The organism is Sorangium sp. So ce176 (assembly GCF_051519835.1).
Lineage (GTDB): Bacteria > Myxococcota_A > Polyangia > Polyangiales > Polyangiaceae > Sorangium > Sorangium cellulosum_G.
Map to the genome: position 1 here is coordinate 9,552,163 of NZ_CP150371.1, position 115,343 is coordinate 9,667,505.

A 115,343-nucleotide genomic window follows, 5' to 3' on the forward strand; every position below is an offset into this window, starting at 1 on the left:
TCGGCGGCGTGGACTCGAGCGAGGTGTGGAGCGCGTTCCGCGTCGGTCGCCGGGCGCGCGCCGAGGTGCGCCGGCTGGAGCACGGCGCGTCGCACGTCGCCGTCGATGCCGAGCACGACGGGTACCGCGCTCTCCCCGGCTCCCCCCGGCATCGCCGGAGGCTCGCTCTCCACGAGCGAGAGCTCGTGATCCAGGACGAGATCCTCGGCGGCGAGAGGACGAGCGCGTGCTCCCGGCTCCGGCTCGACGAGGCGGCCCTGGAGCGCCAGTCGCTCGCGATCGAGGGCGTCCAGCTCGCGCTCACGCGGAGCTCGGGCGTGTGGCACCCGTGCTTCCGGCAGCCGCGAGCGGCGGTGGTGTTCTCCGGATGCGGCGAGGTGCGCGACGGCTGGCGCGGCGACATCCGGATCCGCTGGTAGCCCGAGCCCGCTCTAGTCGCGCGCGTCCTGGCCGCGCACCGCCCGCAGGGCCTGGCCGAGCCGCGCTTCGCGGCTCGAGGTCCACTTCGCGTAGAGGACGAAGAGCGCGAGCGCGAGCAGCAGCGCGCCCCAGGACAGCGCCGCCGATCCGCTGCGGTGCGCGGCGCACGCCGCCCCGGCGACGAGCGCTGCCGCGACGCCGACGGTCCGCGCCACCTCGGCGTGCGTGAGGCCGGTCCGCACGAGGCGCTGGTACAGGTGGGAGCGGTGAGCTTCCCAGATCTTCTCGCCGCGCAGCAGGCGCCGGCCCATCGTGAACGTGCCGTCCGCGAGGAAGAACCACAGGCTCAGCGCGGCCGCGAACACCGCCGGGCCGCGCGCCGCAGGGTCGAGCTCGAACGGGAGCGCCGCGAGCATCAGCCCGAGCGCCGCGGACCCGACGTCGCCCATGAACACCTTGGCCGGGTGCCAGTTGTGCGCGAGGAAGCCGGCGCAGGCCCCCGCGACAGCGAGCCCCATCGCGAGCAGCGGGGTCGCGCCACCGCCGAGGAACGCGAGCGCGAGCGCGGCGATCACGCCCTGCATGCCGGCGAACCCGTCGATCCCGTCGAGGAAGTTGTAGATGTTGAGGACGCCCACGAGCCAGACCACCGCGATCGGGTAGGCGAAGATGCCCGTCTCGACGTCGAGGGGCGGCGGGAGCGGCAGGCGGCCGAGCCCTCCTGCGCGCAGCACCACGATGCCCGCGGCGACGACCTGGAGCCCGAGCCGGAGCCGGACCGACAGGCCTCCGGAGCGGTCGTCGAGGAACCCGACGAAGGCCATCAACGCCACGGCGATGAAGAGCTCGACCTTCGCGACCGGCAGCCCGAGCAGCGCCGCGGCCACCGCCGCCGCCGCGGCGCCCGCGAGGAGGCCGGCGCCGCCCCCGCGCGGCGTCGGGGCGGCGTGGGAGCTCCTCGCGTTCGGCACGTCCATGAGGCCGGTCTTGCGGAGGAACGGGACGAGCGCGCGGACGGCGGCCCAGCTCGCCGTGAGGGCGACGAGAAATACGGCGGCGAGCTTCATGCGACGAGCTCCGCGGCGCAGTCGACGACCCGCGACGGGCGCCACCCGATCGCCTCCCGCGCGCGGCGATCGTCGAACGTGAGCGTCGAGGTCATCTTCCCGAGCGTGCGGTGGTTCAGCGGGATCGGTCGGCCGAGGAGCTGCTGGAGGCGGTCGCCGACGGTCGCGCCCAGGTCGGCCAGCCACATCGGCAGCCGGAGGGGCACCGGCTGGCGCAGCGCTCCGGCGAGCACCGCCTCGAGCTCGGCGAACGTCGGGTGGTGGCCGTCGGTCAGGTTGTAGGTGCCGCCCGTCTCGGCCATCTTCGGCAGGATCTCGGCCACGTCGCGCGCCATCACCATGCTGCGCTGGGCCGCGCCGTCGCCCACGCCGAGGTAGCGCTTGCGCCGCAGCGCGCGCACCATCGCCCCGAGGTTGCCGGGGGCGCCGCCGCCGGCGACGAGCGGCAGGCGCGCGATCGCTGTGCGGACGCCGCGCTCTCGGCCCCACGCGAGCACGACGTCCTCGGCTTCCCGCTTGCTCACGCCGTACGGATCGCCCGCCCTGCGGGGCGTGTCCTCGTCCAGCGACCGCCCCTCGTCTGCGCCGTAGACAGCGACAGTGCTGACGAGGACGAAGGCCTCGGGCAGCTGTCGATCGCGGCCGAGCGCCTCGAGCAGCCGCTCCGTCCCCTTGACGTTGACGTCATGAAACCGTCGGCGGTCCGCGTCGGTCCTCGGGACGACGTGGGCGAGACCGGCGACGTGGTAGACGACCTGGTAGGGTTCGCCGCCGAGATCGAGCGCCGTCGATTCGAGATCTCCGCGGACGAACGCCGGCGCGGCGCCCTCGCCCGCTCCCGCCGCCCCCGCGGGCTTGCGCCCGAGCACGGTGACGCGATCGCCGCGGCGGAGCAGGGCCTCCACGACGCGGGCGCCGACGAAGCCGGTTCCTCCAGTGACCAAGCAGCTCGTAGTTGACATGATTCGACACTCCCGTCCTAAGAGGACGCTCCCTGTCGCGCGGCCGCCGGCGCCCCGGCCACCTCCGCGAGCACCTCGAGATACCGTCCCGCCAGCGCGTCGCGGTCGTACTCCCGCTCGACGAAGCTCCGGCCGGCGCGCCCCATCTCCTCGCGAAGCGCCGGGCTGCGCGCGAGGCTGCGGATCGCCTCGAGCATCGCGTCCACGTCCTCCGGCGGGGCGAAGAGCCCGCCGCCCGAGCGCTCGACGATCCGCCGCGCCTCCCCGTCCACCGAGATGACGAGGGGCCGCTCCATGGCCATGATCTCGAACATCTTCGACGGGATGACCGTGGTGAAGAGCTCGCTCTTGCGCAGCGGGACCAGGCAGACATCGCTGATGCGATAGAGCGACGGCATCCTGTCGCGCCGCTGCTGGCCGAGGAAGACGACGTTATCGAGCCCCTCATCCCGCGCGCGCGCCTCGAGCTTGCTCTTCTCCGCGCCCTCGCCGACGAAGAGGAACCGGAGCGCCGGCTCCGCGGCGCGAGCGCGCGCCGCGACGTCGAGCACCGCGTGCAGACCGTGAGCCATCCCCAGCGTCCCGACGTAGGAGCAGACGACATGCTCCGGCGCGAGCCCGAGCTCCTCGCGGAGCTCCGCGTCGGCGTCCGGCGCGTTGCCCTCCGCGGCGGGGCTGAAGCGCTCGAGATCGACGCCGTTCGTGACCACGCTGATCTTACCCTCAGGGACGCCCCGGTCGCGCAGGCGCTCTCGGAAGCTCTCGGTCACGACGACGATCCGGTCGGCCTCCCGGTACAGGAACTCCTCGAGGCTGCGCATCGCCGCGACCGCGCGGTGCCCCTCCGGGAGCGCGCCGACGGCGACGATCGACTCCGGCCAGAGATCGCGCACCTCGAAGACGAACGGCGCGCCGCGGAGACGCGCGATCAGAAAGCCGGCGAGCGCCACGAGGATGGGCGGGCTCGTGGCGACGACGACGTCGGGAGCCGGCGCGAACCATTGACCGAGCGAGACGGCCGAGAGGGCATAAGAGACATACGCGAGCGACCGGCGGACGATCTTCTTGTTCGGCGTCGCGTAGATCCAGGTACGGACCACGTTGACGGCGTCGAACACCTCGCGCGCGAGGACGCGGCCGCGGTACTCCTCTGGCAGCTCGCCCGTGGGATAGTTGGGCATTCCCGTGAGCACATGCACGGTGTGCCCTGCTTTGACCCAGGCCCTGGAGAGCTCGGACACCCGCGCCTGAGGCGCCCCCACTTCAGGAGGGAAGTACTGCGACACGTAGAGAATGTGCAATGGACAGCGCGCCTCCGAGGACAGCGAGCCAACGCCACAGAGAACGTCAGCGGCGTGAGAACAGGGCGAGTTCCTGACGTCGGCCCGGCGGCAACATACACCAAACCGCGCCGTGAGGTTGAGGATCTCCGGGTCGAGGCGGCGCCCGACCGCGGTCTCCCGCCCTTCGGCGGTGAGGCCATCACATCGGAGGCCAATCTGCTCCTCCAGCAAGGCTCGCCGGGTACGCAGCGGCCATCATGGGTCGCCCGGATACGCGGCCGCCATCCGCGGCGCGCTGCGCGAACAACGTGCGCGAGCATCGGCGCAAGCGAGCAGCAGCCGAGCGAGCACGATCGCCCAGATGGGGTATACGTCGAGACCGTATAATTACGCCCAAGACGTAAAAGCACTGTTCTGTCCTGTTGGGATGCCAATGAGCCGGAGGAGGTCCCGGCCGTGGCAGCGCCTCCCGGTCGCCGAGGACCCTTTCCAATGTCCCCGCCCGCCGTGCGCCTCACCGAGGTTGAGGTACAGCCGTCGACCCCCGTACGGTTCGGGTACCGCCCGATTACGCCCTCACCGTGGTTGAGGTACGTCCGTGGTTGCCACCGGCCCGGCGCCACCTCACCGGGGTCAGGGCCCCCGGCCCGGCGGGAGCCACCTCACAGCCACCTCACCGTGGTTGGGGCCCCCCGGCCCGGAGCCCTCTCACCGTGGTTGGGGCCCCCGGCCCTGCCGCCACCTCACCGTGGTTGGGGTTGGCTCGGACCGGGGTGCACTCCCGCGGTCGGCTCCGGGCCCGACCATCACCTCACCGTGGTTGGGTACACCGGGTACGCCCCATCTCCCCGCGGTCGAGGTGCGCCCCATGATCGGGGTGAGCCGCCGAGCGGCTCATATTTGTAATTGAACACACATTAACAGAACCGTGCCACTGGAAAACTCTCACGATGCTCTTTTAAGCTGAATGTCGTCGCGCAGCCCCGCACCCAACTGCGGGTCCGGTGAGTGCGCTCACGGTCCGGGAAACCGGCCCGAGGCGCGCTGGTGGGAAGCCGGAGGCAACGCCCCAGCAATGGACCGTCGAGCAGGAAGCAAAAGGATGACACCGGGGCGACATCAAGCGAAACCAGCTCACCTTCATGGGAAAACCTGCCCGCACCGCACGCTGCTCGTCTTGCACGAACGGGCAGGTTCGAGAAGAATGGCGTCGCGCTTGACGCGCCTTCTACGGTTCGTCTGACAGGCGAACCCAGCCTTTCGAATTATGATAAAGAGCACACTGAACGTCACGCTGGTCCGACGCAGCATCATCGTACTGGCGCACCTCGTGCTTTGGTCGCTCGCGTTCGGCGGCGCCTTGCTCCTTCGCTTCGACGGGGACCCGGCTGGGATCCACCAGCCATTCCGGAGCAACTGGCCCTATGCTCTCGGAACGCTCCTCGTGTGCCGCGCGATCACGTTCTATGCCTTCGGGCTGTTCCATGGCCTGTGGCGGTACACCGGGCTGCCCGACCTCTGGAAGCTGCTGCGCACAACCGCCCTCGGCACGGCGGCGCTCGTCGTGGTGGCAGAGTTCGTGCTACGCCGCGCGCAACTGCCTCGATCCGTGTACGTGGGAGAGCTGCTGCTGTCCGTCGTGCTCGCCGGCGGCCTCCGGTCCGCGATTCGCGGGGTGCGCGAGCTCAAGCGAGCCAGGCGCAGCACGAACGCGACGCAGGTACTCATCGTGGGCGCGGGCGACGCGGGCGAGAGCCTGCTCCGCAGCCTGCAGCGGATGCCCGACCGCAAGTGGAACGTCTGCGGCTTCGTGGACGATGACCCGATGAAGTGGCAGGCGCGCATCCGAGACGTTCGCGTGCTCGGCCCCGCGGACGAGGCCACGCTGCGCAAGGCCACCGCGGACCATGACGTGAAGCTCATCGTGCTGGCGCTCCCGAGCGCCCCGGGCTCGCGGATCAAGGAGATCGTCAACATCTGCCGCCAGCTGAACGTGCAGACGAAGACGATCCCGAGCGTCGCCGAGCACATCCAGGAGGGCGGGTTCTCGCAGATCCGCGAGGTCGCCATCGAGGATCTCCTCCGCCGGGACCCCGTGACGCTCGACGTGAAGCAGGTGCAGCAGCTCATCGAGGGGCGGACGATCCTGGTGACCGGCGCCGCCGGCAGCATCGGGAGCGAGCTCGTGCGGCAGGCGATGCGCTTTCGTCCGCGCAAGATCCTCCTGCTGGACCACAACGAGAACGGGCTTTTTTACCTGGAGCGCGAGCTGCGGCAGGCGTTCCCCAGTGCGTCGCTCGTCCCGCTCGTCTGCGACATCACCGATCGCGACCGGATCGGGTCGATCTTCCGTCGCCATCGGCCCATGGTCGTGCTCCACGCCGCGGCGCACAAGCATGTGCACATGATGGAGCTGAACAGCGCCGCGGCGCTCAAGAACAACGTGTTCGGGACCCGCACGGTCGCCGACGCTGCGCACGAGTTCGGCACCGACACGTTCGTGCTCATCTCGACCGACAAGGCGGTCAATCCGACCTCGGTGATGGGGTGCAGCAAGCGCGTGGCCGAGATGGTGATCCAGACGCGAGGGGCGACGAGCAGGACCCGTTACGTCGCGGTCCGCTTCGGCAACGTGCTCGGGAGCAACGGCAGCGTGGTCCCGCTCTTCCGGGAGCAGATCAGGAATGGCGGCCCCGTCACGGTCACTCACCCGGAGGTGCAGCGCTATTTCATGACGATCCCGGAGGCGACGCAGCTCGTCCTCCAGGCAGGCGCGCTCGGGTCGCGGAGCGAGATCTTCGTGCTCGACATGGGCAAGCCGGTGAAGATCATCGATCTCGCGAAGCTCATGATCGAGCTGTCGTGCCCCAATCCGGACGACATCAAGATCGAGTTCACGGGTCTCCGCCAGGGAGAGAAGCTCGCCGAGGAGCTGCTGCTCGACAGCGAGGCCTACGGCGCGACCCCGCACCCCAAGGTCCTCGTCGGCCGGATCCAGCCCGTCCCGAAGGAGCGGCTGGATCGGGCGCTCGAGCACCTCGCGAGCGCGGCCCGCGCGGGCAACGACGCCGAGCTTCGGCGCTTGCTGGAGGATCTGGTCCCCGAGGCGCACCTGTCCCATCCCGAGGAGAGGCCCTCCGCTGTCCCCTCGCTCGCTCAGCCGGCGTCGGCGCTCGCCTGACGTCGTCCCGCGCCCACGCTCGCCTGGCATCCGCCGGCGCCGCGAGGAGCGCAGGCGTCCCTCCCCCGCCGTCTCCTCCCCCGCCCGCCGAGAGGGCAGCCCCTTGTCGCAGGGGCTGCTCGCGAGGACCTCCGACAGAGAGACGACGATGCTCGCAGGGTCGCCGCGGCGGGTACGCCGGACAGGCGCCGAGGCGGCCGTCGAGCGCGACGCCGCGCGCCGTCGACCGGCGCCACGTCCTCTGGATGTCCCTGCTCTGTGGATCGAGAAGCGTCAGCCGACGCCGTCGGCCTCACGACTCACGCGCTGGGGTCGTCCAGCTCGTAGTACTTCAATGTTCGCCCGGAGGCGATCACCTTCAACGGATTGCCGACGACGACGGTGTTCGACGGCACGTCCTTGTTCACGACGCTGTTGGCCCCGATGATCACGTTGTCGCCGACGGAGATGTCGCCGAAGACGACGCTCCCGGTCCCGACATAGACGTCGTTCCCGATCCGCGGGACCCCCTGGCTGCCGAAATTCCTGCCTATCGTCACGTTCTGGCTGACGAGGCAGTTGTCGCCGATGACCGCCCTGGAGTGGATCACCACGCCGAGCCCCCAGTAGCCCAGCTTGAAATTCTTCCCGATCGTCGCCGACGAAGGGACGAACGCCGAGAACAAGAACCTGTTCAGCCAGGTGATCATCGTGGCGATGAGCACCATCCTGTTTCGATAGAAGAAATTTCCTATCCTGTACATCAGTACGGCCGGGTTCTTCATAGCTCCGACAACATCGACATGAATTTGCTCACGGCATTGTTGACGCTGTTCTGGCTGGTCCGCTCGAGCGAGCGACGCGAGAACTGCTCCAGCAACGCTGGCTCGCGGAGCACTGTGCGGACAGCGTCGGCGATTTGCGCCGGGCGGCCGACGTCCACCAGGATACCGTTGACGCCGGAGACGATCAGGTCGTTGACGGCGCCGACCCTGCTGGCCACGGCCGGGACGCCCAGCGCCATGACCTCCAGCAGCGCGTTCGGGAACCCTTCGCTGTGGGAGGCGAACACGCACAGGTCAAAGGAAGGGATCACATCCATCTTGTCCGTGGAGAGCCAGCCCGCATACTCGGTGTTCTTGAGGCCGCGCTCGCGGATGAACGCCTTGACGTTGTCCAGCTCGCTCCCGTCCCCGTAGATCCTGGCCTCGACCGGAGCGTTCTCGCTCTGCAAGAGGAGCATGGCTTCCAGAAAATCATAGATGCCCTTTCCCCTCTCAATACGGTTGTAATAGAGGACCTTCAGGGGCCTATCCATGCTCTGGGGATAGCTCTTCGCCGCACCTCTGGCGAAATACGAATCGGGAAGCCAGTTCTCTATGACGAGCAGCTCGACGCCGCTCTCCTCGGGCACAAAGCTCGAGAAGAAGCTCCGCCAGTGCTCGCTCTGGCATATCACCACATCGCAGGACCTGACGACGAGGCTCAGATACTCTCGATAGAGTTTGCTCCGGGCCACGTTATCGACAATGGGCCCCGAGCGAGGGAAGATGACGACCTTCTTCCCGAGCAGCTTGCCCAGGAGCCCGACCGAGCCCTTCTCCACGAAGCTCAACCCGGAGCTCGAGAACAGCAGGACGGCATCTACCCGCGAGAACAGGAGGTCCTTGATGCACCGGAGCACCCTCGGCACGATCTTGTGCATCCTGTGGAGCGCCGACCGGACCCGGATCGAGTCAATGGTGGAGTCGACGAGCAGGAAATCGAACTCATCTCCCAGGCCACTGTCGATCAGAGAGCGGCAGGCAAAGTACTGGCCGCCTATCCTTCCGTCGACCGGGGGCTTGAATGAGCCCACGAACAGAACTCGCTTCTTTTCGGCCATGTCGTTCACTTCCCCGCGCGGCGACCGTACCACTCTCGCGCCGCCCTGGGTAGCTATCCCTACCCGTGCGGTCCGGCGGCTGCGCTGCGGCGCGCTTGATGAGCTTGATGAGGCAGAGCGCTTGACGGCGCTCGCGTGATCGTCACTCCACCAAGGCCCGAACCCGGCGCGGCGCACCGTCCGTCATTCCCGTCCGGCGTGCATGACCGGTCCACGCGCGGGGCGGGCCGGGGTCAGGAGGACGGTCGGGCACCCGCGCTCAGGCTGAGCGAGCGCTCCCGATGAGAGCAGAGCTCGCCACGCCAGCCCACGAGGGCGCGCCGCGAGGGTCTCGTGACGATCAACTGTCGAGGTCGCTTCGGCCGCGCTCAGCCAGCGGACAGGCCGAAGCAGTCGCACAGGTTTCGACGCGGCGCAGCATAGCTTTCGTCCCGCCCTCGGCTCCCTCCGGTCCCCGGGCGGCGGCCGCGTCACGCGCCGGGCTCTTCGTTCGTCGCGCGGCCGGGAAGAGGCTTCTCCAGCATGTCGAGCCGCGCCCGATTCCGCCTCCTTCCGCTGTGTCACGCAGGCCCCCGTACAACCTGGTTGACAGGCTTGGCCCGGCGCCCTACAAGGTCCGCAACCCTAACGCACACGTAAGGGTCAGGGTTCCCCGATGACAGCCCGGCACCATCTTCCCGTCGCCCACGAGGCCTGCGAGCAAAGCATCGTCGGGCCCCTCGCGTCCAGCACGTCCCGAACGGACGCAAGCCTGGGGGCACCCGGCCCCCTGGGGGCACCCGACCTCGCCGAAGAGGAGGACCGCCTCCTTCAGGTGGGGGACATCGCCAAGGCGACCGGGAAGACGGTGCGGGCCATCCACCACTACGAGGAAGTCGGGCTGCTCAGGCCGCACGCCCGCTCCAAGGGGCGCTACAGGCTCTACGACAACGCGGCCCTCACGCGGGTCCGGTGGATCGGCAAGCTCCACGACCTCGGCCTGTCGCTGAGCCAGATCCAGCAGATCGTCTCGACCTGGGAGTCGTCCTCGTCAGCCCCCGGCGCGATGTCGCGGATCCGGGACGTCTACCAGCAGAAGCTCGAGGAGGTGAGAGAGCAGATCGCGCACCTCGAGACCCTCGAGCACGAGCTCATCGCGAGCCTGGCCTACCTGGACACCTGCGAGACGTGCGATCCGGCAGAGCTCGTCGCCGCCTGCACGCACTGTAACCTCCACGACAAGAGCCAGGCCGAGCCTGAGCTCGTCGCCGGGATCCGCGGCGGCAATGGGCATTGCCGCCAGGGCTCGAATCACCGCTGAACGAGAACACCATGGGTATCCAACTTCCGATCTACATGGACTATCACGCGACGACCCCGGTCGATCCGCGTGTCCTCGACGCCATGCTGCCGTACTTCAACAGCAAGTTCGGCAACGCCGCGAGCCGGAGCCACGTCTTCGGGTGGACGGCCGAGGAGGCGGTGACCCACGCGCGCGAGACGCTCGCCAGGTTCATCGGCGCCTCGAACCCCAAGGAGATCGTCTTCACCTCGGGCGCGACCGAGAGCGACAACATCGCGATCAAGGGGGTCGCCGAGTTCTACAAGGACAAGGGCAACCACATCATCACGAGCGTCATCGAGCACAAGGCGGTGCTCGACACCTGCAAGCGGCTCGAGAAGCAGGGCTACGAGGTCACCTACCTCAAGGTCGACAAGTACGGGATGGTCGATCCGGACGACGTCGCCAGCGCGATAACGGACAAGACGATCCTCGTCTCGATCATGCTCGCCAACAACGAGGTCGGCACGGTCCAGCCCATCGCCGAGATCGGCAAGATCACGAAAGCGAAGGGCATCCTCCTCCACAGCGACGCGGTGCAGGGGGTCGGCAAGATCCCGTTCAACGTCGAGCAGATGGGGGTCGACCTCGCGTCGGTGACCGCCCACAAGATCTACGGCCCGAAGGGCATCGGCTGCCTGTACGTGCGCCGGTCGAAGCCGCGCGTCCGCATCACCTCGCAGATGGACGGCGGGGGACACGAGTTCGGCATGCGATCGGGGACGCTCAACGTGCCCGGCATCGTCGGGTTCGCCAGGGCGGCCGAGATCCTCCTCCAGGAGGGCGAGGCCGAGTCGGCGCGCATCCTCTCGCTGCGCGAGCGGCTCCGGAATCGGCTCTGGAGCGAGCTCGACGCCATCCAGCTCAACGGCTCGCCCGATCGGCGGCTGCCGGGCAACCTCAACGTGTCGTTCAGCTTCGTCGAGGGCGAGGCCATGATGATGGCGATCAAGGACGTGGCGGTCTCCAGCGGCTCGGCGTGCACGAGCGCCAGCCTGGAGCCCTCGTACGTCCTCCACGCGATGGGGATCGGCGACGACCTCGCCCACTCGTCCATCCGCTTCGGGCTCGGGCGCTTCACCACCGAGGAGGAGGTCGACTACGTCGCCGACCTCGTGATCCGGAAGGTGAACAAGCTGCGCGACATGTCGCCGCTCTACGAGATGCACAAAGAGGGGATCGACCTCAACAGCGTGCAGTGGGCGGCCCACTGACGAGCGGCGCGTAAGCGCCCCTCCGTCAGGTCAAGGTTTCAAGAGAAGAAGGGAACGGTCGAGGAGAGAGCCATGGCATACAGCAACAAGGTCATCGAGCACTACGAGAACCCGCAGAACGTCGGGACGCTCGACAAGAACGACGACCACGTCGGCACCGGGCTCGTCGGCGCTCCGGCCTGCGGCGACGTCATGCGCTTGCAGATCAAGGTCGGCGAGGGCGGCGTCATCGAGGACGCGAAGTTCAAGACGTTCGGCTGCGGATCGGCCATCGCGTCGTCGTCGCTCGCCACGGAGTGGCTGAAGGGCAAGACGATCGATGAGGCAGAGACGATCAAGAACAGCATGATCGCCGAGGAGCTCCACCTGCCGCCGGTGAAGATCCACTGCTCTGTCCTCGCCGAGGACGCGATCAAGAGCGCGATCGCCGACTTCCGTGCCAAGCAGCAGGCGAAGAGGGCGATCTCCGGCACGACGGCGACCACCGGAAGCCCGGAGAGCGCCGCGAGCGCGGAGTAACAGCGCCGGTCCTCCGGGCGGAGGCGGCCCACGGCACCGGAGAGGAGCAACGCCATGCAGAGCAACGAGGAGACGACCACGACCATGGCGGAGGACAGCGGGAGCTACCCCGCGCCCGTCGCGACGGCGGACGCCGGGCACGCGCACGACGGCGGCGCGCCGAACGGGGCAGAGGCCAAGGCGAAGCGGACGCTCGCGGTGAGCGACGCGGCGGTCGAGGCCATCCGGGCCCAGCTCGCCAAGCGCGGCACGCCCGAGGGCGCCATCCGGGTCGGCATCCGCGGCGGCGGCTGCTCGGGGTTCTCCTACGTCATCGAGTTCGAGGACAGGCCGCCCCGGTCCGGCGATCTCGTCCTGGAGTTCGCGGAGCCGGGCAAGGCCACGGTGCGCGTCCTCTGCGACAAGAAGAGCATCATCTACCTGGGCGGCTCGGTGCTCGACTGGGAGAAGACGCTCATGTACCAGGGCTTCAAGTTCAAGAACCCGCAAGAGGCGACGCGCTGCGGCTGCGGGCACTCGTTCACGGTGGCCTGAGCCGGCCGCCGCGCGCGCCCGCCCCGAGGCGCCTCCTTTCGAGCACGTCATGACCGATCCCTTCGACACCCTGGGCCTCGAGCCTCGGTTCGACCTCGACCTGCGCGCGCTGGAGCAGCGCCACCGCGATCTCTCGCGCGCGCTCCACCCGGATCGCTACGCGGGCGCGCCCGCGGCCGAGCGGCGGCTCGCGCTGGGGCGCGCGATCGAGGCGAACGACGCGCTGCGCGTGCTCAGGGATCCGATCCGCCGGGCCGAGGCGCTGCTCCAGCGCGCGGGGCTCGCGCGGGGCGAGGAGGCCGGGCAGAAGGCCTCCCCCGCCCTGCTCATGGAGATGATGGAGTCGCGCGAGGAGCTCTCGGAGGCGGCGAAGCGGAGCGACAGCGCGCGGGTCGCGCGCCTCGGCGAGGCAATGCGGGCGCGCGAGCAGGCGAGCCTCGCCGCGATCCAGGGCGCCTTCGCGGCCGCAGGGGGCGATCCGGAGAAGCTGAAGGGCGTGCTCGCCCTGGTGAGCGAGCTCCGCTACATCCGGCGCTTCCTCGATGAAGTGAGCGCAATCGAAGAAGAACTCACGGTTCAGACATGACCCTCCTCGAGATTTTCGACCCCAAGGCCAGGCCAAGCCCGATCGGCATCGATCTCGGGACGACGAACTCGCTCGTCGCCCGCGTGCGCGACGGCCGCCCGATGATCATCGACGACTGCAACGGAGAGCGCCTCGTGCCGTCGGTTGTGCACTACGACGAGCGCGGCAACGCCATCGTGGGCCACAGCGCGCAGCGGCTCGCGCAGGGCCACCCCCGCGAGACGATCGTCAGCGTGAAGCGCTTCATGGGCCGCGGCGCGAACGACCCGGAGACGCGGCGGCTCGGGCCGTACGAGTTCGTGGAGCCGAAGGACCCCGAGGACGCGAAGAGCGTTCGCTTCAAGGTGCGGGATCAGGTCGTGACGCCCGTCGAGGTGTCGGCGGAGATCTTGAGGGAGCTCCGCGCCTCGGCCGAGCGCGAGCTCCGGTCGGTGGGCGGCGCGGTGATCACGGTGCCGGCCTACTTCGACGACGCGCAGCGGCAGGCGACGAAGGACGCCGGCCGGCTGGCCGGGATCGAGGTGCTGCGCCTGCTCAACGAGCCGACGGCCGCGGCCCTCGCGTACGGGCTCGACAAGCAGCAGAACGGGCTGTTCGTGGTGTACGACCTCGGCGGCGGGACGTTCGACGTCACCGTCCTCCTGCTCGACAACGGGGTGTTCCAGGTGAAGTCGACCGGGGGCGACAGCGCGCTCGGCGGCGACGACATGGACCGGGCGCTCGCGGAGCGGCTGCTCGCGGAGATGGGGGCGACCGCGCGCACGCCCGAGGTGGTGCGGCTCGCGCTGGACACCGCCCGCAGCATCAAGCACGCGCTGACCGACGCGCAGCGGGTGGAGATCGAGCTGCCGGTGCGATCAGGCGGCGACGGCGAGGCCGGGGCGGCGGGCGGCGCGGCGTCGAAGGTCGTCACCGTCACGCGCGACGAGCTCGACGCGCTGATCGCGCCGCTCCTGGAGCGCACCGGCGTCGCCTGCCGCCGCGCGCTGCGCGACGCGGGCGTGGAGGCGCGGGACGTCGACGGCGTCATCCTCGTGGGCGGCGCGACGCGCGTGCCGTACGTGCGCGCGTACGTGGCCAAGCTGTTCGGCAGGGAGCCGCTCAAGGACATCGATCCGGAGGAGGTCGTCGCGCTGGGCGCGGCCATCCAGGCCGACATCCTGGCCGGCTCGATGGAGCGCGCGGACGAGGTGCTGCTGCTCGACGTGCTGCCGCTGTCGCTCGGCATCGAGACGATGGGCGGCGTCGCCGAGAAGATCTTGCCGCGGAACACGACGATCCCGGCGGGGGCGCGGCAGGTCTTCACGACCTACGCGGACAACCAGACCGGGTTCGACCTGCACATCGTGCAGGGCGAGCGGGAGCTCGCCGCCGACTGCCGGTCGCTCGCGCGCTTCGTGCTGAAGGGGATCCCGCCGATGCCCGCGGGCATGGCGCGGCTCGAGGTGACGTTCCGCGTCGACGCCGACGGCCTGCTCGGCGTGACCGCCCGCGAGCTGACGACCGGCGTCGAGCAGAAGGTCGAGGTCAAGCCGAGCTACGGGCTGACCGACGAGGAGGTGGAGAACATGCTCCTCGCGGCGCTGGACCACGGGGAGGAGGACCTGCTCAAGCGGCGGCTGGTCGAGGCGCGGGTCGAGGGCGAGCGCGTGGCGATGGCGACGCGCAAGGCGCTCTCCGCCGACGCCGACCTGCTGGGGCCGGGCGAGCGCGAGGCGATCGAGGGTGCGCTGAGCGCGCTCGACGCGGCGGTCCGCGGCGAGAGGCCGGGGCTGATCCAGGCGCGCACGGAGGCGCTCGACGAGGCGACGCGCGCGTGGGCGGGGCGGCGGATGGACCGCGCCGTGTCCCGGGCGATCGCGGGCAAGCAGGTCGAGGACGTCGAGGCGACGGTCGCCGCGGCGAGGGGCGTGGACGCGCACCTGGCCGAGCACGCAGGGAGCGACGCGGGCCGCGCGCCGGCCGATGCGGGCGGCGTGAGCCAGGCATCGGCGGGCGTGGGGGCGAGGAGGAGCTGATGGTCAAGGTCCGGTTTCTGGCGCATGGCCGCGCGTGGGAGAGTGAAGTCCCGGTGGGCTCGACCGTCCTCCAGGCCTCGAAGGCGGTGGGCGCCCCCGAGGGCGACGCGTGCGGCGGCGTCTGCGCGTGCTCCACCTGCCACGTCTACGTCACGAAGGGGCGCGAGCTCCTCAGCGAGGCCGAGGAGGACGAGGAGGACATCCTCGACAAGGCCTTCGACGTGCGATCGACGAGCCGCCTCGGCTGTCAGGCGAAGATCCTGAGAGACGGCGACATCGAGGCGGAGATCTCCCGGGAGAGCCTCGACGCGTTCTACAACGAGCACCCGAACGTGAAGGATCCGCGCAAGGGCTGAGCCGTCGGCGCGCCCGGCCGAGCGGGATGGGCGCGCCGGGCTGCGCCGGCCTAGGACGGCGGCCTCACCTTGGCCGTCGGCGGCTTCGGCTCGCGCGGCGCGGGAGGCGGATTGCGGAGCTTGTCGAGCTCGGAGCGCGCCTCCGTGGTGATGCGGCGGGCGATGTGGGCGAAGGCGGAGGCGGCCTCCCTGGCGGGCGGCGTCGAGAAGATCGCGACGAGGTGCTGCGCGGCCGTCTTCCTGCCGATGGGGACGAGGAAGAAGGTCAGGGCGGCGAGGAGGAACACGACGCCGTTCGTAAGGCGCTTGAAGAAATCGCCGACCACAGCCGCCGAGGGTAGAGGGTGCGCGCGGCCGAGGCCCAGTTCTTGGGTATCTTGCCTTGCAACCAGGCGCCGCCTGCCGCGGTGGGACGGCGGGCCGCGCGCCGCTCAGCGGTCGAGGAGCTTCTCGTAAACCGCCAAGAGGTAGCCGGCTTCGCGCACCGTCACGGCGTCGCCGTCCGTCGTCGTCGGCCGGAGAAGCACGTCCACGAGGCCGAGCAGGGAAGAGAAATCGTTCGGGTCGAGATCCGTCATGTAGCGTGACGAGCTTCGAGCTACCCGGCGGAAGCGACCAGAAGAGGGGCAATGCCGCGATCGCGAAGTCCTCTGCTCGATCTGCGCGCGCTGTGATTTCCGGGTGCATGGGCGGCGATACGCTGCTCGCGCCGAGGGGGTTATCCACTCGATTTCCCCGGTGGGTCGCGCCGCCTTGTCCCCCCTGAACCCCGCCCCCTCCGCCCCTCGCTCGGCGTTCGTTCGGCGTCGGCGATCAAGCGCGCGCGCTCGACAGCGAAGCGCGCTGCGCGGGCGGACCGCCCCATGCTCTTCGCCCCTTGCCGGCGCGCCGGGGGCTCACGACAAACAACGCGCGCGGTTCGGCTGGAAGCGCCGGGCCGCAGAGGCCGATCGCCCCGACGCCACCGCAGGATCGGCGCGATCGCCCGCTCGAAGCAAGGAGGGGAATGACATGCTCAAGCCTGTTCTATTGACGACGATGCTCGCAGCGTTCCTGTCGGCCGCGACGGCGGCACAGGGGCAGGACGCGACGGGAGGGCAAACCACCCAGGCCGGCAAGGCCACGCTCAGCAAGGCGGATCGGGAGTTCGTCGAGGAGGCGGCGCTCGGAGGGCTCGTGGAGGTGCGGCTCGGGCAGCTCGCGCAGCAGCGGGCCGCGAGCCCGGACGTGAAGAGCTTCGGTCAGCGGATGATCGACGACCACTCGGCCGTGAACAAGCGGCTCGCGGAGCTCGCGCAGCGCAAGGGCGTGCTCGTGCCCAAGGAGCTCGATCAGAAGCATCGCGAGAAGGTCGACGAGCTGTCCAAGAAGACAGGGGCCGAGTTCGACCGCGCGTACATCAGCGAGATGGTCGACGACCACGAGAATGACATCAAGGAGTTCGAGAAGGCCTCGAAGGAGGCGAAGGACGCCGACCTGAAGAGCTTCGCCGCCGGGACGCTCCCGAAGCTCCGGGAGCACCTCGCGCTGGCGAGGCAGGTCCACGGCAAGGTGAAGGGGAAGTAGCGGCGCGAGGGCGCCGGCGGCGCGCGGCGAGCCGGCCCGAGCGCCGGCCGCCCGTCGGCTTCTTCGCCGCGCGCGGCGCCGACGGGCTCAGGCGACGACGCGCGCCGCGCGCTGGGGCGCGTCCGCGGGCGGCGGGGTCGTCCGCGACCTCGCCGCGCCGCGGACGGGCGCGAGCCTGGCCTTGAGCTTCTGGTAGGCGGCGACGTCGAGCGGCTCGCCCCGGACCCAGGCGCGGAGGAACGGCGCCACCGCCGGCTCCCACGAGGTCGAGAGGCGCAGGGCGAGGAACTCGCCGTAGAGCGCGGTGAAGAGCGTCTCGAGCTCCTCGATGAGGTACATGCGCTCGTAGAACTGCTCGTCCGCGGCGTCCTTGACGACGCTCGGGATCTTGACGCCGGAGAGCGCGAACGCGTCGGCGTTGAAGAGGAAGGCGTACTCGAGCTCGCCGCGGGTGACGCGCACGCGCGCCTGCGAGGGGAGCTTGCCCTGGCGCAGGGCCTCGTGGGCCTCGGGGGCGTTGCTCGGCGCCGCGCCCTTGAGCCGGCTCTGCTCCTTCTCCTGGACGAGCGTGATCTGCCCCTCGAGCCAGAGCTCGCAGGCGCCGAGGGCGTCCAGGGAGAAGCGGCCCTCGAAGAGCTCGCTCTCGAACCAGAGCCAGACCAGGAATTCACGGCCGACGAAGCGGCGCTGCTCGATCAGCTCGGCGAGGCCCACAGGGCACCTCCAGCGGTGGAATCTGCGTGAAAGACGGTGGGCTTGAGGAGCTCGAAGGCGCTCTGCTGCTCGCTCGTGAGGCCGAGCTCCCGGGCGGCCGTGTAGGGGCTCTCGGGCACGAGATCGAGCTCGAAGGTGTCCTCGAAGAGCTCGGCGAGCCCCTCGTGCGCGCGCGGCGACTGGTTCCAGAACCGGACGACGCCGGCCTCGAGGTTCCAGGAGAGGTCGACGACCTTCATCACCGGCATGAGCTGCGCGCGGAGCTTGCGCGACACGACCGCGCGGAGCTCCTCCTTCTCCCGCCGCCCGAGCTTCTCGCGCCCGCGCTTGGCGAGGTGCTCGCGCTCGGCCTCGGCGAAATGCGCCTTGAAGAGGGCCGAGGGCACCTGCCAGCGATCGGTCCTGAGGCCGAGGTTCAGGTAGGAGTTGAAGAAGATCTTGCCGTGATCGAGCTCGCAATCGAGCGGGTTCTCGATGGAACACCACCCGGCGCGCTGCTCGGCGTCCTCCTCGACCGTGAGCGGTCGGAACGCGCGGAGCTGGATGCGCTCGACGAACCTGTCCCGGAACCCGTCCGGCAGGTCGCCGCGGACGTAGAACTTCGAGAATGAGATGGATCCTTTGAGTGCGCCCAAACGATCGTCCTTTCGTCTCGTGAGGGCACGGAGGTAGCCGAGCGGATCCGGGGGGTCAAAAAAACCGAACCGGGGTTCCGGGAGGGGCGTGGTGGGGCCGCGGCGAGGCGGGATCGAGATCGAGATCGGCGTTCGCGCTGTCAGAGCGGCTCGGCCAGGGGCGGACGTAGCCAGCGGCCAGAGAGCGGGCCCGTGAGGTAGTAGCGGTAGCGGAGGAAATAGGGTTGCTCGTCGGGCCCGCAGAACATGACGGTGGACCGCAGGAAGCGGCCGAAGGCGTCGGTGTCGGACGCCGCGGAGAGCCTGTGCCCGACGGCCGGGCTGGATGCCGCCGGGAAGCGGGCGGGCGCGCCCGCCGAGAACCCGCTCGGTAGCGGGCACGGCACGGGCAAGCGGTGACGCGGGCTCGAGGTGGCGCTGCCGGGGTCCGGAGCGGAGGCCTCCTTGGCCTCAACCTCGGTCGGGGAGGCCGAGCCCTCGCCAGGCGCAACCTCGGTCGGGCCGGCCGAGCCCTCGCCAGGCGTAACCTCGGTCGGGCCGGCTGAGCCCTCGCCGGGCGCAACCTCGGTCGAGATCGCGTCGCAGCCCGCCGCGCCCTGCACCAGGCAGAAAAGAACCAGCACCGACGACGCGCCCCCGCTCGCCCTGGGCACCGCCATTCCTCCGTCCACACGGTAACGAGACGCCGGCGGTCATCGCCAGCGCACCGAGCCTCGCAGGCCACGAGGAGCAACCGCGATGCCACCATGCGCGCGCAGCCACGGCGCGGCGGGCGCCCCGGCGGACAGCTCGGACGGCCGGCTCAGAGGCTGATCAGACGTTGAAGAGGAAGTGCGTGACGTCGCCGTCCTGGAAGATGTAGGTCTTGCCCTCGACGCGCAGCTTGCCGGCGGCGCGGATGGCGGCCTCGGTCCTGTGCTCGACGAGGTCGTCTACCTTGTAGACCTCCGCCCGGATGAAGCCCTTCTCGAAGTCGGTGTGGATGACCCCCGCCGCCTGCGGCGCCGTGCACCCCACCGGGATCGTCCAGGCGCGGATCTCCTTGGGACCCGCCGTGTAGTAGCTCTGGAGGCCGAGGAGCCGGTAGGCCTCGCGCGCGAGCGTCGCGAGCGCCGGCTCCTTCATGCCGAGGCTCTCGAGCATCTCCTTGCGCTCGTCGGGCGCGAGCTCGTTGAGCTCCGACTCGAGCTTGCTGCAGACCGGCACGACGCCGCTGCCCTCGGAGGCCGCGCGCTCGCGCACCTTCGACGCGAGCGGGCCCGTGCCGGAGACGTCCGACTCGTCGACGTTCGCCACATAGAGGACCTTCTTCGCCGTGATCAGGCCGAACGTCTTCACGACCTTCCGCTGCTCGTCGTCGAAGGAGAGCCCGCGGACGGGCTTGCCTGCCTGGAGCGCCTCCAGACAACGCTCCATGAGCGCGATCTTGGGCAGGAGCTCCTTGTCGCCCTTCGCTTGCTTCCGCGTGCGCTCCAGCATCCCCTCGAGAGAAGAGAGGTCGGCCAGCATGAGCTCCGTCTCGATCGTGTCGATATCGCGAAGCGGGTCGACGCCGCCGTCGACGTGGACAACGTCGGCGACCGTGAAGCAGCGGACCACGTGGAGAATCGCGTCCACCTCGCGGATATGACTGAGGAATTTGTTGCCCAGCCCCTCGCCCGTGCTCGCGCCGCGCACGAGCCCGGCGATGTCGACCACCCGCACCATGGCGGGGATGATCTTCTCGCTCTTGATGTACTTCGCGAGCGTGGTGAGCCGATCGTCAGGGACAGGGACCGCGCCGACGTTGGGCTCGATCGTGCAGAACGGGTAGTTCTGCGCCTCGGCCTTGGCGGCCGTCAGCGCGTTGAACAGGGTGCTCTTGCCCACGTTGGGCAGTCCGACGATGCCGACCTCGACGCTCATGGCGCGCACGTCTAGCACAGGCCGGGTCGCGCGGCCCGGCTCCGTGGTAGCTCGTCGAGGGCGAGGGCTGTGCGTCGGGGAGGCGCTGCTACGCTTGCGACGACATGGCCGAGCCCACGTGGAAGAAGCTCGTCGACCAGCTCAAGAGCGAGGGGCACAGGAGCCCTTACCTCGACCGCCTCCGGCAGCGTCTGCCCGCCTCCGGCCCTGCGGACCTCGCCGGCGAGATCCTCCGGGAGATGGCCTCGGCGCTCGGGAAGTCCGAGGACAAGATCAACGTCGCGTTGCTGGAGCTCGAGCTGCAGGGCAAGGCGCTCGACGAGCTCGCCCGGAGCGAAGACGCGGACCCGGGAGAACGTACGGCGCGGATCGCGGCCTTCAACCGGCAGCGAGACGCGGCAATGCAGGCGCTCTGGGAGCTGCGCGTGCACCGGGAGGCGCTCGGGTTCCGGCGCAACGACGACCTCGCCGAGCTGTACCCCGTCCCGCCGAAACGCGCGTAACCGCCGCCGGTCAGCTGAAGAACGACCGGACGGCGGCCGCCACGCGGTCGATCTCCTCGTCCGTGAGCTCGGGGAAGATGGGGAGCGCGAGCGTCTCGCGCGCGGCGGCCTCGGCGACCGGGAGCGAGCCGGACGGGGGGCCGAGCGGCGCGAAGCAGGGCTGGAGGTGCAGCGGCGCCGGGTAGTAGACCTCGGCGCCGATGCCCCGCTCGGCGAGGAAGCTGCGCAGCGGGTCGCGGCGCGACCCGTCCTCGAGGCGGATGACGTACTGATTGAACGTGTGCCCGGCGGAGCCGGCGCCAGGCAACGCGACGGGCAGGCCCGCCCCGCCGAGGAGCGCCGCGTACCGCGCGGCGTGGCCGCGGCGCCGCCCGAGGAGCGCGCCGAGCCGCGGGAGCTTGCGCCGGAGGAGCGCCGCCTGGAGCGCGTCGAGCCGGAAGTTGCCGCCGACAAGCGTGTGGTGGTGCTTCCTCGGAGCCCCCTGGGCGCGCAGCGACCGGACGCGCTCGGCCAGATCGTCGCGGTCGGTGGTCACGAGCCCGCCGTCGCCGAAGCCGCCGAGGTTCTTGGTCGGGAAGAACGAGAAGCACCCCATGAGCCCGAGCGCGCCCGCGCGGCGGCCCGCGCGCTCGGCGCCGAAGGCCTGGGCCGCGTCCTCGATGACCGGCAGCCCGCGGCCGCGCGCAACCGCGAGGAGCTCGTCCATCGGGGCGCAGTCGCCGAAGAGGTGGACCGCGATGACGGCCCGGGTGCGCTCGGTCAGGGCGCGCGCCACCGAGGCGGGATCCACGTTGAACGAGCCAGGGAGCACGTCCGCGAAGACCGGCCGCGCGCCGGTGCGGTGGACGGCGCCCGCGGTCGCGAAGAACGTGTACGCGGGGCACACCACCTCGTCGCCCGCGCCGATGCCGAGCGCCATCAGCGCGACGAGCAGCGCGTCGGTGCCGGACGAGACGCCGATGGCGTGCCGGACGCCGAGGTACGCGGCGCACGCCGACTCGAAGGCGTCGACCTCCGGCCCGAGGATGTACTGGCCCCTGCGGATGACCGAATGGAACACGGCGGAGAGCTCGTCCTGCATGGCGAGATCGCCGCGGGCGCGGTCGAAGAAGGGAACGGGCGGCAACGTCATTCGTCGGTGTCCTCCGCCGCGGGGAGGTCGCGGTAGCGGCGCGCGGCCGCGGCGCGCGGCGCGGGGAGCGGCGCGTCCTCGTCGAGGTCGAGGCAGCGGACGACGTCGCCGCGACGCTCGTAGCGGTAGCTGGTCTCAGGGCAGCGCATCAGGCCGTCGCTCGAGGCGACGAGCTTGTGGCCGTGGCGGCTCATCCAGCCGGCGCGCCGGGCCGGTATGCCGGTGACGAGCGCGTAATCGGGGACGTCGCGGGTGACCACGGCGCCGGCGCCGACGAAGGCGTGGCGCCCGATCGTGACGCCGCAGACGACGGTGGCGTTGGCGCCCACCGTGGCGCCGCGGCGGATGCGCGTCCTGTCGAGGAAGGCGCGGCGGTCGATCTGCGCGCGCGGGTTGATGACGTTGGTGAGCACGGCGGACGGGCCGAGGAACACGTCGTCCTCGACGAGGGTGCCGTCATAGACCGACACGTTGTTCTGGATCCGGACGCCGTCCCCGATGACGGCGCTGCCCGCGACGAAGACGTTCTGCCCGAGGACGCAGGCACGGCCGATCCGCGCGCCCGCGGAGACATGGCAGAAGTGCCAGATCTTCGTGCCCTCGCCGATGTCGCAGGGCTCGTCGATGCACGCCGACGCGTGCGCGAAGAAAGGCCTCCCGGGCTGGCTCATGGCGCTGCCTCCGCGGACGGCGCACGGCCCGGGGCGCCCTCTGCCGGCCCGGTCGGCGGCGCGGCGCGCGTCGATGCCGCAGGCGCGGCCCAGAGCCCCCAGGCGCCGCGCGTCTCGAGCGGCGGGCCGGCGAAGGCGCTCACAGAGGGCCTGACGCGCCCGATGAGGTAGGCCGCCCCCACATCGGCGACGCGGCGCGCGAGCGACGCAGGGTCGTCGAAGCTCGACCCGACCGGCGGATCGCGAGGGTCGATCGAGCGATCCGGGTGCGCGCCCCCGGGGCGGCCCAGCGCGGCGAGCGTGGCGAGGTGGCCATAGTCGACGACCTCGACGAGGACCGGCGCGGAGGGGGGCGTGAGCTCCGCGGCGGCGCGGCCGATCGCGACCTCGTCGGTGCGCGGGTTGAAATGCTCGCGGCGCAGGTGGGGCCGGAAAACGAGCCCGACGCAGAGCACCACCAGCAGCGCGCCTCCGAGCGCCCACCGCGCCCCGCTCGAGGCGCCGCGGAACGCGCGCGCGGTGAGATCCCCGACGGCGAGCGCGAAAAGGAGCAGCGCGAGGAGGGTGGCGCGCTCGGGGTGATGCGTGGGGGCGCCGTCGCGCACGAGGGCGAGCGAGAGCGCCGCGATCTGGAAGGCAGCGACCGCGCCGGGGAGCGCGTAGGGCAGCGCCGCGCGGAGGAGCGGCGGGAACGGGCGAGGCGCCCGCCCCCCGCGCGCGGCGGCGCGGCGGGCGCGCCAGGCGACGAGGGCGATGGCGATGGGGCTCAGGAAGAGCTCCGGCTCCTCGCGGACCATCGCGGCAGGGTACGCGAAGAGCCGCAGCAGGGTGCCATCGCCGCCGGGGCTGACCGCGTTGCGGTAGGCGGCGACGCGGGCCAGGAAGTGCAGCGCCTCGCCGTGGGCGACGCGGTTCCACGCGATCCACGCCGCGGGCCCGGCGAGGGCGACGAGCGCCGCGATCGCGAGCTTCGCCTTCGCGGCGCGGCCCTGGCCGAGGCGGGCCGCCGCGAGCAGCGCCAGCGCAGCGAAGACGACGGCGACCGGCCAGGGCTCGTAGCGGGACAACGTGGCGAGCACGAGCGCGAGCGCGCCGAGGAGGGCGCGCCCGGCGGGCGGCGCGGGCCCGGCCGGCTGCGTGACGAGCGACGCCACCGCGAACAGCGAGAGGGCCGCGGCCGGCAGCTCGGGGACGGTCGCCACGCCAAGGCACGCGCTCCAGGGGAACGCGCCGGCGAGCAGCGCGCCGGCGAGCGCGGCGCGGCGGTCGCCGGTGATCCAGCGCGCGGAGATGTAGACGAGCGCGGCCGACGCGACGCCGAGCGCGAACGCGACGGCGCGGGCGACCTCCAGGGTCGACGAGAAGAGGAGGAAGAGCGCGCCGTTGAGCCAGAAAGGGACAGGGAGCCAGCTCGTCCCGGTCGGGTCGAGCCGGGGCGCGTGGGCCCACGCCTGCGCGAGGACCACGCGCGCGAAGTCGTCGTCGCTGACGGCCCGGAAGCCGAGCGCGAGGACCAGCGCGGAGACAGCCGCCTTCGCGAGGGCGACGAAGGCCAGGTCGCGCGCGAACGGGGCGGCGGAGGCCGGTGCCCCCCCCACGGACGCCCCCGCGTCGAGCGCCCCGCCCGCTTCCCTCCCCGGCGCGGGAGCGGGCTGCAGCACGCGGGCCTACTTCTCCTGGGACCGCTCGAACTCGCGCAGCGCGCGATCGCCCGCCGACGAGAGGTAGGCGAGCGACACGCTCGTCGTCATGAACACGGCGGCGCAGACGGCCGTGAGGCGGGTCATGAAGTTGCCCGCGCCGCGGCCGCCGAACACCTGCGCCGTGGCGCCGCCCATGGCCGAGCCCATCCCGCCCCCGCGCCCCTGCTGGAGGAGCACGACGAGGATCAGGAACAGGCAGACGAACACGTGCACGATGTTGAGTAGCGTGTGAAGCATCGGCGTCTTTCTGCTGGGAGATTCCGGCCCGCGCGGCGGGCCCGGGGCAACCTCGGCTGGAGGGCAGGCCGGCGCTCCCGCGGTGAGGCGGGAGCGGCCCGCGATCTACCCCTGTTCCGCGCGCTCCGCCAGTCGGTGCGCGGCGTCGACGATCTTGGCGAAGCCGGCGGCGTCGAGCGAGGCCCCGCCGACAAGCGCGCCGTCGATGTCGTCCTGGGCGAGCAGCCCCTCGGCGTTGTCGGCCTTGACGCTGCCGCCGTAGAGGATGCGCGTGACGGAAGCGAGGTCCTCCGAGGCCTTCGCGAGGAGGCCGCGGATGAACGCGTGCACCTCCTGGGCGTCCTCGGCGCGCGCGACCTTGCCCGTCCCGATCGCCCAGACCGGCTCGTAGGCGATGACGCCGAAGCCGGGCTGCTTCGCGAGCTCGTCGAGGAAAGCGCGGACCTGGCGCTCGACAACGGCGAGCGTGTCGCCCGCCTCACGCTCCTCGAGCGTCTCGCCGACGCAGACGATGGGCCGCAGCTCGGCGGCGACCGCCGAGGCGACCTTCCGGGCGACCGACTCGTCCGTCTCGGCGAAGAGCTGCCGCCGCTCGCTGTGGCCGAGGATGACCCAGGTCGCGCCGGCGTCCTTGAGCATGCCCGAGGAGATCTCGCCGGTGAACGCCCCGGAGAGCTCCGCGCTCATGTTCTGCGCCGCGATGCCGACCTCGCTCTTCGCCTCCGCGAGCTCGTGCGCCACGGCGGCGATCGCCGTGAACGGCGGGGCGACCACCACCTCGGCGCGGGTGAGCTCGCGGGTCGCCTTGGCGACGGCCGCGGCCAGGGGACAGGCGTCCTGCCCCCCGGCGTTCATCTTCCAGTTGCCGGCGATGAGCGGACGACGCGAGGCCGCCCCCGGGGCGGCGCCCGTGCCTTCGGGCGTTCCCCCGTCGTTCACGGGCTTCACTCGCTCACCTCGGACAACCGGAGCGCCTCGACGCCCGGCAGCCGCTTGCCCTCGATGAGCTCGAGCGAAGCGCCGCCGCCGGTCGAGATGTGGTTGAAGCCGCGGGCGATCTCCTCGCCGGCCACCTTGACCGCCGCCGCGCTGTCGCCGCCGCCGACCACGGTGAACCCGGACGCGTTGCTCATGATGCGCGCGACGTCGAACGTGCCCTTGGAGAAGGCCGGCGTCTCGAAGAGGCCCATCGGGCCGTTCCAGAACACCGTCTTCGCCCTCTCGATCGCCTTGCCGAAGAGCTCGACCGAGCGCGGCCCGATGTCGAGCGCCATCGTGCCCTCGGGGATCGCGTCGGCCGACGCGGAGTCGCCCTGCGTCGCGTCGATGCCCGAGGCGACGACCACGTCGACGGGCAAGAGGAGCTGGATGCCCCTGTCGCGCGCCTTGCTCATGATCGTGCGCGCGAGCGGGAGCTTGTCCTCCTCGATCCGGCTCTTCTGCACGTTCTTGCCCTGCGCGGCGAGGAAGGTGTTCGCCATCGCGCCGCCGATGCACAGGGTGTCGACCACGTTGAGGAGCGCCTCGACGACGTCGATCTTGTCCGAGACCTTGGCGCCGCCGAGGACGGCGACGTACGGCTTCTCCGGGCGATCGACGAGCCGGCTCAGCGCCTTCAGCTCCTTCTGCAGGAGGAGGCCGGCGGCGCGCTCGCGCATGAGCCGCGGCAGCGCGTGCACCGACGCGTGGGCGCGGTGCACGGCGCCGAAGGCGTCGTCGACGTAGACGTCGCAGAGCTCGGCGAGCTGGCGCGCGAACGCCTCGTCGTCCTGCTCCTCTTCCGGGTGGAAGCGGAGGTTCTCGAGCAGGCAGATCTGACCCGCCCGGAGGTCGTAGATGACCTTCTTGGGCGAGTCGCCGACACAGTCGTCCGGCAGGTGGACCTCGTAGCCGGTGAGCTCACTGAGCCGCCCCCCGCACGGCTCCAACGAGAGCCCCTCGGTCTTGCCCGGCTTCGGGCGGCCGAGGTGCGACGCGAGGATCACCTTCGCGCCCGCCTCCATGACGAGCTTGATCGTCGGGATCGCCTCGCGGATGCGCGAGTCGTCCGTGATCTTGCCCGTCTTCTTGTCGAGCGGGACGTTGAAGTCGACGCGGATGAAGACGCGCTTGCCGCTGAGGCCGGCGGCGTCGCCGGCCTGGGCAAGGTCCTCGACGGAGCGGATTCCGGTGAGCTTCACGGCGCTACACGCCCTTCTTCGCCACGAGCTGCGCGAGGTCGATCATGCGGTTCGAGAAGCCCCACTCGTTGTCGTACCACGAGAAGATCTTCGCGAAGCGATCGCCCAGGACCGACGTCATGGTGGCGTCGAACGTGCTGGACGCGGGCGAGCCGATGAAGTCGCCGGAGACGAGCTCCCGCTCCGTGTAGTTGAGGATGTCCTTCATCGGACCCTGGTCGGCGGCCTGCTTCATCGCGGCGTGGATGCTCTCCTTCGTGATCGGCTTCTCGGTCTCGAGGGTGAGATCCACGAGCGAGACGTCGACCGTGGGGACGCGGATCGCGAGCCCGTCGAACTTGCCCTTGAGGGCCGGGATGACCTCGGAGAGCGCCTTCGCGGCGCCGGTGCTCGAGGGGATCATGTTGACCGCGGCGGCGCGGGCGCGGCGCAGGTCGCCCTTGCGGTGCGGGATGTCGAGCAGGTGCTGGTCGTTCGTGTACGAGTGGACCGTCGTCATCAGGCCGCGGACGATGCCGAAGTTGTCGAGCATCACCTTGGCGATGGGGGCGAGGCAGTTCGTCGTACAGGAGCCGCACGAGATCACCGTGTGCTTCTGCGCGTCGTAGAGCTCGTCGTTCACGCCCATGACGACCGTGAGGTCGTGGCCCTTGGCCGGCGCGCTGATGATCACGCGCTTGGCGCCCGCGTTCAGGTGGCCCGCGGCCTTCGCCTTGTCCGTGAAGAGGCCCGTGCACTCGAGGACGATGTCGACGCCGAGGCTCTTCCACGGCAGCTCGGCCGGATCCTTCAGCGCGAGGACCTCGATCTTCTGATCGCCGATGCTGATGTACTTGTCGCCGGCGCCGACCTTCGCCGCCTTGAACTCGCGGTGGATCGAGTCGTACTGGAAGAGGTGAGCGAGGGTCTTCGGATCCGTCAGGTCGTTGATGGCGACCAGCTCGAGATCCTTCACGCCACGCTCGACGAGCGCGCGGACAATGCAGCGTCCGATGCGTCCAAAACCGTTAATTGCGATCTTCGTCGCCATCACGAACTCCTGGGAAAGTGGCCGGGCGCGATACGTAGTCACCTCGCGCGCGACGGTCAAGCAAAGCCTCAGCGCGCGCGCCGCGGGCGACGAGAGGGGCCTCTCGCCGGGGGCGTCGCGCGCGCCGGTGCATCGCGATTCGGCTGGTTGAACGAGGCGCTCGATCGGGCGGTGAAGCGTCCGGTCGAGCCAAGCGTTCCGTAGGGTGCGGCGCGCGGCCGAGCAAGGAGGCGCTCGCAGGAGGTCGCGCGGGCCGCGGGGCGGCGCCCGGCTTCGTGACTACGGAGCGCTCACGAGCTGGGCGAGCTTCTCGTAGGTCGTGAGCCCGACCTGCTGCTTCACCTTGTTGCCGCCCTCGAACAGGATGCACGTCGGGACGGAGCGCACGCCGTAGCCCTGAGCCAGCTTGGGCGCCGCGTCGATGTCGAGCTTGCCGACCTTCACCTTGCCCTGGAATTCGTTCGCGAGCTTCTCGACGAACGGCGCGAGCGCCTTGCAGGGTCCGCACCAGGTGGCCGTGAAATCGACGAGCACGGGGATGGGAGATTGGAGGACCTCGGACTCGAAGTTCTCCGCGGTGAAGGTGTGGACGTTCTGGCTCGCCATGGTTGTCTCCGTCAGTACCGCGCTGTTCAGGTTCGGGGCCGCGCGCTCGCGCGCCGGGCGCGTGACCCACCCCCCCACCGTCGACCGAGGCTGCTCCAGCCAGTCGGCCCGATGCAGAGCGGACGCCCTGTCGGGAACGGGGAGGGAAAGTAACTGGCGCGCATGGCTCCGGCAAGCGACCGGAGGCGCGCCTCGCGGAGCCTTCCGCCCGCGCGATCGCTCTGATAGATGATCGCCCGGCGCGGATGTCGTCGGACGAGACCACCCCGAAGCACCTCCGGCGCCCGCGGGCCCGCGGCGCTGCCGCGGCGGCGGCCACGGCGACGAGCACGGCGACGAACGACGGCCACGACGTCGAGGAGACGTGGCGGCAGACGGGCAGAGCGCTCGTCGTGCCGCTCGATCGCGCCCTCACGCTCTCCGCGCTGCGCGCCGCCCACGCGCGGCTGGCCGAGGTGGCCGAGCGGCAGGGGCTCGCGATCGTCGAGGAGCCGCTGTTCGGCCTGAAGGGCGATCCCGGCGAGGATCCCCCGCACCGGTGGGCCTATGAGGCCGTGCTCCCGATCCGGGGCGCGGCCAGCCCGGAGGGCGACGTGACGGTCGCGCGCATCGAGGGCGGGATGCACCTCGCCGCGACCACGCCGCGCGGCCTCGACGACCTGGCGAGCCTGTACGGCCGCCTGCTCGGGAGCCTCCTCCCCGCCAGGAAGCAGCGCCTCGTGCGGCCGTACCTCCTCCACCGGGCGCACCGCCTCGCGGACGGCCAGGCGCGCGCGCCCGGCGAGCCGGTCGCCGTCACGGTCTACGTGCCGGCGGTGCTCTCGATGGATCCGGTGCCGATGCCGGCCGACGGAGCGGAGGCCTGAGCGCAGACGGACGCCCGCGGCGCTGCACGAGGCGCAACGAGGCATAGACCAAGCGCGCGAGCGTCCGCCCGCGCCGCGCCGAGCCACGATGGCCCCCCGGACCCTCATCATCACGCCGACGTACAACGAGCGAGACAACCTCGCCGGGTTCGTGAGCTCCGTCCTCGCGGCGGTCCCGGACGCGCACGTGCTCGTCGTGGACGACGCGTCGCCGGACGGGACGGGCGCGCTCGGCGACGAGCTCGCCGCGCGCGACGGGCGCGTCCGCGTGCTCCACCGCGCGGCCAAGCTCGGCCTCGGCACGGCCTACCTGGAGGGCTTCCAGCGCGCGCTGGACGGCGGCTACGACGTCGCGTTCGAGATGGACGCCGACCTCTCGCACGACCCGGGCCACCTGCCCGCCTTCCTCGACGCGATCGCCCGGGGCGCCGACGTGGTCCTCGGCTCGCGCAACATGCCGGGCGGCGGCGTGGAGGGCTGGGGCCTCGGGCGCCACGTGCTCTCGAAGGGCGGCTCGCTCTACGCGCGCACGATCCTGGGCGTCGGCGTCCGCGACCTCACGACCGGCTACAAGGCGTTCACGCGGCGCGCGCTCCTCGCGCTCGATCTCGAGAGCGTGCGCTCGAACGGCTACGCCTTCCAGATCGAGACGACCTACCGGGCGCTCCGCAAGGGGCTCCGCGTTGTCGAGGTGCCGATCGTGTTCGTCGACCGGCGCGCGGGCCACTCCAAGATGAGCCGGCGGATCTTCGCCGAGGCGATCGTCGAGGTCTTCCGCCTGCGCCTCGACGCCGCGCTCGGGCGCATCTGAGCGCTCGCGCCCCGCACGGCTGCGGCGGGCGCAGGCGGCGCTCAGCGCTTCGCCGTGCGAGACGGCCGCGACGCGGCGTCGGACCGGGCCCGCTCGTCGGCCTGCAGGTCGTCGAGCTCGTCGAACTCCTGGTCCAGGTCGTCGTGGAAGCGCGAGCGCCCGGCTGGCTCCTGCTCGTCGACGCGCACGCGCGCCCCGGCGCCGTGGTCCTGCGGGGCGGCGTCGGGCGGCGCGGGGCGCCCGCGGACCGCGCGCATGGCCCGGAGCAGGGCGAGCTCGGCCACGCGGCCGGCCTTGCGCACGCTCGGCGCGGCCTCCTCGCGCAGCACCCGACCGAACACCAGCGAGAGCAGCGTGAGCACCGTCGGGACGATCACCCCGAGCGCGAGGCCGACCGCGATGCGCGCGACGGTGAGCCCGAACATCGCGCCCACGAGCGGCAGCCCGTCGAGGCCGCGCCAGGGCGTCGAGCGCCCCTCCTGCCCGCGCGCGCGCCGCTCCTCCTTGCGCGCGCGCCGCTCGGCCTTGCGCGCGTCGCGGTACAGCTCGCGCGCCTCGCGCTCGGCCTTGCGCGCGTCGCGGTACGCCTTGCGCGCGTCGCGCTCCGTGGCGCCCCCGGCGGCGTGGCCGGCGCGCGGGCGCTCGGGGGGCGCCCCGCCCGCGCCGAGCTCCGCGAGGAGCGGCGCGATGCGCGCGGCGCGGCGGTCCGGGTCGGGCTCCAGCATCGCGGAGAGCGCCCGGACGAGCCGCGGGTCCGCGCGGCCGCCGAGGGCCGCGGGCACGTCGATCGCGAGCCCCCGGTGCGGCAGGTTCTCCGGCTCCTCGCCGGTCAGCAGGCAGAGCGCCGTCGCGCCGACAGCGTAGACGTCCGACGCGGGCAGCGCGCGGCCCTGGAACTGCTCCGGCGCCATGTACCCGAACGTGCCGACCACGGTGCTCCCCCCCTCGGGTCGCAGACGATCGCGGACGGCCCCGAAATCGACGATCGCGAACGAGCCGTCGGGGCGGCGGATCACGTTGTTCGGCTTGATGTCGCGGTGGATGACCGGCGGCGCGCGGCCATGCAGGTAGTCGAGCACGCCCGAGGCGTCGCGCAGGAAACGGACGATCTCGTCCCGTCCGAGCACCGCGCGGCGGCGGCGCATCGCGCCCAGGCTCTCGCCGTCGATCTTCTCCATCACGAGGTAGAGCGCTCCGTCCTCCTCGAAATGGTCGATATAGGCAGGCAGGCTGGGGTGCGCGAGCGAGGCGAGCACCCGCGCCTCGCGCTCGGCGAGCTCCACGCCCTTCCAGCTCGACGCGCCGCGGATCTGGAAGCGCTTGATCGCCACGAGCTTGCCGACCCGCTTGTCGACCGCCTCGAGGGTGTGCCCCTGAGCCCCTTCGCCCAGGGCGCGCGTGATCACGTAGCGCCCGTCGCGCAATGCCTGGCTCGGCTCGGCACTCATGGCGGCAGCGAGGGTACACCGCCCGGGCAGCGACACCAGCGCGAAGCCGGAGGACGGCGCCCCCGGCCGCCGCGGAGCGCTCTGCTAGAGTCGCAGCCATGTCCCTGGTGCTCGTCCTGCTCGCCGTGTTCGCGGTCGCCTATCTCCTGTCGGGGCTGCGGCAGATCAACCAGTGGGAGGCTGCGCTGCGCTTCACGTTAGGCAAGCTGACCGGCCGCGTGTCCCCCGGCATCACGCTGTACCTGCCCGGGATCCAGGAGCTCCGGCGCATCGACACGCGGATGAAGAACCGCGATCTGCTGCAGCAGATGGTGATCACGCGCGACAACGTGACCACGATGGTCGACGCGGTCGTCTACTACCGCGTCGTCGATCCGGAGAAGGCCACGCTGGCCGTCGAGAACTACGAGACGGCGATGAAGGATCGCGCGAAGGTCGTGCTGCGCGACGTGGTGGGCGAGACGCGGCTCGACGAGCTCCTGTCGCACCGCGAGGAGGTCGCCGCCAAGGTGGGCGCGCAGGTCGAGGCGGTGGCGGCGGCGTGGGGCCTGCACGTGGAGATGATCGGCCTCCAGGACATCGCGCTGCCGCCGCAGATGCAGGAGGTGCTCGCGAAGGGGGCGATCGCCGAGCGCGACCGGCGCTACGTGGTCATCAAGAGCGAGGCCGACGTGGAGAGCGCGAAGAACTTCGCCGAGGCGGCCAGCATCCTCGCGCGCTCGCCCGGGGCGATGGAGCTCCGGCGCTTCGAGGCGCTGGCGAACCTGAGCCAGGGCAACACCAAGGTGATCTTCGACCTCGCGAAGCCCTACGACGACGTGCGGCACGCGGCGGCGGCGATGGCGGAGGCGGCCGTCACCTCCGAGGCGAAGCCCGTGCGCGTCCAGGAGGGGCACCGCGCGGTCGACGCCGAGGCGCAGCGCGAGGCCGAGGCGGTGCACGAGGCGGACGCCGCGCTCGCGGAGCAGCGGACCGCGCGGCGCGGGCGCATGGGCGGGGCGTGATCCCGGTCCCGGCGCTGACCGCGCTGAAGGCGGCGGTCGCGGCGCTGCTCGAGACGCGCGGCGAGCGCGGGCTGTCGGCCCTTGTCGGCGGCGCCGAGCTCGCGCTGGCGGGGCCGCCGGAGCGGTGGACGCTGGGGGCGCGCGAGGTGAGCGCGTCGCGCCTCTCGCTCGCCGTCGACGCGCCCGCGTTCGCGGCGCTCACGGCGGACGCGGCCCGCCTCGCGGCGGTGCGGGAGGCGTTCGCGAGCGCGGTGCGCACGCCGGACACGGAGCTCGCCGATCTGACGGTGCTGCTGCGCCTGCCGGGCGCGGGGCGCGGGTGGAACCAGGTGTACCGGGAGGCGGCGCTCCCGGCCGCGCAGGAGCGGCCGCACCCCGACGCGGTCCTCGGCGGCGCGGCGGCGCTGCTCGAGGCCTCGGGCGACGCGCGCGGCGCGGCGATGCTCCGCCGCGGCCGGCTCGAGGCAGCGCAGGTGCCGAGCAGCGGCGGGGTCGCGCTGGTCCGCTGCGTTGTGCGGCTCGACCCGGCAGATCTCGCCGCGCTCGACCGCGACGGCGAGCGCGCCGAGCGGCTGCGGCGCGCTGTGCGCAGCGCCGGCACGCGCGCCGCCGAGGCTGTCGCGTCGGTGGAGCTCGCGACGGCGCTCTACCCGAACGGCGGGGCGCCGGGCCCGCGCGGCCGGGCGCCGGGCCCCCTGGGCGCCGCGCCGGGCTCGATCGGCGCGCCCGGGGCGCCGGAGGCGCGGCTCGCGCGGGCGCTCGAGGCGCGCGGCGCCGTCGTCGTGCCCGTCTCCCGCGAGGACGGGGGGCCGGGCGGCGACGACGTCGAGCTCGCCGTCGTCGCGTCCGGGGAGCTCCTGCGCGTCCGGATCGGGGCCGGCCCGGGGCGCGGGCGTGACCGGCGCGGCTGGCGGGCGGAGGAGATCCGCGCGATCACGGTCGCCGCCGACGACCTGACGACCCCGGAGCGGGCCGGCGCGATCGCCGCGCTGCTCTGCGGCGGGGACGACCTGGCATGACGAGCGCCGCGCCAGGCGGGCGCGCGTCGATCCGGGGCGGTTCGTTCCTTTCGTCGGCAGGCGGCGCCTCCGGCGCGGGTCGTGAGGCCCCGGCGCGCTCGAGGGGGCGCGACTGGCCGAGGGACGCCGCAGGCCCCAGATCACCCGCTCTGTCATGACGTCGAGCCCGCCCGCCACGCGCAAGAGCCCCGGCTTCCTCGCCCTCATCCTCGGCGCGCTCACGGCGCTCGGTCCGCTCTCGATCGACATGTACCTGCCGAGCCTGCCGACGCTGCAGCGGGAGCTCGGCACCACCGCGTCCGCGGTGCAGCTCACGCTCGCGGTGTACTTCGCGGGGCTCGGGCTGGGTCAGCTCGCCTACGGCCCGCTGACCGACCGGTTCGGCCGCAAGCGCCCGCTGTACGTCGGCCTCGCGCTCTACGTGGTCGCGTCGATCGGGTGCGCGCTCGCGCCGAACGTGCGGTCGCTCATCGCGCTCCGCTTCCTGCAGGCTGTGGGCGGCGCCGCGGGGCAGGTCGTGACGCGCGCCGTGGTCCGCGACCTCTACGGCGGGGCCGCGGCCGCGCGGCTGCTGTCGCTGCTCATGCTCGTCATGGGGGCCGCGCCCATCCTGGCGCCGACCCTCGGCGGCTGGCTGCTCCTCGTCGCGGGCTGGCGGTTCATCTTCGCGCTGCTCGCCGCGCTCGGCCTCGGCTGCCTTGCGCTCATGGCCGTCGCGCTCCCCGAGACGGCGGTCGAGCGGACGCCGCGCCTCGATCTCCGGGTGATCGGCGCGCACCTGCGCGAGCTCGCGCGGGATCACGGCTTCGTCGCGTACACGCTCGCGGGCGCCTTCGGTCAGGCGGGCATGTTCGCGTACATCTCGGGCTCGCCGTTCGTGCTCATCGAGCTGTTCCACGTCTCGCCGCAGCACTACGGCTGGATCTTCGGCGCGAACGCGTTCGGCCTCATCGCCGGCGCCCAGGTGAACCACCGGCTGCTCGGGCGCCGGTCACCGGCGTGGCTGCTCGCGCGGGCGACCGCCGCGACGACCGCGGTGGGCGCGGTGCTCCTCGCGATCGCGGTCAGCGGCTGGGGAGGGCTCGCGGCCGTGCTCGCGTCGCTGTTCGCGTTCATCGCGTGCCTCGGGTTCGTCGGCTCCAACGCGACGGCGCTGGCGATGGAGGACCAGGGCGCGCGGGCGGGGCTCGCCTCGGCGGCGCTCGGGTCGACCCAGTTCGCGATCGCGGCCGGCGCGTCGTCGCTGGTCGGCCTCCTGAACGACGGCACCCCGCGGCCGATGGCGGCCGTCATGGTGGCCTGCGCGGCGGCCTCGTGGGCGGCGGGCGCGGCGGCCCGGCGGCTCACCGCCGCGCCGGTCTCTGCCCGGGCGGCCGGGTGAGCTGCGGCGCGCGCCTCAGATCGCCGTAGACCGCTCGGCGAGCCACGCCGGATATCCCTTCGAGGCGGCGGCCTCCAGCCGGAGATCGGGCTGCTCCGCGAACACCGCCCGGCCCGCGCCGTAGAGCGCCTCGAGGAGGGTCTCGGGCGGACCGAACGCCTCGATCCCCAGCGTCAACGCGGCCGGCGCGGCGCGCCCGTCGCCGTCCACGAGCTCGACGCGGGTCAGCTCCACGGCACCCCCGGCCCTGGCGTGCGTCCCGTGCGTCACCTCGGCGACGCGGCCGCCGACCAGCTCGAACACCCTCACCCGGCGCTCTTTTCTGAGGATCGTCCACCCGCGCCCGCCGTCGTCGGCGTCCGTGGACCCGTGCGCGACCTTCGTCCACCGCTCCAGCTCGCCCAGGATCGTGGGAGAGAAATGGGTGGGGCCGAAGGCGCACACCCGGAACTTGGTCTCCAGGCTGGTCGCCCCGCTGGCGCCGCGCTCCTTGACCCCGAGGTCGGCGCGCTGGAGGCGCAGGTAGCGGTCGGTCCGCGGCGGCTCCGAGGACGCGTGCGCGAACCACGACGTGAGCCGCTGCGCCCGCGCGTCGTCGGCGGGCAGGAACCAGCGGACCTCGATGCTCTCCCCGATGATCATGGCGCCTCCTGACCCGTGCGCCGGCGGCGCGCGCGCCCCCGTCTCTGTGCCAGAGGACGGAGACGCGTGCGCCGTCGGCGCGGCGAAGGCGGGTCAGCGCATGGCCGGGTCAGGCTGCCCCGCCGGAAGCCCTCGACTCCCGGCAATCGCCCCTGCGTGCGCGCCGTTCCCCGCGTGATCAGGCCCTCGACGAAGCCCGGAACGAATCGGTCACGACCTTCTTCGCGAAGTCGATGATCTGATCCTTGGGCGCGTTCTGGATCGCGTACTTGACCACATAGCCCCCGGCGAGGAGGGTGAGCTGGCGCAGGATCCTCGAGCTCGCGAGCACGCCGATCGCGAACGCCGCTCCGCCGATCGCGATCGGAACGATGTACGGGACGTCCTTGACCTTGCCCTGGATGTCCTTGGCGAACTTCAGCAGCGTGTCGAGGCTCACCCCGCCGTCACCGCCCTGCGCCTGCTGCGAGCCGGACTCCTGCGAGCCGGACGGCTGCGAGCCGCCCTCGTAGATCCCGTTCCTGTACTCGCCCGAAGTGTACTGGTCGTTACCGATGGTGGTCATAGCGCTCTACCTCGTCCTGAAGTGGTCGGCCTCTGAAATGGCGATAGCTCCCGGCCTCATGCGAAGCACATACCAATCTGGAATATCGCAGCGGCAGGCGCCCGGCAGCGGCCTCATCCTGCGCCGCTCGCTCCAACAGCACGGGCGACCGCGTGCACGGACGCGCCGGCGATGGGGCAACTTGGCGAACCGTGGCAAATGATCCCGCCTCAAGGCGCCCGGGCCCGCCGTCGCTGCGCTCGACGAGCACGGCGGGCCGGCGATGGAGGGGACGTCACCGCGAGCGCGGGGGCGAACAACGCGGCGCCTGGAGGACGGGGCGGCCATGCCCGGGGACGCGCACAAGAAATGTAAGAAAAACCACGTTTGCGCGCTCGGGACCGCCGGGGTCGATGAGAGGTGGCGACCGGGTCCGTGAGAGGAGCGCACCGGAGTCCGTGAGAGGTGGAGACCGGGTCCGTGAAAGGAGCAGACCGGAGTCCGTGAGAGGGACGTGGAGGTCGGCCGGCGCCCGAGGGACAGGCCGCGATGGCAGCGAGGTTGCGAAGAGGAACAGAGAGCGAGGCGGACGACTGTCGCAAGCGAGCCTCTCCCGCCTCCGTGGACTCGAGACACCGCAAGCGCGACAGCGCGTGTCGTCCCTGCGAGTGGATCGCGCTCGTGCACGCGCCGCGCTCGTGGACTCACCTGGACTGCGCGCTTCGATCCTCCCGGAGCGGCGGAGGAGCTGTCGTCGAGGTTGCCTCGCATTCGGTCGGTGTCGGCCGCTCGCATGCGGCAGCGCGCTGCTCGACCACATTGCTTCAACGTCGAACAAATTTCCTCGCGCGATCCGGATGCGGTGTGCACACCGTGCCTCCGTCCCATGAGCGCAGGGGAGCTCGCCACGGCACATGCTTTGCTGAACCGCGGGGCGCATGTCCCTCACGACGATCCTGTTCGGTCGGCGGCTGGCTTCGGACGAGGAGGAGAAAGAACAGATAGGACCGTTCTCCGGGATCCCGGTCCTCGGCCTCGATGCGCTCGCCTCCGCGTCGTACGGGCCGGAGGCCGCGCTGACAGTGCTTCTCCCGCTCGGCGCGCTCGGCCTCCGCTACATCGTGCCGCTCAGCGCCCTCGTCATCACGCTGCTCGTGATCGTCTACGTCTCGTACCGCCAGACGATCGAGGCGTACCCGAACGGCGGGGGCTCGTACGTCGTCGCGAAGGAGAACCTGGGCACCAACGCGGGCCTCGTCGCCGCGGCGGCGCTGCTCCTTGATTACGTGCTCAACGTGGCGGTCGCGGTCTCCGCGGGCGTGGGCGCGCTCGTCTCCGCGGTGCCCGCGCTCCTGCCCCATACGCTCGGCCTCTGCCTCGGCGTCCTCATCCTGCTCACCGCGGCCAACCTTCGCGGGCTCCGCACCGCGGGCCTCGTGTTCATGGCACCGACGTACGCGTTCCTCGGCTGCCTGTTCACGGTGATCGCGATCGGCATCGGGAAGACGATCCTGCAAGGAGGTCACCCGGCGCCCGTTGTCCCGCCGCCCTCGCTCCCGGGCTCGCTGGGCATCGCGAGCCTCGGGCTGCTCTGCCACGCGTTCGCGAGCGGGTGCACCGCGATGACCGGCGTGGAGGCGGTGAGCAACGGCGTCCCCGCCTTCCGCAAGCCGAGCAGCGCGCAGGCGCGCCGGACGCTCTCGTACATCGTCGCCTTCCTCGGCATCCTGCTCGCCGGGATCGCGATCCTCGCGAAAGTCTACGGCGTCACCGCCACGGAGCCGGGCAAAGCCGGCTATCAGAGCATCCTCTCGCAGGTGGTGGGCGCGGTCGTGGGGCGCGGCCCGTTCTACTACGTGACCCTGACCGCCGTCGTCGCGGTGCTGATGCTCTCCGCGAACACGAGCTTCGCCGACTTCCCCCGCCTCTGTCAGCTGCTCGCGATCGACCGCTTCCTGCCGGAGCCCTTCATTCACCGCGGCCGGCGCCTCGCCTTCTCGTACGGCATCGCCGTGCTCGCCGGGCTCTCGGCGATCCTGCTCGTCGTCTTCCAGGGGATCACCGACGCCCTCATCCCGCTCTTCGCGGTGGGGGCCTTCCTCGCCTTCACGATGTCGCAGTCGGGGATGATCGCGCACTGGCACCGGGTCCGCGGCAAGCACTTCCGGCTCCACCTCGCCGTCAACGCCACGGGCGCCGCGGCCACGGCCGCCACGCTCGTCGTCATCATCTTCTCGAAGTTCACCGAGGGGGCGTGGGTCTCGACCCTGCTCGTGATCGCGGCCTTCTTGACCTTCCGCGGCGTGAGGGGGCACTACGCGCAGCTCGATCAGGCGGTGCGCGCCCACGAGCCGCTCGACCTCACCCCGCCTCCGCCGCCGATCGTGGTGATCCCGATCCGGCGCTGGGACCTCGTGTCGCAGAAGGGGCTCCGCTTCGCGCTCCAGCTCTCGCCCGAGGTCTATGCGCTCCAGGTGCTCCTCGACGATCCTCGCGTCGAGGATCTGAGCGGCGAATGGCGCGATCTCGTGGAGGAGCCTGCAACCAAGAAGGGAGTCGCGGCGCCGCGGCTGGTCGTGGTCCGATCTCGCTACCGACGGCTCTTCAGGCCGCTGCTCCGCTTCGTCACCACCCTTGCGCGCGCTCACCCCGACCGGCAGGTGGCGGTCGTCGTGCCGGAGGTTGTCGAGTCACGCTGGTACCATTACCTGCTCCACAACCACACGGCGTCGATCCTCAAATGGCTCCTGCTGTTCCGGGGCGGGAAAGGCATCGTGATCGTCAATACCCCCTTCCATCTGGACGATTCGCCGAAGGCGGCCTGAGCATCGAGCCTGGTCGTGAAAGCTCCCCCGGCGCCGGAGCGCTCGGGGAGGACGCCTCCTTGCTCTCGAGCTCCAGGTAGAGCGCGCCCGTGGCGCAGCCGACCTCGGCGGCGCGCGTGGCGAGCCGCGCGCGGCCCCTCAGCGCCTCACCACCACGACCGCTCCCGGGCGAGCGACACGATCGCCGCCGAGAGCTTGTGAGGATCGTGGCGGATGAGCTTCCCGCCGGACAGCAGATCCGCCGGGACGAGGAGGTCGGACCGCAGCGGCCTGTCCGGCGAGGTAACGACAGGCTCGGAGCCGGTCGACGCGTACTCCCGGAGGCTCGCGGAGGGCCAGACGTCGTTGAACAGCACCGCGTCGAGGCGGGCCTCGCCGAGGTACATCGCGATGGTCCCCACGAATTCCTCGACCGTGTAGCCGGGCGTCTCGTTGGCCTTCGTCATCAGGTTGCACACGAACAGCGCGCGCGCGCGGCTCGCCGCGATCGCCTCGCGCACCCCTTTGACGAGGAGGTTCGGCACGAGGCTCGTGTAGAGATCGCCCGGCCCCACGATGATGAGATCGGCGTCCGCGATCGCCTCGAGCGCCGCTGGATACGCAACCGCCTCCGGATCCAGATAGACCGAGAGCACCGGCGCATCGAGCATGTCGGAGAGGTTGTCAATCGACGCTTCCCCCCGGATGGTCCGGTCGTTCTCGAGGTGCATGACGAGATCGACCTGGTCCATCGTGACCGGGAGGACGCGGTTCTTGACCGAGAAGATCTCGTGCAGCCGCTCGACCGTGAGCGGGAGCGAGCCGGTGATCTCCTGCACCGCGGTGAAGATCAGGTTGCGCAGCGTGTGCCCCCCGAGGCTCCCCGAGCGGAAGCGGTGGCTGAGCAGCTCCTTCAGCGCGTCCGGGTGCTCGGACAGGGCGACGAGGCAACGCGTGAAGTCACCGGGCGGCAGCAGCCCGTACTCGTCGCGGAGCCTGCCGGAGCTCCCGCCCGAGTCCATCATGGTCACGATCGCCGTGATCCGGGCGCTCAGGTCGCGCAGGCCCGTGAGGAGGGTGTAATGGCCCGTCCCCCCTCCCACGGTCACGATCTTCGGCGTCGCCATGGTGGAGCAGGCTACCATGCGGAGCAGCGGCGCCGACACCGGCCGTCACGCGGCCGAGATCTCGGCAGGCGGGCGCGGCGCGCACTTCGCGAGGCGGCTCGACGCGACCGCGTGGTAGCCGGGCGCGATCTCGGCGCTGTAGCAGCGTCTCCCCGCGCCGAAGGCGGCCACCGCGACCGAGCACAGCCCGCCGAACGGCTCCCAGACGACGTCGCCCGGATCGGAGGACGCGCGGATGATTCGATCGAGCAGCTTGAGCGGCTTCTGGTTGCCATGGACCGAGCGGGTCTCCTCCTTGAAGCGCTCCGGCCCACGGACCGCGGGCTCCTGCCACACGTTGGTCACCCCGACATCGCAATGGAACTTCGCCCGCAGGCTCGCCCATTCATGGCCGGTCAGCGGCCGCTTGCCGTCGATCGAGAAGTAGGGTCGCCCCTCGGGGCGGCCGTGCGCGTTCGCGAACGCGACGAGCCCCTCGAACGCCGAGGCCGGCGGGTAATACCAGAGGTGACACTGCGTGAAGTACTTCCTCGTGGCGGCGTTCTTCACGCCGCACGCCTCGTTCGTGTGGCGCAGCGGGAGGCCCGAGCGCTCCCACTCGCGCCGCAGCCAGGCCTTGAGGGGCAGCCGCGCGCCGCCGGACTCCAGGAGGACCTTGCGCACGTACTGCACGCACACCTCGCTCACCACCGGGAACTTGCGCAGGGTCCGCGTGTTCGCGTTGCCCGCCACGTGGGCGATCCCCTTGTCCCAGACATGGCAGCTCCGGTAGTCCCAGCCGTGCTGTTCCAGCAGCGGGTGCACCGTCGCCCAGCCGATCTCCGTCCCCCAGAACCACAGGGTGGCCGACGGCAAGGCGCGCTCCGACCAGGCGGCGACGTGGGGCGCGTACCACGCGGCGAGCCCCTCGTGCGTCGGCGGATCGCCGGGAAACCCGGAGACGCCGTAGGCGCCGTCGGAGACGATGACCGTGGGCCTCGGCCAGGAGGCATAGTGCTCCAGCGAGTCGCCCAGCGTCAGGACGGGGTGGAGGTCGGTCGATGCGCGCTTCACGGGGGGCACGCGGCCATCCAATCGAATTGCGCGGATCTGTCAACAAAACGGCGGAGCTCCGCCCCGGCGAGCCGCCGCCGGCCGGCGCGGCCGGCAGACGCGGAGCCTTACCCCCTGCCCTCCGGGGAGAGGTGCTTCTGCCCACCGCGCTCTTCCGACATCCGGCGAGCGCACCACACCGCCGCGCCCACGGCCGACGACAGGGCACCGCGTGAATCACGGCCGCCGCGCCGCGGCCGTGCCGTCCGTGATCACCTCGCTCGCCGCCGAGCCATGCGACCGCGGTGGGCGCGGGCGTGCGGCTCTAGGACGGCGTGATCGCATGTCGCCCGGAGGAGACAGGCTGAGGAAATGGATGGAATCATGCCCCAATAGAATCGTGCAAAAATCGAGTATCGCTGTCAGAGGGCGATTGTAGAGCTCGTACGACCGGCGTATGTTCGGCAGCTTGGTGCGCGACTTCGCTTCGCCGTAGCTCCGCCGCGACGCCCGCGGAGCCATCGGCTGACGGTGTGACCATCCCTCGCGGAACCATCGACTCCACACGGGAGGAAAACATGAATGCAATGAAGCGCATGAGCCCACGATCCGTTGTTCACGCGCTCACGGCCGTCATCGTGGCAGGGCTCGCCCTGCTCGCGCCGCGCCCGGCGCAGGGCCAGTCGTACGAGGAGCCCGACCATTTCTACTGGGCCGACACCCTCGTGGACAACATCGCGCCGGAAGACAACGAATATGGCGGCGGCACGACGTACGTGAGCTGGGCCGGAATCGGAGGAGCCACGGAGTACCGGAGCCGCAGCTTCTGCGCGTCCTTCGTGACGCACGTCCTCAGGCAGGCCTATGAGCTCTCCGTGTACGACATCAACACGTGGTTCGGCAGCATGAGCCCCAACGCGATCCGGTACCACGACAGGATCATCGAGGAGGTCGGCTTCGAGCAGATCCTGACGGTGGGCCAGATCGAGGCGGGCGACATCATCGCGATCGAGTATCCGGCGGGGAGCTCGGCCACCGGGCACGTCGCCATCGCGGCGGGCGCCGCGGTGCCGCGCCCGGCGACCTATCCGTTCATCGCCGGGACGATCCAGCACGATCTCGCCATCCTCGATGCGAGCACCACGGGCCACGGGCTCACGGACACCCGGCGAAAGGCCGACGGCACCTGGCACGCTGGCGTCGGGAGGGGCGTCATGCGCCTTTATGCGACTATCAACGGCTCGATCGTGGGATATTCCTGGAGCGCTCAATCGGGCTCGACGTACTACGCGAAGCAGGTGCGCGATATCGTCATCGGCAGGGTCACGGAGCCCTATATCGCGCTCCCCTTCCCGGGGTAGCGGCGCGCCACGCGGCGGAGCGCCGGCGCGCACTCCAGCAGGTCCGCGTCGAGCTCCAGGCCGTCGAGCATCGCGTGCGTCGCGGTGACGCCGGGCAGCTTGACCTCCGCCGCCCACGCCGCGACGTCCATGAGCTCTCCGCCGACGACCTCCGACGCGCGCATCAGCACCTGGCCCGCGTGCAGACAGAGGTTCACGTGCACCCTCGCGTCGCGCCCCTTGCGATGGCAGAGCTCGCGCTCCAGCAGCAAGGCCGCCTCGACGATGTCCCGCCGCGACGGCCGGTCCGCGGGCTCCGGGGCGTCGAGCTCCCGGAAGAACAGCAAGGTGTTTCCCGTCTCCAGCGCCGCACGGAAGCCCCTCGCGGACAGGAAGCGCGACGCGAGCGGCAGGACGTCATCCATGTCGGCGAGCAGCGCGTCGTCCGGGTCCTCCATCGCGCCGCGATCGGCGAACACCTCGACGTGGATCGCGCCGATCCGGCGCTCCTCCGGGCTCCCGGGCAGCGGCAGGACGCTCTTCCGCCCCGCGGCCACGGCGTCGCGGAGCTCGTCGATGAACTCCGCCGCTGTCTGGTGCCGCATGGCGGGATCCTTCGCCATCGCGCGGAGCACCACCGCGTCGAGCTCGGGGCCCACGGGCGCCTCGCGGCTCGGGCTCGGCGGGTGCACCCAGAGGTGCATGTGCAGGAGCGTCGAGAGCGTGGAGTCGAGGAACGGGAGCTTGCCTGTCAGCATGTAATAGGCGAGCGCGCCGAGCGCGTACACGTCCGTCCTCGCGTCCGCGAGCTGTCCCCGGATCTGCTCCGGCGCCATGCACGCGGGGGTGCCGAGCAGGTGGGTCGGCGTCGTGATGCCCGGCCCGGCGTCGTCGAGGACCTTGGCCACGCCGAAATCGAGGAGGATCACGCGAGGCGCCCCGCCGTCCTCGGCGATGAAGACGTTCGACGCCTTGAGATCGCGGTGGACGATCGCGCTCTTGTGGACCGCCGACAACGCCTCGCAGACAGGCTCGAGGATCTCGAGCGCGTCCTCCGGGGAGAGCCTCCCGCGAGAGATGATGTACGACTGGAGATCGACCCCGCTGAGGAGCTCCATCGCGAAGAACGGCCGTCCTCCGTCGATCTCGCCGCAATCGAGGATCCGGATCACGTTGGGATGATCGATCCGCCGGATCGCCTGGATCTCGCGCTCGAACCGCACGACCGCCTCGCGGGTGAACACGAGCTCCGGGTGGAGCACCTTGACCGCCGCGCGCTGGCCGCTCTCCGCGTGCGCTGCCCGGTAAACGACGCCGAAGCTGCCGTGAGCGATGCTCTGCTCGACGAGGTAGTCGCCTACCCGGCTGCCGGGGGGGAGCATCTGCGGGCGCCCCGACGAGGCGGGCGCCCCACAGGTCTCCACGCAGAGCAACGCCCCACCGGCGGCGTCGTCACACGCCGTGCTGAGCCCGGCGCTCCTGTCTGACGAGGCTCGCGGAGGCGCGCCGCCTTGCGTCAGGACCAACGAACGAACGGTCTCTTGCCACACTCTTGCGGAATAAGCACACCCCGTTCCATCGAGGTGGTCCGGGTGGATGAGGTGCTCATCCACCGCGTCGGACGGGCTAAGCTCTTGCCCAAGGAGGCAGCTTGCCCCGCTGTCCTGTCTGCCATCGCCGCGTTGCCGGCACGAAGCCCTGCCCGCGCGACGCCTGGCGCCCGCCGAGCCCCGCCCCCGACACGGCGCAGGATCCCGCGCCGTCGCTGCCCGGCCTGACGCCGCTGAAGGTCCTCGGCGCCGGCGGCTTCGCGACCGTGTGGGAGGCGGCGCGGACGGGCGGCGGCGAGCCGGTGGCGCTCAAGGTGGGACGGTGGGCGAGCCCGACCATGGCGGAGCGGTTCCGGCGGGACGCGGAGGCGCTCGAGCGGGTGGGGCCGCCTTACGTGCCCCGGATGCACGAGCACGGGACGCTCGCCGACGGGCGGCCGTTCATCGCGATGGAGCTCCTCCGCGGCAGGACGCTCGCCGACGTGCTCGCGGACCTCGAGGCCCCGCCGGCCGCCGCCGACGTCGTGGCCACGGCCGCGGCCATCCTCGATGCGCTCGAGGCGGCGCACGCGAAGAGCGTGATCCACCGCGACCTGAAGCCGGAGAACCTCCTCGTCGCCGAGGGGGGACAGCGCCTCGCGCTCCTCGACTTCGGCCTGACGAAGCACGCGCGCGCGCAGGAAGCGCGTGGTGAAGAGGGCCTCACGGCCCGCGGGACGATCGTCGGCACCCCGGAGTACATGGCCCCGGAGCAGATCCGCGGCGATCCGGTCCAGGACGAGCGCACGGACATCTACGCGTTCGGCGTGATCCTCTACGAGCTGCTGACGCTGCGGCTCCCGTTCGCCGGCGACCGGGGCGAGATCGAGCACGGCCACCTCACGCTGCGCCCCCCTCGACCCCACGAGTTCGCGGCGGTGCCCGAGGAGATCGAGAGGCTCGTCCTCTCGTGCCTCGCGAAGGAGCCCGAGCGCCGCCCGCGCGACGTCGCCGCGCTGCGGGGCGCGCTCGCGCGGGCTTGCCCGGCCGACGCGCAGCCCGCGCCGAACGCGCAGCCCGCGCGGGGCGCGCTGCTCACCGAGGGGCGTCAGCCCGCCGTCGTGCTCGTGGCGGAGGCGAAGAGCGCGTCCGCCGTCGTGATGGGCGCCGTCGCGGCGCGCAAGGGCTTCGTGGCGCGGCAGCGCGGGGGCCGGCTCGTGTGCGTGTTCTCGGGCGTCGACGCGGACGATCCGGTGAGCGCCGCGATCGCGGTCGCGCGCGAGATCGAGGAGCGGCACGCGGGGCGCGCGGCCGTGCACATCGCCGGGCTGATCGTGCGCCGCAAGGAGCAGGGGCCGCCGGCGGTCTACGGAGCGCCTGTCGAGCAGCCGGAAGCCTGGATGCCCCTCGGCGGCTGGGGCGGCGTCGTGCTCACCGCGGATCTCGTGCGGGCGCTGCCCGAGGGCGAGCTCCGCGGCGCCTCGCGCGACCCGGCGCTCTCGCACGCGACCGGCGCGGGGTTCTACCGGCTCGCCCCGCGGTCGCAGCACCCGCCGACCCCGGCGAGCGCCGCGCCGCTCATCGGCCGCGACGAGATCATCGGCGCGCTGGCGGTGAGCATGGAGGCGAGCATGTCCAGCGCGAGCCCTGGCCTGTTCACGCTGATCGGCGAGGCGGGCCTCGGCAAATCGCGCCTGATGGACGAGGCGGCGCTGCTCGTCCTGCGCTTGCAGGAGCGGGCGCAGCTCATCGCGCTGCGCGCGGCGCAGCCGCTCGCGGGCGCGCGGGCGTCGAGCGAGCTGCTCGCCCGCGTGCTCGACGCGGACGTCGGCGCGCCGCCCGCGGACCCGCGGGCGTTCTGCGCGGAGCGGCTCGGCGAGGAGCTCGCCGAGGAGGCGTGGAAGGCGGTGGCCGCGGCGCTCGGGTGGATGCCGCCGGAGCAGACCGGCGCGTCCCCGTGGTCGCTGCGGCAGAGCACGATGCGCGCGATCGCCGAGGGGCTGCGGCGCCGCGCGCGCGAGGCGCCGGTCGCGGTCCTCCTCGACGACGCGCACTGGGCCGACGACGCGGCGCTCGACGCGCTCGAGTTCGCGACGCTCGACGCGCCGGGCTGCGCTCTCTGGGTGCTCGTGGCGGCGCACCCGAGGTTCGAGGACATGCGCCGGAGCTGGGGCGCGCGCGCCGAGCGGCACGATCGCGCGGCGCTCGGGCGGCTGTCGGAGCAGGACGCGATGCGGCTCGCCGCCGCGCTGCTCTTGCCCGCGGAGTACCCGCCCGAGGCCGCGCTCCGGCAGCTCGCGCGCTGGTCCGGGCACAACCCGTCCAGCCTGGCGGAGCTCGTCCGCGCGCTGAAGCGCACGGGCGTGGTCCAGCAGCGCCCGACCGGGGCCTTCTACGTGGCGACCGCCGCGCTCGATCAGCTCCCGCCGCTGCCGGTGTGGCAGTGGCTCGCCGCGCGCCGGCTCGACGCGCTCTCGCCCGAGCTCTCGGCGTGCGTGCGGCTCTGCTCCGCGCTCGGGCCCGACTTCACGCGCGAGGAGGTGGAGGAGATCCAGGACGCGATCGAGCAGGCGGGCGGGGCGAGCACGCCGATGGACGCCGGGGTCGGCCTGGGCGCGCTGTGCGGGCTGGGCCTGCTCGTGCGCGGCGAGCGCGGGATCTACGCGTTCGAGAGCGCGACGTTCCGGGACGCTGTCTACGACGGGCTCGCGCCCGCGCAGCGCCAGGCGATCCACGCGCACGCGTTCGCGTGGTGGCAGGCGCGCGTGGAGCCGCGCGCGCCGGACCGGCGGGGGCTCGCGCACCTGGCGCGGCACGCGGCGGCGTGCGGCGAGCGCGCGCCGGCGGCCGCGGCGCACCTCGCGCTCGGCGATCGGGCGACGGCGAGCCACGACAACGTCGAGGCCGACCAGCGCTACACGGCCGCGCTCGCGCTGCTCGAGGAGGGCGACGCGCGAAGGCGCGCGCACGCGCTCGCCGGCCGAGGCAAGGCGCGCTACTGCCTGCACCGGATCCCCGAGGCGCTCGCGGATCTCGCGCTGGCGCGGGAGCTCGCGCGGGAGCTCGGCGACGGGCGGCTCACCGCGGAGCTCCTGTTCGAGGAGGCGACGGCGCTCGATCACGCGACCGACTACGCGGCGTCGGCGGCGCGCGCGTCGGAGGCCCAGGCGATCGTCGAGCGCCTCGGCGATCGGACGCTGGAGAACCGCCTGCGCATGGCGCTCGGGCGGTCGTGCTGGCGGCAGCAGCGGGTGGCGGAGGCGATCGAGCTCCTGGACCGCGCCTCGACCGGGGCCGCGGCGGAGGGCGACCAGGAGACGCGGGTCATCGCGCTCTTGCTGCTGGCGATGGCGCTGGTGATCGCGGGCCGGCTCGGCGACGCGGAGGCGCGCTTCTGCGAGGTGATCGCGCTGTCCAAGGAGATGAAGGACCGGCTGCACCTCTGCTCGGCGTACGCGAACCGCGCGTACCTGTGGGCCGCCCTGAGCGCGCCGGAGCGCGGGCTCCAGGACCTGAGCCGCGCCGTGGAGCTCGCGCGCGAGATCGGCAACCCTGGGCCGGAGCACGTGGCGACGCACAACCTCGCCGAGCTGCTGCACTGGTGCGGGCGCGAGGACGAGGCGCTGGCGCTGGCGCGCCGCTCGCGCGTGCTCGACGAGCGCTTCGGGGAGCGCGCGGCGCCGGACGACGCGCTGCTCATCGCGCGCATCCAGGCGGCGCGCGGCGAGGTCGGGGAGGCGGCGCGCCTCGTCGCCTGGGTCGCCGACCGGTGCAGCCCCGACGCGTCGGCGCCGGCGCCGTACGCGCTGTTCCGCATGCTGAAGCTGGTGCTCGCGGCCGAGGGGCGCCCGGTCCCGACGGAAGAGGACCCGGAGGACGGCTGGGACGCGCTCACGGACTTCGCGGAGCGCACCTTGCCGGTGGAGGAGCTGCTCGAGGTGCTCTACTTCCACGCGCGCACGGCCGCCTCGGCCGGGCGCCACCAGGAGGCATCGGCGGCGCTCGCCAAGGCGACGCCCGCGCTGGTCGCGTGCCGCATGTGGCAGCCGCGCTTCGAGGCGGTGGCGGCGCTGCTGCCGCGATCGCAAGAGCCGGCGGACGGCGATGCGCAGGACGGAGCGCTGACGCAGAGCGAGTGACGAAAGCTGCGCCCGGGTGAGCCGCTGGAGGGCGGTGCAAATCGCCTCAGCGTGGCGAGAGCGTGTCGCGGCGTAAAAGTTTCGATTGGGTGATCGAGGGTGAGAATGCGCGAAGGGGTCGCGCAATGGGGCGGGGGGTGGATCGGCCGTCGTTCAGGCTGAGGCATTTCGCCTCAGTACGGGAGGAGGGCGAAGCCGACGCGGCTGCCGCGCGCTGCCGAGCTCAACCTGGGTGTACCCGGCTCTGCTCAACCTCGGTCCAGGGGACGCAACCAGGGGCGCAACCTGGGTGCGCCGAGCCGTAGCGATGGACCGGCAGCTCTGGGCCGGCGGAGCTCAACCTCGGTGGGGTGGGGTGGGATGGGAAGAGGCGCGCGTAGTCAGGCGTGGCCCGACGATTGCAGGAATCGCGGAAAACCCCTCGGCACTCCAAGAGAGAGGCGACCCATGAACTTCAGCGCGCGACGAACCGTCCTTGCGATTCCCTGCCTGGTTTTGTTCGGCTGCGCTTCCAGCGCCGATCCGAGCTCCGAGGAGGCCGTAGGCGCCTCGGAGGAGGCGATTGTCTCGGTGAACCGCCTCTCGATGAACCGCCTCTCGATGAATCGCCTCTCGATGAACGGCCTCTCGATGAACCGCCTCTCGGCGAATGGACGGCAGCTGGCCACGACGGACCTGATGCTGGATGCGGATGGTCGTGAGCTCCTTCGCTACACGATCGGCTGCGCGCTTCCTGAGGGGCAGTCGCTGATCGGCACGGTGGACTCGACGACGTATCGGTTCGACGGACGGATCGGCCTCGCGCCCGACTGGTTGCGCGGCCCGCTCCCCGAGAAGTCCCAGCGCTGGGTAACGGCGTGCCTGCTCGCGCATGTGAACGGGTACGGCGTCGAAGTGGCCATCTCCCTGCGCGGCCGGAATCCAGCGCTGGCCACGGACAGCGCGGAGCGGCTCGCCTATCAGCAGGAGGAGATATCCTTTTTTGGCAACATATTCCAGCCGCTCGGCAAGCGTGACGAGCTTGGCGATATCGGCTCGCGGATGTACTCGTGCGGCGGCGCCTTGCTCCAGATGTCGTGCGCCGACGACGCGAGCGCCTTCGTGCCGGAGCGGACGTGCGCGTCGAGGGCCGACTGCAGCCTCAGCTTCCTGGGCGCGTGTCGCGACCTGACGAATTCGACGACCAGCGTGTGCAAGGACGTCTCCCTTCAGGGCTACGGGCGCTGCCAGGCCCCGGCCACCGCGATGTCGGGCAAGCCCGCGGCCACCCGCTACGACGAGGTCATCACCGTCTTTCTGCAGCGGCCTGACTTCTCCGCATTCTACCCGCTCTGCACGCCGCTGTTCCCATGAGTCCGCTCGCCTGCTGCGGGGGACAGCCCTGCTCGACGCGGCGGCGCATCTCGCTCGCAGCCCTCTCCTGAATCCACCGATCGGCACGCGCCCTGCCACGAGCACGAGGCCGCCCCGTCAGCCAGGCGTTCGCCCCGGTCATGGGCTTCCAGGGCCTGCGGCTCGGCGCACTGCTACCGAGCACGTGGGCCGTCGCCGCATAGGGGCATACCCTGCGAGCGCTCCAACCCGGGACGCTACGGCCCGCGGTCCGGTGGGCATCATGGCCATGAAATGCGCTTGGCTGCGCGGTGCCGCGCGCGTGTTCGGCGTCGATCTGGAGGAGTACAGGCCCGAGAAGGCGCGCGAGGTCGCCTCGGCCGAGACGGTCAACGTGGGAGCGGGCGTCGCGCTCGAGTTCATCCGGACGGCGACGTACGGTCGCGGCGCGGGCATCCGCATCGATGCTGGGGATGGAGGCACACCGGACGCCGCTCGAGAATATCTCCAACCTCGTTCACGGCCAGTCGGCTTCGGCCAGGCTCCTGTCCACAAGCATGTGGACAAGCTCCTCGGGTGGATCACGGAGGGCAAGCTCCGCGCCGACGACATCGTCACGCACCGGCTTCCGCTCGCGGAGACAGCCCGGGGATACGACATCTTCAACGCGAAGAAGGAAGGTTGCGTGAAGGTCGTGCTCAAGCCCTGATCGAGCACAAAAGAGACGCGCGCGGCGGCGGGAGGTCGACGCCCAATTCTCCGGCGCATCGTGCACACGCAACCAGGCCACTGCATGGCGCGTCACCGAGGCGGCTGCACGCCATTCTCAGGACACAACCGTGCACACGAGCGCAACACGCCGCGGCGCTCGCTCGCCTCGAACAGCGCTCCATTGCTCAGCTCGGCATTCGCTCGCCTCGCGGCGTGCCAGCTCGACCGATTCACAACACAAGCACGACGTCGCTCACGGCCGCGCCGTGAAACACACGCATCCACCACGTTTCTGCTGGAAACACCGCGCCATGCAGACCGGCGCGCCATTGTTCGAGCGCTCCGCGATACGCTGTGCGAAACGCACGTACGGCAGCAGACGCGATTCTTCGTACGTCGGCATGTCCTCTTCCCACCGCGAACGTTGGATTGAAGCCACGTGGCGGCTCGAAGGACGTAGCGCGATCGTCAGGCGAGACCATGCGTACACGGTCCGGTCCAAGGAAGCGATGCCCCTTGCGATGCATTGCGGCGCGCGCCTCCGCTTCCTGCCGCCCGAGCTCTGCACTCACCTCGCGCCGGAAGACGTCCGCGTCATCCTCCGCGACGGCAGGCGGAAGCGTGAGCGCGATGGCAGCGTCCTCGGGCCATGCTGGGTTGCTCGGGTCGAAGTAGACATCGGGGCGCTTCGCCCGCAGCACGCCGCGACCGAGCTCGCCGACGAGGACCTTCGCCCCCGGCCACTCCCGCGCACGTCGCACGAGTCCCGCCCCCACCGGATTCGCCAGCGTATAGGAGATCTTCTCCACGACGGCCGCTCGTGTTATAAGCCGGACCGCGCTCGTCGCTTCGTGACCCCATACCGGGCCCTCCCATGCTCGGATCGCCTTGGTTCCCAGCGCCACGAGGCGGTGAAAGAACTGCAGAAAACGCGGGAGCACTCCTTCTACGTCCGTGACGACGATGTGCAGGTGCGTGGACATGGCGCATAACGCGTGCACGCGAATGCCATAACGCTTCGCCGAAACCGCGAGCGCATAGACTATCAGCTGAGTAATCGCCGCGTCAGGCCGGAAGAGGAGATGCCGACGCAGCGCGCGTCGCGTGAGGAGATACGTGGCACCGGCGACAACAGGGCGAGGCTGGCTCATGACCGCCCATAGTGCCAAGGGCGTGCCGGGGTCTCGCGCGAATGATTTCGCATGGTTGGCGTTGCGAGGATCTGGCGGCCGCCACCCTTCTCCGCCACTTCCGCCAGGGAGCTCCCGCAGAGCGGGTGGAGAGCGAGCAGTGTCTCCACGGCGCGCTCGACGCCCGCTACCAAGTAGGGTTGTGGGGCAGGCGGGCGCGCCGGGACGGCAGGACGGCAGTCTCCTCCCGGTCGAGTAACACCGCGAAGGGCGGTGGCGTCCCCACGGGAGCGACCGATTTGTACGCAACGTAGGTCACGCCTTCAGGCAACCTGGGTCAGGTCCAACAAGGCCCTCACGGCGGGCCCGCCGTTTCCGGTTGACATCTGGCACGGCACATGGATCAACCACATTGCGCGCGTTCATGGTTGTCGATCTTGTGCGATGCTCTCGCTCGCCATGCTGCTGGAGAACTTCCATGCACCGAACCCTCCTCGCCCAAGGCCTTGTGCTGTCGCTCTCGCCGTTCGGGTGCTCCACCAGCCCGAAGATCCCCGAGGCCTACGGCAAGGCGGTCGTGGCCGTGGACGGGGAGGAGTTGGTCCTTGACACGGGCGATGACGGCAAGCAGCCTGTGCCCAGATTCGACGACGGCTGGGACGTTGACTGCTCTCTCCTCAATGGAGAAACCAATCTGGAGCTGGTCGACCACTCGAAGGGCAGGAGGGGCTTCTACTACCTCGATCTCCACCTGCTCGGCAGCAAGCGCAAAGGCGGCGACGCTGCTGTCGTGAACATGCGAATGTATGTCGACGATGATCTTTTCTATGGCTCTTGTCCGGCCACGCTCCGGACGTCTCAGCAAGAGCCCCACGAATGCGATTTCTCTTTCTCCGACTGCGAGCTGCATCTGCTCGGGAGTGCCCAGGACGTTGTCCTGGCGCGCCTCGAGCTCGCGTCATTTCACTTGAAATGGTGCTTCGTCCAGTGAGGGGCTCGCTCGCGATGTGCGCGAGGTGAGCTTCCCGCCCGGGCAGGCTGCCCACCGTGGCGCGAGGCGCTCCCAGCGGGCGCAGGCCAGGCCTGGGCGCCACGATGGCGCAGGGATCGATCCCGAGGCGGCGCTGGCCGGCGCGTCGGCCCACGGGTACACATCGAGAGCATGGCGGATACGTCTCCCCGGCGAAGGTTCAACGCCGCGTTCGCTCGCTGGTCTCGGCGCGTCCGGCGGCGCCTCGCGCTGGAGTTGATCCTCACCGGCGCCGCCGCCGGCATGGTGCTCGGCGCGGCAGGGGCAGCGGCGGCGTGGCAGACGCGGCACGGCGCGCTGCGCCCCTGGATGGCGGCCGGCGGGCTGCTCGGCGCGGCGGCCGGCGCAGCAGCGGCGCGGCGGCGGCGGTGGTCTGACCCGAACGTGGCGTTGTTCCTCGATGGCAAGCTCGGTTCCTCCGAGTCGATCTCGACGGCCGTGGAGCTCACGGCGGCCGAGCGCACCGAGGTTGACGCGCCCCGGGGCAGCGCCTCGGCGGCGCACGAGGTCGTGCTCGCCCACGCCGCAGCGGCGCTCGAGGGGGCGACCGCGCAGCAGGTCCGCGCGCCGATGTGGCGCTCCTGGCACGCCGGCGCGCCGCTCGCCGCGGCCGTCATCGGTTACCTCACCTGGCTCCCGCTGCCGCCTGCCCCTGCGGCAGCCGCGCCCCCGCCGGGGGCCGAGCAGGTACGCCTCGCCGAGATCGCCGGGCTGGAACGGGTGATCCAGCTCGCCGAGATCGACGCTCGGGACGCAGAGCAGCGCGAGCGGCTCAAGAAGCTCGCCGAGGACGCGAAGGCGCTCCGGCAAAAGCTCCGGAGCGGCGTCGAGCGCCGCGAAGCGCAGGCCGACATCGGCAGGCTCCGCGACGCGATCACGGCCGAGCGCCTGTCGCTCGGCGAGGGCGAGCAGCGCCAGGGAATGGAATCGGCGCTCGGCAAGCTCGGAGAGGATCCCGAGATGAGGCGCGCCGCCAAGGCGTTGGGCGACCGCGACCTCGTGGCGTTCGACGAGGAGATGGAGCGGCTCGCGAACAGGCTCGAAAAAGACGACCGCGCGCGCGCCAGGAAGACGCTCGAGGAGGCCGCCGAGGCAGCGAAGAGGGCCGGCGCCCCCGGCGTGGCGAAGGCGCTCGAAGAGCAACGCAAGCTGCTGGATCAGCGCGGGGAGCAGGCCGACAAGCTGCGGGAGCTGGCGGAGGCGCTCGGCGAGTCGCTCGGCGACGAGGGGCGCGAGGCGCTCGGCGATCTCGGCCGGACCGGGAGCGACAGGGACGCGCGGCGGCTCGCCGACAGCCTCGAGGAGGCGCTGGAGAAGCTGAGCCCCGAGGAGCGCAAGCAGCTCGCCGACCGCCTGAAGCAGCAGATCGCGAGGTCCCCCGGCGGCGCGCCCGGGGAGCCCACGTCGGAGGAGCAGATGCGCCAGCTCGCGCGGCAGCTCGAGACGCCCGAGGGCCAGCGGCTGCTCGAGGAGCATCTGCGCCGGATGGCCCAGGAAGGAGGCCCGAGCAGCGAGGAATCAGGGCGCCAGCGCGCCCTCGACGATGCGCAGCGCGGCGCGGACGAGGCCGAGGGGCAGCTCGGGGGAACGCCTCTCCCGACGCCGGTCGCAGGCGGGTCGAGCCCCTCGGGTCCCAGCGGGGGCCCCGGCCAGGGCGGGCAGCAGGGCTCGCCTGCGGGCGGCTCCGGCAACCAAGGGCCCGCGCAGCCAGGCCACTCGGAGGGGGGTGGGCCGGGCAGCCACGACGGGCAGACCGGCGCGATCGCCGGGGGCGAGCTGCGCTCACGCGCCAGCGCGAGGCTCAACCCGGGACGGCCAATGCCGGGGATCGTGATGGGGCGGACTGCAGGGCGCGCCGGGGACACCGCCAACGTGCAGGGAGAGGGCGCGCTCGGCGTCGTGGGTCCTCAGGAGATCGGCGGCGTCGAACGCAGCGATGTCCCCGAGGAGTACCGCGAGCAGGTAGGGCGCTACTTTCAACCACGGTGAGCCGACGACCCGGAAGCGCGTGGCGGAGCGTGCCGCGCGCTCCGATGACCGGCCTGCAGCCGGCGGTCGGCGGCTCCGTGGAGGCCGGCGCGATCTCCGGCGCGCGCGCGGCGCCCTCTAGAAGCTCGCGCCGAGCAGCAAGCCCTTCGCGTCGGAGGTCACGAGGGGCGCGGCATGAAGGCGGGCGAGCCCCGTGCTCGGGCTCGACGTGCGGCTCGACGTGGTGAGCGCGTACGCGGCGGTCCCGGCGAGGACCACGCCGCCACCGAGGAAGCTCCAGAAGGAGATGTTGGCGAGCGTGCTCTGGGAGTCGCGCAGGTCGAGGCGCCTCGGGCTGCCGGATGGCTCCCCGTCCGCGGACCTGGCCTTCGCCGTGGAGAGGATCGCGAAGGTCACGCCCGAGGCGACCCCGAGCAACCCGACCGCCCCACCCGCGACAACCAGCGGGATGTTCGGGCCCGTGTCGAGGCTCAGCGCGATGCGCTGGTCCGAGCCCCGCGCCACGAACAGCGACGTCGACGTCCTCGCGCCGGCGCGGCGCGCCTCGAGGGTGCGCTTGCCAGGGTCGACGAACACCTGGGCATCCAGGGGCGAGTGCCCGATGAGCTTGCCGTCGATGAGCACCTCGGCGTCGTCGACGTTCACGCTGATCCGGAGCGTACCGACCTGCGACTTGGCCTCGGCGAGCCGCTTCTGCAGGAAGCTCCTCTTCTCGAGCTTCTCGCCGAGCGGAAACGTGTCGAGGGCGTACACGAGGTGCTCGGCCGCCTCGCGAGGCTGATTCACCTCCAGCTCGACGTTCCCGAGGTTGCCCGCGACGTCGAAGCTCTGCTGGAGATCCCACGCCGCCTGATACCGCGCCTCGGCCTCGACGAACCTCCCCTCATCATAGAACCGATTCCCCTCCCGGTAGAGCTGCGCAGCGCGCTCGCCCGCGCGCGAGGTCGCAGGCACACCATCGGTCGGAGAGCTGGGCATCAGCCGCGCCTTGCCAGTCGCGCTCGCGGCGCTGGGCCCCAGCAGGACCGAGGCGCACATCAGGAATAGAGAAGGGAATTTCAAGAATGACTTTCGCATGATGGCTGCCGGCGGGATTGCGATCCGGAGAGGCGATTCCTCAGGGGAATGGACGCGGGGGAGCGGTAGTCCCCGGAGGCGCTGAGGGCAATGCAGCGGGCGCGGACGGCAGGGCCTGTGGTGGGTTCGGCGTGCTCACTGTCGGTTCGTAGACGTCTTCCGGCGTCGGGGGAGCCTTGGGGGGGCGCTTCGCCTGCACCGCGGGACGCGTCGAAGGAGGACGGGCGGCGGCGACCGGCCTGGGGGGCGCGGGCGTCGCGCTCGCCGACGGCACGGCCGACGGCGCCTCCGGCGCGGCAGGAGGCGGCGGCTCCGCGACGAGCGCCACCGGAGGCGACGCCGCCGCGGGCGGCTGCTCGGGCAACGCGCTCGGCGCGGGCGCCGCGACGCGTGGCTCGGGTGTCGGCCCGCGGACCTCGTCGACCCGCGCCGCGTCTTGAGCGATCGGCGGATTGGCGGCGCGCCACAGCACCCAGAAGCCCGCGACGGTCGCGCTCCCCAGGAACACGAGCAGCGCGAACAGGCCGAGCGGCGCGCCGCGGCGGCGCGCCACGAGGGCAGCGGCGGCGGCAGCGGTGGCGGGATCGGGCCGCGCGGCGCTCGGCGGCATCCCCGGGCGAGGCGCGGCGGCGACGGGCTGGGGGGACGGCGCCGCGAGCGGCCGCTGCTTCCGGGGCTCTTCGGGCGGCGGCCAGACGCCGCTACCCACGCCGACGCGCGCCGTGCGCACGCCGCCAGGGCGCACGCCGCCCTGCCCCCCATCGGGAGCGCCGGGCGGAGGGGGCATGCCGTGCACCGGGATCCGGCGCATCGTCGGTCGGTTCCGCTCGTCAACGCCCTTCAACAGCGACGGCGCCACCTGGATCTTCTGCAGATCCATGGCCTGGTGCTCTCGGTTCGGGGGGAGGGTGACCGGAGGAACGTACACCTGCTTGTCGCTCGGCCCCGCCTCGCGATCCTGCCGGCGGCGCGGCCTTGGATCGCCCCACGGCATCGCCCGCTCGGCGGGCGGCGCTGCGGCGGGGCCCGGCACCCCCTCGTCAGGCCTGCGGCGTGAATCCTGCGAAAGCGCGCGCTGCTGCGCGAGCAGAGGGTGCTCTTGCGGTACGAAGTTCGGCGTGTCGTACCCGCGCGACGGCTGCTGAGGCAGCGGCGGCGGATGCGGCTGCGGGGCGGCGTCGCCCGCGGCGCCCTGACCCGCCGGCTGCCCTGGCGAGCTCTTGTTCGCGTTCCTGTTGGTCATGCCTGCCCCTCTCGCCACGCGCAAAAGCCGCGCTGCTGCCCCGCGTGGGCAGGAGCGCATCGAGCACCCGGTCCAAGGCCCCGCATTGTCATGGGCGCGCTCCCGAAGGCGATCTGCCTCGACCGCTGCCCAGCAGACGGCGCGGCGGACGCCGTGGCAGCGCTCCGGCGAGCGCGAGCGCGCCGCGGGCCAGCGTTGGATGCGCGCTGGCCGGCGCGCGGCACCTTGGAGCTCACTCGGGGGCAGGGCCACGGCATAGCCCCGAAGATACCCCACCCAGCCGTCGCCACCACGCACCCAAGCATCACGACCCCTCCGCAGCGATACAACGGCGGGCGCCAGGAATCACCGACATCGGGTCCCTCTGCCGTCAGGGGCGTGACGGGACCGGGCGATGCCCACACGCGTCGAGGTTCCGGACCGGGGTCGCGAGCGCAGTGTGGCCCGGCGGGCTGGCCAGGCATGAGATCGATCCTGGCCACCATCGTGCCGCATTCCTGGAAGGAGCGAGGGATGACCATGGCTACGCCGTCGGCTCTGGCTGGATGCAGCGGTCTCGATTTTTTGCATCCGCCATGGATCTGCGCCCGCCCCCTGCGCCCGCCCCCAGGTTGAGCCGGCCGCCGTCCCTGCCACGCCGCACCCAGGTTGAGCCGGCCACCGTCCGCGCCACGCCGCACCCAGGTTGAGCCGGCCGCCGTCCGCGCCAACGTTGGGAGCTCCCCCGGACCGCCAGCACCCAGGTTGAGCGCTCCCGAGCGCTCCCCGGGTTGAGCGCTCCACCCACAGCCCGCCGGACCGCCAGCACCCAGGTTGAGCGCTCCCCAGGTTGAGCGCTCCACCCACAGCCCCCAGGGTAACGCCTTCGTCGCGCCCCGTGAGATTCCTTGCGATCGCGGCGGTGGCCTCACGGCCGCCGTGAACCCAGGACGCTCACCAGGAACGCCAGGGCGAAGCCAAACAGCACCACGCTCACCACCAGCATCGCCATGGCCGCGCGGCTCGACGCCGCGGCCGCCGGCCGTCGCCTCGTGCGCCTCGCCCCGGCCCCGTACGCCGCCGGGGGCTGCAGCTGCGCAGGTCGCGCCGCGGGCTGCCCCGCCCCACCCGGCGCCGTGAGGCCGAACGCCTCCACGGTCGCGTTCAACGTCGGTGCGACGACCGCGCGCACCGGCGGCACCGTCAGCGGCGCCGTGCTCTGCCAGCCCAACCCCGGTGGCACGACCGGCGTCACCACCGACGCCGTCCCCGCCCCGCTGCCGAGCGCCGCGGCGAGCCGCGACAGCTCCGCCGCGAACGCCGGGGCATCCGGGAAGCGGAGCTCCGGGCGCTTCTCCAGCGCCCTCATCACGGCGCGGTCGAGCTCCGGCGGCACCGGCCGCGGGGCGTGCCACGACGGCGGCGCCGGGACCTCGCTGGCGTGCGCGCGCACCAGCTCGTGGACGGGCCTCACATGCTCGAACGGCCCACGGCCAGCGAGCAGCGTGTAGAGCACCACGCCCGCCGCATACACGTCGGTGCGCGCGTCGACCGCGAGCCCGCAGGCCTGCTCGGGCGAGAGGTAGCGCGGCGTGCCGACGAGCACCCCCTCCTCGGTCTGGTAGAGCGACGGCGCCGGCGCGCGGCCGTCGCCGGCCGGGGCCACCACCTTGGCGATGCCGAAATCGAGCACCTTCACCACGCGCCGCCCCTGCGCGTCCGCGTCGCACACGAACAGGTTCTCGAGCTTCACGTCGCGGTGCACGATGCCCGCGCCGTGCGCCGCGGCCAGGCCGGCGAGCGTCTGCGCCACCAGGTCGAGCGCCTCCAGCGCCGGCAGCGCGCCGCGCGCCGCCAGCTCCTCGCGCATCGTCCGGCCGTAGAGCCGCTCCATGACGAGGAACGTCCGCCCCTCGGCCGTCCGCCCGAAGTCGGTGACCGTCACCAGGTTGGGGTGAGCGAGCCGCGCCAGCGACTGCGCCTCGACGCGCATCCGCTCCACCAGCCGCGGCTCGCGGTTGAGATCGCGGTGCAGCAGCTTCACCACCACCGGCTTGTCGAGGCCCACGTGCGCGGCCTCGATCACCTCGCCCATCCCGCCTCGCCCGAGCCAGCGCACAGGTCGGTACGGCGTGCCGTACAGCAGGGTGTCGCTCAGCTCTGGCGCCGCGCATCCGCGGTCTTCGTGCGAAGGCAAGGCCATCCTCCGCGGGCCGAGGTGGTGCCGCCGTCGTGACGCGACGCGAGGATCGAATCCCCCTCTCGCTCCCGGACCTCGAGCGCGCGGGCGCTCTTTTCACACGCCCTCCCGGAGCGCTCAAGATTTCGACAGATCCGCGCGCGAGCGCATCCTGAAGCATTCCCGCGACGAGATCCAAATTTCCACACAGCATCACGAATGCGTCCGATTCCGGAGCGCGGCGCGCGGGCGAACCGGTGCTCAAGCGACGGTGTCCGCGGTGCTCGCGGGTTCGTCGCTCCCTTGCGCGGCGGCGCGCGCCAGAGTCGCCTGTTCGGCCGCGAGGGCCGCCTCGTCCTCCTGGGCGAGGAGCGCGCTCGTCTCGGTGAAGGCTGCCTCGCGCTGCGCGATGAGGGCGGCGCACCGCGAGCGCGCCGCGGCGAGCAGGCCGAGGCCGGCGGCGACCCAGCCGACGGAGGCCGCGTACCCGGCGATCACGACGGGCCCAGGATCGCCCCCGGTGGCCTTGGAGATCATCGCGAACGCGTAGAACGGCGAGGGCGCCGCGACGAGGAGCGCCCTGTCGCTGGTGCTGAGCTCCGCGACGAGGCCGGCGATGGCCGCGATGATCCACGGGCCGACCGCGATCGCGAAGAGCAGCGTCAGGAGCAGCACGCGCGCGATCATGGGCGAGGCGGTCCGCGCGCGGAGGAAGGCGCCTAGCCCGACGAGGAACACGTAGAAGGCAAGCGCGTAGACGGCGAAGTACTCGAGCTGCCGCGTCTGGATCTCCGGCGACGCGATGGCCACGCCGGCGACGAGCCGGTGGCCGACGGCCCAGAGCGCGACGACCGCCGGGACGCCCACCGCGAGCAGGAGGTACGCCGAGCGCGCGACGCCGGGGCCGAGGAAGCGGCGCAGCCGGCTCACGCGGCGACGGGCCCAGTGCACCTCGACGCGGCGCGACGGGCCGATCGGCTCGCCGGCGAAGAGGGACACGCAGAACGTCAGGTGCGCGAACATCGCGCACATCCCCGCGATGATCGCGGGCAGGCGGTCGGTCGGATCCACCGAGAACGCCGGCACCGACGCGGCGGCGGCGACAACGGGCGTGCAGACCGCGAACCACGTCTTCAGGCCGGAGGAGCGATCGTCGCTCTCGCTCGTGAGGTTCGCGACGGTCACCTGGTACAGGAACCAGGCCGGGACGGCGATCGCCGCGACCGGCAGGAGGACCAGGAACAGCGCGTAATCGAGGCCGAAGGGCGCGCGCTGGTAGGCGACCGGGAGCCAGATCGGAGGGCCCTCGGGCACCTCCGGCCAGGCCAGGTGCGCCGCGTACGAGAGCCCGGCCCCGCCCGCCATGAACAGGCAGATCGACAGGGGGAACGCGAGCAGCAGCGTGACGAGGATCGCCGCGCGGAGGCTCGACATGGTCGAGCTGATCGCGAGCCCGAAGGCGACGCTGAGCAGCGCGAGCAGGAAGAGGAACGCGAACGCGATCACCACCTCGGTCGCCGTGATCCCGCCGAACAGGAACGGCATCGCCCCGACCGGCGCGAGCATCACCACGTACATCGAGATCGCCGTGTAAGCGGCGAGGAACTTGCCGCGCGCGATCTCGCCGGGCGGGATGCCCGTCAGGAGCACCGCCTCCCAGGTGCGGCCCTCGCGCTCCGAGGCGATGCTGTTCGCGGCGACCGCCGGCCCGACCAGCGCGACAACGAAGTACGCGATCGAGAAGAAGACCTGGAACAGGATCACCCCCGTCTTCGCGGGCGCGACGTCCCTCGAGGTGATGCCGCCGATCGACGCGATGAGCAGCGTCATCAGCACGGCGAACACCAGGAGGATCACCGGCGTGCGGGCGAGGCGCGCCGCCTGCCTGAGCTCGCGGATCCAGATCGGGTTCGGCTCGCCGACGAGGCGCGCCGCGCGGTGCCTCGCCCGATCGACGAGCCGCTGCGACGCCGGACCGGCGGGCGACGTGGAGCCAGTCTGCACGCTCACTGCACCTCTCCTTGCGTGACCTCGAGGAAGATGCGCTCGAGCTCGTTGCGCTCCGGCTCGACCCCGATCACGCCGATCCCGCTCCGGACGAGGTGGTGCACGATCTCGGCGATCTTGACGTCGTTGCCCACGTAGCCGACGTGCACGGCGCCCGCGATGACCTCGACGTCGTCGATCCCCGGCCCGCCCCGGAGCAGGTAGGCCGCGGCCTCGGGCTCGCCGAGGACCCGCACCTTGACCTTGCGCCGCGGCAGCGGCGACGGCCCAGCGTACGCCGGCGCCGCGCCGTGGGGCGGGTGCGGGCCGTACCCTGGCGGCGGACCGGCCACGGGCGCAGGTTCGCCCGCGGCCGGAGCCCCCGGCGCGCCCTCGGGTGGAGTGGCCTCGGGGCCGTACGGCGGCGGCGCGGGATGCGCGTGCGCCGCGCGCGCGCCGGCGTGGCGGGGCGGCGCGTGCCCGTGCGCCTGCGCGGCGCGAAGCGCCTCGAGGCGCGCCGCGATCTCCCCGATCGGACCGGCGACGACGAGGCGGCCCTTCTCGAGGATCCCGATCGACGTGCACACGTCGGAGAGCTCCGTGAGGATGTGCGAGGAGAGGAAGATCGTCTTCCCCAGGCTCCGGAGCTCGAGCAGGAGGTCGCGGATCTCGATGCGCGCGCGCGGATCGAGATCGCTCGCCGGCTCGTCCAGGATGAGGACCTTGGGGTCGTGCAGCAGGATCCTCCCGAGCTGGAGGCGCTGCTTCATCCCCTTCGACATGGTGGCGACGATCCGGTCCTGGATCTTGCCGAGATCGGTCAGCTCCAGGACGGCGTCGACCACCTCGAGCGACGGCACCCGGAACGCGTCCGCGAAGAACTCGAGGTACTCGCGCACCGTGATCCGGTCGTACACGCCGGCGTGATCCGGCATGTACCCGATGCTGCGGCGGACCGCCGCCGGGTCGATCGTGACGTCGACGCCGTCGATCTCGACCCGCCCCGCCATCGGCTCGAGCAGGGTCGCCATGACCCGGATCGTCGTCGTCTTGCCCGCGCCGTTCGGCCCGATGAAGCCGAAGATCTCGCCCGGGCCCACGTCGAAGGTGACGTCCCGGAGCACGTCGAGCGCGCCGAAGCGGTGCGAGAGGTGACGGACGCGGATCGTCGGCGCGGGCCGCTCGATCCGCGGCGCGAGGGGCGGCGCGGCGCTCACGGTCGACCTCCGTGGCCGACGATCCGCACGAGCACGCGGTCGCTCTCGATGCGCAGCCCCGAGTCGCTCGCGCGCCCCTCACCGCCGTCGAGCTGGCCGAGCAGGACGGGCACGCCGGCCGGGAACCAGTCGACGGCGGTCCCGGCCGCCTCCTCGACGGCCAGCCACGCGTCGCCGAGCCCCGGGGCGTCGGGCTCGAGGAGAGGGCCGAGCAGGCTGCCGCCGAGGTCGTGGACATCCAGCCCGCCGACCCGCCGCCCGAGGCTCACGTGCGCCAGCCAGTACTGCCCCTTGCTGTGCGCCCCGAGGTCGAGCCCGGCGCGCGACGAGACCTGCTCCCCGTCCCGGATGCGGGCGAAGTAGCGGGCCACCCCCGTCGAGATCCACAGGACGGCGCCGCGGAGATCGCGTCCGCTCCGGTTGGTCACGACGACGTCCCCGCTCGGCTCCTCGACGATCGCGATGCCGTCCCCGAGCGGCGCGACGCCGTCCTCGCGGACGATCACCGTCTGCCACGGGAGCGCGGCGACCTTCGTCAGCCGGGCCCCGCCGCGGTCCACGAGGAGCCGATCGCGCCGCTCCGAGAGCTCGGCCTGCACCGCCGTGCTGATGACGCCGCTCGCGTCGGTCGTGCGGACGGTGAGCTCCTCCGCGCGCGGGACGAAGAAGCCGCGGAACCGTCGCACCGCCCCCTTCGAGATGCCCGCCCCCGCCTCGATCAGCGTGAGGTGGCGCGCCCTGCCGCGCACCCCCTTCGCGATCAGGCCCACGCCGACGATCGCCGTAAACGCGACCGCCGCGTACACGGGCAGGCGCCGGAGCGCGCGCAGCGGCCTGCCCTGCCGCGCGGCGCGCGCGAAGTTGATCGGGCCGGCGAGCACCGCGTAGATGCAGAGCAGCATCGCGGAGACCCCGATCGCCCAGCGCGAGCTCTCGTTCGGATCGAGCTCCCGCCGCACCGGATCCAGGTCGAGGCCCATCGCCTCCTCCCCCGGGCGGAAGGCGATCGTGGAGCGGCGGTCGTGGGCGCGGCGCGCGAGATCGGCCACCCGGATCTTCGCCCACGGGTCGCTGGATGCGGGCGGGCGCGTCGGGTCGAACGCGAGCAGGTGCACCTCGCCGAGGCCGTAGGACGCGGAGCTGCCGTACGCGCTCGCGCGAAGGTTGCCGCCCGACCAGCCGGAGAGCGCCTCGGCCACCGCGGGGCCCGCGCTCGGCGCGGGCAGGAGCACGTTGCCCTGCTTGCCGAGGCCGCCCGGCGCGGCCGGCGGCGCGATCTCCACGAGCGTGGGCGGCGCGACGCCCGCCTTCGCCACCTGGCCGCCGACGAGCGCCGCGAGCGTCGGGTGCCGCAGATCCTCGGGGCGCGCCACGGCCAGCGCCAGCGTGCCGCCGGAGAGCACGTAGCCGGCGAGCGCCTCGAGCTCGGCGCCCTGCAGCCTCGAGAGCGTGTCGGTGCGCATGAGCACCGCGTCCGCGGCGCTGTACAGGGCCGCCCGGTCGGGCAGCAGCGGATCGCCGGTCGCGCTGTCGTAGCGCGGCTGCCCGACCCACAGGACAGGGCTCGACGACCCGGGGCCGCGGCCGGCCGGCAGGTACAGCGGCGCGACCGGCGCCTCGTGGAGGCCGCTCCGGACGAGCGACGTCTCGCTGACGTCGAACAGCACCACGCCGTGCTGCATGGTCGACGAGAGCGCGTGCGACCAGACCTGCGCGCCGCGCTCGTCGAGCGCCCGCACCTGCACGTCGGCGAAGGGCGACACCTGCACCGGCACGCGCAGGTTGACCGACGCGCCCGCCGCGACGGTGTACGGCGCCGTCGCGACGAAGACGCGGTGCTCGCCGTAGCGCGTCGACGAGACCTCGACGTCCCCTCGAGCCGCCTTGCCGCCGTTGTTCTGGATGCGCACGACGACCTGGTTCCACCCCCAGGGCACCGCGCCGCTCGTCCCGAACACGGGCGCGGCGTCGACGGCGAGCTCCGGCGCGCCCGGCGCCGGCGCCTGCCCGAGCGCGGGCCCCGCCGCCGTGATCGCCGCGAGCCACGCCGCGCCTGCCGCGGCCCGCGCCGCGGGAGCGACCCGGCGCGCCCTCCCCCGCGCGTCAGCGCCGCGCCTCATCGACGGATCGCCTGCGCCACGGCCTCGGGCCGCGCCTCGATCGCCGTGAGGAGCGCGGAGATCACCTGATCGGTCGTGATCCCCTCCGCCTCGCCCTCGAAGGACCGGATCATGCGATGGCGGAGCACCGGCTTCGCGACCCGCTGCACGTCGGCGAAGGCGACGTGCGCCCTGCCCTGGAGCAGCGCCACGGCCTTCGCGGCCAGCACCAGCGACTGCGCGCCGCGCACCCCGGCGCCGAACCGGAGCGCCCTGCGCACGATCTCGGGCGCCCCCTCGGCGGAAGGGTCGCTCGCCCGCGTGAGCCGCGACGCGTACCGCATGACCGGCTCGGCGACAGCGACGTCGCGGCAGAGCGAGCGGAGCGACAGCACGTCGTCGCGGGTGAGCACCCGCGGCGGCGGCCCGCGGTCGTGGCCCGTGGTCCGCGCGAGGATCTCGGTCAGCTCGTCCTCGGTCGGGCTCGGCACGAGCACCTTGAGCAGGAACCGATCGAGCTGCGCCTCCGGCAGCGGGTAGGTCCCCTCCATCTCGATCGGGTTCTCGGTGGCCAGCACGAAGAACGGCTCCTCCATCGCGTACCGCGTGCCCGCGATGGTGCACGCGTGCTCCTGCATGGCCTCGAGCAGCGCGCTCTGCGTCTTCGGCGTCGCCCGGTTGATCTCGTCGGCCAGGATCACCTGCCCGAAGATCGGCCCCCTGTGCAGCGAGAAGTGGCGCGAGCCGTCCGCGGCCGAGACGAGCACGTTGGTCCCTGTCACGTCGCTCGGCATGAGATCCGGGGTGAACTGGATGCGCGAGAACCTGAGATCGAGGCAGCCGGCGATGGTCCTGACGAGGAGCGTCTTGCCGAGCCCGGGCGCCCCCTCGAGCAGGACGTGCCCCCCGGCGATGATGCCCCAGAGCGTCTGCTCGATGACGTCGCCCTGGCCGACGACGGCCTGCCCGATCGCCTCGCGCAGCCGAGCGCTCGTCTGCTGCGCGATCTCGAGCCTCGCCTCGAAGGAGGCAGGGGCAGCGCCCTGCCCTCCGTCAATACCCGCGCCTGATTCCGCCGCCATCTGGTCGCCCTCGGGCGACGACCATAGCCGGCCGCGCGCCGCGCGTCGATCACGGCCGCGGCGCGTCGATCACGGCCGCGTCGCGCGGCGCGGCGGCCTTCAGCGCCGGCGCCGCCGCGAGGACTCGACATCTCGAGTCGAGGCTCGAGATCGACGGGCCGCCCGATCCCGACGCCTCGCCGGACCCACCGCGGACGCACGGCGAAACAGCCCGTCCAATCCGCTCGGCGGCGCACATCACCATGCTATGTTTCACGGATGAACGTGCTTATCCGGACCTGTCGCCGCGTGCTCGCTCCGCTCTTCCTTTCCGCGCGCGCCCGCGCAACGCTCACCGCGTCTCTCGCGCTCGGCGCGAGCGCCTGCGCCTCGGTCGTCGGCGAGCATGAGGCCGAGACGAAGTTCCTCGTCAAGCCGACCTCGCAGTCGACCTTCTCTGGATGGAGCGAGGTCTCGGTCTCGCAGGATCCGAACTCCGTCGACGGGGCCAAGCTCAGGTTCATCCGGCTCGAGGCGCGCGACAACAACGTGCCCGACCTGACCTTCATCAAGAGCATCACCGCCTCGGCCGTTGTCGACGACGTCCCGACCGTTGTCGCCAGGAAGGCGAAGATGCCCTCCGGGGAGCGCATCGTCCCGCTGGATCGGGTCTATCACGACGACATCCGGAAATTCTTCTACAAGGACGACGAGAACGGCGGCTACACCGTGCATGTCGACTGGAAGGGCGAGATCGATCTGACGAAGACGATCCCGCCGGAAGGAGTGTGGATGAAGGTCATCGTCTCTGTGAGCATCGAGTGACCTGACCGCCGCAACGCCCTTCCTTTCCGCGCCTCTCGGCGCCCCCCCGCGCCCGCGGCTGTCTGCCCTGACGGCCGGAGTCGCGCGCGAGGAATGCCCGATGCACGACCCCGGAGGCGGCCCGCGCTAGCGGGAAGCGGGCCCCCGAGCGCAGCCGACGAGCTCCTTGAAGAGCGGCGAGGTGACGTACCGCTCCCCGCCGTCGGGCAGGATCACCACGATGTTCTTGCCCTGCATCTCGTCGCGCGCCGCGACCGAGAGCGCCGCCGCCATGGCCGCGCCGCCGGAGATGCCGACGAGGATCCCCTCGGCCTTCGCGAGCCGGCGCGCGGCCTCGAACGACTCGTCCTCGGACACGGGCACCACCTCGTCGATGAGCTCGCGCCGCAGGATCTTCGGGACGAAGCCCGCGCCGATGCCCTGGATGAGGTGCGCCCCCGCGCGCCCGCCGCTCAGCACGGCGGCGTTCCGCGGCTCGACAGCGATCATCTTCACGCCCGGCTTCTTCTCCTTGAGCACCTCGCCCACGCCGGTGATCGTCCCGCCCGTCCCCACGCCGGCGATCACGACGTCGACCGCGCCGTCCGTGTCGTCCCAGATCTCGCGCGCTGTCGTCGCGCGGTGCGCGGCCGGGTTCGCCGGGTTCTCGAACTGCTGCAGCATCACCGCGCCGGGCGTCTCGTCGACGATCTGCCGCGCCCGCGCGACCGCCTGCACCATCAACGACCCGGGCGTCTGCAGCACCTCCACCCCGAACGCCCGGAGCAGCGCGACCCGCTCGGGGCTCATCGTCTCGGGCATCGTGAGGATCAGCCGGTAGCCCTTGGCCGCGGCGATCATCGCCAGCGCGAGGCCCGTGTTGCCGCTCGTCGGCTCGACGAGCACGCTCCCGCGGCTCAGCTTCCCCCGCCGCTCGGCGTCCTCGATCATCGCGAGGCCGATGCGATCCTTGACGCTGCCGCCGGGGTTCCGGCTCTCGACCTTGCCGAGGAGCGTGCCGCGCAGCCCCTTGCCCGCAGAGCTCAAGCGAACGAGCGGCGTGCGCCCGATCGTCGCCGCGATGTTGTCGAAGATTGCACCCACCTGGCCGCCCTCCGTGATGGCACCGGGCCAGACGGAGCGCCGGCCCGGTGGCTAGATGGAGTAGTCTTGCACGAAGATCTTCGCGTCGCGCAGATTTACAAGCACCCTGTCTCCCTCGGACAGCCCGAGCTCGGCGACGCGGTCCTTGGTCATCTCGACGGAGAGCGGCTGGCCATCGGAGAGGCGGAGCTCGGCCTTGACCATCCACCCCACCCGCGACAGCCGCTCGACGCGCGCCATGCTGGCGTCGTCCGAGCCGGGGGGCTCCGACGAATCGACCCGGGCGTGGAGCTCGATGTCGTGCGGCCGCACGAAGGCGCGCACGCTCGCGCCGTCGCCGGTCCCGGGGGGCGCGTGCACCGCGAGCGTCCCGAGCGCGGCCTGGCCGTCGCGCACCTCCCCCTTGAGCACGTTGATCGACCCGACAAAGCTCGCCACGAACTCGGTCGCCGGCCGGTCGTAGATCTCCTCGGGCGTGCCGATCTGCTCGACCCGCCCCTTGTGCAGCACGATGACCCTGTCGGCGAGATCCATCGCCTCTTCCTGGTCGTGGGTCACGAAGACGCTCGTGATCCCCCGCTCCTTGTGCAGCCGCCGGATCCACTCGCGCAGCTCGAGGCGCACCTTGGCGTCGAGCGCCCCGAACGGCTCGTCGAGCAGCAGCAGCGACGAGCCCGGGGCGAGCGCGCGCGCCAGCGCGACGCGCTGCCGCTGGCCGCCGGAAAGCTCGTGCGGGAACCTGCCCCCGAGCCCCTCGAGCTGCACGAGGCTGAGGAGCTCATCGACGGTGGCCGCGATCTCCTTCCGGGGCCGCTTCCGGATGGAGAGGCCGAAGCCGATGTTGTCGCGCACGGTCATGTGCCTGAACAGGGCGTAGCTCTGGAACACGAAGCCGATGTTCCGGTCCTGCACCCGCGTGTGCGTCGCGACCTTGCCGTTCAAGATCACCTCGCCGGCGTCGGGGCTCTCGAGCCCGGCGATGATCCGCAGGACGGTGCTCTTGCCGCCCCCGCTCGGCCCCAGCAGCGCAACCAGGGCGCCGCTCTCGATCTCGAACGAGACGTCGTCGACCACCTTGTTCGGACCGAACCGCTTCGTGAGCTGCTGGACAACGATTCCCATAAGCGACAGCTAGCCTTCTGCCCGTCTCGCGCGCGCCCCGGACAGAAAAAACCAAGGCGCTCAAGCGCGCCCCAGAGTCGCCCGCCGGACGGGTAGGCGCAACCAGATTCAGAAAGACACATCGGAAAGGTGGGCCTATTTGCAAGAGGCGCGTTTCTCGCGCTTCTCGCCCGCCTCCGCTCGGGCGTGAGGGCGAGCGCCCGCCTCGCGCCGCCGGCCGCTGCCCGACCCGTGGACGGCTCGAGGTGCTAGCATCGCCGCGCCGCGACGCGGCGGGACCAGGACGGGAGGCGGATGCGTTGTCTGGTGACTGGGGTGGCCGGGTTCATCGGCTCGCACCTCGCGGAGCGGTTGATCGAGCTCGGGCATGAGGTGCTCGGGGTGGACCGCTTCACCGACTACTACGCCCGCGAGCTCAAGGAGGGAAACCTGGGCCGGCTGCGCGGCGAGCCGCAATTTTCGCTGGCGACGGTCGATCTCGCGACCGCCGACCTCCGCCCGCTGCTCGCGGGTCGCGAGGTGGTCTTCCACCAGGCGGCGCAGGCCGGCGTGCGCCCGAGCTGGGGGCAGAGCTTCGAGGGCTACCTGCACGACAACGTGCTCGCGACGCAGCGGCTGCTGGAGGCGGCGAGGACGTACGGCCGGCTGCGCAAGCTCGTCTACGCCTCGTCCTCCTCCGTGTACGGCAACGCCGAGGATGTGCCCATGCACGAATCCAGCCGGACTGCACCGTACTCGCCCTACGGGGTGACCAAGCTCGCCGCCGAGCAGCTCTGCGAGCTGTACCGGCGCAACTTCGGCCTGCCCACGATCTCGCTCCGGTACTTCACCGTGTACGGCCCGAGGCAGCGCCCGGACATGGCGTTTCACCGGTTCATCTCGGCGGTGCTGAAGGGCGAGCCGGTCCGCGTGCACGGCGACGGCGAGCAGACGCGCGATTTCACCTACGTGAGCGACGCGGTGCAGGCCAACGTCGACGCCATGGAGGGCGCCGCGGTCGGCGTGTTCAACATCGGCGGCGGCTCGCGGGTGAGCCTCAACGACGCGCTCAGGCTCCTCGGGGAGCTCGCGGGGCCCGTGCGCGTGGAGCGGGGAGAGCCGCAGGCCGGGGACGTCCGACACACCCTGGCCAACACGGCGGCGGCGCGGGCGGCGCTCCGGTACGCGCCCCGGATGCCGCTGCGCGAGGGGCTCGCGGCCCAGGTGGCCTGGCAGACGAGGATGCTCGGGCTCTCCCGGTAGGGCGGAGCGCCGCGCCCTCAGGCAGCGCGACGACCCGGGAGCGCGGCGCGCGTCGACAGCCGCCTGCCGCGGCGGCGACCATCCCGGGAGGATCGCGCGATTCCGCTCACACATGTCCGCCGTCACCTTGCGCCCGCGCCGCGCGATCCCCGAACGACGGCACGGAACCGCGCGATCCCGGAACGATCTGCTATCCTCCGCCGCCGTGATTGTGGACCAGCCCCCCACACCAGCCCCCCACGACGCTCCGGAGGACCGGGTGACGTTCGGGCTCTCCGCCTTCGAGCCTCGCCCGAGCCTGATGGCGCCCTCCATCGCGCCGGCCCCCCAGCCGGCGCCGCACGTCTCCGTGGTCGTCCCGGGGCTGAACGAGGCAGAGAGCCTGGCCGAGCTCGCGCAGCGGGTGGATCAGGCCCTGAAAGGGCGCTTCGCCTACGAGCTCATCTTCGTCGACGACGGGAGCACCGACGACACCTGGAATGTCATCTCCAGGATCCGCGCGGAGAACCCGGTCGTGAAGGGCATCCAGCTGCGGAAGAACTTCGGCAAGGCGACGGCGCTGACGGCCGGCTTCCGTAAGGCGAGGGGCGCCGTGGTCGTCACCATGGACGCCGACCTCCAGGACGATCCGGCCGATCTGCCGAGCTTCATCGCCAAGGTCGAGGAGGGCCTCGACGTGGTGGTCGGCTGGAAGGTCAACCGGCTCGACCCCACGAACCGCCTCGTCCTGTCCCGCATCTTCAACGGGACGGTCCGCTGGGTCACGGGCGTGAAGCTCCACGACATGAACTGCGGCTTCAAGGCGTACCGGAGCCAGGTGCTGCGCACCATCCCGATCTACGGCGATCTCTTCCGGTTCATCCCGGCGCTCGCCGCGTGGCAGGGCTTCCGCGTCGCCGAGATCCCGGTGCGCCACCACGCCCGCAAGTACGGCAGCTCCCGCTACGGCCTGGAGCGCATCCTGCGCGGCTTCTTCGACCTCCTCAGCGTCATGTTCCTGACCCGCTACTCGAAGAAGCCGATGCACCTCTTCGGCCTCATCGGCCTCGTGTTCGCGGCGATCGGGGTGACCATCAACGTGTACCTGACCCTGCTCTGGTTCCTCGGGCACAAGATCGGCGATCGCCCGCTGCTCCTCCTCGGCGTGCTGATGATCCTCCTCGGCATCCAGTTCTTCTCGATGGGGTTCATCGGCGAGTTCCTCACCTTCCAGATGCAGCAGCGACACCTGACCGACGACCCGCCCGTCCGCGAGGAGTTCGAGTGATCTCTGACGCTTACTTCGGCCGCTTCGAGACCGTCAAATACAGAAAAGCAGGGGCGCTCAAGCGGAAGCTCATCCAGCGCTTCGCGTCCGCGATCCACGACCTCTTCATCGAGGCGAATCCGGTCGAGCGGGTGCTCGAGGTCGGCGTCGGGGAGGGGTTCCTCTCCGGCTACCTCTCCGAGAAGTTCCCCGAGAAGCAGTTCACCGGCGTGGACCTCAACCCCGCCGATATCGAGCGGCTGCAGCGGCTCTTCCCCCGGATCCAGGCGCGCGTCGGGAGCGCTTACGATCTCGGCGATCTCTGCGAGACCTCGCCCGGCTTCGACCTCGTGATCTGCGCCGAGGTGCTCGAGCACCTCGACACGCCCGACCGGGCGCTGGCCGAGATCCAGCGGCTCTCGCCCCGGCGCGTCATCCTCTCCGTGCCGCACGAGCCGTTCTTCAAGCTGTCGAACCTGCTCGCAGGGAACAACGTGCTCCGCCTCGGCAACGACAGCGATCACGTCAACCACTGGAACCCGACGTCGTTCCGCCGGCTCATCGAGCCGCGCTTCGACGTCCTGCGGATGACGACCTCTTACCCCTGGATCCTCTGCCTCGCAGCCCCGCGCTGAGCATGCGCCGCACGGTCGTCCGCGCGCTCGTCCGCCTCGTCGGGCCGCTCCTGCTCGCGGCCGTGATCCTGCGCATCGACGACCGCGACGCGGTGCTCGCCGCGCTCACCTCGGCGTCGGCCGGCCCGCTCGCGCTCGCGGCGGCGCTGAACCTCCTCAACATCCACCTCAAGGTGGTGCGCTGGGACGCGCTGCTCCGCGCCCGGGGCATCCGTTACCCCCTCGGGCGCGCGTGGGCGTCGTTCATGACGTCGCTCTATGTCGGCATGCTGACCCCGGGGCGCGTCGGCGACCTCCTGCGGATCCGCTACCTGCGCCACGATCTCGGCGTGCCCTACGCGGAGGGGCTGGCCTCCGTCGTGATGGACAGGCTGTGCGACCTCTACGTGCTGGCCGCGTTCGTCGCCGTCGGCGTCGCGCACTACAGCGCGGTCATCGCCGGCCGCCTGGCCTGGGTGACGTGGGGCGGCATCGCGCTCACGGTCCTCGCGCCGCTCGTGCTGCTCATCCCCGGGCTCGCCGAGCGGCTGCTGCTCGCGCTGTCCCGCAAGCTCGCGAAGGCGCCGGCGGTCGGCGCGGAGGCGGGCACGGAGCCGGGCGCGGCGAGCCGCTTCCTCGTGGCGCTGCGGGCCCACGTCGGGCGGGGGCTCCTCTTCACGCTCCCCGTCACGGTGGCGACGTTCCTCGTCAACTTCCTGCAGGGCTACCTGATCGCGCGGGCGCTCGGGCTGTCGCTCTCGCTGTTCGACGTCACCTGCCTGCTCGCCATCGCGAACCTGCTCGGCCTCCTGCCGATCTCGATCGCCGGCGTCGGCGTGCGCGAGTTCTTCTTCGCCCTCGTGTTCCCCTCGCTCGGCTTCAGCGCCGAGCACGGCGTGAGCTTCGGCCTGCTCGTCTTCGCCGTCGTCTACCTCGTCGTCGTCGCGCTCGGCTTCGTGAGCTGGCAGCTCGCCCCCCCGCCGAGCGCCCCCGAGGCCGCGCCGGCGGGCGCCGCGCGGCCCTAAAGTGCTCCCCCGACGCGCGCGCGCATCACCGGTCGGCGCTCATCGAGAACTGCGCCTTCATCGTCATGGGCTCGAAGGGACGGACCCGCGCCGCGGCCGCGCGGAACGCGTCGACAACGCACGCGCCGACCTCGGTCCCCTCGTAGGGCGCGCCGTCGAGCTGCACCGCGGCGTTGCCGCTCCGCAGGAAGGTCACGGTCACTGTCGCGTCGCCAGTCGGGCCTTCCGGCTGCCAGCAGCGCTGCGCGCGGCGGCCGCCGCGCTCGAGCGCCGCGGCCGCGTCCGTCGACAGGCGGAGGTGCTCCGAGATGAGCCGGCTCCCCCCGGGCTCGATCCCGTCGTGGGAGAGCGACGACACCTCGACGAAGGCCGGATACGCCGCGCTGCGGCCGGGGCAGTGCGAGGGGCGCACCATCGCGTAGCCGGTCGCGGTGGCGAAGCCGCACACAGCGAGCGCCACCAGGAGCGCGCGCTGCCCGCCGCTCCGTCCGTGCGGCCCGTCGAGCGGACCGTCGTCCGGCCCGCCGCGCAGGCGCTCGACCTCCGCGCGGATCTCGGCGATCTCCGCGTCCCGGGCGGCCAGCGCCGCGTCCCGCTCCTTCAGCTTGGCTTCGAGGGTTTCGATGCGCGCGCGAGCCGCATCGAGATGATCCCGGTAGTGCGACATGCGGCCATTCTACCGCGCCTCGCGCGCGGCGCCCTGCCCTTCCCGCGCCCTCCGCGCCGTTCCTTGACAGCGGGGGGTAGGGTCAAGTAGCCGAGACACCGCCTCACCCATGCTAGACCACCACCGTACCAGGCTGAGCAGCGCGCTCGCGAAGGTCGACGGCACCATCGAGCGGCTCGCGCGCGCCGCCTTGATCCTGGCGCCGTGGCCGATCCTCTACGGCATGAGCATCGCCGTGACGGCCTGGGTCTTCACCCACCCGGGCCGCCTGGCTCAGCTCGACACGAACAAGCTGACCGAGCTGGAGCGCCGCTGGATGGCCGGCGGCGCCGTCGTCGCGATCATCGGGGTCGGGCTCGCCTACTTCCTGGTGATGCTGGCGCGGCGGACGGTGACCCGCTCGTGGGCGTTCGTGAACACGGTGGGCCGCCTCAACCGGGCCCTGATCCCGGTGCTCGCGCTCCCGCTCGTCGCCGCGCTCAAGGTCCCGAACATCGAGAAGGAGAGCCCGAAGACGGCGCTCTTCTTCGCCGCCCTCGCCGCGGCGGCGGTCGGCGTGGGCGTCTACGCCTGGGGCCGCGGCGACGCGCCCGTGCACGGCGATGCGCGCGGGCTCGACGACGCGCGCGATCTCGACGGCGACAGCGCCGGCGCGCTGGCGAAGGCCGGGCGACGGCTCGCGCCGCTCGCCGTGGCCGCGCTGTGGGCGGGCTACGCCTTCTTCTTCTCCCGGCTCGCGATCACCAACCACCACGCGCTGCACACGCGGACGCCTGACCTCGGGTACTACGACAACATCTTCTACCAGTCGATCCACGGCCGGCCGCTCGGCTGCTCCTGGATCAAGGCTGGCTACCACGGCTCCGCGCACTTCGACCCGATCCTCGTCCTGCTCTCGCCGCTCTACCTCCTCTATCCGAGGGCGGAGTTCCTCCTCGTGCTCCAGTCCGTGTGGCTCGGCGCCGGCGTCATCCCCGTGTACCTGCTCGCGCGCGACAAGCTCGAGCACCGCGGCAAGGCGATCCTGCTCGCCGCCGTGTGGGCCATCTACCCGGCCCTGCACGGCACGAACATGTACGAGTTCCACTCGCTCACGCTGATCTCGCCGCTGATCGTCTGGCTGCTCTACTTCTACGAGACCGGCAGGGACAGGCTGTACTGGGTCGCCCTCGCCGCGCTGCTGCTCTGCCGGGAGGACGTCTCCCTCCTGATGTGCTTCATCGGGCTCTACGCCATCCTCGACCGGCGCCCGGGCAGGACGCGCCTCGGCTGGGTGACCATCGCGACGAGCCTCGTGTACTTCGTCGTCGTCAAGCTGTTCTTCATGACGTCGGCCGGCATCATCATGTCGGGCAAGGACGCGTACTCGTTCGCCTACTACTACCAGGAGCTCATGCCGAACCGGAGCGGGCTCGGCGGCCTCCTCGTCTCGCTCCTCACGAACCCTGTCTTCGCCCTCAAGGTCATGCTGGCGGAGCCGAAGATCCTCTTTCTTCTCCAGCTCTTCGTCCCCCTCTGCTTCCTGCCCTTCCTCGCGAAGCCCGGGCGGTGGATGCTCGCCTACGGGCTCATGTTCTGCCTCCTCGCCTCGCGCGACGCGGTCTTCTCGATCCACTTCCAGTACTCGGCAGTCCTCTTCCCGATCGCCTTCGCGCTGGCGCCGATCGGACTCAAGCGGGCCGCGGACTCCGCGCCGGCCGCCTACTTCGGGCTCGACGGGCGGCGCCTGTCGCGCGCGCTGCTCGCGGCGACGCTCGTGGCGAGCGCGCTCGTGTCGTGGAAGTTCGGCGGCCTCGTCGAGAACGCCTCGTTCCGGGGCGGCTTCTCCCGCGTCGCGCGCAGGCTGACGCCCGACCAGGAGGCGACCTACGCGTGGGTGCGGCAGCAGGTCGAGGCGATCCCGCCCGGCGCGGTCGTCGGCGCGACGAGCAAGATGGGGCCGCACATCTCGAACCGGAAAGAGGCCTATTTCTATCCGGGGGACCGCGCCGCGCTCGTCCATTACGTGCTGCTCGACGAGGGGGAGCTCAAGGCCAAGGACCTGGAGCGCCACAACGCGGCGGTGAAGCGCGGCGAGCTCATGGAGCTCAGCCGACTGAAGAAGATGGCGCTGTTCAAGCGCGTGAAGCCGGCGTCGAAGGAGCCGCCGCGGCCGCCGTCGTCAGAAGAGCCCGACGAGCCCACTACCCGGGAGCCGCGCCCGGAGCTACGAAAGCTGAACAAGAAGCCGGGCAGCCCGCCGCCCGACACAACCAGCACCGCGGAGCAAGATGAAGACCCTCCTCCTGGCCCATGACTTCGACGAGACCTCCGAGCTCGCCCTCGACACGGCGATCGAGCTCGCCCGCAAGCTCTCCGCGAAGATCGTCGTGGCGCACGTGTACAGCGTGCCCGTCTACAGCTTCCCGGAAGGCTCGTCGCTGATCCCCTCGGCGGAGGACGCCGCGCGCCTCGCCGAGGCGGCGCAGCGGAGCCTCGATCAGGTGATCGAGCGCCGCGCCACGCCCGACGTCGAGATATCGGGCGTGCTCCGCGCCGGCGTCCCCGACGAGGAGATCTGCCGCCTCGCGGGCGAGATTGGCGCCGACATGATCGTGATCGGGACGCACGCGCGCGGGGCCGTGGCGCGGGCCCTGCTCGGCAGCGTCGCGCAGCGGGTGGTGCGCTCGGCGACCGTCCCCGTCCTGACGATCCGCGGCCCGCAGCCCGAGAGCTGACGCGGCACGCCGGCACATCCTCCGTATCACTCAGGAGTTTTCCGGGGTGCCCCTGGAAATTTCCTGATCCGCTGCCAAATGCGTCCAGCCGCTGGCACGAAACCTCGTTGAAACTTCGGGCACGTTACCCCCGTGCCATGAAGATCGACACTGGGGATACGGCCTGGCTCCTCGCATCAACAGCCCTCGTCCTTTTCATGACGCCGGGCCTTGCCCTGTTCTACGGCGGCATGGTGCGCCGCAAGAACGTGCTCGCGACGCTCATGCACTCGTTCGCCGCGCTCGCGGTGATCTCGGTGCAGTGGGTGGCCATCGGGTACTCGCTCGCGTTCGGCACGTCGCAGGGCGGGCTCATCGGCGGGCTCGACTATGTCGGGATGCGGGGGCTCGCGGGGGTGGAGCGGGGCACCGTGCCGCACCTCGCGTTCGCGGCGTTCCAGATGATGTTCGCGGTGATCACGCCCGCGCTCATCGCGGGGGCGTTCGCGGAGCGCATGCGGTTCTCGGCGTACCTGATCTTCATCCTGCTCTGGTCGACGCTCGTCTATGATCCGGTCGCCCACTGGGTGTGGGCCGAGAAGGGCTGGCTCTTCGAGATGGGGGCGCTCGACTTCGCGGGCGGCACCGTGGTGCACCTCGCGGCGGGCGTCTCGGCGCTCGTGTGCGCGGTCGTGCTGGGCCGGCGCTCGGGGTACCCGCACGAGCGGCACGTGCCGCACAACCTGACGATGACCCTGACGGGCACGGGCATCCTCTGGTTCGGCTGGTTCGGCTTCAACGCCGGCAGCGCGCTCACCTCGGGCGGGCTCGCCGCGCTGGCGATGCTCGACACGCACCTCGCGGCGGCGGCGGGCGGCGCGGCGTGGCTCTTCGTGGAGTGGGCGCAGCGGGGCAAGCCGACCGCGCTCGGCGTCGCCTCCGGCATCGTGGCCGGGCTCGTCGGCATCACGCCGGCGGCCGGGTTCGTCGCGCCCTGGGCCGCCGTCGTGATCGGCCTGCTCGCGGGCGTGGTGTGCTACTTCGCTGTCGTCTCGAAGGAGCGCCTCCGCTACGACGACTCGCTCGACGCGTTCGGCGTGCACGGCGTGGGCGGCCTCCTCGGCGCGGTCCTCACCGGCGTCTTCGCCGAGAAGGCCCTGAACGAGGCCGGCCGTGACGGCGTGATCGCCGGCAACCCCGGTCAGATGGTCCCGCAGCTCGCCGGCATCATCGCCGTCGGGCTCTACGCCGCGATCGCGACCTTCCTGCTCCTCAAGCTGGTCGACAAGCTGATCGGCCTCCGCGTGGCCGAGAGCGACGAGCGCGAGGGCCTCGACGCCACCGAGCACGGCGAGACCGGCTACGCGCTGTAGCGGCGCGCGGGCAACCCCGGAGCCCCAGGTCGATCCGCGCGGGCAACCCCGGAGCCCTAGGTCGATCAGGGCTCCGGCCGCGTTCGCCCTCCTGGTAAGGAGGGGCACGCGCGGGCCGGGGCGCCGTCGTAGTTGCCTCCACACGGGCGCACCGCTAGAGCGACGGACGGTTCGCACCGCCAGGGCGCCCAAAGCGCCAAGAGACGTCGAACATCTCTTGGCGCTCTCGGCGTCCTGGCGTTTTCTGTGTTCGAACCGATCGGTGCTCCAGCTTGCGCCGAACCTTTCCCCTGGGCGCGCGCCGCGCGCGAGCGCCCCGTCATCACGGAGCAGACAGGCATGAGCGGCCATTCGAAGTGGGCCACCATCAAGCGGAAGAAGGGCGCGCTCGACGCAAAGCGCGGCAAGCTCTTCACGAAGCTCATCAAGGAGATCACCGTCGCGTCGCGCATGGGCGGCGGAGACCCGAACGGCAACCCGCGCCTCCGCAAGGCGGTCAACGACGCCAAGGGCCAGGCGATGCCCGCCGACACGATCAAGCGCGCCATCCAGCGCGGCACCGGCGAGATCGAGGGCGCGAACTACGAGGAGATCCTCTACGAAGGCACCGGCCCCGGCGGCACGCTCTTCCTCTGCGAGGCGATGACCGACAACCGGAACCGCACCGTCGCCGAGATCCGGAAGATCTTCGAGAAGAACAACGGGCAGCTCGGCGCCGGCGGCTCCGCGCAGTGGGCCTTCGAGCGCAAGGGGATCATCCTCATCGCGAAGGACGCGGCGACCGAGGATCAGCTCATGGACATCGCCGTGGGCGCAGGCGCCGACGACTACAGCGACCAGGGAGAGGACTGGCAGGTGCTCTCCAGCGTGGACGTGATGGACCCGGTCGTGAAGGCCCTCGAGGACGCGAAGATCGCGGTGAAGTCGAACACCGCCGGCTACGTCCCCAAGAACAAGAAAGAGGTCGCGGGCCGCGACGCCGAGGTCTGCCTCAACCTCGTCGACTCGCTCGACGACCACGACGACGTGCAGAACGTCTACGCCGACTTCGACGTCCCCGACGAGGAGCTCGCGAAGCTCGAGGGCTGACGCGGGGCGCCGGGGGAGGCCCCCGCGCGTCGCCGCCGGCGGCCGCCCGGCGCCGCCGTCAGGGGCGCCAGATCGGGAAGCTCACGATCGCCCACGAGAAGAACGCGTGGGCGAAGAGCGCCGGGGGCAGCCGCCCGGTCCGGTGCACAACGCGACCCCACACGATCGAGCAGCCGAAGCCCGCCGCGACGAGCAGCGGGTTCGGCCCGGCGACCGGATCGCCGAGCAGGAAGAGCGTGGGCAGGTGCGCGACGGCGAAGAGCGCGCTCGACAGCAGCCAGGCGGCCCCCTGGCCGAGCGGCCCCTCGAGCGCGCGCATCACGAGGCCGCGCCAGACGAGCTCCTCGAGCGCGGCCACGACGAACACCGCCGCGCCGACGAACACGCGCGCGTCGGCCGACGGGTCGCCGAGCTGGAGGTACAGGCGAAGGAGCCACGCCTCGCGCGGCGAGCCCCGCGGGGCGATCGCCATCTGCACCGCCATGGCGACGCCGTAGAGCACCGCCGCGACGAGCGCGCCGCGCGCGAGGTCGCCCGACAGCGGGCGGAGCGCGGCGCGGAGCTCGCCGCAGCGGCGGAGCCACATCACCGTGGCCGCGCCGAGGACGACGTAGGGCGCGCCGACGGCGGCGAGCATGCCGGACGCGCCCGCGCGCTCCGGGTCGAACGCGAGCGAGATGGCGATCGCGACGACGGCGGTGACCGACGCGGCGATGAGCGCGGCCTCGCGGCGCGAGGTCCGCGGCGGCTCGCGTGGATCGGTCGACCGCGGATCCTGCGAAGAGGCCGGGGCAGGCGGCGGGTCCGCGGACGGAGGGGCGGCGTCGGCGTCGACGGGGATCATCGCGCGCACATCCGGGAGACCCGGTCGAGGATGCGGTCCGCGAGCACGGGCTTGGGCAGGACGCCGAGGGCGTCGGCGGCGTCGCGGGTCACGAGCGTCGCGCGGTTGTCGTCCCGGCCGAACGAGTCCGCCGCGTGGTTGGCGACGATCATGTCGACGCGCTTGCTCGCGAGCTTGTGCCGGGCATAGGCGATCACCCCCTCGTCCGTGGCGGTCTCGACGGCGAACCCGACGAGCACCGGCGGCCGCGATCCGTCGGTCGGCGCCGCGCCGGCGAGGCCGGCGCGCGCGGCGCCGACCTCGGCGAGCAGATCGGGGTTCGGCACGAGCGGCAGCGAGGCGAGATCGGGCGTGCGCTTCAGCTTGGTCGCGTGCTGCTCGGCGGGCCGGTAGTCGGACACAGCGGCCGTCATGATCAGCGCGTCCGCGCCGCGCAGCTCCTCGCCGAGCGCCTGCCAGAGCGCGGCGCGCATCGAGAGCGCGCCGCGCACGTCGACGCGCCGCGCGCCCGGCGGCGTGGCGAGCGACACGGGGCCGGCGATGAGCGTGACCTCCGCGCCGCGGGCCGCGGCCCGCTCGGCGACGGCGAAGCCCATCTTGCCTGTCGACCGGTTGCCGAGGAAGCGCACGGGATCGAGATCCTCGAGCGTCGGGCCCGCAGTGACGACGACGCGGAGCCCCGCGAGATCGCGCGGGGCGAGCTGCGCGAAGGCCGCGGCCGCGATCGCCGCGGGATCGGCCATGCGACCGAGGCCGCGCTCGCCGGAGGCGACCTCGCCGAAGACCGGGCCCACGAGCTCGACGCGGCCGTCGGCCGCGAGCGCGGCGACGTTCCGCGCCGTCGCGGGGTGAGCCCACATGCGGGGGTGCATCGCGGGCGCGGCGAGCACCGGCCCCTTCGCGCACAGGGCGAGCGCCGTCACGAGGTCGTCGGCGCGCCCCGCGGCGAGGCGGGCGAGCAGGTCGGCGGTCGCTGGGACGAGGAGCACGAGATCCGCCTCGGCGGCGAGCGCGACGTGCAGCTCGCCCGCGAAGGCCGGGTCCCACATCGTGTCGCGCACCGGCTCGCCGCAGAGCCCGCTCAGCGTCATCGGCCCCAGGAACTGCTGCGCGGCGCGGGTCATGATCGGCAGCACGCGCGCGCCGCCCTGGATCAGGAGACGGGCGACCTCGGCGGCCTTGTAGGCGGCGATGCTGCCGGAGACGGCGAGCGCGACGGTCGGCCGCGCGCCGGCAGCGGCGCGCCCGGCGGCCGGCGGCGCGGGGGCGCTCGGGGGAGGCGCAGGGCTCGAAGAGGGCGCGGGAGAGGACGGCGTTCGGCCGGACATGGCGCAGGAGCCAACGTGGGTCGGGGATCCGGGGATCCGGGAGCCAACGTGGGTCGGGGATCCGGCGCCCACCCTGGCACGAAAACGGGCAGCCGTACACGCTGCGCCGCGGGCGGATGCTAGCCTCGGGAGGTGCGCTCCTTCGATCGGCTTCGCGGCCGCTCCCAGGCGGGCTCCGAGCAGCTCGTCACCGTGGCGACCTACAGCGAGTCCGTCGAGGCGCAGATGGGGCGCTCGGCGCTGTCCGCTCACGGCGTCCGCGCCTTCATCGCCGATGAGCACGTGGCGACGCTGACCCCTCATTACATCGGCAGCTCCCTCGGGATCCGGCTCCAGGTGCCGCGCGCGGATCTGGAGCGGGCGGCCGAGATCCTGAGACCGCCGGCCGTCGACGACGATCGCGAGCTCGACGAAGAGGACGACGCGGCCGAGCTCGACGGGCCGAAGTGCCCGGCGTGCGGGGCGCGTTACGCTTACCGCGAGTGGGCGCCCGGTCAGGTCCTCGTCATCATCGCGCTGCTCGGGTTGCCGCTGCTCGTGCTGAAGAAGCGATGGCACTGCCGCAAGTGCGACGCCTACTGGGCGCCGGCGCCGGCCGCGCCGAGGGCCGGGAACCCTTACCGGGCGCCGCGCGGGGCGGCGCTGCGGGCGAAGAGCTAGCGCCGCTCGCGCGGCGGAGCCGGCGCTGCGGCGCCCGCTGAAGGGGCCGGCGGCGGGCGATCGCCGCCCGCGCATCAGCCGTCCTCGGCCTTGTCCTCGCCCTTGTTCCGGCGCCGCTTCTTGCTCTTGCCGTCGTCCTTCGTCTCGTCGGCCGTGGGGCCTTTCTGGCCACGGGGCTCTCTCCGCGCCTTGCTCTCGGGCGCGGGCTCGCTCGCGCGCTGCACGATGTCGGCGCCCTCGGCGGGCGGGGCGTCCTCGCCGCGCGAGCGGCCGCCTTCCTTGTCTTCCCCGCGCTGGTCCTTCTTCTCGTCCTTGACGCGGAACGTGCCGAACCCCGCGCGGTCGGTCCAGCCGCGCCCTCCGGTGAGCCCCGGCTCCCGGCTCTCGACGGTGCCGCCGCCCGGCTCGGGGCCTGTCGCGCCGGGCGTGCGGACGTCCGGCCCCTGCGTGACGACGAGGTACTCGTCCGCCACGTACTCGGGGTGATTGTCGTCAGCCCCCTTGACCACCAGGTCGCGCGGGCCGCTCCCGACATGGACGATCTGCGTGGTCGGCGGGTAGCTGTCGCTCCACTTCTCCCGCACCCCATAGGCGCCGTCGCGGACGACCCGCGAGCTCGTCGTCCTGAAGCCGGGGATGCCGCGCTGAGCCAGCACCCGTGTGCCGTCGGGCAGCTTCGGCGTCGGGCGCTCGAGCTCCTCGAACGGGATGACCGCGTCGATGCGGCGAAAGTACGTGACCGTGAGCTTGCGCGAGGGCCCGAGGATCTCGGCGCGCACGACGCCGCCCGACACAGTCTCGTGGAGCACGATCGGGAAGTCGAACGGGTTCCTGAAGCGGTAGTTGATCGTCGGATAGACGACGGTCGCGTCGAGGCCGAGCTTGATGTAGTAGCTCGGGCGGGAGTGCGGGTAGCGCTCGACGATCTCGAGCCCCGCGAAGAACGCGGCGCCGTGGAGCGTGCCCGATATCTGGCACGTCCCGCCGCCGAGCCCGTCGACGAGCTCTCCTTGCGCGATGACGGGCGCGACGCGGTATCCATGCGCCTCGTCGCGCGGGCCCACCGTCTCGTTGAAGTCGAAGATCTCTCCCGGCATGACGACGACGCCGTCGAGCTTCGAGGCGGCGAGCCTGAGGTTGTACGTCCTTTCCCTGGACTTCGCCCCGGTCGCGTAGCGCGTCTCGAAGTAGCCGAGCACCTGATCGAACTTGACGTGGCCGAGCTGCTCGGCGACGAGCTTCGGCGCGATCGTCTCGACGCTCGCCAGCGCCGTGTCCTCGCCGGCTCGCAGGGCAGCGTCGATGCGCGCGAGCGTGCCGTAGACGTCCAGCCGATACCCGATCTTCTCGGGCTTGAGCTGCCGCGCCTCGAGATCGACATAGGCGTCGACCGCCGGCGCGTCGAGCTCGACCTTCAGATCGAGCAGCATGCTGATCGCCCGCTCGGAGTCGAGCAGGAGCGGGATCGGGATGTCGAGCGGCGCGTCCTCGTCCTTGCGCTCGTGCGCGCGGCGGAGCGCGCTCTCCGGGCGGATCGCCTCGCGGATGAACTCGGCGAGGCGGACCCGGTTGATCTCGACGCCGAGGTCGTTGCGGCGGAGCGCGCGCGCCGAGCCGTCGGGGAGCACGATCCGGATCTCCCCGGTGGCGTAGCGACGCACGAGGTCGAGCGCGTTCGCCACGACGTCGCCGCCCGCCGGCACCGGCACCTGCGCCACGCGGAGCACCGGCGGCGGCCTCGGGCCGTCGTCCGGCGGCGGCGGCAGCACGAGGTAGGTGATGACGAGGCCGCTCGTGACGAAGATCGCCACCAGCGCGGCGAACCGCCAGAGCTCCGGCGAGCGGCGAAGATTCATGCGAGGGCGGCCATCTTGAAAAGCCTTCCCCCAACCGTCAAGCAAACGCCGCCGCGGACGGCGGCGCGGGCGAGCGGAGGCGAGCGCGCCAGGCCGCTACGGGCCGGCGCCAGGGGGGCGGCGCGGCGCCTTCGCGGCGGCTGACGCGGCGCGCGCGGCCCTGAGGAGCGGCTCCTTGATCGAGCCCGCCCCGGGGGCGAGCTGCGAGCCCCGCGGGTGCGGCGCGCCCCGGCGCACCGACGACCCGAGCAGGTACGCGCCCGCGAGCGCCGCGAGGATGACGAGGCAGACAGCGGCGACGGGGACGAGCCAGCGCCGCGCCCGGCCCACGGGCGGCGGCGGGACCTGCGGCGCGCTCGCGTCGCGCTCGACGATCGCGCGCCCGGGACGGGCATTCGCCTGCGGCGGGCTCGGCTGGGGAGGCGGCTCGTCGTTGTCGATCGAGCGCTCGCGCGCGATCTCCATGGCCTCCTGGATCGCGACGCGCCGCCGCTCGCCGCGCGGGCCGAGCATCTGCTGCATCAGCGTGGCGAGCTCATCGGTCGTGGCGAGCGGCGTCGCCGGCGACACCTGCTCGATGGCGCGGCGCAGGTCGGCCATCGTGGCGAAGCGCTCGTCCCTCGCCTTCGCGAGCGCCCTCATGATGATGCGGTCGACGCTCTCCGGGAGCGAGGGGACGAGGGTCCGCGCCGGCTCGGCCGCGGCCTTGTCGCAGATGCGGCGCACCGTCGCGGGCTCGTTCTCGGCGAGGAAGGGGTGCTTGCCCGTGACGAGCTGGTAGAAGACGATCCCGAGCGTGAACACGTCGGTGCGCCGATCGATCGGCTCGCTGCCCGCCTGCTCCGGCGACATGTACGCGAACTTGCCCTTCACCTGCCCGACCTGGGTGCGCTGCAGGTTCGAGGCGGCCTTGGCGACGCCGAAGTCGAGGATCTTCACCGTTCCGTCGTAGCCGACCAGGATGTTTTGCGGCGAGACGTCGCGGTGAACGAGGCCGACGAGCTTGCCGTCGCGGCCGCGCAGCTCGTGCGCGGCGTGCAGGCCGAGGGCGGCCTCGCCCACGATGCGCAGCGCGACGGGGAGCGGCACGCCGCCGCGCGCCTTGCTCTCCCGCAGAACCAGGTTGAGCGGCTCACCGTCGATGAGCTCCATCACCTGATAAAGGACGCCGTCCTCCTCACCCACATCGATGGTCTCGGCGACGTTCGGGTGGTGGATCTGCGAGACCAGGGTGGCCTCATCGAGGAACATCGCCTCGAAGTCCGGGTCGTCGCTCAGCTCGGCCCGCAGCAGCTTGACGGCGACGATCCTCGGCAGCTGGCCGTTCGTCCGAGCGGCCCACACCGAGGCCATGCCCCCGAGCGCAATAGGGACGAGGAGCTCATAGCGACCGAGCGTATGGCCAGCGCGTACTTCTCCCATGGTGCTCACGTGCCGCTAACCCCGGCGAAGGCGGCAGTCCTCCCCCGGGAATCGGGCCCGCCGAGCGCGGCCTCCATGAGATCGGATCCGCAAGAAGCGCTCGGTGTGCCGGGTGATGCTCTCGTTCGACGATCGACAGCGGGCGCCAGGCGCGCGGCAGGGCGCCCGCTCTCCGGATCGTCGCAGAGAACGACCTGGCGCTCAACCGGGAACGTTATTCAGCAAGAGCGTGATAATTCACCGGTCCACCCCGGATCGGCGGGACCGCTCGCGCTCACCGCGCGAGCTCCCGGGCCTGGAGGGCGCGCCGCCTCCCTCCGCCGGCGCATCGGGCTGCGGGGCCTCGGGAGACGGGATGACCTTGCGCAGCGCGGACAGGTGACGCTTGGTGACGCCTGTCACCGCCAGGATCTGCGCGTCGGTCGCGCGACGCACTGCCTCCAGGGAGCCAAGCTCCCGGAGGAGCGCCGTCCTCACGGCGCTGCCGAGGCCCGGGATGTCCTCGATCTCGGAGCGGAGGCGCCGCGCCTTGCCGAGCCGCTTGCGTGCGTGGTTTGCGAAGCGGTGCGCTTCGTCTCGAGCGCGCGCGAGGAAGAAGAGGGCGGAGCTCGTGGAGCGGAGCGGGATACCGTTCTTCTGGCCAGGCAGGTAGACGCGGTCGACGAGCTTCTCGCCGGCCTGCGTCTCCCGCTCCTTCGCGAGGCCCACGATCGGGAGGCCGTGGAGGCCGAGATCGCGCGCCGCCGACAGCGCGACCTGGAGCTGCCCGCGGCCGCCATCGACAACGAGCAGATCCGGCAGATCCCACTCGGCTCCGCCGGACCGCGCGCTCTTCGGCGCCTCCTCTGCTGAGGCCGCGGCGCGCCGCTCCGCGGTCGCGGGCACCTCGGCAGTCTCCTCCGGCGGAGCGTCGCTCGCTGCCACCAGGGCAAATTCCTCGTCAGCCACGTCGCTCTCTGCGTCGTCGCTCGCTGCGAGATCGCTCTCGGCGAGATCGCTCTCGGCCTCGTCGAGCTCGGACGCGTCGCGCGCTGTCGTGTCGCGCTCTGCCGCGTCACTCTCTGTCGCGTCGCGCTCTGCCTGTTCGCGCTCTCCCTCGTCGCCCGCGGCCGCCTCGGAGGTGCCGAGCGCGGCCGCCTCGCTGTCTGCGGCGGGCTGCGGGCTCGCCGGTCGAGCGGCCTTGCCGCGGCGGAACCGGCGCGCGAGCACCTCGTACATGGCGGCGTAGTCGTCGCCGTCGGCCACGCTCTTCACGTTGAAGCTGCGGTAGCGCTTCTTGTCCGGCTGGCCGTCGAGGAGCGCCACGATCGATCCCACGGTGTCGCCCCCGCCGAGATGAGAGATGTCGCAGCACTCGATGCGACGCGGGAGCGTCGGGAGGCGGAGGCGCTCCCTGAGCTCCTCGAGACGGGCCTCGAGATCGTCGGAGCTCCTCTGCTTCTCCCGGAACGCGTGAGCTGCGTTCTCGCTCGCCATCTTGAGCAGATCGACGCGGGGCCCGCGCTGAGGCACGAAGAGCGCCACCTTGCGGCCGCGCCGATCGCTGAGCCACTCCGCGACGCCCTCTGCGCCGTCGGGCAACACCGGCACGAGGACCTCATCGGGGATCGTGGTGGACGCGACGCCATAGTACTCGTTGAGGAAACCGCCGAGCACCTCGTCGTCCGGCAGCTCCATGTTGCGGAGCGAGAAGGAGAGCGTGTCTGTCACGCGCCCCTGGCGCACGAGGATCACCTCGACCTCCACCAGCGTCCCCTCGCGGTAGATGCCCACGACGTCTTGATCGACGTCCTTCACATAGACGACGCGCTGTGCCTCCCGCACCGCATCGACTGCCCGGAGCTGATCGCGGTAGATGGCGGCGCGCTCGAACTCGAGCTCCCGCGACGCGTCCCGCATTCGCGCGGTGAGCTCGCCCGTGAGCTCGTCGTGGCGCCCTTCGAGGAAGAGCGCGACCGAGCGGACCATCTCCGTATAGAGCTCCCGGTCCACATCCATCACGCAGGGCGCGAGGCAACGCTTGATCTGGTACTGCAGGCAGGGGCGACGGCGCGACGCCATCTCGGCATCGGAGCAGGTGCGGAGCTGGAAGTGCTTGTTGACCAGGTGGAGCGTCCGCCGCGCGCTCGTCGCCGAGTGGTACGGACCGAAATACCGGGCCTTGTCCGGGGCGGGACGGCGGACCGTCTCGAGCATCGGCCACTCCTTCTGCGGGTCGAGCTTGAGGCAGAGGAAGTCCTTGTCGTCGCGCAGCTTGACGTTGAAGCGGGGCTTGTGCTGCTTGACGAGCTCGTTCTCGAGTACGGCCGCTTCCTTCTCGGTGGCGGTCACCACCGTCTCCAGATCGGCCACGATTTTCCGGAGTATCGGGATGAAGTAGCGGGCGTCGCTCCCGCTCTCCTGAAAGTAGCTGCGGACGCGGGAGCGCAGGCTCTTCGCCTTGCCGACGTAGACGACGGCGCCGGTCTTGTCGATGAACAGGTAGCAGCCCGGCTTCGTCGGGAGCGACGCGAGCTTGGCTGCGACGAGGGCTTCGGGATCCTGCTTGGCGCTCGGGTTGACCACGGCCGGAACGATCTAGAAGTCGCGCGCGCCGGCAGCAAGCGCCCCGATCACGGCCCTTCGACGCAGAGGGCAGACGCGGCCGGCGCCGGCGCTCCTTCACGGGCCCGGCGGCGCCGCTCGCCGCCAGGGCAGAGGCGGAACGCCCCGGTCGAGATCTCGTGCAGGTCGCCCGACGCGGAGACACGACGAGCGGGACTCGCCCCTGGCGAGCTCGCTCGCCGCCGCGGCGTCCGAGGCGATCACCGGACGCAGGTTGGACTCTCCCTCCACGCGGGGCGCGGCGGCGCGGCGCGCTGCGCTCGTGAGCCGCGCAGCGCTCGTGACCAGCGCTCGTCACGACATCGGCGTGTGGCGCGAACGGCGCGAGCGGCGCGGACGCGCCAACGTGCGAACGCGCGAGCGCGCGAAGCAGCGGTGGGCGACGCGAGAGGTGCGCCGCCGGGATCATCGAGCTCCGCTGGCGCACGCGCGCCTGCGAGGCGCAGCGCGGCAGATGCGCGGTTTTCTCCGAGAGGAGCGAGACGAGGGCAGCGGTGTCGCGCGGCCCCGCGTCGTGGTCTCGTGAGCGACGGCCTCTTCGCCTCGGTCGCAATCCGGCGCCGACTCCTCGTCGCGGCGTCGCGCCCAGTCCGTCTGGAGCTTCTTGGCCATGAGAAAGGTCGCCCGCTGGAGAGCGACGTTGCCCATGCCGACTGCCGGTGCCCCGCTTGTCCTCGCCGTAGCTGCGGTTCGGGTTCTCCCCGCTAGCCACTTTCAGCCCGCCGGGCGCCACGGTGACGAGCATCTGGCTGGGAGAGTGGACCGGCCGGACCTCCATCGTACCTCGCACCCTCTAATCAGGTTGCCTGAACCCGAAAGGACTTGTATGGTCGTAACACCACCAGCGACTGCCCGTTCGATACCCGGGTCCAGTGGCCAAAAGGCATCGGCGAACTGAGCCTGCGGCGCACCGGCCCCCTATCTGGTTCCCGTTCGCTGCCGTTCGCTGCCGTCCAGGTGGGCCACCGCGCCTGGTGTCGGGTAGACCCCGAGGTGGGAGTGCGCGTCGAACAGCCGAGGAGTGCCGAACTGTCCAGCAGCGTCCACCACCACCGCCCCGCTCGGGGGATCGATGTCGCCTCCGGCGGCCGCGGCGAGCTTCGCCCGTGGGTGCGCGCCGCGGACGAGCGTCACCCTCCTGCCCAGCAGGAGTGTCACCGCCTGAATCAGGATCGGCGGCTGAGCAGGAGCGGCGGCCTCGCGACCTCCCGGCCTACTTCCGGCCTGGCAGGGCGGCGGCCGGAGCTCGGGCGCTACGAAGGGTTTGGGACACACCCCCGGAGGCTGGGCAGCTCCAGCACAGCCGCAAAAAGATGCAGCCAGGCCCAAGGCGATGTGGCCTGCGGGGTGCAATGTGTCGGGGCGCCGATGGACAGGGCGCCGATGGACCAGGCGCGGACGCCTCGGTCCGTCGCGGCGATCAGCCAAGCGGATGTCCTGGCAGGTGGGTGCGGCAGCCCCCATGACCCGAACAGCGCCGGAGGGCGGAACGGCGGCCGACACGTTGCGGTCGATCCCGGGGAGCACCTCGGCGAGGAGACGAAAGCTCGGGCATACGGATACGCCGCCGGGGGATGGCGGAATGCAGAAGTGAAAGGCTCGTGCCGCCGGCCCAGCTCACTGGGGGTGGACTGGAACGGCGACCTCGGCCATGACACCTTTCCTCATCGGGGCCGATTCGCCGGGGGGCCAGCCTCCTCCCACCCGCCCTCGGGTCAGGCGCGCAGCGCGGCCAGGGCGCGGCGCGGCGCTTGTGTCCGGAGCACAGGAAAGCAAATCTTCGTGGGAATGTCGCTGGTTCCCCTCGGTTACGGAGCTGGCCGCGGCGCGCGGCATCAAGGGAGGCTGCTGAGCCGCGCAGAGCGGAGCACGGCGCTGACCCTCGCACCCCTCCTGGGTTTGAGCAGAGCCTGGCTCCGCGGCGCGAAGCTACCTGGCCTGACGGCGCCGAGCTTCACCACCGCGCCTGGCTGCGCCGGGCGTGGCCGCGGGCCTGGCTTCGCGGAGCGGAGCCACAGGCACGTGGTGGCTCGAGTCCGGCTCGACCGGTCGCCCCAGCAGACCATGACCCGACGGGAGCTCGCGAGCGCGGGTTCCCGACGCATGGTGAGAGGACACCTCTCGAATTATTTTCAAGCAAGACGCTGATCAGCAGTTGACAACTCTAGCTATTCATGGGACGCGAGATCCAATGAGCAACGTCGAACAAGAAATCAAAAGCCACGTTGATGCATTTGTCTCCCAGCTGAGCGGACTTGTCCGCAAAGCGGCTCTCGAGGCTGTCGCCGACGCCCTGAGGGGAGAGGGCCAGCCGGCCGCCGCCGCCGCCGCGCCGCGCAAAGCAGGTCGGGCCAAGGCGGCTCCTCAGCAGCCTGTGGAGGTCAAGAAGGCGGCGGGTCGCCCTGCGCGCGCCGCGAAGCCGACCCGCAAGAAGGGCGAGAAGCGCTCGAAGGAAGAGCTCGCCGCCATGACGCAGAAGGTCCTGGAGCACATCCGGGCCAACAGCGGCCAGGGCGTGGAGCAGATCGCCAAGGATCTGGGCACCACCACCAAGGAGCTGACCCTCCCGATCCGGAAGCTGCTCGTCGAGAAGAAGATCACGTCAAAGGGAGAGAAGCGGGCCACCAAGTACTTTTCCCGCTGACGTCGGCGCCGACGCCCCCCCGGCGGGTGCGGCCGCGCCAACCGAGGTCGACGTCCAGCCTCCTCCGCGCAGCAGGGGAGAGCGAGGCGCGCCAGGAGCCTTCCAGGCAGCCGCGGATACGTCGCACATCGGAGCGGAGCAAGCTCCGCTGCCGTACACGCCTCAGGCTACCCCTCAGGCAGACTTCTCCCGCAATGTCTCCTCCGCGTAACGCGGTGGAGGCATCAGCTCGCGCGGCCCGTCGGCCTCTGCCCGATCGCTGCCGAGCGACTCGAGCCCGGCGACTGGTCGCCGGCTGCTCCTGAGGGTCTCTGGGCACACAGGTCTGCTCCGGCGCCCAGGACGCCGCCTCACCGAGCCGCTTGCCCGTGCGCCTGTCGTCTTCGGGTCGGCAGGACGGGCGGCGTCATGTGCCCCGTAGCCCCCAACATCTCGTGGGCTGACATCCAGGAGCCACCACATCTAGTCTCGTCGTGCCGTGGCGGGGACGGGAACGCCAACCCGGCAGAGCACGTTCGACGCTGAGCGAGCGTGGCTGCCGTGAGCGCCTGGCTCGCGCCGTGTCCACCCGGCGTATCCTCAGAACGCGTGGGCGCTCTCGAAGCTGCGCGCTCAGCCCGGCCTGGAGTCCAACGCACCTGCGCGGACATCTGAACAGGCCGCCCCAGGCGGATATTGCTAGTCTGCCATGTCGGCGAACCGGCCATCTCCGAGGTGCCCCAGGGCAGTCTCCCGACGAGATCCTCGAGGGCACTCGACCTCTTCATGAAGTGGAGAGCGCGGACAGCCGGGTCCGACCCCAGAGCCCCCGTGGGCTAAGCACGGTGCATGCCATCATCATCTCGCTCCGCGGACAGCGCGGCTTGTCGAGTCATGAGGCCCCGCGAGGCCGGACCGTTGCCGCGCTGGACAGGTTCTGACCATCCGTGGTGCTCAACGCACAGGGCGACACCCTCGGTAGAGCCCGCACGCTGGATCTGCGGTCCGGGCGACGGCCGTTGAGGGCTTCGCGCCTGAGGGGCCGGATCGGATCTCGGGGAAGCGCGACTCGGGTCAGCGATGGGCTCGGGTCGCGACGATGAGGACATTCGAGAACGGCGTTTTCCCCCAGGCCGGACTGGTTTCGCAGGAGAAGCCGAGCTGCTCGAGGAGCGCCACGATCTCCCGGGCAGGGCGGAAGCGCACGCGCTCGCCCCGGTTGAACCGGAGCGCGGTGAAGATGCGCTCCTCGAGGAGGGTGATCGAGCTCCTCAAGCCGCGCTCGGTGTCCGCCTCGCGGACGAGCAGGCGCCCTCCCGGGCGAACCGCGGCCGCCGCCCGCCGCAGGATCGCGTCCTGCTCCTCCACGCGGAAGTAGTGGAGCAGGTCGATGAGCAGCACCGTGTCTGCCTCTCCCAGCTCCGCGTCGCGCGCGTCGGCACACCAGAACTCCGCTGGCAACGCGGGGGCCGCGTGGGTAGCGCGCGCGTGATCGGGCGAGCCGGGCGCCCCGGATGACCGCGGCGGCGCTGCGCCGCAAGCCCCGCCGCTCGCGCGGACGGCGTCCTCTATCTTGGCTCGGTCCCAGTCGAACCCGCGCACGCGCGCGGCCTTGTCCAGCTCGAGCAGGAGAATCGGGAGCTGGCCAGCCCCGGTCCCCATGTCGAGGACCTCGCCCAGCGCACCGGGGCGGTCGCCGGCGACGTCAGCAATCAGCCGCGCGACCGGATCGCCGAGGAGCTTGAAGCGAACATAGTGAAACCGGGTGCGCTGCGCCGGCGTGGCGGCGTCAGGCGGGCTGTACCTCGCGGCGACCCGCTCGACCGCGTGGATCCACGGCGGCGCGCTCTCGGGGAGCCGATAGGGCTCGATCTTGCTGCCCTGCAGCGAGGGAGCGCGGCGCCGCTTCAGCGCGACCACGGCGAAGATCAGGCCGCCGCCGAGCGCGGCGAGCGCGATCCCGACAACGGGCGCGCCGAGGAACATGTACTCGGGGAAATCGGACAGCGCTTGCGCCCAGCTCATCTTCTCATGGAGGCGCAGCCAGCTCCCCGTGCGGAGGTACGCCCCGACCTGGACCTCGGCCGTGAGCAGCGCTGGCGCGAACAAGGGGTTGGAGATATTCGCAGCGACCCAGGCAATCGCTGCATCGAGACGGAACCACAGGCAGAGGAGGAGCACGAGCGGCGTGTGGCAACCGAAGATCGGCTGCGAGCCGATGAACAGCCCGATCGCCACGGCCACGGCCGTCCGCCCGGCGGACAGCTCGCTGCCACGGAGCTCACGCCACGCGCGGCGCGCCTCCTCCCGGAGCGGAGAGTATTTCGCCAACGTTCAGGATCTGCCTTGCCGTGAAGGGTGCTCCGTATCATCGGCTGCGTCGGCTGTCGTCTGGGACAGGAGGTCGGTCACCTCCGTGGGCGTCGCCTCGTCGAGCGCTTCCCATGTGGCGCCCCTCTCCGTGGACGGCGGCGTCGACTCGCGCGGCGCGGCGTCCTTGGCGCGCGCGTTCCGCCGCGCCTCCACCGTGCGAAGGTACATCTTCGCCGTCATGTTGTCGGGATCGATCGCGAGCGCCTCGCGCCACTCGGCGATCGCCTGGTCGGACGCGCCAAGGGAGTGCAGCGCAACGCCGAGGAGCACGCGCGCAGGCGCGTACTTCGGGTTCGCGTCGCGCGCCGCGGCGTAGTGCTCGCGGGCGAGCGCCAGATTGCCAGCGTCGCGGTACATCGTCCCGAGGCGTAGCTGGAGATCCGTGAACGTCGGGCACAGCGCCACCGCCCGCTTGAGCTCGGCGATCGCCTCCTGGACGCACCCCACGTCGGCATAGGCCTGGGCGAGGTCGGCGTGCATGTTGGCGATCTTGCCGCGCGCGAACGGATCGAGGACGCCGCCCTCCCCTTCCCCGCGGCGGATGCGCGAATAGACCTGTCGCGCGGCCTCGTATTTGCCGAGGTCGTTGTAGGTGACGGCGAGGTTCAGCAGCGCTTCCGTGTAGTGCTCGTTCAGCTGCACCGCGCGCTCGAAGTGGGCCTCGGCCGCGAGGAAGTCCCCTCGCTCGTGGAGGATGACACCGAGCATGTTAAAGACGTCGGCGAACCGGTCGGTCTTCTCGAGGATCTGCCGCAGAGCATGCTCGGCGAGATCGTACTCGCGTCGCTCGTAGTGCTCCCTGCCGAGAACCAGAAGCTGCTTCAGCCGGTCTTCCATGAGGACCGTCAGCTTACGCGACCGGCGTACGACGCGGTCCGTCTTCCGCGCAACCCTTGCGGGGTTCCGGGTTCGCGCGGTTGCAACCCCGGCGACGCCTTGGTACGCACGTCGGCGTGCCGAGTGCAGTACCCCAGAACCCGCTCGAGGCATCCGGGGCACCGGACGCCGCGGAGCGCTCCGAGGAACGTAACGGAGCCGACGTGAGCGCGGCGGAGCCCGGCGCCGCCGCATCGCAGGACGCGCCGCGCGCGGACACCGAGGGCAGCAGCGCCGTCGAGGACGTGACGGACGACGCGTCCAGCCGTCCTGCCACGCCGCCGCTGGCCGCGCCGGTGCCGAGCCCTCGCCGCGGCGAGAGATCGCCGGCCGCGCCCTGGGCGCGGAGCGGCGATCCGCGCGGGCGCGCGGCGCCGACCTGGACGCAGCTCCCTCCTCCTTCTTCTCGCGGGCGCGCGTCGGCGCCCTGGCTGCGCGGCGGCGACCCGCGCGCGCAGCCCCCGCGGACGCCGTCGCTCGTCGACGGTCCCTACGCGGGCCCCGGCTCGGCCGACGGTCCGCGCCTGCCCCCTGGCCTCGGCCGCCCCCCTGCGGGGCCGCACCTCTCGCCGCGCATGACCGCGGTCTTCGGCGGCATCTTCGGCCTCGCGACGCTCACCTCGCTGATCGCCCTGCTGATCCAGGGCGTCCCGGTGCGCGACGAGCGCGCGCTGGTCGCGGCGGCCCCGGCGAGCTCGTCCGCGGGCACCGAGGAGGCCGGGAAGTCTCCCTCGTCACCCGAGGTGAGGGGCAAGAAGCGCACCCCGGTGCCTGGACCTTGGCGCGTCTCCGAGCTCGCGAAGGATCCGTCCGTGATCATGGCGAGCGACGTGATGGACCGCCGGTCGTTCATCACGGCCCTCGCCGAGAAGGGCGTCCCGAAGGCGCAGATCTACCGGATCATGAAGGCCTTCGACGGGCTGCGGAAGTTCGACAAGTGCGGCCGCAAGGACCGGTACACGGTCGCGATGGACCGGTCCACGCGCCGCGTCCGCGCCTTCGAGTACGAGATCTCGGCGAGCGAGATCTACCAGGCGAGGGAGAACGAGGCCGGGCTGCTCACGGGCACCACGCTCGACATGAAGATCGCCGAGGAGGAGGTCATCGCCGCCTTCTACGTCGGCAAGGACCTGACCAGCGCGTACCAGGCCGGCGGCCTGGAGCCCGGCGTGCTCGACGTGATCGACGAGGCGCTCAGCGGGCGCATGTCGACGGAGGGCTTCGAGGAAGGGAGCACCGTCCGGCTGATCGCCATAGAGGAGACGGCGCTCGGGATGTTCTCCCGGTACAAGAAGATCATCGCGCTCGAGTACCGGCCCGCGGATCCAGCCGAGAAGCCGGTGCGCATCTACGACTTCAAGGGGCAGGAGGCCCGCGGCTACTTCGATGAGCGCGGAAAGCAGCCGTACGCGGGCGGCTGGCGCTCGCCGGTCCCTGGCGCGCCCGTGACGTCGAAGTTCAACCCGAAGCGGATGCACCCGGTGCTGAAGAGGCCCATGCCCCACAACGGGACGGACCTCGGCGCGCCGACCGGGACGCCTGTGTACTCGGCGTACCGCGGGGTGGTCGAGTGGGTCGGCCCTGCGGGTCCGAGCGGCAACCTCGTCACGGTCGCGCACGCGAACGGGATCACCACCGGCTACGCCCACCTGTCGAGGTATGCCCCCGGCATCAAGGTCGGCATGAAGGTGGGTACTCACCAGCTCGTCGGCTACGTGGGATCGACAGGCCGCTCGACGGGCCCGCACCTCCACTTCAGCGCCAAGAAGGACGGCAAGTACTTCGACGCCGAGACGCTCCAGCTCGACGGGGAGCGCGTGATGCCCGGCGTCGATCGCGCGGCGTTCGCCGCGACGAAGGAGGCGCTCGACAAGCGGCTCGACGCGATCCCGCTGCCCGAGCCGCCGCCCGAGCCGGTGAAGCCCGAGGCCGCGGAGCCGAGCGCGCCGCCGCCCGCGGCCGCCGGCAACGACGCCACGGTGTCAGCCGCGCCCGCTGTAGGCCCGAGCGGACCGACAGAGCCCGAAGCGCAGCCGCCCCAGGGCGCCGGGGACGATGAGGGCGAGCTCATCGAAGGCCCCGATCTCAAGAACCCACCGGAAACGATGTGACACCGAGCGGGCCGAGAGGTCCGCTCGAAGGAGTCGGGGCGCGAGGACGCCGAGGCACCAGCCCTCCTCGCGTCGCCGGCCTGCCTGCGAACGCAAGGCACGTCGAACGCGTCGAGACATCAGCCTTCGCGCCTCCGGTCTGCGTGCAGACGCCAGAGGAACAAAAGCAGCGAGGACGCCAGGGGATGACCCCTCGCGTCCTCGTTGTCCTTGCCATGGCGTCCGCCCCGGGGGGCAACAGCCGCGACGGCTAGCGCTTCGAGTACTGGAAGCGCTTGCGGGCGCCGGGCTGGCCGTACTTCTTGCGCTCCTTCTTGCGCGCGTCGCGCGTGAGGAAGCCAGCGCGCTTGAGCGACGACCTGCGCTCCGGATCGAGCTCGCACAGGGCGCGCGCGATGCCGTGCCGCATCGCCTCGGCCTGCGCGCTGTGGCCGCCACCGACAACGGTCGCGTTGACGTCGAACTGCTCGAGCAGCTCGAGCAGCTCCAGCGACTGCCTCATCACCATCCGCGAGGTCTCGCGGACGAAGTACTCGTCAGCGGGCCTCTTGTTCACCTTGATGTTGCCGGTGCCCGGCGAGAGGAAGACGCGCGCGACCGCGGTCTTACGCTTCCCAGTGGCGTACGTTCTCGTTTCCGTCATGGCTTTGCTCAGCTGTAGCTAAGAGGCTGCGGCTTCTGCGCCGCGTGGGGGTGATCGGGACCGGCGTAGACCTTGAGCTTGGTGAGGAGCTCACGCCCGAGCACGTTCTTCGGGAGCATGCCCTTCACGGCCTTCTGGATGGGGAGCTCCGGCTTGCGCTCAAGCAGGTGACCGTACGACTCGGAACGGAAGCCGCCCGGCTCGCCGCTGTGCCGCACGTAGTTCTTCTGCTGGAGCTTGCGACCCGTCAGAAGGACCTTCTTGGCGTTCACGACGATCACGAAGTCGCCGGTGTCGACATGCGGCGTGAACGTGGGCTTGGTCTTGCCACGCAGCACCATGGCGATGCGGCTGGCAAGGCGGCCGAGGGGCTTGCCTTCCGCGTCGATCACCCACCACGTGCGCTCGTTGCGGGCCTCCGCAGGCTTGGCGGAAAAGGACTTGGGCTGAGGATTCATTGGGCGAAAAACTCCGGAAGGGCGCCTGCCAAAAAGGGGCGCCACTTCTACATGGCGGCCCTCCGCCTGTCAAGCGTCTCTGGTTTCTGATGGACCATCGTGCCGCTGGGAAGGTTGGTCAAGCGCGCCGGTCCGCACCCTGACGCTGGTCTCGTTCGCTCGGTTCACATCATGTCGCGGCGCGGTGCCGCTCTGCTCGCTCGCCGCTCGGGGCATACCGCATCCCCCCAGCCGCACCGCCTACCGAGGAAGCGACGACTCGCGTGGACGTCGGGCCGAAGCAACGTCTCCGGGAGCCCAGCATCGATCCGGGCGACCCGCCGCGAGACGCGAACGCCGCTGGCCGGCGGACTCATCAAGCGAATACGTCCTGCGGGCTCCTTTCAGAGGAGCTCACGACCAGGAATCGACGGACTCTTCGATCCAGCGGAGAGGGCGGGATTCGAACCCGCGGTACGTTGCCGTACACACGATTTCCAGTCGTGCACCTTCGACCACTCGGTCACCTCTCCCGATACTTCTTCGACGCGCGCCTCGCTTCTACCGGACCCGCGCCGCTCACGTGGGAGCGGGCGGTCAGAGCCCGTCGGGTTCACCTGGGGCAAGCAGCCAAGCGTAGCGGAGAGAGCGGGATTCGAACCCGCGGTACCCTTGCGGGTACACCTGATTTCGAATCAGGCACCTTCGGCCTCTCGGTCACCTCTCCGCGGGCGAACATGTCAAAGTGGGGCCGGTCGGTCAAGCATCTCCTGACCATCGACCGCTCTGGAGGTGCGCTTTCGCTGTCGAGGCCTCCCCCGCCCTCGCCTCGCGATCGGCCCCGGAGAGGGGCTCGCGCCCACGCGATCCGGGGCTTTCTGGCGCTCCCGCGGCGCGCGGGGGCTCGCGCGGCCCGCCCTCGCCCTCGGCCCTGAGCGCGGCGCGCGCCGCCGGCGTGCCCGCGCGCGGGAGCCGGATGACGAAGCGCGCGCCCCCGAGCGGTGACTCGAGCACGTCGATGGTGCCGCCGTGGTCGACGACGATCTTCTTCACGATGCTCAGGCCGAGCCCGGTGCCGTCGTACCGGGTCGTGACATACGGATCGAACATGGAGTCGCGCACGGCGGGATCGATGCCCGGGCCGTCGTCGTCGATCGCGATGAGGTAGCTCTGCCCCTCGCTCCGCGCCGAGACGCGGACCTTGCCCCACGGGCCAGCGCCCGCGCGCTCCGCCGCTGCGCCGCCCGGCGCCGCCCGCTGCGCGTCGCGCAGCGCCTGCGCCGCGTTGCGCACGATGTTGCCGAGCGCGCGCCGGAGCATCTCCCGATCGAGCGAGGCCGGCATCGGGGCGCCCGGCACGTCGAACTCGAGATCGATGCGCCCGAGCAGCGCCTCGTCCGACGCGTGCTCGCGCCCCGCCTCCTCGACCGCCGCGAAGCGCTCGCCCTGCTCGCGCAGGAACTCCGCGAGATCCGAGGGCTCGAGCTCGGCCTGCGGCAGCCGCGCGAAGCTCGAGAACTCGCCGACGAGCCGGCGCAGCGTGCCGACCTCCTCCTCGACGACCTCGAGCGTCGTCTGGAGCAGGCGCTGATAGGCCGGGTCGCTGCCCGAGTACCGGCGGTGGCACTCCTCGACGGCGAGCTGGATGGGGGTCAGCGGGTTCTTGATCTCGTGCGCGAGGTGCCGCGCCATCTTCTGCCACTCGCCCATCCGCTTGAGGAACTCGATGCGCGCGCGGCTGCCCTCGAGCTCCTCGAGCATGCGATCGAAGGCGCGGCCGAGATCGGCGACCTCGTCGTTGCCCTGCAGCGCCACGCGCACCGAGAGATCGCCCTCCGCGACGGGCCGGGTCGCCGCGGCGAGGCGCGCGATGCGATCGACAACGGGGCGGGCCACGAGCACGCCGGCGAGGACGGCGAGGACGATCGTCGCGCCGAGCAGCGCGGCGAAGGCGTCGCCGTAGCTCTCGTCGAGGTACTCCTTCCGGTGCTCCCGCTCGATCGCGCGGTACGCCTGCGCGAACGCCTGCGCCGAGTCGAGCTCGTCGAAGCGGGCGCTCGGCGTGGCGAACGTGGCGACGAGGGTCCGCGCGTCGACGTCGCCGTCGCACGCGCCGTCGTCGGGCGCGGGCGCGACGGGTGCGCCGCGCGCGCGCTCGATCGGCTTGCGGACCGTGAGCGTCTTCTCGCGCGTCGGATCGACCGGGCGGCCGCGCTCCCGCGCGCCGGCGATCTCTCCACCGCAGCGCTCGACGCGCACGGAGACCAGCGCGGGGTGGGCCGCGACGACGCGCGCGAGCTCGGCGTCGAGGCGCTGCGGGTCGCCGGCGAAGGCGCCCTGGCGCAGCGGGTCCGCCGCGGCGATCGCCTCGGCCTCGAGGCGCATTCCCTGCTTGATGGCGGCGGCGAGCTCCGCGTACACGCCGAGCGCCCGCTCGAGGTGGACGCCGAACTCGGGCTGGAACGCGGTCGCCGACACCCGCGCGATCACCGTCCTGGCGACGACGATGCTGGCGACCAGCGGGATCAGCGCGGTCACGAGGATGGCCGCGACGACCCGCCGCTCTGTTCTGCCGGGGATGCGCATGCGCGCAGCATAGCCGCGGCCCGGATCGGGCGCGCGGACGCGGGCTGGCCGGCTGATCCTGGCGCGGGCGCGCCGCGCCAGGCTCAGGAGGGCCGCTCGCCAGGCCGGAGCAGCCCTCCCGCGGGAGGCGCCGTTACTCGACCGTGACCGTCTTCGCGAGGTTGCGCGGCTGGTCGACGTCGTTGCCCTTCAGGTTGGCGACGTAATAGGCGATGAGCTGGAGCGGGAGCACCGTGAGGAGCGGCCCCACCTCGTCCGGCACCTTGGGGATCCAGACGTGGTGCTGCGCGATCTCCAGGATCGACTCGTCGCCCTTCGTGGCGATCGCGACGACCTGCCCCTCGCGCGCCCGGACCTCCTGCAAGTTGGAGAAGGTCTTGTCGTAGTGCGCGTCGCGCGGGCAGACGACGATCACGGGGAGGTTCTCGTCGATGAGGGCGATCGGCCCGTGCTTCATCTCGCCGGCCGCATAGCCCTCGGCGTGGGCGTACGAGATCTCCTTGAGCTTGAGCGCGCCCTCGAGCGCGATGGGGAAGCCGAGGCCGCGCCCGAGGAAGAGGACGTCCTTCGCGTGCACGAGGCGCTTCGCGATCGCGTGCACGTAGTCTGCGTCGCCGAGCACCTCGCGCATGTGGCTCGGGATCTCCCAGAGGGCCTGGAGGATCTCGCGCCCGCGCTCCGCCGAGAGCGAGTCGCGGCGGCGGCCGAGGTAGACCGCGAGCAGGAGCAGCGCGGCGAGCTGCGTGGTGAACGCCTTGGTCGAGGCGACGCCGATCTCGGGGCCGGCGTGCGTGTAGAGCGCGCCGTCGGAGAGGCGCGGGATCGCGCTGTCGAGGACGTTGCAGAGCGCCAGCACCTTGGCGCCCTGCGCCTTCGCCGCCTTGAGGGCCGCGATCGTGTCGGCGGTCTCGCCCGACTGGCTGATGGCGATCACGAGATCGTCGGGGAAGAAGATCGGCTCGCGGTAGCGCACCTCGCTCGCGAGCTCGACCACCGTGGGGACGCGGGCGAGCTGCTCGAGCCAGTAGCGCCCGGCGATCCCGGCGTGGTGGCTCGTGCCGCAGGCGACGATGTAGACGCGGCGCAGCTCCTTCGCGAACTCGGGCGTGACGCCGATCTCGGTCGCGTGCACGTCGCCGGCGGCGAGATCGATCCTGCCGCGCAGCGTCGCCTCGACGACGTCGGGCTGCTCGTGGATCTCCTTCAGCATGAAGTGCTTGTAACCGCCGCGCTCCGCCTGGACGGGGCTCCAGTCGATGCGCTTCACGCGCCGCTCGACCTTGTCGCTGCTGGCCACTGTCTCGATGCGGACGCCGCTCGCGCGCAGCTCGGCGATGTCGCCGTCCTCGAGGAAGATCATGTCGCGGGTGTGCGAGAGGAGCGCCGGGATGTCGCTGCCGCACAGCATCTCGTCCTCGCCGGCGCCGACGACGAGCGGCGAGCCGTAGCGTGCGACGACGATGACGCCGGGCTCGTCGCGCGAGACGACCGCGATCGCGTAGGCGCCGTGGACCTGACGGAGCGACCCGCGCACCGCCTCGAAGAGCGACTTCGCGCCCTTCTGGAGCTCGCGGTGGACGAGGTGAGCGACGATCTCGGTGTCCGTGTCGGAGAGGAACTTGACCCCCTGGCCCTCGAGCTGCTGCCGGATGGCGACGTGGTTCTCGATGATGCCGTTGTGAACGACGGCCACCGGACCCGCGGAGTGCGGGTGGGCGTTCACCTCGCTGGGGCGGCCGTGCGTCGCCCATCGCGTGTGGCCGATGCCGGTGGTGCCGTCGAGCGTCCGCTTCTCGAGCGCCTCGCTGAGCTTGACCAGCTTGCCGAGCGTCCGGACGATCTCGATGCCCTTGCCGTCATGAATGGCAATGCCGGCCGAGTCGTAGCCCCGGTACTCCAGCTTGCGCAGCCCTTCGACGATGATCGGCGCCGCCTTTTTTGACCCAACGTATCCGACGATCCCGCACATGCTCGCCTCGTTCAGGTAGTGCCCGCGCGCGCCACCGCGTGCTGCGGAACAGCTAACGTTACTCCTGGCACTGAGAGCTGGCAGAAAAAACTGAGCTGCCAGACAAGGAACGTCGCGTCGACCGCGCGAAGGTCACAGCGAGGACGAATGCGATCGATGCCGTGATCGAGGCGACGCCGAACGTGAGGGAGCCGCCGCCGCGCTTGTAGAGCTCGCCCCACACGAGCATCCCGATGACGGACCCCGCCCCGGCGCTGGCAGAGAAGAGCCCCTGCGCCGTGGCGAGGATCTGCGGGTGAGCGCGATCCCTCGTGTACGCGAGCGAGGCGACCCACATCATCGCGAACGAGACGGCGTGGAGCGGCTGGATGGCGAGCAGGGCGGGCCACCACCGCACGCTCGAGAGCAGCGCCCACCGGAGCGCGGCGCCGGCGAAGGCGAAGGCGAGCAGCGTCGGCGGCGCGAACCGCTGGAGCAGGGGGCCGGAGAACGCCATCAGCGCGATCTCGCCGGAGACCCCCACGGCCCACGCGACCCCCACCAGCGCTTCGGGGAAGCCGACGTCGCGCAGGTGCAGCGTGTAGCAGAGGTCATAGGAAGAGTTCGCGCTCTGGGCCAGGAACGACGCCGCGAGGAACAGGCGAAAGTCGCGGCTCCGGAGGAGCGCGCGGGCGCGCTGCTGCACGGAATCCTCGACGGCCGGCGCGGCCGGCGCGGCCGCGGCCTCGCGCGCGCCGCGCTGCTGGCGGAGCCGCTGGAAGGGGGCCTCACCGCCCGCCGGCAGCGTCCACGAGACGGCGAACGCGACGAGCAACACGGCGGTCATCGTGGCGGGGAACGCCGCCGGCCGCGCCGTATCGATGAGCGCCCCGCCGACGATCGCCATCAACGCGAAGCTGATCGAACCCCAGAGCCTGAGCCTGCCGTAGGCGATCCCGGAGCTCAGCGACGCCTCGATGGCGACCACGTCGGCCATCGTGAACATCGGTGCTCGGAAGAACGCGAACGCGAGCGCCGCGACGAAGAGGCCGCCAAAGCCGAGCGCGACGCCCAGCGCCGACGACAGCGCGAGCAGCGCGAACGCGACGAGGGCGCCGGCGCAGGCCGCGCGGATCAGCCATACCCGCACGCCGAGCGAGTCGGCGATGAAGCCGAACAACGGCGGGGCGATGAGGCCCATCGCGGGGAGCGTCGCCGCGATCGCCCCCATCGCGAGGCCCTGGACCTCCTGCGCCTGTAGCCAGCTCGGGAAGAGCGGCAGGTACACGCCGAGGACGGCGAAGATGCCGAAATAATAGAGCGAGATCGCCCGCGGAGACGGTTTGAGCTGCAAAGAAAGCGATGATGGCATCGGCGGTGCGCTGCCGCGCCTCGAGCGCGAGGTCCGGCCAGCGTGACGGTCTCTGACGCTCGCGCGACGCACAGGCAAGCTCCCCCGCTCGCGGAGCCGGGCCGCTCGCGCTGCTGGGGTAGGGCGTGGCGTGAGGCGCTTCCGCCGGTGGTGCGCCTGGAGGCGGCGCCGCACCGCCGGGTCGCGTACGGGACGATGCCGCCCTTCGCGCTCGCCAGCGCGGCGGTGAGCTGAGGACCGGGAGACGCGCGGCGAGGCGCGCCGCGGAGCGGCGGCACACGCATGAAAAACGGCGGCGCCTCCGGGGAGAGGCGCCGCCGCATGAACGTCGACCTACCTGGCTGAGCTCAGTAACGATCGCCGCCGCCGCGACCGCCACGGCCGCCGCCGCGACCACCGCCGCCGCCGCCGCGACCACCACCGCCGCCGCCGTAGCCGCCGCCGCCACCGCCACGGCCGCCACCGCCGCCGCCGCCGTAACCGCCGCCGCCACCGCCGCCGCCGAAGCCGCCGCCGCCACCGCCGCGCTGGACCCGCTCCTCCGCCTCGTTCACGCGAAGCGGACGGCCGTCCATCATGGCGCCGTTCATCTGCTCGATCGCCTGCTGGGCCTGCTCAGGCGTGCCCATCGTGACGAACCCGAAACCACGCGACTGCCCGCTCTCGCGGTCGGTCACGATGTGCACGTCCGTCACCTCGCCGCTCTGGGCGAACGCAGCCTGCACGGAGGCCTTGGTGGCGGAGAAGGGGAGATTACCAACGTAGAGGCGAGTACCCATGACACTGATTCACTTCACGGCTCTGCGAGATGTCAGCTTCGGTGCCGAACAATTGCCCTGCCGCCCCGATGGAGCCGTGGGGGATCGAGGGAGGGCGGCGCTGGGGAGGAGCCCCCGATGCGCCACACGTTGCGTCGTCCAGTCCGCGATCAATCCGCGATCCCCGAGAAGAGAAGCGTCGTGTCGAGTGCCAGTGACGTTCGTGACCAGCCGATAGTAACCAAATGTCCCCTCGGCGCAAGCGATCCAAGCAGGCCCCATCGTCGCGCCGCCCGCCCGGACGTCCCGAACAGCGCGATGCGGTCGCGTCCGTCATGCCCGCCGCGTCCGCCCTGTCCGTCGCGCCTGGTTTCACGTAGGATCGCGTCAGCGCCTGGGAGAACGGCGAAACGTGGCGCCGAGATCCCAGCCCTCGCCGCTCACGCCGCGCGCGAGCGCGATGTCCGGCATCACGCCGCCCGCGATCCGGACCTCGGCGATCACGCCGAGGCGGAGCGTCGCGGTGAGCGAGCGCGGCGCGGCGCTGGGCGCGAGCCGGGGCGGGTGGCGGGCGAGGTCGAGGGCACGACCGCGGTTGTCGGCGGTCGCGAGCGCGAGCAGCGCGTTGAGGGGACCGGGGCCGAGCGGGCGCACCAGCTCGATCGCCAGCGTCGCCTTGCCCCGAGCGCGGCGGCGCCCGAGATCCGCCCGCGAGACAGGCTCGGCCGTGACCTCGTGGCCGGGCCGGGAGAGGATCGGCGCGACCGCCTCGGCGACCTCGACGAGGTGCGCGGCAGACTCGTCCACGAGGAGCTCCGCCGGAGGACCACCCCACGCGGGATCGCCGTGCGCCTTCGGGAGGCCGACCAGGCCGAGGTGCGCGAGGCGCTCGGGCGGCAGCGCGTCGACGAGCCGCTGCGCGACGCCGGGCTGGCCGAAGGGGCCGGCGTCGGGGCCCGTGGTGAGGACGATCCATCCGGCGACGCCCAGATCGAAGCGCACGGCGCCGCGGCGGTTCGTGTGAAGCCCGGCGCCGAGCCAGCCGAGGTCGTCGCGCTCGGCCTCGAACGCGCGCAGCGAGGTCGTGAGATCCTCGGAGCGGATCACCTCGATCGCGTCGAGGAAGGCGGCGCCGCGCGCGGCGACGTCGTTGCGCGTCAGCGTGATCTGTCGCGGGCCGAGGTCGGCCCGGAACGCGCCGGTGCCGTCCGGGGCCGCGGGGTCGAAGCTGCGCGGCAGGAGCGCGACCATCGGCGACGCGAGCGCGCGGGCGACGCGGCCGGGGTCCGCGCGCGGGAACACGGCGGCGAGCGGATCTTTCGGGTGCCGCTCGGGCCTCGGGACGTCGGCGAGCGCCGCGGCCGCGCCGCGAGCGCGGGCGCGCTCGACGGAGCTCACGATGTCGCGCCCGTCGAGCTTGAGCAGGCGCGCGGTGCGCAGGCCCTCGCGCAGGCGCACGACCGCGGCGTCCCCCTCGCGGGACGGCAGCGCGGACGCGAGCGTCGGGTACGGGTTCCCGGACGCGTCGGCCCCGTAGAGGCTGTCGGCGATCGCCGGCGCGAACAGCGCAGCGGCCGGGTCGCTCAGGTCGTGCGGATCGAGCGAGCTCGTCGGCCACGGCAGGTGCATCGAGACGCGGCCGCCGAGCGGCGTGCGCCCCATGGCGCGGGCGCGGTCCGGGAGGGCCGCCGCGCCGAGCAGCGCGCCGGCGCCGCCGAGGAAGGCGCGGCGCGGGAGCGACCGGCTCACCGCACCACCCAGATCTCATCGGCCGTCGCGACGGTGAAGGGGGCGCGCCCGGGGCCGTCGGGCGGGCAGACAGCGAGCGCGCGCACCCCCGCCGGCGCCGGCAGGCGCAGGATCTCCTGGAGCGCCGCGCGATCCGGGGCGCCCTCGCGGCGCCGCCACGACCAGACAACGACGGCGTCCTCGAGCGGGTCGAGCACGTCGAGGGCGGCGAGCAGCTCGGGCTCGCCGTCCTGATCGAGATCGCCGATCGCGAGCTGCGCCCCGGCGCTGCCCACGGCCTTACGGCGGCCCGCGCTGTCCCGGAGCTCGACCGCGCCGCCCTCGCGCGTCGCCCAGACAGTGAAGGGCTCGCCCCGCGCGGACAGGAGCCGCGCCGACGCGAGCGCGTCGTACCGGCCCGAGAGCGCCGAGGTCGCCGGCGGCGGATCCGCCGGGGCACACGGCCCGAGCGGACCCGTGAGGAGCGGGCCCCACGTTGTCGTGCAGGCCGAGCCGCCCGCGTCCGGGATCGCGAGCCCGGGGAGCTCGGCGACCGCCTGGAGCTTGCCGTCGAAGCGGACGCTGCGCGCGCGATCGGTGAGCCCGACGTCGGCGAACGGCGGCAGGAGCTCGCCGTCGCGCTCGCGCTCGACGAGCGTGGCGAACGCGAGCGGCTCGCGGAGCGGCGACGGGTGCACGGCGACGACGTCCGGCCACGAGCGCGACGAGAGCGGCACGACGCGGCCGCCGCGCAGGCGGAGCGTCGTCACGCGCCGGCGGCTCACGCTCAGGATCTCGAGCGAGCCGTCGGCGTCGAGATCGCCGCACGCGAGCGCGACCACGTCGCCCTCGAAGTTCTTCGCGCGGTCGACCCTGGCGGCGACGAGCGGGACCGGCGCGAGGAAGCTGCGGATCTCCGCGTCGAGGGGCGCCTCGGCGTAGGCGTGGGCGATGGGCCCCGGCTCCGGATCGCGGAGGCGCGCCCAGACGGTGCGCGGCACCGGGTACACGTCCGCGGTGACGCGCAGCCGCCCCGCCCCGATCTCGACGGCGAGGTGGACGAGCGCCGCGCCGTCGCGCGCGGCCTCGCGCGCGAGCGGCAGCGGGATCGGGTCCTTCTGCGCCCGCGCGCCCGCGCCGAGCTTGCCCGCGAGCTGGGCGGCGAGCGACGTCGCGAGCTGGGCGCCGCGCGGCGCCGGCGCGTCGGAGACGAGCGGCGCGGCGGCGACGAGCGCGCGGCCGGTCACGGGGCCGAGCGAGCGCGCGAGGTCGTCCACGACGCGGGCGACGGCCGGGCGCGGCGGCGCGGCCGGGCGCGCCTGCGCGGCCACGGGACGCGGCGGCGCGGCGGCGGGCGACGGCTGCGCCGCGGCCGGGCGCGCGAGCGCGAGGAGAGCGAGGAGGAGCAGGCGCCGGGGCGACAACGCCGTGATGTTACGCACGTCGGCGGCCCCGGGGCCAGAGCCGCAGCCCCGCCGGCACCACGAGGAGCGCGACGACGAGGCCGACCGCGCTGCCGAGCGCGCCGACGCGGCCGAGATCGCGGAGGCCGTCGAACCTGCAGAACGCGAGCGCGGAGAAGCCCGCGGCCGTGGTCAGGGCGGTGGCGGCGATGGCCGGCGCCTCGTGGCGCAGCGTCTCGCGGATCACCGCGTCGCCGCTGCCGCCCGCCGCCTCGACGTCGCGGGCGCGGTGGAGCAGGAACATGCCCTCGTCCACGGTGATCCCGAGCAGCACCGGGATGACGAGCGCGTCGTACGCGTGGAGGGGGATGCCGAGCGCCCGGATCAGCAGGAGGACGAGGGAGATCTCGGACGCGACGACGAGCGCGGCCAACGCGATGTCGCGCGCGCTGCGGAGCGAGGCCGAGAGCGCCAGCAGCACGAGCCCCCCGGCGACGATCGCGATCCGCGGCATGTCGTGCGCGAGCGTCTCGCGGAGCGACGCCTCGAGCCGGGTATAGCCGGTGAGCATGGCCCTCGGATCCTCCTCGCGGATGGCGCGCTCGATCCGCTCGACCGAGCCCGTGTCGCGCGGCCGCACGTACAGCGCGACGAGCGCCTCGCCCGCGTCCTGCCCGAGGTAGCGCGAGAGCAGGATGGACGCGGGGCCGCGCTCGAGATCGGCGAGCGTCACCTCCTGCCGCGGCGGCGCGCGCATCCCGTCGAGCACCGCCGAGAAGCGCTCGGGGGCGAAGCCCGTGTCGCGGAGCGCCCGCGCGAGCTCGTCGGCCTTCCCGGGCAGGTCGAGCGCGTCGCGCGCGGCGAAGCGCGCGGCCTGGGTGGCGGCGGCGGGCGCGAGCGCGGTGAGCGCGTCGACGGCCTCCACGTCGGCCTTCATCGACGCGAGGCGCTCCGCGATCCGGTCGGCCCTCGCGCGGGCGCGCTCCTGCTCGCCGTCCGCGAGGAGCACCACCCACTGCCCGCGCCGCCCGCCGAAGGCGTCGAAGATCGCCTGCTGGACCTTGAGCGGCTCGAGCGCGGCGGGCCGGATCGCGACGATCGCCTCGGCGAGCGGCGGCGCCGCGCCGAGCGCCACGGCCGCGATGGGGAGCGCCGCGACCGCCGCGACCGCGAGCGCGCGGCCCCGCGTCCGGGTGAGCCGGTGGAGGCCGTCGGGCCAGCGCGCCGGCGCCTCGGGCGGGGGCGCGCCGCGCTCGAGCCAGGCGCCGAAGGCCGGCGTCACGAGGACGATCGCGATCGCCGTGAGCACCTCGCCCGCGGCGCACAGGAGCCCGAGCTGCCGGAGCGCGTTGATGTCCGACAGCGCGAGGGCGCCGAACGCCGCGGCCGCGGTGACCGCGGCGACGAGCACCGCGCGCCAGGTCCGCGCCCGCGCGGCGCGCGCGGCCGCCTCGGGGTCGAGGCCCTCGCGCCGCGCCTCGAGCAGCGCGGCGTAGACGTGGACGCCGGTGTCGACGCCGACGCCGACGACCACCGACATGAAGGCGACGGCGATCGCGCTGAGCCCGCCCGGGAGCGCCGTCGCGAGCCCGGCGGTCCAGACGGTGCCGAGCACGAGCGGCGGCATCACCGCGGCGAGCGCGCGCAGGCGGCGGAAGAGCAGCGCGAACACGGCGGAGGCGAGCAGCATCGAGAGCGAGCCCGAGACGGCGAGGTCGCGCGTGAGCATCTCCTCGGTGGCCGCGGCGATGGCGTGCCCGCCGGTGAGGCCGAGCGTGATGTCGGGGTGCGCCGCGCGGATGGGGGCGAGCGCGGCGTTCGCGTCGGCGACGAACGCGCGCGCGTCGGCGCCGCGGAGCGCCTGCCCGGCCGGCTGCACGAGGACGAGGTGCACCTTGCCGTCGTCGGTCGCGAAGGCGCCGTCCGCCTGCGTGCGCACCCCGGAGCCGATGTCCGCGGACTCGAAGACGAGCTGCGCGAGCCGCAGCGGATCGGCCGCGATCGTCTCGGCCGCGGCGCCGCCTCCCGGCGCGAGCAGCATGGCGCGCGTCTCGGCGAGGCGCTCCCGCATGCCCTCGGGCGAGAGCGCGGCGGCGAGCCGCTCTCTCACGCGCGCGTCCGCGTGCCGGAAGGCGAGCCACGGATCGAGCGCGCGCGAGACGTCGATCCGGTCGGCGGCGCGCTGCACGGTCGGGCGCGCCGCGAGGGCCCGCGCGATCTCCGCGGCCACGGCGGCGTTCTCGTCGGGGTCGTCGCCCTTGACCATCACGACGCCGAGGTCGCCGCCCCCGAACCCGCGCACGTACCGGCGCAGCGCCGCGGCGTCCCCGCGCTCGGGCAGCAGCGAGGCGACGTTCGGCTCGAGCTTCAGCCGCAGCGTCACGGCGGCGAAGGCGGCGATCGTCAGCGCCGCGAGGGCGAGCGCGACGACGAGGCGGAGCGGCCGGCGCGGAGCGTCTGCGCGGGCCGGCGGAGGCGGAGGGGGCACTGCCATGGCGAGGCCGGGCGGGGACCGGCGCCGCACCTCTACCCTCACCCCCGCCTGGCCGCGAGGGCCTCCACGCGGTCCGCGATCCCGGGCCGGCGGCCCTTGCGCCCGCGGGGGCGCTGGTTCATCCCCGGCGGCATGGAGCTCCCCCCGATCGTCCTCGCAGGCAGCGCCGTCCTGCGGAAGCCCGCCGCGCCCGTCCCGCCCGAGGAGATCGGGACGAGGCAGCTCAAGCACCTCATCGCGACGATGGTCTCCGTCATGCGCAAGGCGCCCGGCGTGGGGCTCGCGGCGCCGCAGATCGGCGTCAGTCAGCAGATCATCGTGCTCGAGGACAGCGAGGTGCTGATGTCCCGCCTCACGCCGGGCCAGCGCGCCGAGCGCGGCCGCGTGCCCTTCCCGCTCAAGGTGATCATCAACCCGACGCTGAAGGTCCTCGCGCCGCCGCCCCCGGGCGCGGCCGGCTCGGGGCGGGCGACGTTCTTCGAGGGCTGCCTCAGCGTCCCCGGCTACATGGCGCTGGTCGAGCGCGATCTCGCGGTCGAGGTGAGTGGCGTGGACGAGGAGGGCAAGGAGGTTCGCTGGGAGGCGACCGGCTGGCCCGCCCGGATCCTCCAGCATGAGGTGGATCACCTCCGCGGCACGCTGTACGTCGATCGCATGATCGCGCGCTCCTTCTGCAGCAACGAGGAGGCGCCGGCGCTGCTCAGCCAGTCCGTCGCCGAGGTGCGGGCCGCGCTCGGCGCGTGACGGAGGCGCGGCGCGACGGCGGGCGATCGCGCTCGACCCGCGGACGCGCGCTCACGGAGCGGGCGAGCCGCCGCTGCCTGCGCCCCGCCCGGCGAGCGCTTCGACGATCCGCTCCATCCTGATCCCGCGCGAGCCCTTCACGAGCACCAGATCGCCTCGCTCGACGACCTCGATCGCGCGGGCCGCGGCGGCGCCCGCGTCGCCGGCGAACCACGCCGGCACGCCGGCCGCCTCGGCGGCGCGCGCGATCCGCGACGCCTCGCCGCCGACGGCGATCAGCGCGGCGGGGCGCGCGGCCCCGACCTGCGCGCCGAGCGCGTCGTGCTCCGCCGCCGCGAGCGCGCCGAGCTCGCGCATCTCACCGAGCAGCAGGACCAGCCGCTTCCCGAGCGCGCCGGCCAGCTCGACGGCTGTCTTGAGCGACGATCGCATGGACAGCGGGTTGGCGTTGTAGCTGTCGTCGATGATCACGGTGCCGTCCGGCAGCTCGCGGACGGACAGGCGCCCGTCCCCCGGCGGCGCGAGCCCCGCGGCGGCCCGGGCCGCCCGCTCCGTCGAGAGCCGCTCGCCGAGCGCCTCTTCCACCGCGGCGACCGCGGCCGCCGCCGCCAGCGCGCCCGCCTCTCCGAGCAGCGGGACGACGATCTCCAGCGGCTCGCCTCCCCGCTCGAGCCTCACCGCGGTGCCGCGGACCCCGACCGGCCGTCGCGCCGCGATCCGGACCTGCGCGCGCTCGCCGAAGCCGTAGGTGATCCGCCGCGCCGCGCCGGCGCGCGCGAGCTGCTCGACCACCATCGCGTCGTCGCCGTTCCCGAGGGCGGTCCCCTCGGTCGGCAAGGCGGCGAGCAGATCGCCCTCCTCTGCAGCGACGTCCTCCAGGGTGCCGAGCCCCTCGGTGTGCTCGACGCCGATGGACGTGAGCACGGCGAGATCTGGCCCCGCGATCCGCGCGAGGGTCGCGACCTCGCCGCGCTGGTTCGTGCCGATCTCGACGACGGCGAAGCGGTGGCGCTCCTCGAGCCCGAGCAACGTCATCGGGAGGCCGATGGCGTTGTTGAGGTTGCCCGCGGTCGCGTGCACGTCGCCGCGGCCCGCGCCCGCGAGCAGCGCCGCGATGGCCCGCGTCGTGGTCGTCTTGCCGGCAGAGCCGCCGATCGCGACGATCGCGCGCGGCCCGTCGCGGTGGGCGCCCCTCCGCCACCGCTCGCGGTGCGCCCTCGCCAGCGCCCCGAGGGCAGCGAGCCCGTCCTCCACGAGCACCACACCTCCTTCTGACGGCACGGCCACCTCGCGGGAGACGACGAAAGCAGCCGCCCCTCGCTGCGCCGCGGCGTCGAGAAACCGGTGGCCGTCGAAGCTCTCGCCGGCGAGCGCGACGAACGCGGCTCCGGGCGCGATCGTGCGGCTGTCGGTCGAGACGCCCCGCGCGTCCGGCCCCGCCCGCAGCACGCGCCCGCCGGTCGCGCGCGCCAGCTCGTCGAGGGTGAAGGGGGCGAGGTTCTGCGGGATGGGCGTCGCCATGGCGGGCGATCACCAGCATGGAACGGGGCGCAGGGCCAACGAATCGCCTGCGGCGCGCGCTGTCAGCGCCGCGGCTTTTCCTTCTCGACCTCGTCGTAGATGTCCTCGGTCTTCGGCCGCGGGCGCGCGGCCGGGCGGGGCGCGGCGGTCGCGCTGGGGGCTGCCGGCTCGCTAACGACCGGCGCGGACGCGGTCTCGGCGGTCGACGGAGGAGGCTCGGTGTAGTCGATCGAGATGGGCCCGCCGCCGCCCATGCTCTGCCACAAGGTGATGCCGACGAGCGCCAGCAGGGCGACGGCCAGGATGACGCTGAGCACGATGATGAGCGTCCTGCCGCCCTCGCGCCGCGGCGCCGTGACGGCCGCGGGCTTCTGCGGCTCCGGGCGCTCCTGTACGAAGTTCGACGGGAGCACCGGCATCTCGAGCCGCGCCGACGTGGTGGCCCAGGGGCTCTCGGCGGCCATGGCAGCGCCGTCCCACCCGCCGGCGGCCGCCTGGGGCGCGCTGTGCGCCGCAGCGCCGTCCCACCCGCCGGCGACCGCCTGGGGCGCGCTGTGCGCCGCAGCGCCGTCCCACCCGCCGGCGGCCGCCTGGGGCGCGCCGTGCGCCGCAGCGCTGGGCGCTGCGCCCATGGTGGACGCAGGTGCAACAGCGGATGGCGGGCCTGCCTGTTCTGGCAGGCCGGCGTGCAGCGACGCCATGGGCGGACGCGCAGGATCTGACAGAGGGGGGCCGCCAGCGGGGCCGTAGCCGGGACCTCCGAACGCTGGCGGAGGTGCCGGTGGAGGCGGCTGCGCCGCGTTCGCGCCCATCCGCTCCGTGGTGGGCGCCGGCATGAAGGACATCTGGCTCGAGGGCGCCGGATCCGACGGTGGCGGGGCCGAGACGAACGGGAGCGCGCTCGGAGAGAAGACGCCGCTGGCCGACAGCACGTCCTGCTGTGAGACGAGCCCGGGCGGGAGGGTCCCGCCGCGCGCGGAGAGGTTCGCGGTCGGCGGCTGCGTGTGTGCAGGAAAAGCAGCCCCGGGCGGCGCTGGCGCCGAGAACGCCGGCGCGGACGGCGCCGGTCCCGGGAACGCCGGCGATGGCGGCGCCGGCCCTGGAAGCGGCGTCCCGGATGGCGCTGGCCCGGCGAAACCCGGCGCCGCTCCGGCGAAGCCGGGCGCCGACGGCGCCGGCCCGGGGTATCCGGCCGGGCTGTGCTGCTGAACGTGAGGGCTCAGCGCGTACTGCGCGGCGAGCGGGCGCAATGCCCCGGGCGCCATGAGCGGCGGCACGGGCAGCGGCCGGAACGGGATCCCCGCGCCTTGCGCGGACAAGATCGGCCGGCCTGGCTGCGCCGCCATCTCACTCTCCGGGGCTCCCCATGGAACGTGTTTGTCGGTCATCCGCGCGCCTCGGAGGAACCGCCCAGCGGCCCCCCTGCCTCACACTGAAGCGGAACAGCGGTTTCAATCTACCTCCAAGTCTCGGTGTCCGGCCATCCTTCTGACGCGTCGCCCCGCCCCGTGAGGTGCCGCTGCGCCGGGGCGCTCAGCACCGCGCCGACCCAGCGGCCCGTTGCGGACGAAGGCGCAGCGAGCCGCGCGCTCCGGGCTCGCCTCAGCACCGCGAGGTCGGATCGCCGCCGCGCCGCGCGCTGTCACACCCCTGGCGCGCGCGAGCGCGGACGATGCGCGCGCCGGCCACCGAAAACGCGAGGCGGCGCGCGCACGTCGCCGCGGGTGACCGCGCGCGGGAACATCGGACGGCAGAGCCCGCACCGAGGCGCTGTCCACGCTTGCCGGGAACTCTCGACATGACCAGGGCGCGCGCCGCGGACGGGAGACGACGCTCCCGCGGGGACGCGGGCTCCTTGCCGCCGCGGGGCGGCTGTCGACCGCGGCAGCACAGTGCTATGGCTCGTCGCGATATGGCCGCCGAGACGATGGGCCCCCGTACCTCCACCGAACCTTCCTCCAACGAGCCGCGCGAGCCCGTGCGCTACGATCACGCCGAGGTCGAGCCGCGCTGGCAGCGCGCCTGGGAGCAGGGCGAGACGTTCCGCGCCGTCCGCAGCGCGGGCAACGCCCGCGGGAAGCGTTACGTGCTCGACATGTTCCCCTACCCCTCCGGGTCGGGGCTACACGTCGGGCACCCCGAGGGGTACACGGCGACCGACATCGTGTCCCGCTACTACCGCATGCGCGGGATCGACGTGCTGCACGTCATGGGCTGGGACGCCTTCGGCCTGCCGGCGGAGCAGCACGCCATCGAGACCGGCACGCACCCGGCCGACACGACGGCGCGGAACATCGCGACCTTCAAGCGCCAGCTCAAGATGCTGGGCTTCAGCTACGACTGGTCGCGCGAGCTGTCCACGACCGATCCGCGCTACGTGCGCTGGACGCAGTGGATCTTCCTCCAGCTCTTCAAGAAGGGCCTCGCTTACCAGGACGAGGTGAGCGTCAACTGGTGCCCGGCGCTCGGCACCGTCCTCGCGAACGAGGAGGTGATCGACGGCAAGAGCGAGCGCGGCTCGCACCCCGTCTACCGGACGCCGCTCCGGCAGTGGATGCTGCGCATCACCGCCTACGCCGACCGCCTGGCGGACGATCTCCGCCTGGTCGACTGGCCCGAAGGGACGCTGGCCATGCAGCGCGCCTGGATCGGCCGCTCGGAGGGCGCGCTCATCTCGTTCGAGGTCAAGGGGCGGAGCGAGGGCTCGCTGAGCGTGTTCACGACCCGGCCCGACACGCTGATGGGCGTCACCTACGTCGTGCTCGCGCCCGAGCACCCGCTCACCGCATGGCTCATGGGCGCCGAGGGCGGCGCGTCCGAGGCGCGCCGCGAGGCGGTGCGGGCGTACGTCGCCGCCGCGGCGAGCAAGAGCGATCGCGAGCGGCTCTCCGCGGCCGCGAAGGAGAAGACCGGCGTCGACACGGGCCTCGTCGCCGTCCACCCGATCACGGGCGCAGAGGTGCCGATCTGGGTCGCGGACTACGTGCTGGGCGGTTACGGCACCGGCGCCGTGATGGCGGTGCCCGGTCATGACGAGCGCGACTTCTCCTTCGCCCGGACCTACGGGCTGCCGATCGTCGAGGTCGTGAGCCCCGACGGCGCCCTGCGCGACAAGCTCGAGGCCGCCTACGTCGACCCGGGCGTCGCGGTCCGCAGCGGCGAGTTCGACGGGCTCAAGACCGAGGACTGCAAGCGCGCGGTCATCGCCCGCCTCGAGTCGCTCGGCCGCGGCCGGCGCGAGGTGAACTACAAGCTTCGCGACTGGGTCTTCTCGCGCCAGCGCTACTGGGGCGAGCCGATCCCCATCTACTTCCCCGTCGACCTCGCCGCTCCGAACGGCGACCCCAGGAAGGGCGACGCGCACACGATCCGCTACGATCAGCCGATCGCGGTCGACGAGGCCGACCTGCCGCTCGAGCTGCCGCCGCTCGCCGACTTCCGCCCCGGCGACGACCCGGCGGGCCCGCTGGCGCGCGCGGTGGACTGGCGCTTCTTCCAGAAGGACGGCAAGTGGTACGCGCGCGAGACGAACACGATGCCGCAGTGGGCGGGCTCGTGCTGGTACTACCTGCGCTTCCTCGACCCGCACAACGACGCCGAGCCGTTCTCGGAGGCCTCCTACGACGCGTGGATGCCTGTCGACCTCTACGTCGGCGGGGCGGAGCACGCCGTGCTGCACCTCCTCTACGCGCGCTTCTGGCACAAGGTGCTCTACGACCTCGGCCGCGTGAAGCACCCCGAGCCGTTCGTGAAGCTCGTGCATCAGGGGATGATCCTCGGCGAGGACAACGAGAAGATGTCGAAGTCGCGGGGCAACGTGATCAACCCCGACGACATCGTGCGGTCCTACGGCGCCGACGTGCTGCGGCTCTACGAGATGTTCATGGGCCCGCTCGAGGCGGTGAAGCCCTGGCAATCAGGGCAGATCCAGGGGGTGGTCCGGTTCCGGGATCGCGTGTTCGCGACGTGCACGCGGCCGCTCTCGGACGCGATGGACGACGCGACGAGCCGGCAGCTCCACCGGACGATCAAGAAGGTGACCGGCGACATCGAGGCGATGGCGTTCAACACCGCGATCTCCGCGATGATGGTCTTCGTGAACCACCTGAGCTCGCTGCCCTCGCCGCCGCGCGAGGCGGTCCTCCGGCTGATCCTCCTCGTGTCGCCCTTCGCGCCGCACCTCGCGGAGGAGCTGTGGCGGCTCACGGGCCACGAGCGCTCGCTGAGCCACGAGCCGTGGCCCACGTACGACGAGGCGCTCTGCGTCGATGACGTCCTGGAGATCCCGGTGCAGGTGAACGGCAAGGTCCGCGGCCGGGTGATGCTGGCGAAGGCGGCGTCCGAGGAGGAGGCCCGCGCCGCCGCGCTCGGCCTGGAGAGCGTGGCCACCTTCTCCGCGGGCAAGCAGGTGAAGAAGTTCATCTACGTCGCCGGGAAGATCGTGAATATCGTGGTCGGCTGACCCTCCTGGCCGACGCTACGGCGCCGCCCGGCGACAACGAGCATCCGCGGCGCGGCGACGTCCCGAGCGGATGCTCGGCACGAGCGGCGCGGGTGCTTCTTCCTGGATCGCGATGAAGCGCGCTCTCCCACGGCCTCTTCACCGAGGAGCGCCTTGCGCCGTGCGGTCGCCGAGGTCGGGCGCTCGCCGTGCACGTGAGCCCGCCCGGCGCGCTGCCCGCATGCGTCATCGCAGCGCAGCGACGTTGCTCCGCGGGCGCGTGAGCTTCCTCGGAAGCGGCTCTCTCCTCCCCTCGAGGAACACGGCGGTGCACAGCCCAGGCTGGCAGGTGGCGTGCAATGGCGGCTGGCGGTGTGCCGGAACAACACCGCGCGGAGCACCCGAGCTGGAGGCCTCCTCGCCGCCGCCGCCGCCGCCGCCGCGCTGGCCGGCTGCGCAGGAGACGCGTGGGAGCCTGCTCTGGACGAGGAAGATGCGGCGGAGATCGCGCTGGAGATCAAGGGAGGGTACCCCGACGCTGGAGATCGCGCGGTCGCCGGGCTGCTCATCACGGATCGACGCGGGCGGGTCTCACGGACCTGCTCGAGCACGCTGATCGCGCCCAACCTGGTGCTCACGGCGCAGCACTGCATCGCCGAGGCC

The 115,343-nt window shown here is 72.2% G+C and carries 93 protein-coding genes and 2 tRNA genes (2 of these 95 only partly in view); 39 read left to right on the forward strand and 56 right to left on the reverse strand.

The genetic code is table 11. The features are described 5' to 3' along the window. Positions 1–419 carry the 3' portion of a heparinase II/III domain-containing protein gene (locus WMF42_RS36115; protein ID WP_437687603.1) on the forward strand. Its footprint begins 1,120 nt before the window's first position, so only the last 419 of its 1,539 coding nucleotides appear in the window; the start codon falls outside the window, past its left edge; it ends in the stop codon at positions 417–419. Between the two features lie 12 nt (positions 420–431). Here the strand turns inward: WMF42_RS36115 and WMF42_RS36120 are convergent, their stop codons facing one another. The 3 genes from WMF42_RS36120 to WMF42_RS36130 are packed head-to-tail and all read right to left on the reverse strand — an operon-like array spanning position 432 to position 3,735. Then, positions 432–1,487, reverse strand: coding sequence for a glycosyltransferase family 4 protein (locus WMF42_RS36120; RefSeq protein ID WP_061610693.1), 1,056 nt, complete (start codon positions 1,485–1,487; stop codon positions 432–434). Then, a complete protein-coding gene (locus WMF42_RS36125) occupies positions 1,484–2,449 on the reverse strand; it encodes an NAD-dependent epimerase/dehydratase family protein (protein WP_437687606.1) in 966 nt (321 codons plus the stop codon). The genes WMF42_RS36120 and WMF42_RS36125 overlap by 4 nt, the downstream gene beginning before the upstream one ends. A gap of 17 nt (positions 2,450–2,466) precedes the next feature. Beyond that, a complete protein-coding gene (locus WMF42_RS36130; RefSeq protein WP_437694391.1) occupies positions 2,467–3,735 on the reverse strand; it encodes a glycosyltransferase family 4 protein in 1,269 nt (422 codons plus the stop codon). 1,264 nt (positions 3,736–4,999) lie between these two features. Here WMF42_RS36130 and WMF42_RS36135 point away from each other — a divergent pair. Further along, a complete protein-coding gene (locus tag WMF42_RS36135; RefSeq protein ID WP_437687608.1) occupies positions 5,000–6,913 on the forward strand; it encodes a polysaccharide biosynthesis protein in 1,914 nt (637 codons plus the stop codon). A 299-nt stretch (positions 6,914–7,212) separates the two neighbouring features. On the opposite strand, the gene WMF42_RS36140 is transcribed toward WMF42_RS36135, so the two are convergent. Further along, positions 7,213–7,677, reverse strand: coding sequence for a serine O-acetyltransferase (locus WMF42_RS36140; RefSeq protein ID WP_061610697.1), 465 nt, complete (start codon positions 7,675–7,677; stop codon positions 7,213–7,215). Further along, on the reverse strand, positions 7,674–8,777 hold the full coding sequence (locus WMF42_RS36145) for a glycosyltransferase family 4 protein (RefSeq protein WP_155798748.1): 1,104 nt from the start codon (positions 8,775–8,777) through the stop codon (positions 7,674–7,676). The genes WMF42_RS36140 and WMF42_RS36145 overlap by 4 nt, the downstream gene beginning before the upstream one ends. An 814-nt stretch (positions 8,778–9,591) precedes the next feature. On the opposite strand from WMF42_RS36145, the gene WMF42_RS36150 reads away from it, so the two are divergent. The 7 genes from WMF42_RS36150 (at position 9,592) to WMF42_RS36180 (ending at position 15,325) form a co-directional block, all read left to right on the forward strand. Next, the gene (locus WMF42_RS36150) at positions 9,592–10,077 is read left to right on the forward strand and encodes a MerR family transcriptional regulator (protein WP_061610699.1); all 486 of its coding nucleotides are present in this window, start codon (positions 9,592–9,594) and stop codon (positions 10,075–10,077) included. A gap of 17 nt (positions 10,078–10,094) precedes the next feature. Next, complete coding sequence (locus WMF42_RS36155) at positions 10,095–11,312, forward strand: IscS subfamily cysteine desulfurase (protein WP_199693955.1); 1,218 nt, start codon at positions 10,095–10,097, stop codon at positions 11,310–11,312. A gap of 72 nt (positions 11,313–11,384) precedes the next feature. Beyond that, positions 11,385–11,831 (forward strand): Fe-S cluster assembly scaffold IscU, encoded by a 447-nt coding sequence (gene iscU, locus WMF42_RS36160; RefSeq protein WP_061610701.1) that lies wholly within the window; start codon positions 11,385–11,387, stop codon positions 11,829–11,831. 54 nt (positions 11,832–11,885) lie between these two features. Beyond that, positions 11,886–12,365: a HesB/IscA family protein gene (locus WMF42_RS36165; RefSeq protein ID WP_061610702.1), complete on the forward strand. Its 480-nt coding sequence runs from the start codon at positions 11,886–11,888 to the stop codon at positions 12,363–12,365. 49 nt (positions 12,366–12,414) lie between these two features. Next, positions 12,415–12,951 carry a Fe-S protein assembly co-chaperone HscB gene (hscB, locus tag WMF42_RS36170; RefSeq protein ID WP_061610703.1) on the forward strand — a complete coding sequence of 179 codons (537 nt, stop codon included), beginning with the start codon at positions 12,415–12,417 and terminating at the stop codon, positions 12,949–12,951. Continuing rightward, positions 12,948–14,969, forward strand: coding sequence for a Fe-S protein assembly chaperone HscA (hscA, locus tag WMF42_RS36175; protein ID WP_063815898.1), 2,022 nt, complete (start codon positions 12,948–12,950; stop codon positions 14,967–14,969). The genes hscB and hscA overlap by 4 nt, the downstream gene beginning before the upstream one ends. After that, positions 14,969–15,325, forward strand: a complete 357-nt coding sequence (locus WMF42_RS36180) for a 2Fe-2S iron-sulfur cluster-binding protein (protein ID WP_061610704.1) — start codon at positions 14,969–14,971, stop codon at positions 15,323–15,325. Before hscA ends, WMF42_RS36180 begins: the two co-directional genes overlap by 1 nt. 50 nt (positions 15,326–15,375) lie before the next feature. Here WMF42_RS36180 and WMF42_RS36185 read toward each other — a convergent pair whose 3' ends face one another. Beyond that, positions 15,376–15,651 carry a hypothetical protein gene (locus WMF42_RS36185; RefSeq protein WP_061610705.1) on the reverse strand — a complete coding sequence of 92 codons (276 nt, stop codon included), beginning with the start codon at positions 15,649–15,651 and terminating at the stop codon, positions 15,376–15,378. A gap of 105 nt (positions 15,652–15,756) precedes the next feature. After that, positions 15,757–15,903 carry a hypothetical protein gene (locus tag WMF42_RS36190; RefSeq protein ID WP_437687613.1) on the reverse strand — a complete coding sequence of 49 codons (147 nt, stop codon included), beginning with the start codon at positions 15,901–15,903 and terminating at the stop codon, positions 15,757–15,759. 433 nt (positions 15,904–16,336) lie between these two features. Here WMF42_RS36190 and WMF42_RS36195 point away from each other — a divergent pair, with 433 nt between their 5' ends. Next, positions 16,337–16,891, forward strand: coding sequence for a DUF4142 domain-containing protein (locus WMF42_RS36195; RefSeq protein WP_063815899.1), 555 nt, complete (start codon positions 16,337–16,339; stop codon positions 16,889–16,891). An 87-nt stretch (positions 16,892–16,978) separates the two neighbouring features. On the opposite strand, the gene WMF42_RS36200 is transcribed toward WMF42_RS36195, so the two are convergent. The 4 genes from WMF42_RS36200 to ychF all read right to left on the reverse strand — a co-directional run bounded on the left by WMF42_RS36200 (position 16,979) and on the right by ychF (position 20,145). Next, positions 16,979–17,605 carry a hypothetical protein gene (locus WMF42_RS36200; RefSeq protein WP_437687615.1) on the reverse strand — a complete coding sequence of 209 codons (627 nt, stop codon included), beginning with the start codon at positions 17,603–17,605 and terminating at the stop codon, positions 16,979–16,981. Then, on the reverse strand, positions 17,587–18,240 hold the full coding sequence (locus WMF42_RS36205; protein WP_061610707.1) for a hypothetical protein: 654 nt from the start codon (positions 18,238–18,240) through the stop codon (positions 17,587–17,589). The genes WMF42_RS36200 and WMF42_RS36205 overlap by 19 nt, the downstream gene beginning before the upstream one ends. 140 nt (positions 18,241–18,380) lie before the next feature. After that, positions 18,381–18,893: a hypothetical protein gene (locus WMF42_RS36210; RefSeq protein WP_437687617.1), complete on the reverse strand. Its 513-nt coding sequence runs from the start codon at positions 18,891–18,893 to the stop codon at positions 18,381–18,383. Positions 18,894–19,053: 160 nt separating this feature from the next. Beyond that, a complete protein-coding gene (gene ychF, locus WMF42_RS36215) occupies positions 19,054–20,145 on the reverse strand; it encodes a redox-regulated ATPase YchF (protein ID WP_061610719.1) in 1,092 nt (363 codons plus the stop codon). A gap of 104 nt (positions 20,146–20,249) precedes the next feature. On the opposite strand from ychF, the gene WMF42_RS36220 reads away from it, so the two are divergent. Then, positions 20,250–20,648 (forward strand): hypothetical protein, encoded by a 399-nt coding sequence (locus tag WMF42_RS36220; RefSeq protein ID WP_437687620.1) that lies wholly within the window; start codon positions 20,250–20,252, stop codon positions 20,646–20,648. A 10-nt stretch (positions 20,649–20,658) separates the two neighbouring features. Here the strand turns inward: WMF42_RS36220 and WMF42_RS36225 are convergent, their stop codons facing one another. The 8 genes from WMF42_RS36225 to trxA all read right to left on the reverse strand — a co-directional run bounded on the left by WMF42_RS36225 (position 20,659) and on the right by trxA (position 28,207). Further along, the gene (locus WMF42_RS36225) at positions 20,659–21,780 is read right to left on the reverse strand and encodes a DegT/DnrJ/EryC1/StrS family aminotransferase (protein WP_437687622.1); all 1,122 of its coding nucleotides are present in this window, start codon (positions 21,778–21,780) and stop codon (positions 20,659–20,661) included. After that, on the reverse strand, positions 21,777–22,451 hold the full coding sequence (locus WMF42_RS36230; protein ID WP_437687624.1) for an acyltransferase: 675 nt from the start codon (positions 22,449–22,451) through the stop codon (positions 21,777–21,779). The genes WMF42_RS36225 and WMF42_RS36230 overlap by 4 nt, the downstream gene beginning before the upstream one ends. Beyond that, a complete protein-coding gene (locus WMF42_RS36235; RefSeq protein WP_437687626.1) occupies positions 22,448–24,112 on the reverse strand; it encodes a glycosyltransferase family 39 protein in 1,665 nt (554 codons plus the stop codon). Before WMF42_RS36235 ends, WMF42_RS36230 begins: the two co-directional genes overlap by 4 nt. Before the next feature lie 6 nt (positions 24,113–24,118). After that, positions 24,119–24,391: a preprotein translocase subunit SecG gene (gene secG, locus WMF42_RS36240; protein ID WP_061610713.1), complete on the reverse strand. Its 273-nt coding sequence runs from the start codon at positions 24,389–24,391 to the stop codon at positions 24,119–24,121. Positions 24,392–24,496: 105 nt separating this feature from the next. Next, positions 24,497–25,330 (reverse strand): triose-phosphate isomerase, encoded by an 834-nt coding sequence (gene tpiA, locus WMF42_RS36245; protein WP_437687628.1) that lies wholly within the window; start codon positions 25,328–25,330, stop codon positions 24,497–24,499. Positions 25,331–25,335: 5 nt separating this feature from the next. Beyond that, positions 25,336–26,571, reverse strand: a complete 1,236-nt coding sequence (locus WMF42_RS36250) for a phosphoglycerate kinase (protein WP_061610714.1) — start codon at positions 26,569–26,571, stop codon at positions 25,336–25,338. 4 nt (positions 26,572–26,575) lie between these two features. Further along, positions 26,576–27,601, reverse strand: coding sequence for a type I glyceraldehyde-3-phosphate dehydrogenase (gene gap / locus WMF42_RS36255; protein WP_061610715.1), 1,026 nt, complete (start codon positions 27,599–27,601; stop codon positions 26,576–26,578). A 279-nt stretch (positions 27,602–27,880) separates the two neighbouring features. Continuing rightward, positions 27,881–28,207, reverse strand: a complete 327-nt coding sequence (gene trxA, locus WMF42_RS36260; protein WP_061610721.1) for a thioredoxin — start codon at positions 28,205–28,207, stop codon at positions 27,881–27,883. A gap of 245 nt (positions 28,208–28,452) precedes the next feature. On the opposite strand from trxA, the gene WMF42_RS36265 reads away from it, so the two are divergent. Both WMF42_RS36265 and WMF42_RS36270 read left to right on the forward strand, forming a co-directional pair. Continuing rightward, entirely contained in the window at positions 28,453–29,073 is a 621-nt protein-coding gene (locus tag WMF42_RS36265) for a hypothetical protein (RefSeq protein WP_437687632.1), read from the forward strand. Positions 29,074–29,161: 88 nt separating this feature from the next. Next, positions 29,162–29,884: a polyprenol monophosphomannose synthase gene (locus WMF42_RS36270; RefSeq protein WP_061610717.1), complete on the forward strand. Its 723-nt coding sequence runs from the start codon at positions 29,162–29,164 to the stop codon at positions 29,882–29,884. Between the two features lie 41 nt (positions 29,885–29,925). Here the strand turns inward: WMF42_RS36270 and WMF42_RS36275 are convergent, their stop codons facing one another. Next, on the reverse strand, positions 29,926–31,332 hold the full coding sequence (locus tag WMF42_RS36275) for a serine/threonine protein kinase (protein ID WP_437687634.1): 1,407 nt from the start codon (positions 31,330–31,332) through the stop codon (positions 29,926–29,928). A 98-nt stretch (positions 31,333–31,430) separates the two neighbouring features. On the opposite strand from WMF42_RS36275, the gene WMF42_RS36280 reads away from it, so the two are divergent. The 3 genes from WMF42_RS36280 (at position 31,431) to WMF42_RS36290 (ending at position 34,736) form a co-directional block, all read left to right on the forward strand. Further along, complete coding sequence (locus WMF42_RS36280) at positions 31,431–32,336, forward strand: SPFH domain-containing protein (protein WP_437687636.1); 906 nt, start codon at positions 31,431–31,433, stop codon at positions 32,334–32,336. Then, positions 32,333–33,355 carry a hypothetical protein gene (locus tag WMF42_RS36285; protein WP_437687638.1) on the forward strand — a complete coding sequence of 341 codons (1,023 nt, stop codon included), beginning with the start codon at positions 32,333–32,335 and terminating at the stop codon, positions 33,353–33,355. Before WMF42_RS36280 ends, WMF42_RS36285 begins: the two co-directional genes overlap by 4 nt. A 154-nt stretch (positions 33,356–33,509) precedes the next feature. Next, positions 33,510–34,736, forward strand: a complete 1,227-nt coding sequence (locus tag WMF42_RS36290) for a multidrug effflux MFS transporter (protein WP_437687640.1) — start codon at positions 33,510–33,512, stop codon at positions 34,734–34,736. Between the two features lie 15 nt (positions 34,737–34,751). On the opposite strand, the gene WMF42_RS36295 is transcribed toward WMF42_RS36290, so the two are convergent. Continuing rightward, on the reverse strand, positions 34,752–35,378 hold the full coding sequence (locus WMF42_RS36295) for a hypothetical protein (protein WP_437687642.1): 627 nt from the start codon (positions 35,376–35,378) through the stop codon (positions 34,752–34,754). Positions 35,379–35,556: 178 nt separating this feature from the next. Next, the gene (locus WMF42_RS36300) at positions 35,557–35,943 is read right to left on the reverse strand and encodes a hypothetical protein (RefSeq protein WP_061612101.1); all 387 of its coding nucleotides are present in this window, start codon (positions 35,941–35,943) and stop codon (positions 35,557–35,559) included. 917 nt (positions 35,944–36,860) lie between these two features. On the opposite strand from WMF42_RS36300, the gene WMF42_RS36305 reads away from it, so the two are divergent. Beyond that, the gene (locus WMF42_RS36305; RefSeq protein ID WP_437687644.1) at positions 36,861–38,747 is read left to right on the forward strand and encodes an APC family permease; all 1,887 of its coding nucleotides are present in this window, start codon (positions 36,861–36,863) and stop codon (positions 38,745–38,747) included. A gap of 146 nt (positions 38,748–38,893) precedes the next feature. Here the strand turns inward: WMF42_RS36305 and WMF42_RS36310 are convergent, their stop codons facing one another. Then, on the reverse strand, positions 38,894–39,853 hold the full coding sequence (locus WMF42_RS36310; RefSeq protein ID WP_233562463.1) for a gluconeogenesis factor YvcK family protein: 960 nt from the start codon (positions 39,851–39,853) through the stop codon (positions 38,894–38,896). 45 nt (positions 39,854–39,898) lie between these two features. After that, positions 39,899–40,657 (reverse strand): DNA methyltransferase, encoded by a 759-nt coding sequence (locus WMF42_RS36315; protein WP_420895042.1) that lies wholly within the window; start codon positions 40,655–40,657, stop codon positions 39,899–39,901. Positions 40,658–41,481: 824 nt separating this feature from the next. Here WMF42_RS36315 and WMF42_RS36320 point away from each other — a divergent pair. Further along, positions 41,482–42,246, forward strand: coding sequence for a hypothetical protein (locus WMF42_RS36320; RefSeq protein ID WP_437687647.1), 765 nt, complete (start codon positions 41,482–41,484; stop codon positions 42,244–42,246). Here WMF42_RS36320 and WMF42_RS36325 read toward each other — a convergent pair. Continuing rightward, positions 42,219–43,607 carry a serine/threonine-protein kinase gene (locus WMF42_RS36325; RefSeq protein WP_155798949.1) on the reverse strand — a complete coding sequence of 463 codons (1,389 nt, stop codon included), beginning with the start codon at positions 43,605–43,607 and terminating at the stop codon, positions 42,219–42,221. The two genes, WMF42_RS36320 and WMF42_RS36325, sit on opposite strands and share 28 nt — an antisense overlap. A gap of 269 nt (positions 43,608–43,876) precedes the next feature. Here WMF42_RS36325 and WMF42_RS36330 point away from each other — a divergent pair, with 269 nt between their 5' ends. From WMF42_RS36330 to WMF42_RS36340, 3 genes are all read left to right on the forward strand, one after another. Next, entirely contained in the window at positions 43,877–47,893 is a 4,017-nt protein-coding gene (locus WMF42_RS36330) for a protein kinase domain-containing protein (RefSeq protein ID WP_437687649.1), read from the forward strand. Between the two features lie 447 nt (positions 47,894–48,340). Next, positions 48,341–49,246: a hypothetical protein gene (locus WMF42_RS36335; RefSeq protein WP_155798726.1), complete on the forward strand. Its 906-nt coding sequence runs from the start codon at positions 48,341–48,343 to the stop codon at positions 49,244–49,246. A gap of 268 nt (positions 49,247–49,514) precedes the next feature. After that, the gene (locus WMF42_RS36340; protein ID WP_437687651.1) at positions 49,515–49,934 is read left to right on the forward strand and encodes a hypothetical protein; all 420 of its coding nucleotides are present in this window, start codon (positions 49,515–49,517) and stop codon (positions 49,932–49,934) included. Between the two features lie 232 nt (positions 49,935–50,166). Here WMF42_RS36340 and WMF42_RS36345 read toward each other — a convergent pair whose 3' ends face one another. Further along, positions 50,167–51,087 carry a transposase gene (locus tag WMF42_RS36345; protein WP_081426784.1) on the reverse strand — a complete coding sequence of 307 codons (921 nt, stop codon included), beginning with the start codon at positions 51,085–51,087 and terminating at the stop codon, positions 50,167–50,169. Positions 51,088–51,544: 457 nt separating this feature from the next. Here WMF42_RS36345 and WMF42_RS36350 point away from each other — a divergent pair, with 457 nt between their 5' ends. Together WMF42_RS36350 and WMF42_RS36355 are read left to right on the forward strand one after the other, a co-directional pair. Then, entirely contained in the window at positions 51,545–52,057 is a 513-nt protein-coding gene (locus WMF42_RS36350) for a hypothetical protein (RefSeq protein ID WP_437687653.1), read from the forward strand. 171 nt (positions 52,058–52,228) lie between these two features. Then, positions 52,229–54,085 carry a hypothetical protein gene (locus tag WMF42_RS36355; protein ID WP_437687655.1) on the forward strand — a complete coding sequence of 619 codons (1,857 nt, stop codon included), beginning with the start codon at positions 52,229–52,231 and terminating at the stop codon, positions 54,083–54,085. A gap of 117 nt (positions 54,086–54,202) precedes the next feature. Here the strand turns inward: WMF42_RS36355 and WMF42_RS36360 are convergent, their stop codons facing one another. From WMF42_RS36360 to WMF42_RS36390, 7 genes are all read right to left on the reverse strand, one after another. Further along, entirely contained in the window at positions 54,203–55,063 is an 861-nt protein-coding gene (locus WMF42_RS36360) for a hypothetical protein (protein WP_061610567.1), read from the reverse strand. 139 nt (positions 55,064–55,202) lie between these two features. After that, on the reverse strand, positions 55,203–56,405 hold the full coding sequence (locus WMF42_RS36365; protein ID WP_437687657.1) for a hypothetical protein: 1,203 nt from the start codon (positions 56,403–56,405) through the stop codon (positions 55,203–55,205). A gap of 907 nt (positions 56,406–57,312) precedes the next feature. Further along, entirely contained in the window at positions 57,313–58,587 is a 1,275-nt protein-coding gene (locus tag WMF42_RS36370) for a serine/threonine-protein kinase (RefSeq protein WP_437687659.1), read from the reverse strand. A 237-nt stretch (positions 58,588–58,824) separates the two neighbouring features. Beyond that, positions 58,825–60,573, reverse strand: coding sequence for an ABC transporter permease subunit (locus tag WMF42_RS36375; RefSeq protein ID WP_061610565.1), 1,749 nt, complete (start codon positions 60,571–60,573; stop codon positions 58,825–58,827). Continuing rightward, positions 60,570–61,766: an ABC transporter ATP-binding protein gene (locus tag WMF42_RS36380; protein WP_437687661.1), complete on the reverse strand. Its 1,197-nt coding sequence runs from the start codon at positions 61,764–61,766 to the stop codon at positions 60,570–60,572. Before WMF42_RS36380 ends, WMF42_RS36375 begins: the two co-directional genes overlap by 4 nt. Next, on the reverse strand, positions 61,763–63,886 hold the full coding sequence (locus WMF42_RS36385; RefSeq protein ID WP_437687663.1) for a hypothetical protein: 2,124 nt from the start codon (positions 63,884–63,886) through the stop codon (positions 61,763–61,765). Before WMF42_RS36385 ends, WMF42_RS36380 begins: the two co-directional genes overlap by 4 nt. Continuing rightward, complete coding sequence (locus WMF42_RS36390; RefSeq protein ID WP_437687665.1) at positions 63,883–64,947, reverse strand: AAA family ATPase; 1,065 nt, start codon at positions 64,945–64,947, stop codon at positions 63,883–63,885. Before WMF42_RS36390 ends, WMF42_RS36385 begins: the two co-directional genes overlap by 4 nt. Positions 64,948–65,205: 258 nt before the next feature. Between WMF42_RS36390 and WMF42_RS36395 the strand changes: the two genes are divergently transcribed. After that, positions 65,206–65,751: a hypothetical protein gene (locus WMF42_RS36395; RefSeq protein ID WP_061606273.1), complete on the forward strand. Its 546-nt coding sequence runs from the start codon at positions 65,206–65,208 to the stop codon at positions 65,749–65,751. Between the two features lie 126 nt (positions 65,752–65,877). Here WMF42_RS36395 and cysK read toward each other — a convergent pair whose 3' ends face one another. Both cysK and WMF42_RS36405 read right to left on the reverse strand, forming a co-directional pair. Next, positions 65,878–66,834, reverse strand: a complete 957-nt coding sequence (gene cysK / locus WMF42_RS36400; protein ID WP_061606272.1) for a cysteine synthase A — start codon at positions 66,832–66,834, stop codon at positions 65,878–65,880. A 51-nt stretch (positions 66,835–66,885) separates the two neighbouring features. Next, the gene (locus WMF42_RS36405) at positions 66,886–67,956 is read right to left on the reverse strand and encodes a sulfate/molybdate ABC transporter ATP-binding protein (protein WP_061606271.1); all 1,071 of its coding nucleotides are present in this window, start codon (positions 67,954–67,956) and stop codon (positions 66,886–66,888) included. Between the two features lie 294 nt (positions 67,957–68,250). On the opposite strand from WMF42_RS36405, the gene WMF42_RS36410 reads away from it, so the two are divergent. The 4 genes from WMF42_RS36410 to WMF42_RS36425 all read left to right on the forward strand — a co-directional run bounded on the left by WMF42_RS36410 (position 68,251) and on the right by WMF42_RS36425 (position 72,083). Further along, positions 68,251–69,198 (forward strand): NAD-dependent epimerase/dehydratase family protein, encoded by a 948-nt coding sequence (locus tag WMF42_RS36410; protein WP_061606270.1) that lies wholly within the window; start codon positions 68,251–68,253, stop codon positions 69,196–69,198. A gap of 205 nt (positions 69,199–69,403) precedes the next feature. Further along, positions 69,404–70,465, forward strand: a complete 1,062-nt coding sequence (locus WMF42_RS36415) for a glycosyltransferase family 2 protein (protein WP_437687669.1) — start codon at positions 69,404–69,406, stop codon at positions 70,463–70,465. Further along, entirely contained in the window at positions 70,462–71,079 is a 618-nt protein-coding gene (locus tag WMF42_RS36420; RefSeq protein WP_437687670.1) for a class I SAM-dependent methyltransferase, read from the forward strand. The genes WMF42_RS36415 and WMF42_RS36420 overlap by 4 nt, the downstream gene beginning before the upstream one ends. A gap of 2 nt (positions 71,080–71,081) precedes the next feature. Beyond that, a complete protein-coding gene (locus WMF42_RS36425; RefSeq protein WP_061610082.1) occupies positions 71,082–72,083 on the forward strand; it encodes a lysylphosphatidylglycerol synthase transmembrane domain-containing protein in 1,002 nt (333 codons plus the stop codon). A 25-nt stretch (positions 72,084–72,108) separates the two neighbouring features. Here the strand turns inward: WMF42_RS36425 and WMF42_RS36430 are convergent, their stop codons facing one another. Next, the gene (locus WMF42_RS36430; RefSeq protein ID WP_061610081.1) at positions 72,109–72,750 is read right to left on the reverse strand and encodes a hypothetical protein; all 642 of its coding nucleotides are present in this window, start codon (positions 72,748–72,750) and stop codon (positions 72,109–72,111) included. A gap of 109 nt (positions 72,751–72,859) precedes the next feature. Between WMF42_RS36430 and WMF42_RS36435 the strand changes: the two genes are divergently transcribed. The 4 genes from WMF42_RS36435 (at position 72,860) to WMF42_RS36450 (ending at position 77,908) form a co-directional block, all read left to right on the forward strand. Then, positions 72,860–75,046 (forward strand): DUF2079 domain-containing protein, encoded by a 2,187-nt coding sequence (locus tag WMF42_RS36435; RefSeq protein WP_437687673.1) that lies wholly within the window; start codon positions 72,860–72,862, stop codon positions 75,044–75,046. Continuing rightward, entirely contained in the window at positions 75,021–75,467 is a 447-nt protein-coding gene (locus tag WMF42_RS36440) for a universal stress protein (RefSeq protein WP_437687675.1), read from the forward strand. The genes WMF42_RS36435 and WMF42_RS36440 overlap by 26 nt, the downstream gene beginning before the upstream one ends. A gap of 137 nt (positions 75,468–75,604) precedes the next feature. After that, positions 75,605–76,819 carry an ammonium transporter gene (locus WMF42_RS36445; protein WP_437687677.1) on the forward strand — a complete coding sequence of 405 codons (1,215 nt, stop codon included), beginning with the start codon at positions 75,605–75,607 and terminating at the stop codon, positions 76,817–76,819. A gap of 339 nt (positions 76,820–77,158) precedes the next feature. Next, entirely contained in the window at positions 77,159–77,908 is a 750-nt protein-coding gene (locus WMF42_RS36450) for a YebC/PmpR family DNA-binding transcriptional regulator (protein WP_061610077.1), read from the forward strand. Positions 77,909–77,966: 58 nt separating this feature from the next. Here the strand turns inward: WMF42_RS36450 and WMF42_RS36455 are convergent, their stop codons facing one another. Further along, complete coding sequence (locus tag WMF42_RS36455; RefSeq protein ID WP_437687679.1) at positions 77,967–78,752, reverse strand: CPBP family intramembrane glutamic endopeptidase; 786 nt, start codon at positions 78,750–78,752, stop codon at positions 77,967–77,969. Beyond that, positions 78,749–80,080, reverse strand: a complete 1,332-nt coding sequence (gene coaBC / locus WMF42_RS36460) for a bifunctional phosphopantothenoylcysteine decarboxylase/phosphopantothenate--cysteine ligase CoaBC (protein WP_437687681.1) — start codon at positions 80,078–80,080, stop codon at positions 78,749–78,751. Before coaBC ends, WMF42_RS36455 begins: the two co-directional genes overlap by 4 nt. Before the next feature lie 132 nt (positions 80,081–80,212). Here coaBC and WMF42_RS36465 point away from each other — a divergent pair, with 132 nt between their 5' ends. Next, positions 80,213–80,740, forward strand: a complete 528-nt coding sequence (locus WMF42_RS36465) for a putative signal transducing protein (protein WP_437687683.1) — start codon at positions 80,213–80,215, stop codon at positions 80,738–80,740. A 74-nt stretch (positions 80,741–80,814) separates the two neighbouring features. Here WMF42_RS36465 and WMF42_RS36470 read toward each other — a convergent pair whose 3' ends face one another. The 3 genes from WMF42_RS36470 to uvrC form a co-directional block, all read right to left on the reverse strand. After that, positions 80,815–82,596 (reverse strand): VanW family protein, encoded by a 1,782-nt coding sequence (locus WMF42_RS36470; RefSeq protein ID WP_061610074.1) that lies wholly within the window; start codon positions 82,594–82,596, stop codon positions 80,815–80,817. Between the two features lie 96 nt (positions 82,597–82,692). Continuing rightward, entirely contained in the window at positions 82,693–83,949 is a 1,257-nt protein-coding gene (locus WMF42_RS36475; protein ID WP_437687685.1) for a serine/threonine-protein kinase, read from the reverse strand. Between the two features lie 306 nt (positions 83,950–84,255). Next, positions 84,256–86,583: an excinuclease ABC subunit UvrC gene (uvrC, locus tag WMF42_RS36480; RefSeq protein WP_437687687.1), complete on the reverse strand. Its 2,328-nt coding sequence runs from the start codon at positions 86,581–86,583 to the stop codon at positions 84,256–84,258. A gap of 2,230 nt (positions 86,584–88,813) precedes the next feature. On the opposite strand from uvrC, the gene WMF42_RS36485 reads away from it, so the two are divergent. Further along, positions 88,814–89,266, forward strand: a complete 453-nt coding sequence (locus WMF42_RS36485; protein ID WP_061610070.1) for a hypothetical protein — start codon at positions 88,814–88,816, stop codon at positions 89,264–89,266. 1,053 nt (positions 89,267–90,319) lie between these two features. Here the strand turns inward: WMF42_RS36485 and WMF42_RS36490 are convergent. Both WMF42_RS36490 and WMF42_RS36495 read right to left on the reverse strand, forming a co-directional pair. Further along, a complete protein-coding gene (locus WMF42_RS36490; RefSeq protein WP_437687690.1) occupies positions 90,320–91,576 on the reverse strand; it encodes a DUF2062 domain-containing protein in 1,257 nt (418 codons plus the stop codon). 3 nt (positions 91,577–91,579) lie between these two features. After that, a complete protein-coding gene (locus WMF42_RS36495) occupies positions 91,580–92,455 on the reverse strand; it encodes a tetratricopeptide repeat protein (protein WP_061610068.1) in 876 nt (291 codons plus the stop codon). 203 nt (positions 92,456–92,658) lie between these two features. Here WMF42_RS36495 and WMF42_RS36500 point away from each other — a divergent pair, with 203 nt between their 5' ends. Continuing rightward, the gene (locus WMF42_RS36500; protein WP_233561970.1) at positions 92,659–94,605 is read left to right on the forward strand and encodes a M23 family metallopeptidase; all 1,947 of its coding nucleotides are present in this window, start codon (positions 92,659–92,661) and stop codon (positions 94,603–94,605) included. A gap of 250 nt (positions 94,606–94,855) precedes the next feature. On the opposite strand, the gene rpsI is transcribed toward WMF42_RS36500, so the two are convergent. The 11 genes from rpsI to WMF42_RS36555 form a co-directional block, all read right to left on the reverse strand. Then, entirely contained in the window at positions 94,856–95,248 is a 393-nt protein-coding gene (gene rpsI, locus WMF42_RS36505) for a 30S ribosomal protein S9 (protein WP_020740460.1), read from the reverse strand. An 8-nt stretch (positions 95,249–95,256) separates the two neighbouring features. Then, positions 95,257–95,706, reverse strand: coding sequence for a 50S ribosomal protein L13 (rplM, locus tag WMF42_RS36510; RefSeq protein WP_061610066.1), 450 nt, complete (start codon positions 95,704–95,706; stop codon positions 95,257–95,259). 427 nt (positions 95,707–96,133) lie between these two features. Beyond that, positions 96,134–96,218 (reverse strand) — tRNA-Ser (locus WMF42_RS36515). A gap of 107 nt (positions 96,219–96,325) precedes the next feature. Further along, positions 96,326–96,412, reverse strand: a tRNA-Ser gene (locus WMF42_RS36520). Between the two features lie 32 nt (positions 96,413–96,444). After that, a complete protein-coding gene (locus WMF42_RS36525) occupies positions 96,445–98,271 on the reverse strand; it encodes a sensor histidine kinase (RefSeq protein WP_437687693.1) in 1,827 nt (608 codons plus the stop codon). A 133-nt stretch (positions 98,272–98,404) separates the two neighbouring features. After that, complete coding sequence (glmS, locus tag WMF42_RS36530) at positions 98,405–100,240, reverse strand: glutamine--fructose-6-phosphate transaminase (isomerizing) (RefSeq protein WP_061610065.1); 1,836 nt, start codon at positions 100,238–100,240, stop codon at positions 98,405–98,407. A 58-nt stretch (positions 100,241–100,298) separates the two neighbouring features. Further along, positions 100,299–101,573, reverse strand: a complete 1,275-nt coding sequence (locus WMF42_RS36535; protein ID WP_437687695.1) for an MFS transporter — start codon at positions 101,571–101,573, stop codon at positions 100,299–100,301. Positions 101,574–101,938: 365 nt separating this feature from the next. Next, the gene (locus WMF42_RS36540) at positions 101,939–102,370 is read right to left on the reverse strand and encodes an RNA recognition motif domain-containing protein (protein WP_437687697.1); all 432 of its coding nucleotides are present in this window, start codon (positions 102,368–102,370) and stop codon (positions 101,939–101,941) included. A gap of 366 nt (positions 102,371–102,736) precedes the next feature. Beyond that, positions 102,737–104,098, reverse strand: a complete 1,362-nt coding sequence (locus tag WMF42_RS36545) for a hypothetical protein (protein WP_437687699.1) — start codon at positions 104,096–104,098, stop codon at positions 102,737–102,739. Continuing rightward, entirely contained in the window at positions 104,095–105,519 is a 1,425-nt protein-coding gene (locus WMF42_RS36550) for a hypothetical protein (protein WP_437687701.1), read from the reverse strand. The genes WMF42_RS36545 and WMF42_RS36550 overlap by 4 nt, the downstream gene beginning before the upstream one ends. Then, entirely contained in the window at positions 105,512–107,974 is a 2,463-nt protein-coding gene (locus WMF42_RS36555) for an MMPL family transporter (RefSeq protein WP_437687703.1), read from the reverse strand. The genes WMF42_RS36550 and WMF42_RS36555 overlap by 8 nt, the downstream gene beginning before the upstream one ends. 132 nt (positions 107,975–108,106) lie before the next feature. On the opposite strand from WMF42_RS36555, the gene WMF42_RS36560 reads away from it, so the two are divergent. After that, a complete protein-coding gene (locus tag WMF42_RS36560) occupies positions 108,107–108,718 on the forward strand; it encodes a peptide deformylase (RefSeq protein WP_061612393.1) in 612 nt (203 codons plus the stop codon). 51 nt (positions 108,719–108,769) lie between these two features. On the opposite strand, the gene WMF42_RS36565 is transcribed toward WMF42_RS36560, so the two are convergent. Beyond that, complete coding sequence (locus tag WMF42_RS36565) at positions 108,770–110,239, reverse strand: UDP-N-acetylmuramoyl-tripeptide--D-alanyl-D-alanine ligase (protein ID WP_437687705.1); 1,470 nt, start codon at positions 110,237–110,239, stop codon at positions 108,770–108,772. Between the two features lie 62 nt (positions 110,240–110,301). Then, the gene (locus tag WMF42_RS36570; RefSeq protein ID WP_437687707.1) at positions 110,302–110,871 is read right to left on the reverse strand and encodes a hypothetical protein; all 570 of its coding nucleotides are present in this window, start codon (positions 110,869–110,871) and stop codon (positions 110,302–110,304) included. Between the two features lie 202 nt (positions 110,872–111,073). Between WMF42_RS36570 and WMF42_RS36575 the strand changes: the two genes are divergently transcribed. The 3 genes from WMF42_RS36575 to WMF42_RS36585 form a co-directional block, all read left to right on the forward strand. Beyond that, a complete protein-coding gene (locus tag WMF42_RS36575) occupies positions 111,074–111,448 on the forward strand; it encodes a hypothetical protein (RefSeq protein ID WP_437687709.1) in 375 nt (124 codons plus the stop codon). A 688-nt stretch (positions 111,449–112,136) separates the two neighbouring features. Beyond that, positions 112,137–114,701, forward strand: coding sequence for a leucine--tRNA ligase (leuS, locus tag WMF42_RS36580; protein ID WP_061609156.1), 2,565 nt, complete (start codon positions 112,137–112,139; stop codon positions 114,699–114,701). Positions 114,702–115,034: 333 nt separating this feature from the next. Next, positions 115,035–115,343 carry the beginning of a trypsin-like serine protease gene (locus WMF42_RS36585; protein WP_437687711.1) on the forward strand. 762 nt of this gene lie beyond the right edge of the window, so the window shows 309 of its 1,071 coding nt (coding positions 1–309); it begins with the start codon at positions 115,035–115,037; its stop codon lies beyond the right edge, outside the window.

What these genes read in the sequence shown, in the direction of transcription:
- WMF42_RS36140 (WP_061610697.1), bottom strand. Translation starts at nt 7,677, where the DNA reads ATGAAGAACCCGGCCGTACTGATGTACAGGATAGGAAATTTCTTCTAT.
- gap (WP_061610715.1), bottom strand. Translation starts at nt 27,601, where the DNA reads ATGGCGACGAAGATCGCAATTAACGGTTTTGGACGCATCGGACGCTGC.
- WMF42_RS36470 (WP_061610074.1), bottom strand. Translation starts at nt 82,596, where the DNA reads ATGAATCTTCGCCGCTCGCCGGAGCTCTGGCGGTTCGCCGCGCTGGTG.
- hscA (WP_063815898.1), top strand. Translation starts at nt 12,948, where the DNA reads ATGACCCTCCTCGAGATTTTCGACCCCAAGGCCAGGCCAAGCCCGATC.
- WMF42_RS36440 (WP_437687675.1), top strand. Translation starts at nt 75,021, where the DNA reads ATGAAGACCCTCCTCCTGGCCCATGACTTCGACGAGACCTCCGAGCTC.
- WMF42_RS36525 (WP_437687693.1), bottom strand. Translation starts at nt 98,271, where the DNA reads ATGCGCATCCCCGGCAGAACAGAGCGGCGGGTCGTCGCGGCCATCCTC.
- glmS (WP_061610065.1), bottom strand. Translation starts at nt 100,240, where the DNA reads ATGTGCGGGATCGTCGGATACGTTGGGTCAAAAAAGGCGGCGCCGATC.
- WMF42_RS36300 (WP_061612101.1), bottom strand. Translation starts at nt 35,943, where the DNA reads ATGACCACCATCGGTAACGACCAGTACACTTCGGGCGAGTACAGGAAC.
- WMF42_RS36120 (WP_061610693.1), bottom strand. Translation starts at nt 1,487, where the DNA reads ATGAAGCTCGCCGCCGTATTTCTCGTCGCCCTCACGGCGAGCTGGGCC.
- WMF42_RS36475 (WP_437687685.1), bottom strand. Translation starts at nt 83,949, where the DNA reads ATGGCCTCGGTGTGGGCCGCTCGGACGAACGGCCAGCTGCCGAGGATC.
- WMF42_RS36290 (WP_437687640.1), top strand. Translation starts at nt 33,510, where the DNA reads ATGACGTCGAGCCCGCCCGCCACGCGCAAGAGCCCCGGCTTCCTCGCC.
- WMF42_RS36355 (WP_437687655.1), top strand. Translation starts at nt 52,229, where the DNA reads ATGGCGGATACGTCTCCCCGGCGAAGGTTCAACGCCGCGTTCGCTCGC.
- WMF42_RS36365 (WP_437687657.1), bottom strand. Translation starts at nt 56,405, where the DNA reads ATGACCAACAGGAACGCGAACAAGAGCTCGCCAGGGCAGCCGGCGGGT.
- WMF42_RS36495 (WP_061610068.1), bottom strand. Translation starts at nt 92,455, where the DNA reads ATGGAAGACCGGCTGAAGCAGCTTCTGGTTCTCGGCAGGGAGCACTAC.
- WMF42_RS36340 (WP_437687651.1), top strand. Translation starts at nt 49,515, where the DNA reads ATGAAATGCGCTTGGCTGCGCGGTGCCGCGCGCGTGTTCGGCGTCGAT.
- WMF42_RS36125 (WP_437687606.1), bottom strand. Translation starts at nt 2,449, where the DNA reads ATGTCAACTACGAGCTGCTTGGTCACTGGAGGAACCGGCTTCGTCGGC.
- WMF42_RS36165 (WP_061610702.1), top strand. Translation starts at nt 11,886, where the DNA reads ATGCAGAGCAACGAGGAGACGACCACGACCATGGCGGAGGACAGCGGG.
- rplM (WP_061610066.1), bottom strand. Translation starts at nt 95,706, where the DNA reads ATGAATCCTCAGCCCAAGTCCTTTTCCGCCAAGCCTGCGGAGGCCCGC.
- WMF42_RS36370 (WP_437687659.1), bottom strand. Translation starts at nt 58,587, where the DNA reads ATGGCCTTGCCTTCGCACGAAGACCGCGGATGCGCGGCGCCAGAGCTG.
- WMF42_RS36145 (WP_155798748.1), bottom strand. Translation starts at nt 8,777, where the DNA reads ATGGCCGAAAAGAAGCGAGTTCTGTTCGTGGGCTCATTCAAGCCCCCG.
- WMF42_RS36265 (WP_437687632.1), top strand. Translation starts at nt 28,453, where the DNA reads ATGTCGTCGGACGAGACCACCCCGAAGCACCTCCGGCGCCCGCGGGCC.
- WMF42_RS36195 (WP_063815899.1), top strand. Translation starts at nt 16,337, where the DNA reads ATGCTCAAGCCTGTTCTATTGACGACGATGCTCGCAGCGTTCCTGTCG.
- WMF42_RS36310 (WP_233562463.1), bottom strand. Translation starts at nt 39,853, where the DNA reads ATGGCGACGCCGAAGATCGTGACCGTGGGAGGGGGGACGGGCCATTAC.
- WMF42_RS36395 (WP_061606273.1), top strand. Translation starts at nt 65,206, where the DNA reads ATGAACGTGCTTATCCGGACCTGTCGCCGCGTGCTCGCTCCGCTCTTC.
- WMF42_RS36455 (WP_437687679.1), bottom strand. Translation starts at nt 78,752, where the DNA reads ATGATCCCCGTCGACGCCGACGCCGCCCCTCCGTCCGCGGACCCGCCG.
- WMF42_RS36190 (WP_437687613.1), bottom strand. Translation starts at nt 15,903, where the DNA reads ATGACGGATCTCGACCCGAACGATTTCTCTTCCCTGCTCGGCCTCGTG.
- WMF42_RS36320 (WP_437687647.1), top strand. Translation starts at nt 41,482, where the DNA reads ATGAGCCCACGATCCGTTGTTCACGCGCTCACGGCCGTCATCGTGGCA.
- WMF42_RS36230 (WP_437687624.1), bottom strand. Translation starts at nt 22,451, where the DNA reads ATGAGCCAGCCCGGGAGGCCTTTCTTCGCGCACGCGTCGGCGTGCATC.
- WMF42_RS36225 (WP_437687622.1), bottom strand. Translation starts at nt 21,780, where the DNA reads ATGACGTTGCCGCCCGTTCCCTTCTTCGACCGCGCCCGCGGCGATCTC.
- WMF42_RS36485 (WP_061610070.1), top strand. Translation starts at nt 88,814, where the DNA reads ATGAGCAACGTCGAACAAGAAATCAAAAGCCACGTTGATGCATTTGTC.
- WMF42_RS36450 (WP_061610077.1), top strand. Translation starts at nt 77,159, where the DNA reads ATGAGCGGCCATTCGAAGTGGGCCACCATCAAGCGGAAGAAGGGCGCG.
- WMF42_RS36270 (WP_061610717.1), top strand. Translation starts at nt 29,162, where the DNA reads ATGGCCCCCCGGACCCTCATCATCACGCCGACGTACAACGAGCGAGAC.
- ychF (WP_061610719.1), bottom strand. Translation starts at nt 20,145, where the DNA reads ATGAGCGTCGAGGTCGGCATCGTCGGACTGCCCAACGTGGGCAAGAGC.
- WMF42_RS36410 (WP_061606270.1), top strand. Translation starts at nt 68,251, where the DNA reads ATGCGTTGTCTGGTGACTGGGGTGGCCGGGTTCATCGGCTCGCACCTC.
- WMF42_RS36390 (WP_437687665.1), bottom strand. Translation starts at nt 64,947, where the DNA reads ATGGCGGCGGAATCAGGCGCGGGTATTGACGGAGGGCAGGGCGCTGCC.
- iscU (WP_061610701.1), top strand. Translation starts at nt 11,385, where the DNA reads ATGGCATACAGCAACAAGGTCATCGAGCACTACGAGAACCCGCAGAAC.
- trxA (WP_061610721.1), bottom strand. Translation starts at nt 28,207, where the DNA reads ATGGCGAGCCAGAACGTCCACACCTTCACCGCGGAGAACTTCGAGTCC.
- WMF42_RS36425 (WP_061610082.1), top strand. Translation starts at nt 71,082, where the DNA reads ATGCGCCGCACGGTCGTCCGCGCGCTCGTCCGCCTCGTCGGGCCGCTC.
- secG (WP_061610713.1), bottom strand. Translation starts at nt 24,391, where the DNA reads ATGCTTCACACGCTACTCAACATCGTGCACGTGTTCGTCTGCCTGTTC.
- WMF42_RS36360 (WP_061610567.1), bottom strand. Translation starts at nt 55,063, where the DNA reads ATGCCCAGCTCTCCGACCGATGGTGTGCCTGCGACCTCGCGCGCGGGC.
- WMF42_RS36385 (WP_437687663.1), bottom strand. Translation starts at nt 63,886, where the DNA reads ATGAGGCGCGGCGCTGACGCGCGGGGGAGGGCGCGCCGGGTCGCTCCC.
- WMF42_RS36325 (WP_155798949.1), bottom strand. Translation starts at nt 43,607, where the DNA reads ATGCTCCCCCCCGGCAGCCGGGTAGGCGACTACCTCGTCGAGCAGAGC.
- WMF42_RS36565 (WP_437687705.1), bottom strand. Translation starts at nt 110,239, where the DNA reads ATGGCGACGCCCATCCCGCAGAACCTCGCCCCCTTCACCCTCGACGAG.
- WMF42_RS36135 (WP_437687608.1), top strand. Translation starts at nt 5,000, where the DNA reads ATGATAAAGAGCACACTGAACGTCACGCTGGTCCGACGCAGCATCATC.
- WMF42_RS36275 (WP_437687634.1), bottom strand. Translation starts at nt 31,332, where the DNA reads ATGAGTGCCGAGCCGAGCCAGGCATTGCGCGACGGGCGCTACGTGATC.
- WMF42_RS36280 (WP_437687636.1), top strand. Translation starts at nt 31,431, where the DNA reads ATGTCCCTGGTGCTCGTCCTGCTCGCCGTGTTCGCGGTCGCCTATCTC.
- WMF42_RS36220 (WP_437687620.1), top strand. Translation starts at nt 20,250, where the DNA reads ATGGCCGAGCCCACGTGGAAGAAGCTCGTCGACCAGCTCAAGAGCGAG.
- WMF42_RS36575 (WP_437687709.1), top strand. Translation starts at nt 111,074, where the DNA reads ATGAAGGACATCTGGCTCGAGGGCGCCGGATCCGACGGTGGCGGGGCC.
- coaBC (WP_437687681.1), bottom strand. Translation starts at nt 80,080, where the DNA reads ATGTCCGGCCGAACGCCGTCCTCTCCCGCGCCCTCTTCGAGCCCTGCG.
- WMF42_RS36345 (WP_081426784.1), bottom strand. Translation starts at nt 51,087, where the DNA reads ATGAGCCAGCCTCGCCCTGTTGTCGCCGGTGCCACGTATCTCCTCACG.
- WMF42_RS36570 (WP_437687707.1), bottom strand. Translation starts at nt 110,871, where the DNA reads ATGGGCGCAGCGCCCAGCGCTGCGGCGCACGGCGCGCCCCAGGCGGCC.
- hscB (WP_061610703.1), top strand. Translation starts at nt 12,415, where the DNA reads ATGACCGATCCCTTCGACACCCTGGGCCTCGAGCCTCGGTTCGACCTC.
- WMF42_RS36335 (WP_155798726.1), top strand. Translation starts at nt 48,341, where the DNA reads ATGAACTTCAGCGCGCGACGAACCGTCCTTGCGATTCCCTGCCTGGTT.
- WMF42_RS36560 (WP_061612393.1), top strand. Translation starts at nt 108,107, where the DNA reads ATGGAGCTCCCCCCGATCGTCCTCGCAGGCAGCGCCGTCCTGCGGAAG.
- WMF42_RS36555 (WP_437687703.1), bottom strand. Translation starts at nt 107,974, where the DNA reads ATGGCAGTGCCCCCTCCGCCTCCGCCGGCCCGCGCAGACGCTCCGCGC.
- WMF42_RS36305 (WP_437687644.1), top strand. Translation starts at nt 36,861, where the DNA reads ATGTCCCTCACGACGATCCTGTTCGGTCGGCGGCTGGCTTCGGACGAG.
- rpsI (WP_020740460.1), bottom strand. Translation starts at nt 95,248, where the DNA reads ATGACGGAAACGAGAACGTACGCCACTGGGAAGCGTAAGACCGCGGTC.
- leuS (WP_061609156.1), top strand. Translation starts at nt 112,137, where the DNA reads ATGGCTCGTCGCGATATGGCCGCCGAGACGATGGGCCCCCGTACCTCC.
- WMF42_RS36540 (WP_437687697.1), bottom strand. Translation starts at nt 102,370, where the DNA reads ATGGGTACTCGCCTCTACGTTGGTAATCTCCCCTTCTCCGCCACCAAG.
- WMF42_RS36350 (WP_437687653.1), top strand. Translation starts at nt 51,545, where the DNA reads ATGCACCGAACCCTCCTCGCCCAAGGCCTTGTGCTGTCGCTCTCGCCG.
- WMF42_RS36435 (WP_437687673.1), top strand. Translation starts at nt 72,860, where the DNA reads ATGCTAGACCACCACCGTACCAGGCTGAGCAGCGCGCTCGCGAAGGTC.
- WMF42_RS36180 (WP_061610704.1), top strand. Translation starts at nt 14,969, where the DNA reads ATGGTCAAGGTCCGGTTTCTGGCGCATGGCCGCGCGTGGGAGAGTGAA.
- WMF42_RS36445 (WP_437687677.1), top strand. Translation starts at nt 75,605, where the DNA reads ATGAAGATCGACACTGGGGATACGGCCTGGCTCCTCGCATCAACAGCC.
- WMF42_RS36430 (WP_061610081.1), bottom strand. Translation starts at nt 72,750, where the DNA reads ATGTCGCACTACCGGGATCATCTCGATGCGGCTCGCGCGCGCATCGAA.
- WMF42_RS36295 (WP_437687642.1), bottom strand. Translation starts at nt 35,378, where the DNA reads ATGATCATCGGGGAGAGCATCGAGGTCCGCTGGTTCCTGCCCGCCGAC.
- WMF42_RS36405 (WP_061606271.1), bottom strand. Translation starts at nt 67,956, where the DNA reads ATGGGAATCGTTGTCCAGCAGCTCACGAAGCGGTTCGGTCCGAACAAG.